General features: G+C 70.3%; 97 protein-coding genes and 1 pseudogene. 57 read left to right on the top strand and 41 right to left on the bottom strand.

Going from position 1 to position 105050, the window contains the following annotated elements; genetic code table 11:
- Positions 1 to 191 (top strand): annotated as a pseudogene (locus GHC57_RS19460) (IS110-like element ISEc32 family transposase); the annotation flags it as partial.
- Between the two features lie 142 nt (positions 192 to 333).
- On the opposite strand, the gene GHC57_RS03570 reads toward GHC57_RS19460, so the two are convergent.
- The 6 genes from GHC57_RS03570 to GHC57_RS03545 all read right to left on the bottom strand — a co-directional run bounded on the left by GHC57_RS03570 (position 334) and on the right by GHC57_RS03545 (position 6047).
- The gene (locus GHC57_RS03570; RefSeq protein WP_153341244.1) at positions 334 to 1527 is read right to left on the bottom strand and encodes a Bcr/CflA family multidrug efflux MFS transporter; all 1194 of its coding nucleotides are present in this window, start codon (positions 1525 to 1527) and stop codon (positions 334 to 336) included.
- A 5-nt stretch (positions 1528 to 1532) separates the two neighbouring features.
- The gene (locus GHC57_RS03565) at positions 1533 to 2486 is read right to left on the bottom strand and encodes an MBL fold metallo-hydrolase (RefSeq protein WP_153341242.1); all 954 of its coding nucleotides are present in this window, start codon (positions 2484 to 2486) and stop codon (positions 1533 to 1535) included.
- A 22-nt stretch (positions 2487 to 2508) separates the two neighbouring features.
- Positions 2509 to 2703 (bottom strand): DUF2783 domain-containing protein, encoded by a 195-nt coding sequence (locus GHC57_RS03560; protein ID WP_153341240.1) that lies wholly within the window; start codon positions 2701 to 2703, stop codon positions 2509 to 2511.
- A gap of 17 nt (positions 2704 to 2720) precedes the next feature.
- A complete protein-coding gene (locus tag GHC57_RS03555) occupies positions 2721 to 4328 on the bottom strand; it encodes an FAD-dependent oxidoreductase (RefSeq protein ID WP_343031091.1) in 1608 nt (535 codons plus the stop codon).
- Between the two features lie 24 nt (positions 4329 to 4352).
- Positions 4353 to 5372, bottom strand: coding sequence for a fumarylacetoacetate hydrolase family protein (locus GHC57_RS03550; protein ID WP_153341236.1), 1020 nt, complete (start codon positions 5370 to 5372; stop codon positions 4353 to 4355).
- 138 nt (positions 5373 to 5510) lie between these two features.
- Positions 5511 to 6047, bottom strand: a complete 537-nt coding sequence (locus GHC57_RS03545; protein WP_153341234.1) for a VOC family protein — start codon at positions 6045 to 6047, stop codon at positions 5511 to 5513.
- A 324-nt stretch (positions 6048 to 6371) separates the two neighbouring features.
- Between GHC57_RS03545 and GHC57_RS03540 the strand changes: the two genes are divergently transcribed.
- The 23 genes from GHC57_RS03540 (at position 6372) to GHC57_RS03430 (ending at position 29634) form a co-directional block, all read left to right on the top strand.
- Positions 6372 to 7394: a TRAP transporter substrate-binding protein gene (locus GHC57_RS03540; protein WP_153341232.1), complete on the top strand. Its 1023-nt coding sequence runs from the start codon at positions 6372 to 6374 to the stop codon at positions 7392 to 7394.
- A 599-nt stretch (positions 7395 to 7993) separates the two neighbouring features.
- On the top strand, positions 7994 to 8527 hold the full coding sequence (locus GHC57_RS03535; RefSeq protein ID WP_153341230.1) for a TRAP transporter small permease: 534 nt from the start codon (positions 7994 to 7996) through the stop codon (positions 8525 to 8527).
- Between the two features lie 4 nt (positions 8528 to 8531).
- The gene (locus GHC57_RS03530) at positions 8532 to 9833 is read left to right on the top strand and encodes a TRAP transporter large permease (protein ID WP_153341228.1); all 1302 of its coding nucleotides are present in this window, start codon (positions 8532 to 8534) and stop codon (positions 9831 to 9833) included.
- Between the two features lie 7 nt (positions 9834 to 9840).
- Complete coding sequence (locus GHC57_RS03525) at positions 9841 to 10251, top strand: bacteriohemerythrin (protein ID WP_153341226.1); 411 nt, start codon at positions 9841 to 9843, stop codon at positions 10249 to 10251.
- 10 nt (positions 10252 to 10261) lie between these two features.
- On the top strand, positions 10262 to 10798 hold the full coding sequence (locus tag GHC57_RS03520) for a MarR family winged helix-turn-helix transcriptional regulator (RefSeq protein WP_153341224.1): 537 nt from the start codon (positions 10262 to 10264) through the stop codon (positions 10796 to 10798).
- Positions 10795 to 11442 (top strand): maleylacetoacetate isomerase, encoded by a 648-nt coding sequence (gene maiA, locus GHC57_RS03515; protein WP_153341222.1) that lies wholly within the window; start codon positions 10795 to 10797, stop codon positions 11440 to 11442. Before GHC57_RS03520 ends, maiA begins: the two co-directional genes overlap by 4 nt.
- Before the next feature lie 91 nt (positions 11443 to 11533).
- Positions 11534 to 12667 carry an efflux RND transporter periplasmic adaptor subunit gene (locus GHC57_RS03510; protein WP_170294657.1) on the top strand — a complete coding sequence of 378 codons (1134 nt, stop codon included), beginning with the start codon at positions 11534 to 11536 and terminating at the stop codon, positions 12665 to 12667.
- Positions 12668 to 12676: 9 nt separating this feature from the next.
- Positions 12677 to 15733 carry an efflux RND transporter permease subunit gene (locus tag GHC57_RS03505; RefSeq protein WP_153341218.1) on the top strand — a complete coding sequence of 1019 codons (3057 nt, stop codon included), beginning with the start codon at positions 12677 to 12679 and terminating at the stop codon, positions 15731 to 15733.
- A 59-nt stretch (positions 15734 to 15792) separates the two neighbouring features.
- Positions 15793 to 16065 carry an HNH endonuclease gene (locus GHC57_RS03500; protein ID WP_153341216.1) on the top strand — a complete coding sequence of 91 codons (273 nt, stop codon included), beginning with the start codon at positions 15793 to 15795 and terminating at the stop codon, positions 16063 to 16065.
- 397 nt (positions 16066 to 16462) lie between these two features.
- Positions 16463 to 17767 carry a sulfite oxidase gene (locus GHC57_RS03495; RefSeq protein WP_153341214.1) on the top strand — a complete coding sequence of 435 codons (1305 nt, stop codon included), beginning with the start codon at positions 16463 to 16465 and terminating at the stop codon, positions 17765 to 17767.
- Positions 17764 to 18195 (top strand): hypothetical protein, encoded by a 432-nt coding sequence (locus GHC57_RS03490; RefSeq protein ID WP_153341211.1) that lies wholly within the window; start codon positions 17764 to 17766, stop codon positions 18193 to 18195. Before GHC57_RS03495 ends, GHC57_RS03490 begins: the two co-directional genes overlap by 4 nt.
- A gap of 58 nt (positions 18196 to 18253) precedes the next feature.
- Entirely contained in the window at positions 18254 to 19588 is a 1335-nt protein-coding gene (gene mnmC1, locus GHC57_RS03485; protein WP_153341209.1) for an FAD-dependent 5-carboxymethylaminomethyl-2-thiouridine(34) oxidoreductase MnmC1, read from the top strand.
- Between the two features lie 117 nt (positions 19589 to 19705).
- Positions 19706 to 19939, top strand: coding sequence for a twin-arginine translocase TatA/TatE family subunit (locus GHC57_RS03480; protein ID WP_153341207.1), 234 nt, complete (start codon positions 19706 to 19708; stop codon positions 19937 to 19939).
- Positions 19940 to 20081: 142 nt separating this feature from the next.
- Positions 20082 to 20585: a Sec-independent protein translocase protein TatB gene (tatB, locus tag GHC57_RS03475; RefSeq protein ID WP_153341205.1), complete on the top strand. Its 504-nt coding sequence runs from the start codon at positions 20082 to 20084 to the stop codon at positions 20583 to 20585.
- 4 nt (positions 20586 to 20589) lie between these two features.
- Complete coding sequence (tatC, locus tag GHC57_RS03470) at positions 20590 to 21633, top strand: twin-arginine translocase subunit TatC (RefSeq protein WP_343031090.1); 1044 nt, start codon at positions 20590 to 20592, stop codon at positions 21631 to 21633.
- A gap of 37 nt (positions 21634 to 21670) precedes the next feature.
- Positions 21671 to 22945 carry a serine--tRNA ligase gene (serS, locus tag GHC57_RS03465; RefSeq protein WP_153341203.1) on the top strand — a complete coding sequence of 425 codons (1275 nt, stop codon included), beginning with the start codon at positions 21671 to 21673 and terminating at the stop codon, positions 22943 to 22945.
- Positions 22938 to 23729: a 5'/3'-nucleotidase SurE gene (gene surE / locus GHC57_RS03460; protein ID WP_153341200.1), complete on the top strand. Its 792-nt coding sequence runs from the start codon at positions 22938 to 22940 to the stop codon at positions 23727 to 23729. The genes serS and surE overlap by 8 nt, the downstream gene beginning before the upstream one ends.
- A gap of 50 nt (positions 23730 to 23779) precedes the next feature.
- On the top strand, positions 23780 to 24394 hold the full coding sequence (locus GHC57_RS03455; RefSeq protein WP_153341250.1) for a protein-L-isoaspartate(D-aspartate) O-methyltransferase: 615 nt from the start codon (positions 23780 to 23782) through the stop codon (positions 24392 to 24394).
- Positions 24395 to 24604: 210 nt separating this feature from the next.
- The gene (locus GHC57_RS03450; RefSeq protein ID WP_153341198.1) at positions 24605 to 25732 is read left to right on the top strand and encodes a LysM peptidoglycan-binding domain-containing M23 family metallopeptidase; all 1128 of its coding nucleotides are present in this window, start codon (positions 24605 to 24607) and stop codon (positions 25730 to 25732) included.
- Positions 25733 to 25741: 9 nt separating this feature from the next.
- On the top strand, positions 25742 to 26233 hold the full coding sequence (locus GHC57_RS03445) for a flagellar export protein FliJ (RefSeq protein WP_153341195.1): 492 nt from the start codon (positions 25742 to 25744) through the stop codon (positions 26231 to 26233).
- A gap of 34 nt (positions 26234 to 26267) precedes the next feature.
- Positions 26268 to 27155, top strand: a complete 888-nt coding sequence (locus GHC57_RS03440) for a 50S ribosomal protein L11 methyltransferase (RefSeq protein ID WP_343031092.1) — start codon at positions 26268 to 26270, stop codon at positions 27153 to 27155.
- Between the two features lie 363 nt (positions 27156 to 27518).
- Positions 27519 to 28928, top strand: a complete 1410-nt coding sequence (locus GHC57_RS03435; RefSeq protein WP_211369110.1) for an FAD-linked oxidase C-terminal domain-containing protein — start codon at positions 27519 to 27521, stop codon at positions 28926 to 28928.
- A gap of 16 nt (positions 28929 to 28944) precedes the next feature.
- On the top strand, positions 28945 to 29634 hold the full coding sequence (locus GHC57_RS03430; protein ID WP_153341189.1) for a peptidoglycan-binding domain-containing protein: 690 nt from the start codon (positions 28945 to 28947) through the stop codon (positions 29632 to 29634).
- Here GHC57_RS03430 and GHC57_RS20200 read toward each other — a convergent pair.
- Together GHC57_RS20200 and GHC57_RS20385 are read right to left on the bottom strand one after the other, a co-directional pair.
- Complete coding sequence (locus GHC57_RS20200) at positions 29631 to 30638, bottom strand: endonuclease/exonuclease/phosphatase family protein (RefSeq protein WP_153341187.1); 1008 nt, start codon at positions 30636 to 30638, stop codon at positions 29631 to 29633. The genes GHC57_RS03430 and GHC57_RS20200 overlap by 4 nt on opposite strands.
- Positions 30635 to 31300, bottom strand: coding sequence for a transglutaminase-like cysteine peptidase (locus tag GHC57_RS20385; protein ID WP_170294655.1), 666 nt, complete (start codon positions 31298 to 31300; stop codon positions 30635 to 30637). Before GHC57_RS20385 ends, GHC57_RS20200 begins: the two co-directional genes overlap by 4 nt.
- A 179-nt stretch (positions 31301 to 31479) precedes the next feature.
- Here GHC57_RS20385 and GHC57_RS03415 point away from each other — a divergent pair, with 179 nt between their 5' ends.
- The 4 genes from GHC57_RS03415 (at position 31480) to GHC57_RS03400 (ending at position 35775) form a co-directional block, all read left to right on the top strand.
- On the top strand, positions 31480 to 33612 hold the full coding sequence (locus GHC57_RS03415; protein ID WP_153341182.1) for an HD domain-containing phosphohydrolase: 2133 nt from the start codon (positions 31480 to 31482) through the stop codon (positions 33610 to 33612).
- A 16-nt stretch (positions 33613 to 33628) separates the two neighbouring features.
- Complete coding sequence (locus GHC57_RS03410) at positions 33629 to 34417, top strand: metallophosphoesterase family protein (protein ID WP_153341180.1); 789 nt, start codon at positions 33629 to 33631, stop codon at positions 34415 to 34417.
- Between the two features lie 19 nt (positions 34418 to 34436).
- Complete coding sequence (locus GHC57_RS03405) at positions 34437 to 35420, top strand: NADPH:quinone oxidoreductase family protein (RefSeq protein ID WP_153341177.1); 984 nt, start codon at positions 34437 to 34439, stop codon at positions 35418 to 35420.
- A 139-nt stretch (positions 35421 to 35559) separates the two neighbouring features.
- Complete coding sequence (locus tag GHC57_RS03400) at positions 35560 to 35775, top strand: hypothetical protein (RefSeq protein WP_153341175.1); 216 nt, start codon at positions 35560 to 35562, stop codon at positions 35773 to 35775.
- A 172-nt stretch (positions 35776 to 35947) separates the two neighbouring features.
- Here GHC57_RS03400 and GHC57_RS03395 read toward each other — a convergent pair whose 3' ends face one another.
- From GHC57_RS03395 to GHC57_RS03375, 5 genes are all read right to left on the bottom strand, one after another.
- Positions 35948 to 36346, bottom strand: a complete 399-nt coding sequence (locus GHC57_RS03395) for a hypothetical protein (RefSeq protein WP_153341173.1) — start codon at positions 36344 to 36346, stop codon at positions 35948 to 35950.
- Between the two features lie 463 nt (positions 36347 to 36809).
- Complete coding sequence (locus GHC57_RS03390; RefSeq protein ID WP_153341171.1) at positions 36810 to 37154, bottom strand: STAS domain-containing protein; 345 nt, start codon at positions 37152 to 37154, stop codon at positions 36810 to 36812.
- Between the two features lie 426 nt (positions 37155 to 37580).
- Entirely contained in the window at positions 37581 to 40406 is a 2826-nt protein-coding gene (gene topA / locus GHC57_RS03385; protein ID WP_153341169.1) for a type I DNA topoisomerase, read from the bottom strand.
- 62 nt (positions 40407 to 40468) lie between these two features.
- Complete coding sequence (dprA, locus tag GHC57_RS03380) at positions 40469 to 41629, bottom strand: DNA-processing protein DprA (RefSeq protein WP_153341167.1); 1161 nt, start codon at positions 41627 to 41629, stop codon at positions 40469 to 40471.
- An 82-nt stretch (positions 41630 to 41711) separates the two neighbouring features.
- Positions 41712 to 43229: a malonate--CoA ligase gene (locus GHC57_RS03375; protein WP_153341165.1), complete on the bottom strand. Its 1518-nt coding sequence runs from the start codon at positions 43227 to 43229 to the stop codon at positions 41712 to 41714.
- 331 nt (positions 43230 to 43560) lie between these two features.
- On the opposite strand from GHC57_RS03375, the gene dgcN reads away from it, so the two are divergent.
- The 6 genes from dgcN to GHC57_RS03345 all read left to right on the top strand — a co-directional run bounded on the left by dgcN (position 43561) and on the right by GHC57_RS03345 (position 48693).
- Positions 43561 to 44568, top strand: a complete 1008-nt coding sequence (gene dgcN, locus GHC57_RS03370) for an N-acetyltransferase DgcN (protein ID WP_153341163.1) — start codon at positions 43561 to 43563, stop codon at positions 44566 to 44568.
- Positions 44561 to 45544 carry an N-acetyl-D-Glu racemase DgcA gene (dgcA, locus tag GHC57_RS03365; RefSeq protein ID WP_153341161.1) on the top strand — a complete coding sequence of 328 codons (984 nt, stop codon included), beginning with the start codon at positions 44561 to 44563 and terminating at the stop codon, positions 45542 to 45544. Before dgcN ends, dgcA begins: the two co-directional genes overlap by 8 nt.
- Before the next feature lie 8 nt (positions 45545 to 45552).
- Positions 45553 to 45876: a (2Fe-2S) ferredoxin domain-containing protein gene (locus tag GHC57_RS03360; protein ID WP_153341158.1), complete on the top strand. Its 324-nt coding sequence runs from the start codon at positions 45553 to 45555 to the stop codon at positions 45874 to 45876.
- Positions 45877 to 46281: 405 nt separating this feature from the next.
- Positions 46282 to 47337: a putative metalloprotease CJM1_0395 family protein gene (locus GHC57_RS03355; RefSeq protein ID WP_153341156.1), complete on the top strand. Its 1056-nt coding sequence runs from the start codon at positions 46282 to 46284 to the stop codon at positions 47335 to 47337.
- A gap of 326 nt (positions 47338 to 47663) precedes the next feature.
- Entirely contained in the window at positions 47664 to 48167 is a 504-nt protein-coding gene (locus GHC57_RS03350) for a DsrE family protein (RefSeq protein WP_153341154.1), read from the top strand.
- Between the two features lie 97 nt (positions 48168 to 48264).
- The gene (locus GHC57_RS03345; RefSeq protein ID WP_153341153.1) at positions 48265 to 48693 is read left to right on the top strand and encodes a tellurite resistance TerB family protein; all 429 of its coding nucleotides are present in this window, start codon (positions 48265 to 48267) and stop codon (positions 48691 to 48693) included.
- A gap of 15 nt (positions 48694 to 48708) precedes the next feature.
- Here the strand turns inward: GHC57_RS03345 and GHC57_RS03340 are convergent, their stop codons facing one another.
- Together GHC57_RS03340 and GHC57_RS03335 are read right to left on the bottom strand one after the other, a co-directional pair.
- The gene (locus GHC57_RS03340) at positions 48709 to 49596 is read right to left on the bottom strand and encodes a hypothetical protein (protein WP_153341151.1); all 888 of its coding nucleotides are present in this window, start codon (positions 49594 to 49596) and stop codon (positions 48709 to 48711) included.
- 88 nt (positions 49597 to 49684) lie between these two features.
- On the bottom strand, positions 49685 to 50365 hold the full coding sequence (locus GHC57_RS03335; protein ID WP_153341149.1) for a dienelactone hydrolase family protein: 681 nt from the start codon (positions 50363 to 50365) through the stop codon (positions 49685 to 49687).
- Between the two features lie 679 nt (positions 50366 to 51044).
- On the opposite strand from GHC57_RS03335, the gene rpmG reads away from it, so the two are divergent.
- On the top strand, positions 51045 to 51212 hold the full coding sequence (rpmG, locus tag GHC57_RS03330; protein ID WP_153341147.1) for a 50S ribosomal protein L33: 168 nt from the start codon (positions 51045 to 51047) through the stop codon (positions 51210 to 51212).
- A 459-nt stretch (positions 51213 to 51671) separates the two neighbouring features.
- Here the strand turns inward: rpmG and GHC57_RS03325 are convergent, their stop codons facing one another.
- Together GHC57_RS03325 and rpsU are read right to left on the bottom strand one after the other, a co-directional pair.
- On the bottom strand, positions 51672 to 53282 hold the full coding sequence (locus GHC57_RS03325) for a S41 family peptidase (protein WP_153341145.1): 1611 nt from the start codon (positions 53280 to 53282) through the stop codon (positions 51672 to 51674).
- A 322-nt stretch (positions 53283 to 53604) separates the two neighbouring features.
- Positions 53605 to 53811 carry a 30S ribosomal protein S21 gene (gene rpsU / locus GHC57_RS03320; RefSeq protein ID WP_092782067.1) on the bottom strand — a complete coding sequence of 69 codons (207 nt, stop codon included), beginning with the start codon at positions 53809 to 53811 and terminating at the stop codon, positions 53605 to 53607.
- A 415-nt stretch (positions 53812 to 54226) separates the two neighbouring features.
- Here rpsU and GHC57_RS03315 point away from each other — a divergent pair, with 415 nt between their 5' ends.
- The gene (locus GHC57_RS03315; protein ID WP_153341143.1) at positions 54227 to 55471 is read left to right on the top strand and encodes a Coenzyme F420 hydrogenase/dehydrogenase, beta subunit C-terminal domain; all 1245 of its coding nucleotides are present in this window, start codon (positions 54227 to 54229) and stop codon (positions 55469 to 55471) included.
- Between the two features lie 457 nt (positions 55472 to 55928).
- Here the strand turns inward: GHC57_RS03315 and GHC57_RS03310 are convergent, their stop codons facing one another.
- Positions 55929 to 56204 (bottom strand): hypothetical protein, encoded by a 276-nt coding sequence (locus GHC57_RS03310; protein ID WP_153341141.1) that lies wholly within the window; start codon positions 56202 to 56204, stop codon positions 55929 to 55931.
- Positions 56205 to 56232: 28 nt separating this feature from the next.
- The gene (phaC, locus tag GHC57_RS03305; protein ID WP_153341139.1) at positions 56233 to 58047 is read right to left on the bottom strand and encodes a class I poly(R)-hydroxyalkanoic acid synthase; all 1815 of its coding nucleotides are present in this window, start codon (positions 58045 to 58047) and stop codon (positions 56233 to 56235) included.
- 369 nt (positions 58048 to 58416) lie between these two features.
- On the opposite strand from phaC, the gene GHC57_RS20380 reads away from it, so the two are divergent.
- Positions 58417 to 59550, top strand: coding sequence for an OmpA family protein (locus GHC57_RS20380; RefSeq protein WP_153341137.1), 1134 nt, complete (start codon positions 58417 to 58419; stop codon positions 59548 to 59550).
- Between the two features lie 191 nt (positions 59551 to 59741).
- Here the strand turns inward: GHC57_RS20380 and tsaD are convergent, their stop codons facing one another.
- Complete coding sequence (gene tsaD / locus GHC57_RS03295; protein ID WP_153341135.1) at positions 59742 to 60806, bottom strand: tRNA (adenosine(37)-N6)-threonylcarbamoyltransferase complex transferase subunit TsaD; 1065 nt, start codon at positions 60804 to 60806, stop codon at positions 59742 to 59744.
- A 56-nt stretch (positions 60807 to 60862) separates the two neighbouring features.
- On the opposite strand from tsaD, the gene hemC reads away from it, so the two are divergent.
- The 4 genes from hemC (at position 60863) to GHC57_RS03275 (ending at position 66513) form a co-directional block, all read left to right on the top strand.
- Complete coding sequence (hemC, locus tag GHC57_RS03290; protein WP_153341133.1) at positions 60863 to 61837, top strand: hydroxymethylbilane synthase; 975 nt, start codon at positions 60863 to 60865, stop codon at positions 61835 to 61837.
- Between the two features lie 192 nt (positions 61838 to 62029).
- Positions 62030 to 64231 (top strand): uroporphyrinogen-III synthase, encoded by a 2202-nt coding sequence (locus GHC57_RS03285; RefSeq protein ID WP_153341131.1) that lies wholly within the window; start codon positions 62030 to 62032, stop codon positions 64229 to 64231.
- Between the two features lie 4 nt (positions 64232 to 64235).
- Entirely contained in the window at positions 64236 to 65471 is a 1236-nt protein-coding gene (locus tag GHC57_RS03280) for a heme biosynthesis HemY N-terminal domain-containing protein (protein ID WP_153341130.1), read from the top strand.
- A gap of 250 nt (positions 65472 to 65721) precedes the next feature.
- Positions 65722 to 66513: a rhomboid family intramembrane serine protease gene (locus GHC57_RS03275; RefSeq protein WP_153341127.1), complete on the top strand. Its 792-nt coding sequence runs from the start codon at positions 65722 to 65724 to the stop codon at positions 66511 to 66513.
- Between the two features lie 19 nt (positions 66514 to 66532).
- Here the strand turns inward: GHC57_RS03275 and GHC57_RS19455 are convergent, their stop codons facing one another.
- The 3 genes from GHC57_RS19455 to GHC57_RS03260 all read right to left on the bottom strand — a co-directional run bounded on the left by GHC57_RS19455 (position 66533) and on the right by GHC57_RS03260 (position 69434).
- Positions 66533 to 67372: a DUF5320 domain-containing protein gene (locus tag GHC57_RS19455; protein ID WP_211369109.1), complete on the bottom strand. Its 840-nt coding sequence runs from the start codon at positions 67370 to 67372 to the stop codon at positions 66533 to 66535.
- A 63-nt stretch (positions 67373 to 67435) separates the two neighbouring features.
- Positions 67436 to 68494: an agmatine deiminase family protein gene (locus GHC57_RS03265; RefSeq protein ID WP_153341125.1), complete on the bottom strand. Its 1059-nt coding sequence runs from the start codon at positions 68492 to 68494 to the stop codon at positions 67436 to 67438.
- A 25-nt stretch (positions 68495 to 68519) separates the two neighbouring features.
- Positions 68520 to 69434: a branched-chain amino acid aminotransferase gene (locus GHC57_RS03260; RefSeq protein ID WP_153341123.1), complete on the bottom strand. Its 915-nt coding sequence runs from the start codon at positions 69432 to 69434 to the stop codon at positions 68520 to 68522.
- 154 nt (positions 69435 to 69588) lie between these two features.
- Here GHC57_RS03260 and GHC57_RS03255 point away from each other — a divergent pair, with 154 nt between their 5' ends.
- The 3 genes from GHC57_RS03255 to GHC57_RS03245 are packed head-to-tail and all read left to right on the top strand — an operon-like array spanning position 69589 to position 72164.
- Positions 69589 to 70080, top strand: a complete 492-nt coding sequence (locus tag GHC57_RS03255) for a MarR family winged helix-turn-helix transcriptional regulator (RefSeq protein ID WP_153341121.1) — start codon at positions 69589 to 69591, stop codon at positions 70078 to 70080.
- Positions 70077 to 70832, top strand: coding sequence for a response regulator (locus tag GHC57_RS03250; RefSeq protein ID WP_153341118.1), 756 nt, complete (start codon positions 70077 to 70079; stop codon positions 70830 to 70832). The genes GHC57_RS03255 and GHC57_RS03250 overlap by 4 nt, the downstream gene beginning before the upstream one ends.
- A gap of 3 nt (positions 70833 to 70835) precedes the next feature.
- Positions 70836 to 72164, top strand: coding sequence for an ATP-binding protein (locus GHC57_RS03245; RefSeq protein WP_153341116.1), 1329 nt, complete (start codon positions 70836 to 70838; stop codon positions 72162 to 72164).
- 47 nt (positions 72165 to 72211) lie between these two features.
- On the opposite strand, the gene GHC57_RS03240 is transcribed toward GHC57_RS03245, so the two are convergent.
- Positions 72212 to 77515, bottom strand: a complete 5304-nt coding sequence (locus GHC57_RS03240; RefSeq protein ID WP_153341114.1) for a cadherin-like domain-containing protein — start codon at positions 77513 to 77515, stop codon at positions 72212 to 72214.
- A gap of 506 nt (positions 77516 to 78021) precedes the next feature.
- On the opposite strand from GHC57_RS03240, the gene GHC57_RS03235 reads away from it, so the two are divergent.
- Positions 78022 to 78780 carry a VPLPA-CTERM sorting domain-containing protein gene (locus tag GHC57_RS03235; RefSeq protein ID WP_170294654.1) on the top strand — a complete coding sequence of 253 codons (759 nt, stop codon included), beginning with the start codon at positions 78022 to 78024 and terminating at the stop codon, positions 78778 to 78780.
- Positions 78781 to 78889: 109 nt separating this feature from the next.
- Here the strand turns inward: GHC57_RS03235 and GHC57_RS03230 are convergent, their stop codons facing one another.
- The 5 genes from GHC57_RS03230 to GHC57_RS03210 all read right to left on the bottom strand — a co-directional run bounded on the left by GHC57_RS03230 (position 78890) and on the right by GHC57_RS03210 (position 83641).
- Entirely contained in the window at positions 78890 to 79510 is a 621-nt protein-coding gene (locus GHC57_RS03230) for a type 2 periplasmic-binding domain-containing protein (RefSeq protein ID WP_153341110.1), read from the bottom strand.
- Between the two features lie 2 nt (positions 79511 to 79512).
- Positions 79513 to 80784 carry an MBL fold metallo-hydrolase gene (locus GHC57_RS03225; RefSeq protein ID WP_153341108.1) on the bottom strand — a complete coding sequence of 424 codons (1272 nt, stop codon included), beginning with the start codon at positions 80782 to 80784 and terminating at the stop codon, positions 79513 to 79515.
- Between the two features lie 212 nt (positions 80785 to 80996).
- On the bottom strand, positions 80997 to 82313 hold the full coding sequence (locus GHC57_RS03220; RefSeq protein WP_211369108.1) for a hypothetical protein: 1317 nt from the start codon (positions 82311 to 82313) through the stop codon (positions 80997 to 80999).
- Between the two features lie 6 nt (positions 82314 to 82319).
- On the bottom strand, positions 82320 to 82733 hold the full coding sequence (locus GHC57_RS03215; protein ID WP_153341106.1) for a hypothetical protein: 414 nt from the start codon (positions 82731 to 82733) through the stop codon (positions 82320 to 82322).
- The gene (locus GHC57_RS03210) at positions 82730 to 83641 is read right to left on the bottom strand and encodes a hypothetical protein (protein WP_153341104.1); all 912 of its coding nucleotides are present in this window, start codon (positions 83639 to 83641) and stop codon (positions 82730 to 82732) included. Before GHC57_RS03210 ends, GHC57_RS03215 begins: the two co-directional genes overlap by 4 nt.
- A gap of 468 nt (positions 83642 to 84109) precedes the next feature.
- Between GHC57_RS03210 and GHC57_RS03205 the strand changes: the two genes are divergently transcribed.
- Positions 84110 to 85105, top strand: a complete 996-nt coding sequence (locus tag GHC57_RS03205; RefSeq protein ID WP_153341102.1) for a hypothetical protein — start codon at positions 84110 to 84112, stop codon at positions 85103 to 85105.
- 6 nt (positions 85106 to 85111) lie between these two features.
- Here the strand turns inward: GHC57_RS03205 and GHC57_RS03200 are convergent, their stop codons facing one another.
- Positions 85112 to 86593 carry an aminotransferase-like domain-containing protein gene (locus tag GHC57_RS03200; protein ID WP_170294653.1) on the bottom strand — a complete coding sequence of 494 codons (1482 nt, stop codon included), beginning with the start codon at positions 86591 to 86593 and terminating at the stop codon, positions 85112 to 85114.
- Between the two features lie 167 nt (positions 86594 to 86760).
- Here GHC57_RS03200 and GHC57_RS03195 point away from each other — a divergent pair, with 167 nt between their 5' ends.
- The 5 genes from GHC57_RS03195 (at position 86761) to GHC57_RS03175 (ending at position 92870) form a co-directional block, all read left to right on the top strand.
- Positions 86761 to 86994: a DUF1127 domain-containing protein gene (locus GHC57_RS03195; RefSeq protein ID WP_153341098.1), complete on the top strand. Its 234-nt coding sequence runs from the start codon at positions 86761 to 86763 to the stop codon at positions 86992 to 86994.
- Between the two features lie 324 nt (positions 86995 to 87318).
- Positions 87319 to 88101, top strand: a complete 783-nt coding sequence (locus GHC57_RS03190) for a type 2 periplasmic-binding domain-containing protein (protein ID WP_153341096.1) — start codon at positions 87319 to 87321, stop codon at positions 88099 to 88101.
- A gap of 417 nt (positions 88102 to 88518) precedes the next feature.
- Positions 88519 to 89463, top strand: coding sequence for a tyrosine-type recombinase/integrase (locus GHC57_RS03185; RefSeq protein ID WP_153341094.1), 945 nt, complete (start codon positions 88519 to 88521; stop codon positions 89461 to 89463).
- A 527-nt stretch (positions 89464 to 89990) separates the two neighbouring features.
- Entirely contained in the window at positions 89991 to 91172 is a 1182-nt protein-coding gene (gene metK, locus GHC57_RS03180) for a methionine adenosyltransferase (RefSeq protein ID WP_425500636.1), read from the top strand.
- An 18-nt stretch (positions 91173 to 91190) separates the two neighbouring features.
- Positions 91191 to 92870, top strand: a complete 1680-nt coding sequence (locus tag GHC57_RS03175) for a glycine/sarcosine N-methyltransferase (RefSeq protein ID WP_153341090.1) — start codon at positions 91191 to 91193, stop codon at positions 92868 to 92870.
- 231 nt (positions 92871 to 93101) lie between these two features.
- On the opposite strand, the gene GHC57_RS03170 is transcribed toward GHC57_RS03175, so the two are convergent.
- From GHC57_RS03170 to GHC57_RS03160, 3 genes are all read right to left on the bottom strand, one after another.
- A complete protein-coding gene (locus GHC57_RS03170; protein WP_153341088.1) occupies positions 93102 to 94010 on the bottom strand; it encodes a hydroxymethylglutaryl-CoA lyase in 909 nt (302 codons plus the stop codon).
- Between the two features lie 114 nt (positions 94011 to 94124).
- Positions 94125 to 94541 carry a hypothetical protein gene (locus GHC57_RS03165; protein ID WP_211369107.1) on the bottom strand — a complete coding sequence of 139 codons (417 nt, stop codon included), beginning with the start codon at positions 94539 to 94541 and terminating at the stop codon, positions 94125 to 94127.
- A gap of 28 nt (positions 94542 to 94569) precedes the next feature.
- A complete protein-coding gene (locus tag GHC57_RS03160; RefSeq protein ID WP_153341085.1) occupies positions 94570 to 95016 on the bottom strand; it encodes a hypothetical protein in 447 nt (148 codons plus the stop codon).
- A 163-nt stretch (positions 95017 to 95179) separates the two neighbouring features.
- Here GHC57_RS03160 and GHC57_RS03155 point away from each other — a divergent pair, with 163 nt between their 5' ends.
- The 5 genes from GHC57_RS03155 to GHC57_RS03135 all read left to right on the top strand — a co-directional run bounded on the left by GHC57_RS03155 (position 95180) and on the right by GHC57_RS03135 (position 97733).
- Positions 95180 to 95641 (top strand): MarR family winged helix-turn-helix transcriptional regulator, encoded by a 462-nt coding sequence (locus tag GHC57_RS03155; protein WP_153341084.1) that lies wholly within the window; start codon positions 95180 to 95182, stop codon positions 95639 to 95641.
- Positions 95642 to 95781: 140 nt separating this feature from the next.
- Positions 95782 to 96255 carry a DUF411 domain-containing protein gene (locus GHC57_RS03150; protein ID WP_246152107.1) on the top strand — a complete coding sequence of 158 codons (474 nt, stop codon included), beginning with the start codon at positions 95782 to 95784 and terminating at the stop codon, positions 96253 to 96255.
- Between the two features lie 130 nt (positions 96256 to 96385).
- A complete protein-coding gene (locus GHC57_RS03145; protein ID WP_153341082.1) occupies positions 96386 to 96754 on the top strand; it encodes a DUF6152 family protein in 369 nt (122 codons plus the stop codon).
- Positions 96755 to 96763: 9 nt separating this feature from the next.
- The gene (locus GHC57_RS03140; protein ID WP_153341080.1) at positions 96764 to 97228 is read left to right on the top strand and encodes a hypothetical protein; all 465 of its coding nucleotides are present in this window, start codon (positions 96764 to 96766) and stop codon (positions 97226 to 97228) included.
- A 73-nt stretch (positions 97229 to 97301) separates the two neighbouring features.
- Complete coding sequence (locus GHC57_RS03135) at positions 97302 to 97733, top strand: YybH family protein (protein ID WP_153341078.1); 432 nt, start codon at positions 97302 to 97304, stop codon at positions 97731 to 97733.
- 37 nt (positions 97734 to 97770) lie between these two features.
- Here the strand turns inward: GHC57_RS03135 and hypE are convergent, their stop codons facing one another.
- From hypE to GHC57_RS03100, 7 genes are read right to left on the bottom strand one after another with little or no spacing between them, the layout of a single operon-like run.
- Positions 97771 to 98814, bottom strand: coding sequence for a hydrogenase expression/formation protein HypE (gene hypE / locus GHC57_RS03130; RefSeq protein ID WP_153341076.1), 1044 nt, complete (start codon positions 98812 to 98814; stop codon positions 97771 to 97773).
- A gap of 1 nt (position 98815) precedes the next feature.
- Positions 98816 to 99961: a hydrogenase formation protein HypD gene (hypD, locus tag GHC57_RS03125; RefSeq protein ID WP_153341074.1), complete on the bottom strand. Its 1146-nt coding sequence runs from the start codon at positions 99959 to 99961 to the stop codon at positions 98816 to 98818.
- Positions 99958 to 100215, bottom strand: a complete 258-nt coding sequence (locus GHC57_RS03120) for a HypC/HybG/HupF family hydrogenase formation chaperone (RefSeq protein WP_153341072.1) — start codon at positions 100213 to 100215, stop codon at positions 99958 to 99960. Before GHC57_RS03120 ends, hypD begins: the two co-directional genes overlap by 4 nt.
- A 16-nt stretch (positions 100216 to 100231) precedes the next feature.
- On the bottom strand, positions 100232 to 101386 hold the full coding sequence (locus GHC57_RS03115) for a Kae1-like domain-containing protein (protein ID WP_153341070.1): 1155 nt from the start codon (positions 101384 to 101386) through the stop codon (positions 100232 to 100234).
- Positions 101383 to 102243, bottom strand: a complete 861-nt coding sequence (gene hypB / locus GHC57_RS03110) for a hydrogenase nickel incorporation protein HypB (RefSeq protein ID WP_153341068.1) — start codon at positions 102241 to 102243, stop codon at positions 101383 to 101385. The genes GHC57_RS03115 and hypB overlap by 4 nt, the downstream gene beginning before the upstream one ends.
- Complete coding sequence (hypA, locus tag GHC57_RS03105; protein ID WP_211369111.1) at positions 102243 to 102575, bottom strand: hydrogenase maturation nickel metallochaperone HypA; 333 nt, start codon at positions 102573 to 102575, stop codon at positions 102243 to 102245. Before hypA ends, hypB begins: the two co-directional genes overlap by 1 nt.
- A gap of 1 nt (position 102576) precedes the next feature.
- Entirely contained in the window at positions 102577 to 103806 is a 1230-nt protein-coding gene (locus tag GHC57_RS03100) for a nickel-dependent hydrogenase large subunit (RefSeq protein WP_153341064.1), read from the bottom strand.
- Positions 103807 to 104212: 406 nt separating this feature from the next.
- On the opposite strand from GHC57_RS03100, the gene GHC57_RS03095 reads away from it, so the two are divergent.
- Positions 104213 to 104509: a twin-arginine translocation signal domain-containing protein gene (locus GHC57_RS03095; RefSeq protein WP_425500635.1), complete on the top strand. Its 297-nt coding sequence runs from the start codon at positions 104213 to 104215 to the stop codon at positions 104507 to 104509.
- A 35-nt stretch (positions 104510 to 104544) separates the two neighbouring features.
- Here GHC57_RS03095 and GHC57_RS03090 read toward each other — a convergent pair.
- The coding region (locus GHC57_RS03090; protein ID WP_211369106.1) for a transposase at positions 104545 to 105050 on the bottom strand (506 nt) is incomplete at its 5' end.

Here is a 105050-nt window from a genome sequence, read left to right as displayed (position 1 = left end):
GCGCCTTGCGATCCAAGCTCTTCATGGCCGCGCTCTCCGCCGTGCGATACAACCCCGACCTCAAGGCCTTCTACGAACGGCTTATCGGAAACAAAAAGACACCAAAAGGCGCACTCCTCGCCGTTGCCAGAAAGCTCGTCACCATCGCAAACGCGGTCCTCCGGCCTCAGCCCGAACCCGCCACAAACTGAGTTGATGACATATGCAATAAAAAAGTGAGTCACCCCGAGGGAGCGGAGCGACCGAAGGACCGCGTGAGGCGGGTTCGACTCGATCCGTATGGCAAACCCCGACACGCCGGGTTCGGAGCCCTGCGCGTCCGCCGCCGCCCGCTCAGCGGGCGCGGGCCAGCCCGTGCAGGGCCGCGACGGACAGCACGGCGCAGCCCAGGATGACCCAGGCCATGGGCGCGGGGGAGCCGTCGCCGATCCCCGCCATGACCGCGCCGGCCACACTGCCCAGGCCGAACTGGAACAGCCCGAACACGGACGAGGCCGTGCCGGCGGCATGCCCGAACGCCTGCAGGGTGCCGGAAATGGCGTTGGCGGCGATGGCGCTCAGGCTGCCGACATAGAAGAACAGCGGCACGGCCAGCCCCCAGACCCCGCCCAGGCCGGTCAGCGCACCGGCCACCAGCGCGGCGGCGGCAACGAGCAGAATCCCGGTGAACAGGGTCAGCAGGCTGTCGCCGCTCATCCGGCCGACCAGTCGTCCGTTGACGAAGGAACTCAGCGCCATGCCGCCCACGTTGGCGGCGAAGAACAGCGCGTAGCCGCCCGGACTGACCCCGAAGTGGCTCATGTAGATGAAGGGCGTCGCGGCGATATAGGCGAACATGCCGGCGAAGCCCAGGGCGGCGGTCAGGGTGTAGCCCATGGCGCGGCGGTGGCTCAGCACCTCGGCGAACACCCGCCCGACCGCGCCCGGCCGCAGCGAACGCCGCCGCTCCGGCGGCAGGGTTTCCGGGATCATCGCCAGCATCAGCACGCTCCAGGCCATGGCGTAGGCCGCCAGCGTCCAGAACACCGAGCGCCAGCCCCACAGCTCCAGCACCACGCTGCCGATCAGGGGCGCGGCCATGGGCGCCGCCGTCAGCACCAGCATGAGCATGGACATGGCCTTGAGCAGGCGCGGCCCCTCATAGACGTCGCGGATCACCGCCCGCCCCAGCACCGAGCCGGCCGCCCCCGCCAGCCCCTGGAGGCCGCGCCACAGCGCCAGATCCCCGATGGTGGCGGAGACGGCGCACAGGGCGGAGATCACGCCATAGAAGGCCAGCGCCACCAGGATCACCCGGCGCCGTCCCAGGGCATCGGACAGCGGCCCGTAGAGCGCCTGCCCCATCGCGAAGCCGAGCAGGAACGTGCTCATGGTCACCTGCACGCCGCCCTCGGCCACGCCGTAATCGGCGGCGATGGCCGGGAAGGCGGGCAGGTACATGTCCAGCGACAGCGCCGCCGTGCCGGTCATGATGCCCAGCACGGGAATGGCGTACAGGCCCAGGCGCGGCGCGGCCGGATCAGTCATCGGTCTCAGCCATCGTTCAGGGCCGCCCACATCTCCTTGTCGCGCTCGGCGGTCCAGATCTGCGGCCGCACCATGCCGCCGGCCTCGTCATAGGCGCGCGACACGTCGAACGGCATGCAGTGCTCATAGATCACCCAGTCGCCGTACTTGGGGTCCATCGCCAGCTTGATGGCGTCGTAGGTCTCCTTCAGCGACTTGCCGGCCTCGCGGCCCTTCTGCGCGTTCGTGAACAGGTCGGAAATGAAGGCCTGGGTCATGGCCATGGCCTCCTCGCACTGGTCCGGCGTCATCAGGGCATCGCCGCGCCCGGGCACCAGCCGCGCGGGCTTGAGGGCACGCAGGGCATCCAGGGTCGCCGGCCAGTCGGCCAGATGGGCATCACCCGTATACGGTGTGGCACCGTATTCCACCAGATCGCCGGCGTACAGGATCTTCTGGTCCGGCAGCCAGGCGATGGTGTCGCCCTGGGTGTGGCCCTTGCCGGGCGACCAGATCTCGACCGGACGGTTGCCCAGATCGACGGTCAACTTGCCGTCGAACACGATGGTCGGCCAGGTCAGGCCGGGGATGCTCTCGGCGCCCTCGAACAGGCGCGGGAAGCGGCCCAGCTCGCTGTCGTAATCGAACTGGCCGCGCTCCTGGATCATCTCGTAGGTCAGGCGCGAGGCGATGACGTTGTCCGCCTCATAGGCGGCCGCGCCCAGCACGCGCACGGCGTGATAGTGCGTCATCAGGATGTATTTCACCGGCTTGTCGGTGATGGTGCGGATCTTCTCGATCACCTTGTGCGCCATGTGGGGCGTCGCCTGGGTGTCGATCACCATCACGCCGTCGTCGCCGATGATGACGCCGGTGTTGGGGTCGCCCTCGGCGGTGTAGGCGTAGGCGCCTTCGCCCAGCTTGGCGAAGGTGACGGTCTTTTCCCCCAGGTCTCCGGTGGAGGCGAAGGTCTTGCTCATGGACGGGTGCTCCTGAAAACGGTTACGTCACGTCTTCGCCGGCGATGCGCAGCGCCTCGGACAGGGCGGCGCGGTCGCCGACATGGTTGGCGAGCAGCAGGACCAGGCGGGCGTTGATCTTCATGCTCTGCTCAACGGTCCGGTCCCGGTGCAGGTCGATCAGCTCCTGATAGAAGTCATCGACCCCGGCGATATTCGGCTGGGTGTTCAAGGTCATGACGGCACTCCCCCCTCTCAGGCCCGGCAGGTGGCGCGGTTGACGGCGGCGGCGATGCGGTCGGCGTCAAAGTTGCGCCAGCGCGCCGCCACGTGCTGGTCCGGCCGGATCAGGTAGGTCGTGCCCGGCTGCATGTCATACCGCGCGGCCAGCACGCCCTTGGCGTCCGTCAGGTCCTTGCCGACCACCAGGACATCGACCGGGATGCCGTCCACATCAAGGGTGGACACGCCCGGATCGGCCTCGTGGGTCAGGGCGACGAAGCGCCCGCCCAGCCGGTTCAGCAGCCAGTCGCCGTCGGCCAGGGGCGCGTCCGTGGCGTTGGTGCCGGGCGCCATGGTGCCGGCGAAGGGGTCCGCATCCGGTGTGTTCAGCGACGAGTGCGCGTAGGGCGTCGGCGTGGACAGCCGGCCGGAGTTGATGATCGGCCGCGCGAAGGCGTGATCGCGCGCCAGATCCAGCACCGCATCGCGGAAGGCATGGCTGACCTCGCTCTTGGGCGTGATGAAGTCGGTCGCCCGCGTCGAGTTCTTCAGGTTGTCGTCGGCGGCGAACACGCGCTCCTCGTCATAGCTGTCCAGCAGGCGGTCGGGCGCCGTGCCGTCCATCACCAGCTTGAGCTTCCAGGCCAGGTTGTCCACATCCTGCACCCCGGTGTTGGCCCCGCGCGCGCCGAACGGCGAGACCTGATGCGCGGCGTCGCCGGCGAACAGGATGCGGCCGTGGCGGAACGAGTCCATGCGGCGGCAGGCGAACTGGTAGACCGACTGCCATTCCAGTTCGAAGTCGGCATCCTCGCCCAGCATGGCCTTCAGGCGGGGCATCAGCACCTCGGGCGATTTCTCCACCTCGGGGTCGGCCTCCCAGCCCAACTGGAAGTCGATGCGCCACACGTCGTCGGGCTGCATGTGCAGCAGGGCGGATTGCCCCGGATGGAACGGCGGGTCGAACCAGAACCAGCGCTCGGGCGGGAAGTCCGCCTTCATGATGACGTCGGTGATCTGGAAGCGGTCCTGGAAGAACTGGCCGGTGAACGGCAGGCCCAGCATGGTGCGCACGGGGGAGTTGGCCCCGTCGCAGACCACCAGCCAATCGGCCTCGACCTTGTAGACCCCGTCCGGGGTCTCGACCTGCAGGGTCGCGTGGTCGCCCTCGTCGTGGACGCTGATGACCTTGGACTTCCAGCGGAATTCGATCAGGTCCGGGAACGCCCGGCAGCGGTCGATCAGGTATTCCTCAAGGTAGTACTGCTGCAGGTTGATGAAGGCCGGGATCTTGTGGTCGTCCTCCGGCAGCAGATCGAACTCGAACACCAGTTCGTTTTCGCGGAAGACCTTGCCCAGCTTCCAGACCACCCCCTTGTCGATCATGCGTTCGCCGCAGCCCAGGCGATCCCAGATCTCCAGCGGGCGCTTGGCGTAGCAGACCGCGCGCGAGCCGTAGGAGACCTGGTTGTTGTCGTCGCAGATGACGGTGGGGATGCCCTGGTGCGCGAAGTCCAGGGCGGCGGTCAGGCCGATGGGACCGGCGCCGACCACGACCACGGGGTGACGCTTGACGGTGCCGGTCTTCTGTTCCTCGGTCTGGATGTATTCGAACTGCTCGAACGCGTAGGTGTGGATCACGGACTGTTCCTCCCGTCGCAACCCTTATGGGCCGTCGTACTTCGTGACCGTCTGTTCGATGGCGCCGAAGATGGACCGGCCCTCGCGGTCGGTCATCTCGATGCGCACGGAATCGCCGAAGCGCATGAACGGCGTTTTCGGCTGGCCGTCCTGGATGGTCTCGATCATCCGGATCTCGGCGATGCAGGAATAGCCGCGCCCGCCGTCGGCGATGGGCCGCCCCGGTCCACCGTCCTGCCGGTTGGAGATCGTGCCCGACCCCACGATGGCCCCCGCGCCCAGAGGCCGGGTCTTGGCCGCATGGGCGACCAGGGTGGGGAAGTCGAAGGTCATGTCCTCCCCGGCCTCGGCCTGGCCGAACGGCTGCCCGTTCAACTGCACCAGCATGGGCCGGTGCAGCTTCGCCCCGTCCCAGGCGTCGCCCAGTTCGTCCGGGGTCACGCACACCGGCGAGAAGGCGCTGGACGGCTTGGACTGGAAGAAGCCGAAGCCCTTGGCCAGCTCGGCCGGGATCAGGCCGCGCAGCGAGACGTCGTTGACCAGCATGACAAGGCGGATCTCACCGCCCGCCCGCGCCGGGTCCGCGCCCATGGGCACATCGCCGGTGACGACGGCCACCTCGGCTTCGAAGTCGATGCCCCAGTCCTCGGACGCCATGCGGATGGCGTCGCGTGGGCCCAGAAAGGTGTCGGAGCCGCCCTGGTACATCAGGGGATCGGTCCAGAAGCTCTCGGGCAGGTCGGCGCCGCGCGCCTTGCGCACCAGCTCCACGTGATTCACGTAGGCCGAGCCGTCCGCCCACTGATAGGCGCGCGGCAGGGGCGAGTCGCAGGCGGCCGGGTCGAACGCCGCCGCGCCCTCGGCCGTGCCCGCATTCAGGCGGTCGGACAGGGCCGCGAGCGCCGGGCGCGCCGTCTCCCAGTCGTCCAGGGCGGCCTGGAGCGTGGGGGCGATGCCGTCGGCCGGCGCGCAGGTGGACAGGTCGCGGCTGACCACGACCAGCCGGCCGTCGCGGGTGCCGGTTTTCAGGGTTGCCAGTTTCATGGTGTCGGGGTCCTTGCTTTTTTTTTCAGCCAGCTCTTGTCCTGACCCGTCAGGACAAGAGCCATACGCGGCTTCGCCGCGCCGGCGCGGTCGCGCCGGCCAGCCGACAGAAGACGTCCGGTCTTCCGTCGGCTGGACTCACCGCTGGAACTCGCCTTCGTGCATCCAGCGGGCGTGTTCGGGGGCGCGCCTAGTCTTCGACCACTCCTCCAGCATGTCCCACTTCACGGCATCCAGCCGCGCTTGCATCTCCGGCGTGGCCTTGTCCACGGCCAGTTCCAGCCGGTGCCCGTTGGGGTCGAAGAAGTAGATCGAATCGAAAATGCCGTGGTCGGTGGGGCCGACGACCTCGATGCCGTCGGCCTCAAGCCGGGCCTTGACGGCCATCATCTCGTCCATGGTGCCCAGCTTCATGGCCAGATGCTGCACCCAGCCCGGGGTGTTGGGATCCTTGCCCATCTCCGGCGAGTTCGGCAGTTCGAAGAACGCCAGGACGTTGCCCTGCCCGGCATCCAGGAAGATGTGCATGTAGGGGTCCGGCGCCTTGGTCGACGGCACCTGATTCTCGGCGATGGCCAGGACGAATCCCATGTCGAGGTACTTGCCGTACCACTCGACCGTCTCCTTCGCGTCGCGGCAGCGGTAGGCCACGTGGTGAATGCGCTCGATGCCCATGGCGTCCTCCCTATGGCATGGCAACGGACCGGGTTGGCCCCGGATCATGGCGCGGATTATTAGTTACATATGAAATCAATGCAACAGGAAAATGGCTTGCAGCGACATCATTCCCCCGCGCAACGGAGGGGATTTCGCACCCGAACACATCCCCCAGGAGCCCCCTTATTGTTTTGATTCAGCGCGTTCGGCCACAGCCAAAAACGGCCTTGAAATTAGTTTCAAACGAAATCATACTGGTTTCATCGGTAACCAATCAGGCCGCCGGACCCAAAGCCAGGGCGGCCGCCCGACACGAAAACGCCCCAATCGGGAGGAGACCCCATGTTCACGCGAGTCGTCACCGCCGCCGTGGCCGCCGCCGGCCTCGTCGCCGCCACCTCGGCCCAGGCCGAGACCATCACGCTCAAGATCAGCAACTTCCTGCCGTCGTCGCACCCGACCCAGGTGGACTTCATCGAACCGTGGGCCGCGGCCCTGAAGGAAAAGACCGGCGGTCAGGTCGAGGTGGAAATCTACCCGGCCGGCTCCGCCTTCGGGCATGTCGCCAAGCAGCTCGACCAGGTGCGCGCCGGGGTCGTGGACATCGCCCACGGCCTCACGGGCATTCCGCGCGGCCGCATGCCGCGCACCCTCATCATGGACATGCCGTTCCTGGTGAAGACATCCGACGCGGCCTCGCGCACCCTGTGGGACCTGTACCAGGACGGCGACATCGCCGAGGAATACCGGGGCCTGAAGGTGCTCGCCCTGCACGCCCACAACGCCGGACTGATCCACACCCGCGACACCCAGGTGACCACCATGGAGGACCTGGAGGGCCTGCGCCTGCGCACGCCGTCCCAGGCCATCTCGATGATGCTGGAGTCGCTGGGCGCCAACCCCGTCGGCATGCCGCCCACCGAGGTTTACGAGAACCTCCAGAAGGGCACGCTGGACGGCAACGTGTTCCCCTACGAGGCGGTGCACGGCTTCAAGCTCTACGAGGTGCTGGACTACCACCTGGACGCCAAGGCCTACACCACCAGCTTCTATTTCGTCATGAACCAGCGCAAGTTCGACTCCCTGCCGGAGGACGTGCAGGCGGCCATTGACGAGCTGTCCGGCGAGGCGCTGGTGGCCAAGTTCGGCCCCTGGTGGGACAAGTGGGATCAGGCCGGCATCGCCGACATCCAGGAGACCGGCAACCCCGTCGTGACCCTGACCGACGAGGAGCGGGACCGCTGGCGCGAGTCGCTGGCGCCCATGATCGACGCCTACCTGGACGAGATCGAGGCCCAGGGGGTCACCGACGCCCGCGCCATCTACGCCAAGGCCCAGGATCTGGTCGCCCAGTACGAGGACTAGTCCGACGGTCTTCGATCCGCGCCGCGACGGGGCATGCGGTGATCGGCGATGTGGTCCCACCCCAACCCTTTCCGGGAACGGGTATTGGTGGCACACCATTCGCCCGCGGAAGGCGCCGCCGAAAAATGGTCGTCATCCTGAAGGAGCGAAGCGACTGAAGGATCTCGGGCAGGAGTCCCCAGCCGGACCGGCAAATGCTGTGTCCCGAGATCCTTCGCCCCTTTCAGGGGCTCAGGATGACGAGGGAAAAACGCGTCATCCTGAAGGAGCGAAGCGACTGAAGGATCTCGGGCAGGAGTCCCCAGCCGGACCGGCAAATGCTGTGTCCCGAGATCCTTCGCCCCTTTCAGGGGCTCAGGATGACAAAAAAATGAATGAGGTGTCATTGCGAGGAACTCAAGCGACCGAAGCAATCCAGGGCGGAGTCAGCGTGTCCCCTCTCTGGATAGCGTCGCTGGCGACCGCCGTCGCCGGTTCGCAATGACGGGTTTGTCCGGGGCTCTGGCCCGAACTCCAGCCAACCCCATTTCGGCATCCCCGGACGGGCGTGATGCCCCAAGTCCGCACCCCGCCAGAGGACGACGAGAGGGAACGTCCCCATGATTGAACGGTTCAACCGCATCCTGTTCGCCCTCAGCCGCTGGACGGCCTGGGTCGGCATGGTGTTCCTGCTGGGCGCCATGGCGATCACGACGACGGACGTGATTCTGCGCAAGATCAACAACGCCGGCATCTTCGGCGCCGTGGACATGGTGCAGCTCATGATCATGGGCGCGGCCTTCCTGGCGATCCCATACGGATTCCTGTCGCGCGGCCATGTGGCGGTCAGTCTGGTCGTGGACCAGTTCGGGCGTCGGGGCACGGCCGCCGCCAACCTGCTGGCCGCCCTGCTGGGCGCCGGCCTGATGGGGGCGATCGCCTGGTTCGGGCTCGATCAGGCCATCATGCAGGCGGGCTACGGCGACGTCTCGCTGACCCTGGGCCTGTCCAAAACGTACTACTGGATCCCGCTGCTGACCGGCTCCGCCCTGTCGGCGCTGGTCTGCGTCCACATGGCGGTGGAGGCCGCCTACACCCTCATCACCGGGCGCAGCGCGTTGACGCCGCGCCCCCCCGGCAACGCGGAGACCTGACGCCATGGACGGCATCACTCTCGGCCTCATCGCCTTCGTGGCCCTGTTCGGCCTGATCGCGCTGCGGGTGCCGGTCGCCATCGCCATGGGCGTGGTCGGCGCCGTGGGCGGCTGGATGCTGAACGGATCGGCCAGCGTGGCCTTCATCCTGGGCTCGGTCCCGTTCGAGACCGTCTTCCCCTACAGCCTGTCCGTCATTCCGCTGTTCGTGCTGATGGGCGTGTTCGCGGCGCGGGCAGGCCTGTCCAAGTCGCTGTACGAGGCCGTCCACGCCTTCATCGGGCATTACCGGGGCGGGCTGGCGATGGCCTCCATCGGCGCGTGCGCGGCGTTCGGGGCCATTTCCGGGTCCAGTCTGGCCACCGCCGCGACCATGTGCCGGGTGGCCATGCCGGAGATGCGGGCGCGCGGCTACGACGACCGGCTGGCCTCGGCCACCATCGCCGCCGGCGGCACCCTGGGCGTGCTGATCCCGCCGTCCGTCATCATCGTCGTCTATGCCATCCTCACCGAGCAATCCATCGGCAAGATGTTCGCCGCCGCCCTGATCCCGGGCCTGCTGGCGACCGCGCTGTACATGGCCGCCGTGTTCATCCAGTGCTGGCGCAACCCGGCGCTGGGCCCGGCGGACGTCCGCGTGGACTGGTCCGGCCGGCTGCGCGCGCTGCGCAATGTGTGGTCCGTGCTGGTGCTGTTCGGGCTGGTCATGGGCGGCATTTATGTCGGCCTGTTCTCGCCCACCGAGGCCGCCGCCATCGGCGCCGCCGGCGCGCTGCTGCTGGCCCTGATCAAGCGCACCCTGACCCTGCGCATCTTCCTGGACTGCCTGACCGAGACCGCCGCGACCAGCGGCATGATCTTCCTGATCCTGATCGGCACGGCGCTGTTCAACTACTTCGTCGAGACCACCGGCATGCCGCAGATGCTGGTCCGCGAGGTGGGCAACCTGGGATGGGACCCCATCTGGATCCTGGCGCTGCTGGTGGTGTTCTACATCGTCCTCGGCTGCTTCATGGACTCGCTGTCCATGATCCTGCTGACGCTGCCGTTCGTGTTCCCGCTGGTCACCAGCCTGGGCTTCGATCCCATCTGGTTCGGGGTCATCATGGTGTCGGTGGTCGAGGTCGGACTCATCACCCCGCCCGTGGGCATGAACCTGTTCGTCATCATGGCCGGCACGCCGGGCCTGAGGCTGCAGGTCATCAGCCGGGGCGTGCTGGCCTTCCTGGCCGCCGACGTGGTGCGGCTGGCGCTTTTGATCCTGATCCCCGGGCTGTCCCTGTGGCTGCCCTCGCTGATGGAGTGACCCGACGATGGCCGAGCTGATCGTATGGCAGGAGTCCTACAGCGTGGGCGTTCCCGAGCTGGACTCCCAACACAAGGGCCTGATCGACCTCATCAACCGGCTGTCCCGCGAACCCGCGAACAGCGACCTGATGGGCTGGATCTTCGCCGAGCTGGAGGCCTACACAAAGGACCACTTCGCGACCGAGGAAGCCTTGCTGAAGCGGGCCGGCTATCCGGACCTGAAGACGCACCGGCGCGAGCACGCCGCCTTCGAACGCTGGTTGTCGGCGGTGCGCCAGACCTATGCGGTCGGCGTGGCCTCGCCCAGCATGCTGTCGGAGTCGGTCAATGCCTTCCTGCGCGACTGGCTGGTCCGGCATATCCTGGGCTCGGACATGGCCTACAAGGAGATCCTGAGCCCGGCCCCCGCCGGATGAGAGGCCCCGCATGACAATGACACCAACACCGACACCAACCACGCCCCCGCCGCGCGCCCCGAAGGCCGAGTTCACGCTCAAGGACTTCTTTCCGTATCTGGTGCGCATGTACTATCGGGACGTCAGCCTGTCCGTGCGCGAGGTCTACGGGCCGGACTACGGTCTGACCGCCGCCGAATGGCGCACCCTGGCCGTGCTGCACGACTACGAGCCGCTGTCGGCCAAGGAAATCGTGGCGCGCTCCAGCATGGACAAGGTGAACGTCTCGCGCGCCGTGGCCGGCCTGCAGAGGGCGAAGCTGCTGGACCGGCACGTGGACCCCACCGACCGCCGCCGCGTGCTGCTGCGCGTCACCCCGCAGGGCCGCAAGGTGCTGCGCGCGTTGGTGCCGCGCGTGCTGGAGGTGGAGGCCCGTCTGCTGGAGGGCTTCACCGACGCGGAGCGCGACACCCTGATCGCGCTCATGCAGCGGGTCCGCGACAACGCGGCCGCGCTGCGCACCCTGGACGACGACCACCCCGAACTGCTGAGGGCCTCGGCGGAATGAAGCTGTATACCTACTGGCGCTCGTCGGCGGCGTACCGTGTGCGCATCGCTCTGGACCTCAAGGGCCTGCCGCGCGAGGACGCGCCGGTTCATCTGGTGCGGGACGGCGGCGAGCACCGTCGCCCGGACTATGCCGCCCTCAACCCCCAGCGGCTGGTGCCCACCCTGGTGCTCGACGACGGCACGGTGCTGACCCAGTCGCTGGCCATCCTGGAATACCTGGACGAGACCCACCCGACGCCGCCGCTGCTGCCCGCCGATCCGGTGGCGCGGGCGCAGGCGCGCGCGCTCGCTCAGGCCATCGCGATGGACATCCACCCGGTCAACAACCTGCGGGTTCTCAACCGCCTCGCCGACCAGTTCGGGGCCGACGCGGCGGCCAAGGCGGCCTGGTACCGCCACTGGATCGCCGAGGGACTGGCCGGTGTCGAGGCGCTGCTGACCCGCACGCCCGCCACGGGCGCGTTCTGCCACGGGGAAAGCCCGGGGCTGGCCGACGTCTGTCTGGTGCCGCAGGTCTACAACGCCCGTCGATTCGAGGTGGACCTGTCGCCCTTCCCCACGGTCGCGCGCATCGACGCCGCCTGCCGCGCGCTGCCGGCCTTCCAGAGCGCCGCGCCGGAGGCCCAGCCGGACGCAGGCTGACCCGAACCGGCCCGCCCGGGTCGCATACCGCCGACCGATCCCCTATATGGGGGCGGAGTCTTGCCTCACGCTCCCCGGGGGATCGCCCACCATGATTGGATCAACCCGCTTTCCGGCCCTGGCCGGAATGCTTCTGGTCGTCGTGCTGACGGCCTGTGACGACCCGGCCACGCCCGCGGCCGAAACCGGCGGCGAACCGCGCGATCTGGTGCGGCCGGCCCGCATCGCCGCCGTGGAGCCCGCCGACCGCGTCGAGGTCCACGAGTTCGCGGCGCGCACCAAGGCGGTGCAGGTGGTGGACCTGTCCTTCCGCGTCGCCGGCCTGATGGAGGCGCTGCCGGTCAACGAGGGCGAACTGGTGCCCGAGGGCACGCTGATCGCCCGGCTGGATCCCACCCCCTATGAACGGCGGGTGCGCGAAGCCGAGGTCAACCTGACCTCCGCCCAGCAGGATTTCGAGCGCAAGCGCCAGCTCGTGTCCCAGAACGCCGTCTCGCAGCGCGCGTTCGACGACGCCAAGAACGCCCTGGATCTGGCCGAGGTCGCCCTGGAGCAGGCTCGCCAGGACCTGGACTACACCACCCTGACCGCGCCCTTCGACGCCATCGTCAGCCGGCGCCTGACCGAGACCTTCACCAACGTGCAGGCGCGCGAACCCGTCGTTCGGCTGCAGGACGTCAGCGAGATCCGCGTCTCGGCCGACGTGCCGGAATACCTGATCGCGCGCCATGGCGACGAACGCGGCATTGATGTCGAGGCCGTGTTTCCCTTCCTGGACGACCGCACGTTCCCGCTGTCCTTCCGCGAGATCTCGACCGAGGCCGATGACGTGGCCCAGACCTACCGCGTCGAATACGGCATGCCGCGCCCGTCGGATGTCCACATCCTGCCGGGCATGACGGCCACCATGCGCGCCCACGTGCGGCGCGACCGGGCGCTGGAGGACGCGCTTGCCATCCCGCCCGGCGCCCTGGTGCCCGACGGCCCCAGCGCCCACGACGCAACGACGCCGGCGGACCCGGAGACGACACCGGAGGACACATTCTTCGTCTGGGTGGTCTCGGGCGAGGACGGCGCCGTCAGCCGCCGGCCGGTCACGCTGGCGCACATCACCAACGACACCGCCTTCGTCACCGAGGGCCTGACGGCGGGCGACCGGGTGGTGACGGCCGGTGTCCATCATCTGCGCGACGGCATGCGCGTCCGTCCCCTGGGCGAGGAGTAGGCCGGACCCATGGATGTCGCACACACCGCCATCGAAAAGCCGGTCAACACCTGGGTGATCGTGCTGATCTGCCTGATCGGGGGTCTGGTGGGCCTGATGAACGTCGGCCGCCTGGAAGATCCCGCCTTCACCATCAAGGAAGCGCAGATCATCACCGCCTACCCCGGCGCCAGCGCCGTGGAGGTGGAGGAGGAAATCACCGAGCCGCTGGAATCCGCCATCCAGCAGCTCGCCCAGCTCAAGGAGATCCGCTCCGTCTCCAAGCCCGGGATCTCGGAGATCACGGCCGAGATCCAGGACACCTACGACGGCTCGGAACTGCCGCAGATCTGGGACGAATTGCGCCGCAAGGTCAACGACGCCCGCGCCCATCTGCCGGACAACGCCCGCCCGCCGGCCATCTACGACGACTACGGCGACGTCTTCGGCCTGTTCTACGCCATCACCGCACCCGGCTATGCGGACCTGGAGGTCATCGAGATCGCCAAGACCCTGCGCCGCGAGTTGCTGACGGTGCCCGGCGTGGCCAAGGTGGAGACCTCCGGCGAACCCAAGCCCCAGATCCATATCGAGATCTCGCAGGACCGCCTGGCCCGCCTGGGCGTGTCGGTCGGGGACGGCATCACGCTGCTGGACGTGGAGAACGAGATCCAGCCCGCCAGCGTGGTGACGGTCGGCGAGGACCGGGTGCGCATCTCCATCGACGACGCCTTCGACACCGTGGAGGCGGTCGAAAACCTGATGCTCGGCGCGCCCGGCACCACCGCCATGGTCCGCCTGCGCGACGTGGCCGAGGTCAGCCTGGGCCGCGACATCCGGCCGGACCTGCTGGTGCGCTACAACGGACAGCCGGCCGTGACCCTGGCCGTGGCGGCGGTGGGCGACACCAACGTGGTCGAGGTCGGCAAGGCCGTGCGGGCCAAGCTGGACAGCCTGACCCCGGTCCTGCCCGTCGGCGTGGAGCTGCACACCATCTATGACCAGGCCGCCGTGGTGGACGAGGCGGTGCAGGGCTTCCTCATCAACGTGCTGGCCTCGGTCTCCATCGTGGTGGCGTCGCTGTGCGTGTTCATGGGCTGGCGCGCCGGCGTGGTGGTGGGCACCATCCTGTTCCTGACCGTTTCCGGCACGCTGTTCTTCATGTGGCTGGGCGGGATCGAGCTGGAACGCATCTCGCTGGGTGCCCTCATCATCGCCATGGGCATGCTGGTGGACAACGCCATCGTGGTCGCCGAGGGCATGCTGATGGGCATGCGCAAGGGCAAGTCCTCGCTGCAGGCCGCCAGCGAGGTGACGCGCCAGACCCAATGGCCGCTGCTGGGGGCCACGATCATCGGCATCATGGCCTTCTCGGGCATCGGGCTGTCGCCGGACGCCACCGGCGAGTTCCTGTTCTCGCTGTTCGCCGTGATCGGCATTTCCCTGCTGCTGAGCTGGATCCTGGCGGTGATGGTCACGCCGCTGTTCGGGCACTACCTGTTCAAGCGCGGGCAGGTCTCGGACGACGGCGAGACCGCCGACGATCCCTACGGCGGGCGCCTGTTCTCGGCCTATCGCGGGGTGCTGAAGGGCGCGCTGCGCCACCGCGTGCTCACCGTGGTGGGGCTGGTCGGGATCACCGCCGCGTGCCTGTACGGCTTCGGCTTCGTCAAGCAGGGCTTCTTCCCGAACTCGGATACGCCGATGTTCTACGTGGACGTCTGGCTGCCCCAGGGCACCGACATCCTGGCCGTGGAAGAGACCATGAAAGAGGCCGAGGCCTTCATCCTGGATCAGGCGGCCACCGACTCGGTCAGCACCTTCATCGGCCAGGGTGCCACCCGGTTCATGCTGACCTATGCGCCGCAGGGGGCGAACCCGTCCTACGGGCACATGATCGTGCGCACCGGGCAGCGCGAGGACATTCCGGCCCTGATCGACCAGATCCGGGGGCCGCTGGCCGAGCGCTTCCCCGACGCCCAGGTGTTCACCCGCCGGCTGGTGTTCGGGCCCGGCGGCGGCGCCAAGCTGGCGGTGCGCCTGTCCGGGCCCGACGCCAACGTGCTGCGCGCGCTGGCGGCGGAAGTCGAGGAGGTCTACCGCGCCGACGGCGGCGTCATCGACATCCGCACCGACTGGCGCCAGCGCGAAAAGGTCATCGAGCCCCAGTTCGCGGAAAGCCGGGCCCGCATCGCCGGGGTGACGCGCAACGATCTGGCCCAGACGCTGATGTACTTCGGCGACGGGGTGCAGATCGCCACCTTCCGCGACGGCGACGAGCTGATTCCGATCCTCATGCGCGCGCCCGAGGACGAGCGCGGCGACCTGAACGCCATCGGCGATCGCCTGGTGTGGAGCAACGGCCAGCGCGCATACGTGCCGGTCGCGCAGATCCTCGACGGCCTGGAGGTGGTGGCGGAAGACACCCTCATCCGCCGCCAGGACCGGGTGCGCACCCTGACCGTCCAGGGCGACCCGGCGGGCGACCAGAGCGCCCAGGCAGTCCACGCGCGCATCGTGGACGCCATCGACAGCATCCCGCTGCCGCCCGGCTACACCCTGGAGTGGGGCGGCGAGATCGAGGACACCGCCGAGGCCCAGGGCGCCCTGATGAGTCAGGTGCCGGTCGGCTTCCTGGTGATGGTGCTCATCACCGTGGTGCTGTTCGCCACGGTGCGCGAGCCGCTCATCATCTGGCTGGTGGTGCCCATATCCATCTGCGGGGTGACTCTGGGCCTGCTGGGCACGGGGCTGGCGTTCGACTTCATGTCGCTGCTGGGCGTGCTCAGCCTGTCGGGCATGCTCATCAAGAACGCCATCGTGCTGGTGGAGGAGATCGACCTGCAGCTTGAGGCGCACGAGGACCGCTTCGCCGGCCTGGTGCAGGCGGGGGTGAGCCGTCTGCGGCCGGTGGTGCTGGCCGCCGGGACCACCATCCTGGGCATGCTGCCGCTGCTGACGGACCCGTTCTTCGCCTCCATGGCGGTGACCATCTCGGGCGGGCTGGCGTTCGCGACCATTCTCACCCTGGTCGCGGTGCCGGTGTTCTACAGCCTGTTCTATCGCATCCGCCCGGCCGAGGGATGACCGGCGGGGCCACAGGCCGGGGCGAGGACCTGGGGCCGTGCCCCCTGTGCGGACGCCCCATGATCGCGGGACCGAGCGTGGAATGGCACCACTGGGTCCCGCGCTCCGAGGGCGGACGCGAGAGCGCGCCGCTTCATCGGGTGTGTCACCGCATGATCCACAGGCTGTTCGATCACGCCACCCTGGCCCGGCACATGACCGGGCCGGAGGCCCTGCGCGCGCACCCGGAGATGGCCCGCTTCCTCGCCTGGGTGCGCAAGCAGCCGCCCGCGTTCGTGGCCCGTACGGAGCCCCCCGGTCGGCGCGGCCGCAGGCGGACGGGGCGCGGCTGATCCCGGACGACCTCCCCCGGCAGGCTATCCGATTCCCCCATCTCAATGGGTCGCGCGGACAGGATTTCTGCATGCCGGACGGGGCTTGCAGCCCCGTCCGGACCGTTTCGCCCAATGGATGAGGATGAAAGCGGTCCGGGCGGGAGTGCAACTCCCGCCCGGCAACAGCACGGGGCGCGGCCGGCCTGCCCCGCCGTTTCCGCATGATGGAAACCACGAGGCGCGCGCGTGGTTTTCATCCCGTTCCGCATCCGGTCCTATTGCGACCCCGGTCCGACGCGCCATCTCTAAAAACGATACGGACCGGGACCGAAGGGCCGGGGCCGGTCGCAGGCCCGCCCCGGATCCACACGAGAGTCCCCCTTGGCCGTATTGCAACCAGGGAGGCAAACGACCCATGCGCAAGGACCGTGGACTTCGAGAGCTGTACGAACAGGATCCCATCGCCGCCGACGAGGCCGTGTTCGGCCGCCGCACCGGACCCGACCGGCGCGGCTTCCTCAAGGGGGCCGGCCTGGCCGCCATGGGGCTGGCCATCGGCGGAGCCATCCCCTTCAGCCGGACCATGCCCGCCGGGCTGATTCCGGCCGCCCTCGCCGAATCGGTCGAGGACTTCGTCATCGAGGGCAAGAACGGGCTGCGGGTGCTCAACGACAAGCCGGTGAACGCCGAGACCCCGCCGCACCTGCTGGATGACGACGTCACCCCCATCGCGCACTACTTCATCCGCAACAACGGCGTGCCGCCCGAGAGCACCAGTCCCCAGGGCTGGCGGCTGACCGTGGACGGCGAGGTCAACGAGACACTGAACTTCGCCATCTCCGAGTTGGCCGACCGCTTCGAGGTGGTCACCCTGCGCCTGCAGCACGAGTGCGGCGGCAACGGCCGCGCCGGCTTCAATCCGCCCGCCAGCGGCAACCAGTGGACCACCGGGGCCATCGGCAACGCCGAGTGGACCGGCGTGCGCATGCGCGACGTGCTGAACGCCGCCGGGGTCAAGGACAGCGCGATCTACACCGCCCACCACGGGGCCGACTCGCACCTGTCGGGCGACCCCGACAAGGTGCCCATCTCGCGCGGCGTGCCGATCTGGAAGGCGATGGACCCGCACACCCTGATCGTCTGGCGGATGAACGGTCAGGACATCCACCCCATGAACGGCGCGCCCTTGCGCATCCTCTGTCCGGGCTGGCCGGGGTCCACCTCGCAGAAGTGGCTGACCCGCATCCAGTTGCGCGACGTGGTCCACGACGGCACCAAGATGAGCGCGCCCAGCTATAGCGTGCCCTATCATTCGGTGCAGCCGGGGGCCGACGTGGCCGAGGCGGACTTCAAGATCATCGAGTCCATGCCGGTCAAGTCGCTCATCACCTCCCCGAGGAGCGGCCATCACCTGCCCACGGGCCACCGAAAGCTGCGGGTGCGCGGCCATGCGTGGTCCGGCGACGACGTGGTGACCAAGATGGAGGTCAGCTACGACTTCGGCGCCACCTGGGTGACGGCCGACCTGCATGCGCCGCCCAACCCCTACTCCTGGCAGCGGTGGGAAGCGGAGCTGTCGTTCCCCACCAAGGGCTATTACGAGATCTGGGCGCGGGCGACCAACGACCGCGGCGAGCAGCAGCCCTTCATCCCGCCGTGGAACCCCAAGGGCTACCTGAACAACGCGATGCACCGCATCGCCGTGATGGTGCCCGCATGAGCATGGACGCGGCGCGTTTTCCCGACCGGGTCGGACGGACGGGGAAACGGGGCGTGGTGGCGGCGGCGGTCTGCGCCGCCGCCCTCGTGCTGCTGCCGCCCGCGACGGCCTCGGCCCAGAATGACGACACCCCGGCCATCGAGGACATGCCCGGCGACGGCGAGGGCAAGTGGATCGTGCAGTCCTGGTGCAGTGCGTGCCACTCGCTCAACATCGTCAAGCAGCAGGGCATGACCCGGCACCGCTGGGACGAAACCCTGGTGTGGATGGTAAACAAGCAGGGCATGCCGGACCTGCCGGACGACGCCCGGGCCACCGTCCTGGACTATCTGGCGGAGCATTTTGGCCCGGATCACCGGCCGGACGCCACCTTCGGCCAACCCTCGTCCACCGGGATCGGCTTGCAACCGCTGATGCCGCCGCAATAGAACAAGGGCCGGCTCGGCTCAGGGCCGGCCCTCATTCTCTTGTTCCCGCCGCGTACTGATGCCCTCCGACCCCCGCACCTGGACCCTCGGCCGCCCAGCCCGCGCCGCCGCCCCCACCACCTGGGCCACACCCCCCGCCCCCGCCGGGCCGGGCGCTCACGTGGCCGTCGTCGGCGCCGGCATCGCCGGCTGCTGCGTCGCCGAGGCCCTGACCCGGCGCGGCGGCGGTCGGGTCAGCGTGATCGATGCGCGCGGGCATCCGGCGGACAGCCTGCCGCCCCACCTGCTCGGCCTGCTGGAACCGCGCCTGGAGAAGGACGCCTCCACCGCCGCCACGCTCCACGCCCTGGCCGCGCCCGCCGCCGCCGCGCTCTATGACCGGCTGGCGACGGAGGGTCGCAACCCCTGGCGGGGGCGACGCGGGGCCGTCTCCGCCGAACGCGGACGGCGCGACGATGCGTGGCGGCGCGTGGTCGTGGACCGCATGGGCTGGCCGACGGACCGGCTGGCGCTGCTGGATCGGGACGCGGCAACGGCCCGGATCGGCGTACCGCCAGCGGGCGACTCGGTGCTGTGGCATCCGGGGGGCGGCGCTCTGTCCCCGCCCGCCCTGCTGGCCGCGCTGCTGGGCGAGACCGCCGTGATCCCGGCCGTGGTGGCCTCGATCACCCCGGGCGAGGGCGGCGGCTGGATCCTGCGCGCGCCGGACGGCGCGGTGATCGTGACGGCGGACGCCGTGGTGCTGGCGACGGCCTGCGAGACGGTCAGGCTCTGGCCCGCCGCCCACCTGCCGCTGCGCCCGACCCGGGGGCAGGTGAGCGTTCTGAAGGCCGCCGGGCCGGAGGCCCCGCCCCGGGTCGCGGTCTCCGGCGCGGCCTATGCGTCCCCGCCCGTCCAGCATACGGACGGCTCGTGGTGGCGCATCCTGGGCGCCACGCAGAGGCCCTGGCGGCCGGGCGACGGCGATCCCTACACACCGCGGCCCGAGGACGACGCCAGACTCCGCGCCGCCCTGGCCGAGGGCTGGCCCGCCCTGGCCGACGCGCTGGCGACCGAACCCACCGCCGAGGCGCTGGCGGGTCTGCGGGCGACGACCCCGGATCATCTGCCGCTCGCCGGGCCGCTGTTCGACGCGGACGCTCTGGCGGCCAGCCACGGCGACCCGCTGCGCAAGGCGGCGCGGACTCTGCCGCCGATCGCGTGGCCGGGCGGGCTGTTCACCCTGTGCGGGATGGGGTCCTACGGCCTGTCCACCGCGCCCCTGATGGCGGACCTGGTCGCGGCCCAGGTCACCGGCACGCCCTGGCCCCTGCCCGATCCGCTGGCCGAGGCGATCCATCCGGCGCGGTTCGCGGTCCGGGCGCTGATCCGGGGCCGGCCGGTGGCGCCCTGATCGAATCGCACGCGGGGCTTTCCCGACGCGCTCTCTTGGTGCATGTTACCGCCGCGCTGGCCGGTCCAGCCCCGCATTCGCCCCGAAGGGCACGATCACCCGAGGAGTTGTCGAGGTATGGGTACTTTCAGCATTTGGCACTGGATCATCGTCCTGGTCGTCGTCCTGCTGCTGTTCGGCGCCGGCAAGATCCCGCGCCTGATGGGCGATGTCGCAAAGGGCGTGAAGGCCTTCAAGAAGGGCATGGCGGACGACGACGACGACGGCGACAAGAAGATCGAGGAGTCGGGCTCGACCAACGCGTCCACCTCGGCGGCCGACAAGAAGAAGGACGAGAGCGTCCGCAGCTAGCCTGCGACCCCTCGCCGCCGGTTCGTGGCCTGCCGGCCGGCCCCCGGGGCGGCCGGCCCGGCCGGCGCCGCCGACGCTTCAGACTCGTTCCGATGACGCGCGCGGGTTCGCGCGCGCCGTCCTGGTATAGGCGCTCCCAGCGATGCTTGACCTCGGATGGACCGAACTGGCGATCGTCGCCGTCATCGCCCTGATGGTGATCGGCCCCAAGGACCTGCCCAAGGTCCTGCGCACGCTGGGGCAGTGGACCCGGCGGCTGCGCGGGCTGGCGCGCGAGTTCCAGGGCCACATCGACGAGGTGATCCGGGACGCCGAGCTGGACGACGTGCGCGACGGCATCAAGAAGGCCCGGCGCACCAACATCGGCTCGTCCATCAACAAGATGGTGGACCCGGACGGCACCGTGACCCGCGAGTTGAACGACATCGGGCGGCGGCCGGGCGGCGGGCGGACGGGCGAGACCCGCAAGCAGACCCTGGACTACGACGGCGCGGGCGATCCCACCGGGCCGGCCCCGGACAGCGCGCCCCAGGCCGCGCCCGACCCCGCCCCGGCGGCATCCGAGACCCCCGCCCGGGCGGAGGACGACCCCAAGCCCGGCGCACCAACGAACACCAAACCCAGCACAGGGACCGACAAGGACTAGAGCGGTGGCCACCTACAGCGACAACCCCGACGACAACAAGATGTCGCTGGTGGAGCATCTGACCGAGCTGCGCCAGCGCCTGCTTTGGTCCGTGCTGGCGTTCATCATCGCGTTCTTCGCCTGTTACGGCGTGGCGCAGTCCATCTATGATTTCCTGGTGCAGCCGCTGGCCGACATCATGCGCGAGGTCGGCGGCAGCCAGCGCATGATCTACACCGCGCTGACCGAGGCCTTCTTCACCTACGTCAAGGTGGCCGCCTTCGGGGCCGTGGTGGTGACGTTCCCGATCATCGCGACCCAGATCTGGCTGTTCATCGCCCCCGGCCTGTACCGGCACGAAAAGATGGCGATGCTGCCCTTCCTGTTCGCCTCGCCGGTGCTGTTCATCACCGGCGCGTCGCTGGTGTACTACATGGTCATGCCGCTGGCCTGGCGGTTCCTGCTGGGCTTCCAGACCACGGGCACCGAGACCGTGCTGCCCATCGAGCTGGAGGCCAAGGTCGGCGAGTACCTTGGCCTGGTGATGAAACTCATCCTGGCCTTCGGCATCAGCTTCCAGTTGCCCGTGGCGCTCACCCTGATGGCCCGGGTCGGCATGGTGACCTCGAAGGGGCTGGCGGCCGCGCGCAAATACGCCATCGTCGGCGTGTTCGTGCTGGCGGCCATCGTCACCCCGCCGGACGTCATCAGTCAGGTGGGCCTCGCGCTGCCCTTGATCCTGCTGTACGAGGGCTCCATCTGGGCCTGTCGTCTGGTCGAGAAGCGCCGCGCCCAACGCGAGGGCGAGGACGATCTGGACGACCTCGACGACGATGACGAGGACGGCCCCGACGACGATCCGGACGGGGGCGGCTCCGGGGGCGGCTCCGGGGGCGGCGGGAGCGCCAAGCCGAAAACGCCGGCGCCCGAGACCCCGGCGGCCGCGGCCTCGACCACGGGGGCCGCCGCGCCCTCCCGCGCCCGCGCGGGGCGGGCGGACGACGACCGGGACGACGAGGACGACGAGGACGACGGCCCCCCCGACACGGACTTCAACACCGGGCGCTAGGCGACCCGCCGCATGACGCCAAGGGACACAAGAACCGATGCATGACATCAAGTGGATCCGCGACAACCCGGAGGCCTTCGACAAGGGGCTGGTCCGGCGGGGCCTGGAACCCTTGTCCGGGCGCATGCTGGCCATGGACGAGCGCCGGCGCGCCTCGCAGTCCGAGCTGAACAGCCTTCAGTCCCGGCGCAACGCGGCCTCCAAGACCATCGGCAAGATCAAGTCCCAGGGCGGCGACGCCTCGATGCTCATCGAGGAGGTGGCCGGCATCAAGGACCGCATGACCCGGCTGGAGGCGGACAACGACACCGCCGCGACGGTGATGCACGATCTTCTGGTCTCCATCCCCAACCTGCCGGACGACGCCGTGCCGGACGGCCCGGACGAGGACCACAATCAGGAACTCCGCCGCTGGGGCGAGCCGCGTACGTTCGATTTCGAGCCGCGCGAGCATTTCGACATCGGCGCCGCGCTGGGCATGGACTTCGACACGGCCGCGAAGCAGTCCGGGGCGCGGTTCGTCATCCTGCGCGGGCCGATGGCCCGCCTGGAACGCGCGCTGGCCCAGTTCATGCTGGACCTGCATACGACCGGACACGGCTATCAGGAGGTCAACACCCCCGCCCTGGTGCGCGACGATCCGCTGTTCGGCACCGCCCAGTTGCCCAAGTTCGGCGAGGACCTGTTCAAGGTGGACGGCGGCTTCTGGCTGATCCCCACCGCCGAGGTGACGCTCACCAACATGGTGGCCGGCCGCATCCTGGACGAGGCCGCGCTGCCGCTGCGCTACACCGCCTTCACCCAGTGCTTCCGCTCCGAGGCCGGGGCCGCCGGCAAGGACACGCGCGGCATGATCCGCATGCACCAGTTCGAGAAGGTCGAGCTGGTCAGCATCGTCCACCCCGACCAGTCGGCCGCCGAACTGGAGCGCAAGACCGCCTGCGCCGAAGAGGTGCTGAAGCGCCTCGACCTGCCCTTCCGCACCGTCGCGCTGTGCACCGGCGACCTGGGCTTCGCCGCCCACCGCACCCACGACATCGAGGTCTGGCTGCCCGGCGCCGGGCGCTACCGCGAGATTTCCTCGTGCTCCAACACCGGCGCGTTCCAGGCCCGGCGCATGGACGCCCGCTTCCGCCCGACGGAGGGCAAGGGCACGACGCATGTGCACACCCTGAACGGCTCCGGGCTGGCGGTCGGACGGACCCTGGTCGCGGTGCTAGAAAACTACCAGAACGCCGACGGGTCGGTGACGGTGCCGGAGGCCCTGCGGCCCTACATGGGGGGGCTGGACGTCCTGCGGCCCGATGTTTGAGCCCCTGACCGACCTGTCCCGCGCGCGCATTCTGGTCTCGAACGACGACGGCCTGGACGCCCCGGGCATCAAGGTGCTGGAGCGCGTGGCGCGCAGCCTGTCCGACGACGTGTGGGTGGTCGCCCCGGAGACCGAGCAGAGCGGCGCCGGTCACTCCCTGACCCTGCACGATCCCATCCGCTATCACCAGCGCGGCCCGCGCCATGTGGCGGTGCGCGGCACCCCCACGGACTGCGTGCTGCTGGGCGTGAAGCTGTTCACCGGCGACCGGCGGCCCGATCTGGTGCTGTCCGGCATCAACCGGGGCGGCAACATGGGCGAGGACGTGACGTACTCGGGCACGGTCGCCGTGGCCATGGAGGGCACCCTTCTGGGCATCCGCTCCATCGCCCTGTCGCAGCAGTTCTCGGACCCGGACGCCATCCCCTGGGACACCGCCGAGGCCGTAGCGGCGGACGTCATCCGCCGGGCCTGCGCCGCGCCCTGGAGCCGGGGCGTGTTCATCAACGTCAACGTGCCCGACTGCCGGCCGGACCGGGTCAAGGGCATCCGCCCCGCCCGCCAGGGCAAGCGCATCGGCTCCAGCCGGTTCTCGGAAAACCTGGTCCAGCGGGTGGACCCGCGCGGGCGGCCCTATGTCTGGATCGGCGTCGAGCAGGTGCGCGGGCTGGAGGGCGAAGGCACCGACCTGCACGCCGTGGCCGACGACCACGTCTCGGTCACGCCGCTGCGCATCGACCTGACCGACGAGGCCACCCTGGCCGCCATGGAGACCGTCTTTTGACACCCGGCGAGGACGATCCGCACGCCCACAGCCACAAGATCCGCCTGCTGATGGAACTGCGGCTGGCCGGGGTCACGGATTCCCGCGTGCTGAACGCGCTGGAGGCGGTGCCGCGCGAGGTGTTCGTCTCCGATCCGTTCCTGGAGCACGCCTACGACAACCGCGCCCTGCCCATCGAATGCGGCCAGACCATCAGCCAGCCCTTGGTCGTCGGACTGATGACCCAGTATCTGGAGCTGGGGACCCGCGACAAGGTGATGGAGGTGGGCACCGGCTCGGGCTATCAGGCCGCCGTGCTGTCCAGGGTGGCGCGCCGCGTCTACACCGTGGAGCGTCACGAGCCCCTGCTGCGGCAGGCGGAAGAGCGCTTCAAGAGGCTCGGCCTGACCAACATGGTCACCCGCCACGGCGACGGCATGAAGGGCTGGCCGGAGCAGGCCCCGTTCACCCGCATCCTGGTGACGGCGGCGGCGCGGCAGATTCCGGAAAGCCTGTCCGACCAGCTCGACGACGGCGGCGTGATGGTGCTGCCCGTGGGCGACGAGGACCGCCAGTGGGTCATGCGGGTGCGCCGCCAGGGCCACCGGCTGAACACCGAACGGCTGATGGCCGTGCGCTTCGTGCCGCTGCTGGGCGGGCTGCCCCCCGAGCATCCGGCAGGATAAAGGGTCATCACGGATTTCCGGGATCGCGGGGTCATGGTGCCCGGACTCCCTCCCCATGGAATGGGGAAGGCTGGGGAGGGGTTGTCTCGGTTGGCCGCGACGGTCAAGGAACCCCGCCGCGACCCCGATGATCCGCGATGACCCAGGATAAAGCGCAGCGGGCGCGCGGGCGTCTGGTTCACGGGCGCTGCCCGCGATATAGTGGGCGCCATGACGCGCCCCGGTTTCAGTTCCCTCCGCGTGAGCCTCGCCGCCCTGGCCGCTGTCGCCGCCGTGCTGGCCGGTGCGGCCTGCGACCGGGGCTGGCGCGAGACGCCCTATCCCACCGTGGACGTGACGCCGCGCTATCAGGGCGACCCGACCCGGGCCCGACAGGTCACGGTGTCGGCCGGCGAGACGGTCTATGACGTGGGCCGACGCATGGGCGTGCCCATGCGCGCGATCATCGAGGCCAACCGGCTGGCCCCGCCCTTCCAGCTTCGGCCCGGCCAGGAACTCGCCCTGCCAGCGCAGCGGGTCCACGTGGTCGCGCCCGACGAGACCCTGTATTCCCTGTCGCGGCGCTATGGCCCGTCGGTGCCGGCCATCGCCAACGCCAACGGGCTGGCCCCGCCCTATGTGATCCGGACCGGCGAGTCCCTTGTGATTCCGGGAACCCAGGCGGCGCCCCAGACGGCGGGTACGCCCGCAACCGCGCCGACCACGCCAACAACCACGCCGGCTCCGGCGCCCGCGCCGGCTCAAGCCGCCCCGACCCCGCTGCTGCCCCCCCCGGATCAGGGCACGCCGGCCCCCGCCGCGACGCCCGCACCCGCCCCCGCGCCGGAGCGGATCCAACCGCTGGCTCCGGCCCCGGCGCCCGCCGCCGAGCCACCGCCCGCACCGCCCATGCCGACGGCGGCGGTGGCCCGGGACTCCATCCCCATCCCCGCGCCGCCGCCGCGCGCCGGTTCGCGGTTCCATTGGCCGGTCGAGGGTCGCGTGATCGCCGGGTTCGGCCCGCGCGAGGGCGGCCTGTTCAACGACGGCATCAACATCGCGGTGCCCCGGGGCACGCCCATCCGCGCCGCCGACAACGGCGTGGTGGTCTATGCCGGCAACGAGATCCAGGGCTTCGGCAATCTGGTCCTGGTGCGCCATGCCGAGAACTGGACCACCGCCTATGCCCACGCCTCGCGCCTGGATGTGCGGCGCGGCCAGATCGTGGAACGCGGGCAGGTGCTGGCGCTGTCCGGCCGCACGGGCTCCGACAGCGGCCCCATGCTGCACTTCGAGATCCGCCGGGGCACCAAGCCGGTGGACCCGCGCGACCACCTGACCCGCCCGGCCGGGACCTGACGGAACCCCATGGCGAAGGGCGATCTGCACGCGGTCATCCGCCTCAACAAGATGGAGATCGACGAACGCCGCCGGACCATCGGCGCGTTGCAGCAGCGCGAGGACGAACTGGTCGCGCAGGACCGGGCGCTCGACGCGCAGCTTCAGCGCGAGTCCGCGGCCGTCAACGCCCATCCGGAGGCCGCCTTCACCTTCGCCAACTTCCTGACCGCGCACCGGCACCGCAAGGACGAGACGGCGGCCGCCCTGGACCAGGTGCGGACCGACCTGGACCGCGAACGCGACGCCCTGGCCGAGTTGTTCCGCCAGCGCAAGACCTACGAACTGGCGCAGGAGGCCCGCGACCGCAAGGCCGCCGCCGAACGCGCCCGCAAGGATCAGGCCGCCCTGGACGAAATCGGGCTGACGATGCATCGTCGCCGCGCCGAGGACGAGGAGTCGGAGCAGGCCCGACAGCCAGACGACAGGGACGACCTGGGCACCCCGAACCGGCAGGACTAGCGACACGATACGGAGGATTACGGGTTTGGCGGATGTGTGGCGGATCGAGTGCGTGGTGCCGGCACCGGCGGTGGCGGCGTTCGAGGCCGGGCTTGAGGGCCTGTGCGACGCGCTGCTGTGCTTCGAGATCGAGGAGGCCGGCCCCCTCAAGGGTCACTGGCGCCTGGAGGGCCTGAGCGAGACCACCCCCGACCGCGACCGCGTGGGACTCGGCATCGCCCTGGCCGCGCGCGCCGCTGGGATCGACGAGCCCGCCGTCTCCATCACCCACCTGGGGCCGCGCGACTGGGTGGCGGAGAACCTGCGGACCTTCCCCCCGCTGGATATCGGACGCTTTCACGTGCGGGGCTCGCATGTGACCGAGCGGCCGCCCGCCGGCAAGCACACCCTGATCGTGGACGCGGCCACGGCGTTCGGGTCCGGCGAGCACCCCACCACGGCGGGCTGCCTGAAGGCGCTGGACGATCTGGCCCGGGACCGGCGACGGCGGCCCGCCCGCACGCTCGACATGGGGTGCGGCACGGGCCTGCTGGCCCTGGCGGCGGCCGCGCACTGGCGCGCCCCTGTCCTGGCGGCGGATCTGGATGCCGAGGCCGTGCGGGTCGCCCGCCACAACGCGCGCGTCAACGGTCTGGCCGGGCAGGTGCGCTGCCTGCGGTCGGATGGCTTCCGGGACCGGCGGGTGCGGGACGCGGGTCCATACGACCTGATCCTGGCCAACATCCTGGCCCGGCCGCTCACCCGCATGGCCCCGGCCGCCGCCGCCGCGCTGGCCCCGGGGGGACGCATCGTGCTGTCCGGCCTGCTGGCCACACAGGAAGCGCGGGTCGCCAACGCCTACCGCCGCCAGGGCCTCGCCCTGGTTCGCCGCTACCCTGTCGCGGAGTGGATGACGCTGGTCATGGGCAAGCCCGCCGCCTGATCCCTTGCCCCCTGGGCAGGGTCAGGTGTGGCCCCCTCCCGCCCGACGAAAAGGTTGGCCTTTCCGGCGGGCGGCCAGCGTGACCACGCGGGCGCGGCGAAGCCGCGGAGCCGCGCGCCCCAAAGGGGCGCTGCGGCGAGAAAAAAAAGACTCACCAACACCAGTTCGGCCCAACACCAGTTCGGCCCAACCCCAGTTCAGCATTGTGATCCCGAGCCGGGCGAGTCCATCCTATCGTCTGCACGTCTCGCAAACGCCCGTCCAGTCATACCGGCCCGACCGGGCCGGCGCCGCGAAGCGGCGGAGGCAATGAACCGGACGGGTCCGGTTCATTGCCGATCAGAACAAGAGGACCCGACCGCCATGACCGCCGCCCCCCAGCTCGCCCGCACCGCGCCCGCCGCCGTCGAGGCCGTGCTAGACCGCCTGCGCCCGCTTCTGGGCGACCGCCTGACCACGAGTGCGGCGGTGTGCGAGCAGCACGGGCGCGACGAGAGCTATCACGACCCCATGCCGCCGGACGCGGTGGCCTTCGCCGAGAGCACCGAGGAGGTGGCGGCCATCGTGCGCGCCTGCGCCGATCACACGGTCCCGGTGATCCCCTTCGGCACCGGCACGTCGCTGGAAGGGCACGTGGCGGCGCTGCGCGGCGGCATCTGCCTGGACCTGTCGCACATGACCGCCATCCTGGAGGTCCGGCCCGAGGACATGGACTGCACCGTCCAGGCCGGCGTGACCCGCAAGCAGCTCAACGAGCACCTGCGCGACACCGGCCTGTTCTTCCCCATCGACCCGGGCGCCGATGCCTCGCTGGGCGGCATGGCGGCCACGCGGGCCAGCGGCACCAACGCGGTGCGCTACGGCACCATGCGCGAAGCGGTGCTGGCCCTGACCGTGGTCACGGCGGACGGCCGTGTCTTGAAGACCGGGCGGCGGGCCCGCAAGTCGGCCGCCGGCTATGACCTGACCCGGCTGTTCGTCGGCAGCGAGGGCACGCTGGGCGTCATCACCGAGGTGACCCTGCGCCTGCACGGCATCCCGGAGTGCGTGCTCTCGGCCGTCTGCCCCTTCCCGGGCCTCAAGGCGGCCGTGGATACGGTGATCGAGACCATCCAGACCGGCGTGCCCATCGCCCGCATCGAGTTCCTGGACGCCAACCAGATGCGCGGCATCAACGCCTATTCGGGCACGGACTACGCCATTGCCCCGACGCTGTTCCTGGAGTTCCACGGCACCGAGGCCTTCGCCCGCGAGCAGGTCGGCATGGTCGAGGCCATCGCCGCCGAGCATGGCGCGACCGGCTTCCAGTGGGCCGAGACGCTGGAGGACCGCAATCGGCTCTGGCAGGCGCGCCACAATGCCTATTATGCGGGTCTGGCCCTGAAGCCGGGCGCCAAGGGGTTCTCGTCGGATGTCTGCGTGCCGATCTCGCGGCTGGCGGACTGCCTGGCGGACACGGCGGAGGACTGCGCCGCGTCCTCGGTGGTCACGGCCATCGTGGGCCATGTGGGCGACGGCAACTTCCATGTGCTGTTCATCGTCGATCCCGACGCCCCCGAAGAGGTCGCGGCCGCCCGGGCGCTCAACGACCGCATCGTGGCCCGGGCGCTGGCCATGGAGGGCACCTGCACCGGCGAGCACGGCGTGGGCTACGGCAAGATGGCGTTCCTTGAGGCCGAGCACGGGCCGGAGGGCATGGCCGTCATGCGGGCGCTCAAGGTGGCGCTGGACCCCGACGACATCATGAACCCGGGCAAGATCGTCCGGGTGTAGGGCACGGAGGCCGGCCATGACCCGACGCGGACGGATCGCCGCGGCCCCCGGGGCAGCCCTTCTGCTGGCCCTGCTGCTGGCGGCGGCGGGGCCGGGCCCCGAGGCCCGGGCGGACATGACCACGCTGGCGGTGCAGTACCTGCTGCGCGACGCGGGCCACTACGACGGACGCCTGGACGGTGACGCTGGCCCGCTCACCGAAGCCGCCCTGGAGGCGTTTCAGGCCGCCAACGGCCTGCCGGAAACGGGGCGCCTGGACGACCGCACCCGCGCCATTCTGCGCATCCGCCAGCGCCCGCGCACGGTGGGCGTGGGGCGCAGCCTGACAGGCACGCTGAAGGCCGGGTTCGAGTTGCGCCAGTTGGAGCCCGATTGGGCCTCGGTGCGCGATCTCGCCGCGTTCTCGTTCACGGTGCGGGATTACGGCATGGACTGGTCCTACGTCCACGTCTGCGGCGAGGCCCGGTTCCCGGACGCCCGCGATCCCGACCGCTATCAGCCGTTCATGATGGACCTGGTGCTGCAGGACCTGGACTCGCTCGGCCAGGGGCGTGACACGGCCGGCGGCCCGGACCAGCCGCCCATCGCCGCCCTGCTGGATGGTCACTACATGGTCAGCGACCTGTGGACGGCCGAATATGTCTTCGTCGAGCCGTTCTGCGACCTGAAGGTGGGCAGCGCCGTGGCCCTCGGGCTGGTGCGCTAGTTAACAAGACACACATCCGCCTCGACCGGCAGGTGGTCCGAGCCCACATCCGGCCCGGCTCGCTGCACGGCGGTGAAGTGGGCGGCGCTGGGCCAGATGTAGTCGATCTGCGCCCCGGCCACCGGCAGCCAGGCGGGGCGCGTGGCGATGGGCAGCGGTCCCCAGTCCGGGTGCCGCAAACCGGCCGCCTCGCGGAAGGCCGCGACCGGCGGGCTCCAGGCGACGCCGTTGAAGTCCCCCCCGACGATCGCCGGCCCCTCATGGGCGGCCAGCAGGTCACCCAGCCGGGCCAACGCCTCCGTCCGGCTGTCGTAGGCGGCGGGGTTCTTCGGGCTGGGCATGTGCGCGGAGACCACCAGCACGTCGCGCCCCGCAACGGACGTCATGGCGGCGATCGCCGGCACCTTGGCCAGGACCGGCTCGGTCAGCGCCCGGTGCCCGGCAAGGTCCGGCGGCAGGGGCTCCAGCGGCGTCCGGCTCAGGATCACGGAATCGGACTCCCGCAGCGTGACCTGATGGGGGAAGGTGGACTCCAGGCCCTTCAGCCGCCCCTTCCAGTAGCCGTCCGAAAAGATCTCCTGCATCAACACGAGGTCGAACCCGCCGGACCGCAGGTAGGCTTCCTGCCGGTCCCAGTCCCCGGCGGCATACAGCACGTTCAGGGTGACCACGCGCAACGGATGCGCGCACGACGCCACGGGCGGCCCCGGGAGAGTCGGCGGCCCCACCGCCGCCAGCATCACGCCCAGATCCACCGCGCCGAATCCCAGCATCACCGCCGCCGCCCAGCCATGCCGGAGCAGGGCCAGCCACAGCCCCAGCACCAGCGCCAGGCCGACCAGCAGGGGGATCAGGGTGATGGGAATCTCCGCCGGCCAGAGCGGCCGCGACAGCGCCACCAGGGGCGACATCACGACCACCAGGCCGGCGGCGGCGACAAGGCCCCGATCCCACCCGCCGGGGGGTGGCGGACGGGACGGTCGGGGGGCGTCGGGAGGGGTCATCGGTACAGCCACCACATCCGTTCATTGGCCGCGAAGACGGGTTTGTAGTGGCGCACGGTGCCCGCATCAATGACCTGGGTGATCTGGTTGTCCATCAGGTAGTCCCGGCCGCCCAGCGACACCACGGTGACCGCGTGCCCGATGCCCAGGTTCAGGTCCTGCACCGCGACCAGCTTCAGGGTGTCGTTGTCGAACCCCAGGGCGCGCAGGCTCATGAACTTGACGATGGCGTAGTCTTCGCAGTCCCCCGCCTTGGCGAAGAACTCGCCGGGCGTGGCCCAATAGTCCGGCCGGCCCCAGTTGACCGGGTCGGTGATGTAGTCCCAGTGGTTGGCGAAGCGGTTGACCTCGCGGACCTGGGTCATGGGGTCCGCCCCCCGCAACCGCTCGATCAGGGCCCGCCAGTCCGAATAGGGACAGGACGCCCCGCCGCCGCCGCTCAGACAGCGGGCGTTCTTGTCCTGCTCCTGCCGGTAGCGCTGCACCAGCGTGGACCATTGGGGAATCGGGCGAAAGTTGGTGAACAGCTTGCCGTCCCGGCCGAACACCCGGCCGTCCGGCGCGGCCAGCGCCCCGCCCAGCGGAAGGGCGGACCCCAGTCCGATGGCCAGGATCACGGCAAGGGCAAGGGCCGCTGTCAGGGCTGCGCGGGCAAGCGTCACGTCTGGCACCCGTGGTTCGTGCGGCTCCACGCCCCGCGCGCGGATCGGGCCGTGGATTGACCCTGCCGGGTATGGTACGTCTGAACCGTGCATGCAACCACACCCATCTCCCCCGGTTCGTGTCTCCCGGTCCGCAGGCGCCGGGATCGCGGCCGCAAGGGGATCAGGAGAGTGCAGAGATGACCGCCTCGGTCTTGCCGTCGGACTCGGGCTTCGTGAGGCAGGAACGCACCGTGCGCAAGCGGGTCTGGATCGCGCTGGCCGGCCTGGTTCTGTTCCTGGCCGCCGGGCTGGGTCTGGTCGCGCTGTTCGCCCAGTCGGAACGTCAGCGCGACCTGATGATCGCCCAAAGCCAGATGACCGTGGTCGCGGACAGCCGCGTGGAGGCCGTGCGCGGCTGGATGGAGGCCCGGACCTCGGTGCTGCAGGATCTGGCGGACAATCAGGCGCTGCAGATCTACACCACCGTGGTCCGGCTGGGCCCCGAGTCGGGCCAGAGCCCCGACGAGGTGGCGGCGCAGGAAACCTACCTGACGACGCTGTTGACCGCGACCGCCGAACGCGGGGGGTTCGCCCCCGCCGAGCCGACGCGGCCGCTTCCCGCCAACGTCAACCGGCCCACCTCGGCCGGGCTGGCGCTGGTCACCCCCGACGGCGGCCGGATCATCGCCGCCACCCAGGGCATGCCGACGGTCCGCGACCGCGTGATGGAGACCCTGGCGACGATCCCCGAGGGCGAGCCCGGCCTGATCGATCTGGCGCACAATCCGCACGGTACGCTCACCCTGGGCTTCGTCGCGCCGGTCTTCGGCCAGACGCCGGGGTCCGAATCGCCGACCGTGATCGCGCGCCTCGTCGGCCTGCGCCCCGTGGGGGCCGCGTTCTTCGAGGCGCTGGACCAGCCGGGCGCGACGGCGGAAACCGCCGAGTCCTACCTGATCCGCCGGCAGGGCAACGCCATCCAGTACCTGACCCCGCTGCTGGACGGCTCGGACCCGCTGGACAAGACGCTGGCGGTCAACACGGACCGCCTGATCGATGCCGAGGCCCTGCGCGATCCCGGCCGCTTCCACCAGGGGCTGGACTACGCCGCCCGGGAGTCGCTGGCGGTCAGCCGCGCCATCCCCGGCACCGACTGGGTGCTGGTCCACCGCCTCGCCCGGGCCGAGGCCCTGGCCGCCGCCGACGCCCGCCGCACCACCCTGATCGTGGTCCTGGTGCTGGTCATCGGGCTGATGGCCGCCGCCCTGGTGGCGGTGTGGCGCTACGGCACCTCGCTGCGGGCGCAGGAGGCCGCCACCCAGTTCCGGGCCGCCGCCCAGCGGTTCGAGGCGCTGTCCCAGTTCCTGGACGTGGTGGCCGACAGCCAGCCGTCGCCGCTGTTCGTCGCCACCGCCGACAACACCCTGGTCTTCGCCAACCGCCGCGCCGGCGAGGTCATGGACATGCCCAAGGCGGACCTGCCCGGGCGCTCCATGATCGCCATGCTGGGCCATGACATCGGCAGCGCCTTCGCCGACATCAACGGCGCCGTGATGGAAGACCGCGAGGTCCGCACGGAAACCACCACCTTCCGCGACGACGACGGGCAAGAGGTCGTCTGGTGGTCCTACCACTGCCCCATCACCGTGGGCGACGACCGCACGCCGGCGGTTCTCACGTCCATCGACGACCTGACCCCGGTGTACCGGGAGCGCACGCGCCGCGAGGCCAACACCATCCAGTTGATCGAGACGCTGGTGGGGCTGGTGGACGAGCGCGATCCGGACTCCGCGCACCAGTCCCGCTACGTCGCCGCCGTGGCCCGCACCATCGCCGAGGAGTTGGGGCTCGACGCCACCCTCATCGAGGCGTCGGACCAGGCCGCGCGTCTCGTCAACCTGGGCAAGATCCGGGTGCAACGGGGCCTGCTGCGCAAGCAGGGCGACCTGACGGAGGCCGAGCGCGAACAGCTCCGGCTCGCCATGGAAAGCGGTCCCGAGATCCTGAAGGACATCGCGTTCGAGGCCCCGGTTCTGGAAACCCTGCGCCAGATCAACGAGCGGGTGGATGGCAAGGGCCGCCCCAACGGGCTGGAGGGCAGCGATATCCTGGCCTCGGCGCAGTGCGTGGCGGTGGCCAACACCTTCGTCGCCCTCATCAGCCCGCGCGCGTTCCGCGAGAGCCGCTCGTTCGAGGAGGCCGAGGACATCCTGCTGTCCGAGGTGGGCACCCGCTTCGACCGGCGGCCCGTGCTGTGCCTGCTCAACTATCTGAGCAACAAGGGCGGCCGCGACCAGTGGGCCTTTATGGCCCAGGCCCGGTCGGGGTGAGAATGCGGATCACGCCATGCCCGTCCTGACCGACTGGATCCCGCGCCTGCGGGACGCCCTGCGTCCGGGCGCTCGCGCGGGGAGCGGGGCCGCGCCGCGCACGCCGGAGGGCCTGCGCCTGTACGCCATCGGCGACGTTCACGGGCGCAAGGACCTGCTCGACCGCCTGCACGACCGCATCCGCGCGGACATCGCGCGGCATCCGGACCGCACGCCCGTGGTGATTCACCTGGGGGACTATGTGGACCGAGGGCCCGACAGCCGGGGCGTGGTCGAGACCCTGTGCGGCGATCCGTTTCCCGGCGTGGAGACCCTGGCCCTGCGCGGCAACCACGAGGACGCCATGCTGGCGTTCCTGAACGACCCGATCGGGGCATCCGCGTGGCTGGGCTTCGGGGGCGTGCAGACCCTTACGTCCTACGGTGTGGCGGTGCCCGCCGATCCGGGACCGGAGGCGCTGGCCGCCATGTCCCGCGCCCTGGGCGCGGCGCTGCCCGACACCCACCGCGCCTTCCTGCGGTCCCTGCTGGACTACGCCGAGCGGGGCGACTACCTGTTCGTGCACGCCGGCATCCGGCCGGGCGTGCCTCTGGAGCGCCAGGACCGCGCCGACCTGATGTACATCCGCGAGCCCTTCCTGTCCCACCGCCGCCCGCTGGGCCACATGGTGGTGCACGGCCACCACGTGGGCGACGGGCCCGTGGTGAAATCCAACCGGATCGGCATCGACACCGGGGCCTTTGCCACCGGCTGCCTGACCGGGCTGGTGCTGGACGGGGCGGAGCGCGCGTTCCTGACGACCTGACCCCCCGGGAGTGCTGCCCATGCGCGCCGCCGTCTGCCCCGCCGTCTCCTCCCACAAGGCCCTGCGACTCGAGGACATTCCGCCGCCCCCCATGATCCCGGGCGGTGTGCGCATCCGTGTGGCGCGGGCCGGGCTGAACTTCGCGGACAGCCTCATCACCGCCGGCACGTACCAGGAAAAGCCCGAACCGCCGTTCGTGCCCGGGTTCGAACTGGCCGGCACCGTGATCGAGGTGGCCGACGACGTCTCGGCCGTCGCGGTCGGGGATCGGGTGATGGCCATGCCGCCGCATGGGGCCTTCGCCGAAGAGGCCGTGGTGCCCGAGGGCGCGGTCTGGCCCCTGGCGGAGGGCATGAGCATGGCCGCCGGCGCGGCGTTTCCCATCGCCTACGGCACCTCGCACTTCGGCCTGTTCGACCGGGCCCGGCTGCAACCGGGCGAAGTGGTGCTGGTCCACGGCGCGGCCGGGGGCGTGGGCCTGACCGCCGTGGAGTGCGCCAAGGCCGGCGGCGCCACCGTCATCGCCACCGCCACCGGCCCGGAGAAGCTGGCCATCGCCGCCCGGCACGGCGCCGACCACGGCATCGATTCGCGGGCCGAGGACATCCGGGCGCGCGTGCTGGAGCTGACCGGCGGTCGGGGCGCCGATGTGGTCTATGATCCCGTGGGCGGGCCGCTGTTCGATGCCTCGTTGCGCTGCACGGCCCCGGACGGGCGGTTGCTGGCGGTGGGATTCGCCAGCGGCACGGTGCCGCAGATCCCCGCCAACCGGCTGCTGGTCAAGAACCTGTCGGTGATCGGGTTCTACTGGGGGGCCTATATGCGCATCGCGCCGGCGCGGGTGCGGTCCTGCATGGCCGAGCTGGCGCGCTGGCACGACGAGGGCCGCCTTGCGCCGCGCGTCTCGGCCGAGTTCCCGCTGGAGGATGTGGTCCAGGCCATCGACACGCTGCTGGGTCGCGGCGTGACCGGCAAGCTGGTGCTGACCCTCGGCGAGGGCTGAACCCAGGATCGGCACAGGATCACCCCCGCCTCTTCCCTTGCGCGAACCGGGCGTGTCACACTTGACGGGTCCAGGATGGCCGCGCCGCCCGGAGGAGCCAGCAGGCGCCGGTCATCGCGAACACAAGGGGAGGAGCGCCATGAGCAGCGCCAGAAGGGTCACCGTCGGGCAGACGTGGCGCGTCACCAAGCCGTTCCGGGTCAACCGCAACGGCAACAAGTTCTCGGTGCCGGTGGGCGGCATGCTGCAGATCAAGACGGTGCCGCAGGCGGCGAACGAGATCTGGGTTACGTTCGAGGGCACCCGCTTCAAGATCTCGGCCGAGAACATCGAGGCGCACGCCCAGCCGGTCTGAGCCCGGCGGCACGGGCGCCGCGATTGAGAATACCACGGCGTCATCCCGCGCGAGAGAAGCAAGCCGAGGGATCTCGGGCCGGGACGTGTCTCTCGCGCATCCGACGCTCACGACCGCACGAGATCCTTCGCCGCGTTCAACGGCCGAGGATGACGCGAAAGCGCCGGCGGGATCAGGCGCTCTGGGCGCAGAGCAGGCGTTCCTGGTCTTCCGACAGCGCCAGCACGCGCGCCGTGAACCGCCCGGACCGCGGATTGGCGGCGGCCAGGGTGATCTCGATGGGCTCGACGAAGGCCGACTCGTCCGGCGCATCCGACTCGGAGACCAGTTCCAGGGTGGCGCGACGGCCCTTCGGCGGCAGGGGCGCCTTCTCGCCGGCCACGGGCGCCACGGCGACCTGCCCATTCAGGGCCAGATCGTCGGTCACGCTCACCAGGCACGGCAGACCGTTCAGGCGCGCCCGCACGCAATGGCGGGGCGTCTCCGCACGGGCGGGGGTCCTGGCGGTCGCCGCCTCACGGGCACGGTCGTCCGTCTCGCAGTGATCCTGACGCTGGATGATCGCATCCATGGCGCTGAACTCCCTGGGCTCTGGGTTCCCCCAAGTCAAACACTCACCCCCAACCAAACCCGGCCCGCACGGACCCGCCGGTGGCGGTCCCCGCGCCGGCCCCGTGCGTTCGAGGGATCATTTCGTGGGCGCCTGTGTCGTGACGGCGCGTGATCCCGTTCCTTGCCCGGCGGCCTGCTCGGCGACACTTCTGTTACGATACCATGAGACCCTTCGTCCAAGGAGTCCGAAGGGGGGATGGCATCGTTCTTTCGACTGTTGCAGCGGAGCATCAGAGTGGGAAGGCCCCGCCTCCGCTCCCGCACAAGCCTTCAGGAAACACCAACTCCGCCCCGTTCGACAACCCGGACAAAAGTCAGGGTCGGGCGGTCAGAGCCAGGCGGTCGGATCGGGACGCGATTCCCAACCGAAGGATGGGATCCCGCGGCGGGAGGCCGAGTCGGCCCGCCGGGGCCGGCGGCGCTCAGGCCGCCGCGATTCCGGACCCGTCGGGATCGAGGCCGGGCAGGTGCGGGTCCACCTCGAACAGGTCGCTGACGTGGGCCTGTTCCAGGATGGCCCAGGCGGCGGGGCCGACGCCGCGCAGGCGGCACAGGCATTCGCGGTGTTCCGCCAGTTCCTGCGCCATCAGCAGCATGCCGATGCCGCTGGAATCGATGAAGTTGACGTCCGAGAGGTCCAGCACGAAGGTCGAGGGCGCGGCCCGGCTCAGATGATCCAGGACAGCGTTGAACCGCTCGAAATCCGCATGGGTCAGGGACCCGCACAGATGCACCAGGGCCGTGTCGTCCCACTGCTTGAAGATCATGGAGCCTCTCTTCCGTTCCCGCCTGCCGCATCCAAAAAAGGACCCTGGCTCTCGACCAACCGGCCTGCCCTGTCTGTTACGAATCCGCAACACTCTACCCGGAACGTCGTGGCGAAACCGCACCTCTCCGTTATACACCAATCTCCAAAGGAGGACCACTCCTGCGAAAGAAGGTGACCCGTCTGCTCGGCATCAACAAACGCGCCGCATCAGGCACACCAACACGGACACGATACAAACGCCAGAACGCTGCTCGGGTTCCAGGGATCGCATTCGCCTTCGCGGATCATTCTAAGTCAAAAACAGTCGCCTCACCTCGTGACGGTTTGGCGACACCGCTTTCCCCCTGCGCCCGGCGTCCCGCCGCGAGACTCCGCCACCCCATCAGGGTAAGCCGCAAGGGTTTCCGTTCGGTAACCGGCGGGCCTATCCGGCCGGTTCGGACTTCCGACTCCGGGTCGTCTTCGAGGCGGTCCCTGACGCAGAGGACGACGCCTTGGTCGCCTTGGTCGCCTTGGGCTTGGTGGCCGTCTTGGTCGTCTTCGAGGCGCTGGCCGCCGTCTTGCGCTTGGTCGTGCCGGTGGACGCCTTGGCGGCCCCCGCCTTGCCGGCCCCCGGGCTCTTGCCGGCCGGCGCCGCATCGCCCCCCTGGGTCTTGGCCGCGTCTTTTTCCGCCTTGCGCTGAATCAACTCCAACGCCCGCTCCAGCGTCAAGGACTCGATGTTCTCCCGGTCCGCCTTCAGCAGCGAGGCGCGCGCCTTGCCGTGCTCCACATAGGGACCGAACCGGCCGTCCTTGAGCACGACGGGCTTGCCGTCCTGGGGATGATCGCCCAACGCCCGCGCCGCCATGCGCACGCGCCCGCCTCCCTGCTGCGCCAGCAGGTCCACGGCGCGGTTCAGGCCGATGGTCAGCACCAGGAGCGGGTCATCGTCCTTGGGCAGCGACTTGTAGGCGTCGCCGTGCTTCAAGTATGGGCCGAATCGACCCAGCCCGGCCTGGATCATGGCGCCGTCGTCCGGATGCGGACCCACGTCGCGCGGCAGCGCCAGCAGGCCGAGCGCGACCTGCAGATCCACCCGGTCCGCGTCCAGTCCCTTCGGCAGCGAGGCGCGGGGCGGTTTCGGCCCCATCTTGGGCTTGCCGGTCTTGGTCTCGCCGATCTGTTCCTGTTCGCCCAACTGGACGTACAAACCGTAGGGCCCCTTGCGCAGGGTCACGGCCTTGCCGGTCTCCGGGTCGGTGCCCAGCAGGCGCGGCCCGGCGGCCAGATCCTCGGCCCCGCCGTCGTCGTCGGCGGTGGCCACGAGCTGGCGCGTGAAGCGGCACTCGGGATAGTTCGAGCAGCCGATGAAGGCGCCGAACTTGCCCAGCCGCAGCCCCAGTCGGCCGTCGCCGCAACTGGGGCAGGCGCGCGGGTCCTTGGCGTCGTCGCCCTCCTCGGGCGGCGGGAACAGGTGGGGCTCCAGTTCGGCGTCGAGCGCGTCCAGCACCTCGGAGACCCGCAGCCCCTGGATCTGGTCCACGGCCGCCTTGAAGTCGGCCCAGAAATCGCGCAGCACGGTCTGATAGCCCAGCGCCCCGGCCGAGATCTCGTCCAGCTTGTTCTCAAGCTCGGCGGTGAAGGAATACTCCACGTACCGCGCGAAAAAGTTCTCCAGGAACGCGGTCACGACCCGCCCCCGGTCCTCGGGCACGAATCGGCGGCTCTCCAGGCGGACGTAATCGCGCTCCTGCAGCACGTGCAGAATGCTGGCATAGGTGGAGGGGCGGCCGATGCCCAACTCCTCCATCTTCTTCACCAGACTGGCCTCGGAGTAGCGCGGCGGCGGCTGGGTGAAGTGCTGCTCGGCCTTCACCTCGCGCCGCTCCACCGCGTCGCCCTCATGCAGCGGCGGCAGGATGCGCGACGAGTCGTCATCGCCCTCCGCCGCGTCGTCCCGGCTTTCGGCGTAGACCTTCAGGAACCCGTCGAAGGTGATGACCGAACCCGTGGCCCGCAGCACCGCCGCACCGTTGGCGGCGGTCAGGTCCACGGCCACCTGATCCAGCTCGGCGCTCGCCATCTGGCTGGCGATGGTGCGCTTCCAGATCAGCTCGTAGAGCGCAAGCTGCTCCTTGGACACATAGGGGGCCACCATGGCCGGCGTGCGGCCGGGATCGGTGGGGCGGATGGCCTCGTGCGCCTCCTGGGCGTTCTTGGCCTTGGTCTTGTACATGCGCGGGTTGTCCGGCAGGTACCGCCCGCCGAAATCGCGTTCGACCGCCGCTCGGGTGGCCTGGATCGCCTCCGGCGCCATCTGCACGCCGTCGGTTCGCATGTAGGTGATGAGCCCCACGGTCTCGCCGCCCAGCGTGATGCCCTCGTACAGGCGCTGGGCCACGCTCATGGTGCGCGAGGCGGAGAAATAGAGCTTGCGCGACGCCTCCTGCTGGAGGGTCGAGGTCGTGAACGGCGGCGCCGGGTTGCGCTTGGTGGTCTTGCGCTCGACCTTGCCGACGGTGAAGCCCGTGCCCTCGATGGCCGCCACGGCCGCCTTGGCCGCCGCCTCGTCGGGCAGGCCGAACTTGTCCAGCTTCTGGCCGTCCAGGTGGGTCAGGCGGGCGGTGAAAGGCTGGCCGCCGCCCCGGCCGCCGTCCTGGTCGGTGGTGGCCATCAGGGCCTCGACGGTCCAGTACTCGCGCGCCCGGAAGCGCTCGATCTCGGCTTCGCGCTCGCAGATCAGGCGCAGCGCCACCGACTGCACGCGGCCGGCGGAGCGGCTGCCGGGCAGCTTGCGCCACAGCACCGGGGACAGGTTGAACCCCACGAGATAGTCCAGGGCGCGGCGCGCCAGATAGGCCTCGATCAGCTCCTGATGCAGATCGCGCGGCGCCGCCATCGCATTGGTGACGGCGGTCTTGGTGATGGCGTTGAAGGTGATCCGGTGCACCGGCTTCCCGCCCAGCACCTTGCGCTTCGCCAGCACGTCGCGGACATGCCACGAGATGGCCTCGCCCTCGCGGTCGGGGTCGGTGGCGAGATAGAGGGCGTCCGCGTTGCGCACCGCCTCGGCGATCTCGCGGACATGCTTTTCCGACTTGGGGCCGACCTCCCACTTCATGGCGAAGTCGTGCTCCGGGTCCACCGCGCCGTCCTTGGCCTCCAGATCCCGGACGTGGCCGAACGACGCCAGCACCTTGAAGTCGTCTCCAAGGTACTTGTTGATGGTTTTCGCCTTTGCCGGCGATTCGACAACAACCACGCGCATGAGCGGCGTTCGCCTTTCGTCCTGTCCGGATCAAGCCTGCCGTCCGGCGGCAGGCCGGCCGGTCAGGGCGTCGTCAGCAGCGCCACCCGTCCTCCGGGTAGCCGCTCCAGGCGGCCGGCCAGTTCCAGTTCCAGGAGAACGACCGCCACGACGGATACGGACAATTGGCAGCCGCGGATGAGTTCGTCAACCGTCACCGGGGCCGGACCGAGCGCCTCCAGGATGGTCGCCCGGGCCGCATCGACCTCGGCGTCCGAGGGTGGCGGCACCGTTTCGGCGCGGAAATCCGCCGCCGCCGGCTCGCGCAGGGGCGCGCGCAGCAGGTCGGCCAGACCGCGCAGCACATCGTCTGCAGATTCCGTCAGGGTGGCACCGTCGCGCAACAGCCGGTTGGGGCCGGCGGCCCGGCCGTCCAGCGGCGAGCCGGGCACGGCGAACACCTCGCGGCCCTGCTCCCCGGCCAGCCGCGCGGTGATGAGCGAGCCGGAACGGGCGGCAGCCTCCACCACCACCACGCCCAGCGCGATGCCGCTGATGATGCGGTTGCGGCGCGGGAAGTGGCGGGCCTGGGGGGCCTCGCCCAGCGGCATTTCCGAGACCACCGCGCCCTGTTCCGCCAGCGCGTCATAGAGCGGCTGGTTCTCGGGCGGATAGACCACGTCCACCCCGCCGGCGAGCACCGCGACCGTGCCGCCCGCGCCCAGCGCGCCTGCCGACAACGCGCCCTGGTGAGCGGCGGTGTCGATGCCCCGGGCCATGCCGGAGACCACCAGCACGTCGGCCCGCGCCAGATCCTGGGCCAGCCGGTGCGCCAGCTTGCGCCCGTTCAGCGAGGCATTGCGCGCCCCCACCACGGCGACCCCGCGCCGCTCCAGCAGGGCCGGATGCCCGCGCACGAACAGCAGGGGTGGACTGTCCTCCAGCGGGGCCAGGGCGGGAGGATAGTGCGGCTCACCATGGGCCACGACCGCCACCCCGGCGCGGTCCAGCGCGGCCAGCTCCCGTTCCGCCGCACCCTTGCCATGGACGCGCAGCGGCTTGCCGCGCCCGCCCCGGCGCGCCAGCGCGGGCAGCGCCTCCAGCGCGGCCGCCACCGTGCCGTACTGCCGGATCAGGCGGTGGAAGGTGATGGGGCCGACGTTCTCGCTGCGGATCAGGCGCAGCCAGTCGAGCCGCTCGGCGTGGGACAGAACCATGGAGTCGGCGAAACCCGTATGCAACATGCGTGTACCATGGCCCGGGTACACGCAAAGCACAATGGGTTTTGTGGCGGAGACCGTGCCGCCCCCGTTTCCGACGCCCTCCCTACCCCTTGAACAGGTCCGCATGCTGGTCGCGCAACTGGGCCTTCTGCACCTTGCCCATGGTGTTGCGCGGCAGTTCGGGCACGAAGAACACCCGCTTGGGCGTCTTGTAGTTCGCGAGGTGGTCCTTGCAATGCGCGATCACGGCCGCCTCGTCGGGGGCGCCCGCGCCCTCCGGCACCACCACGGCCACCACGCCTTCGCCGAAGTCGGGATGGGGCACGCCGATCACCGCGCTTTCGACCACGCCCGGCAGGTCGTCGATGACCGATTCGACCTCCTTCGGATAGACGTTGTAGCCGCCCGAGATCACCAGATCCTTGGCGCGGCCGACGATGAACAGATAGCCCCGGTCGTCGATCCGCCCCACATCGCCGGTGCGGAACCAGCCGTCGGCGGTGAACTCCTCGGCGGTCTTCCCGGGCAGGCGCCAATAGCCCTTCATGACGTTGGGGCCGCGCACCTGGATGCCGCCGATCTCCCCGGTGGGCAGCGGCGTGTCCGCGTCGTCCGCCACCCGGACCTCCACCTGAGGGAACGGAAACCCGACCGAACCCGGCCGGCGCTCGGCGTCATACGGGTTGCCGGTGAGCATGCCGGTCTCGGTCATGCCGTAGCGCTCCAGGATGGCGTGGCCGGTGCGGGCGCTGAACGCCTCGTGGGTCTCGGCCAGCAGCGGCGCCGACCCGGCGGTGAACAGCCGCATGGACGCACAGGCCGCGCGGTCGAAATCGTCGCCCGCCAGCAGGCGCACATAAAAGGTGGGCACGCCCATGAACGCGGTCGCCCGGGGCAGGTGGCGCAGCACCTCGGCGCGGTCGAATCCGGGCAGCCAGATCATCGACGCCCCGGCGAGAAGCACGCAGTGGCAGGCCACGAACAGACCGTGGGCGTGGAAGATCGGCAGGGCGTGCAACAGCACGTCGTCCGCCGTGAAGCGCCAGGACTCGACCAGATCCAGGCCGTTGGCGGCCAGATTGCGGTGGGTCAGCATGGCCCCCTTGGGCTTGCCGGTGGTGCCGCTGGTGTAGAGCATCGCCGCCAGATCGTCCGCCGCGCAGGCCACGACGGGGAAATCCGCCGGGGCGGCGTCGGCGGCCTCGACCAGCGAGCCCGTGCCGTCCGTCCCCAGGGTCAGCACCAGCGGATCGCCATGCCTGGCCGCGATGCCGCGCACGGTCTCTTCGTCGGTCGGGCGACAGACCACGGCCGCCGGCTCGGCGTTGCCCACCAGGAAGTCCACTTCGTCCGGCCGGTACGCCGTGTTCATGGGCAGGAACACGAACCCGCCGCGCAGGCAGGCCAGATACAGCACCAGCGCCTCGGGCGACTTGTCCACCTGCACCGCCACCCGGTCACCCTTCCGCACGCCCCGGTCCGCCAGCGCCCGCGCCATGCGGGCCGCGCCGGCCTCGACGTCGGCATAGCGCCACACGGTGCCGTCGCCGGTCTCCAGCAACACCTTGGCGCGGTCTGCGGGGAAGCGGGACTCGATCAGGCTGTACAGGGACTCGGACATGGCAGGGCCTCTCGCTGGGAGCCAACGGGGGTGGGGCGAACCGACGCCTTATACACACCCCCTTTTCCCGAGGCAAAAGGGCGCATAGGGTCTGCTCCGAGTCAGTCCAACGGCATCTGACGATGACCGTTGAGTCCGTGGCCGGCCCGCTCCCCCACCCGGCCACCCAACACCAGTATGCGATGGGTGGCCGGGTGGGGGAGTGGGCCGGTGCCGCCCTGGCACCGCTGCGCGGTGCCAGATTTCAAGAATGGGCGCCCTTGGGGCGCCCGGGGCGGGTGAGTCACACGCACCCGCCGTTGGGATCAGACGCCGCGAGAGGCCCACCCCCATGACCCTGAGCCAACCCTACCTGCTTTTCCTCGGCGATGCCGCCGACCACCTGGCCGCCAAGACGGCGCGCGGGATCCACCAGTTCCGACCGGAGGCCTGCGTCGGCCAGCTCCGCCTGCCCGGCTGCAAGACCACGCTGGGCCTGCCGGACATGACGGTCGAGGACGCGGCCGCGCGCGGGGCCGCCACCCTGGTGGTGGGCGTGGCCAACCGGGGCGGCGTGATCGGCGAGGCCTGGCGCGGCGTCTTCCTGGAGGCGCTGGCCGCCGGCCTGGACATCGCGGCCGGCCTGCACAACCGCCTCAACGACATCCCGGAGTTGGTGGAGGCCGCCCACGAGAACGGCCGCGTGCTGCACGACGTGCGCCACCCGACCGAAACCTATCCGGTCGCCCACGGCGTGCCCCGCTCGGGCAAGCGCGTGCTGGCCGTGGGCACGGACTGCTCGGTGGGCAAGATGTACGCCATGCTCGCCATGGAACGGGCCATGAAGGCGCGGCACCTTAACGTGGACTTCCGCGCCACCGGGCAGACCGGCATCCTGATCGCCGGCGGCGGCGTGAGTGTGGACGCCGTGGTCGCGGACTTCATCTCCGGCGCGACCGAGACCCTGTGCCCGGCCCACGACGACGACCATTATGATCTGGTGGAGGGTCAGGGCAGCCTGTTCCATGCGTCGTACGCGGGCGTCTCGCTGGGGCTGCTGCACGGGGCGCAGCCGCAGTATCTGGTGCTCTGCCACGAGCCGGGCCGCCCGCACATGCGCGGCCTGCCGGGCTTCCCCCTGCCCGACCTCAAGGACTGCATGGACCTGAACCTGCGCTGCGCCCGGCTGGTCAGCCCGGACGTCAAGTTCATCGGGGCCTGCTTCAACACCTCGGCCCTGGACGATGATGCCGCCCGCCGCGTCATGCACGAGGCCAGCGAGGACCTGGGCCTGCCCGTGGTGGACCCGGTGCGCACGGGGGTCGATCCGCTGGTGGATCGGCTGCTGTCCGATGGCTGACCTGCGGGTTGAGATCGAGCGCTGGCCCATCGCCGGCGGCTTCACGATTTCGCGCGGCACCCGGACCGAGGCCGTGGTGGTGGTCGCCACGCTCGTGGAGGGGTCGATCTGGGGTCGGGGCGAATGCGTGCCCTATGCGCGCTACGGCGAAACGCCGGAGGCGGTGGCCGAGGCCATCGAGGCCCTGCGCGGCGACCTGGCCCTGGGTCTGGACCGCGCGGGACTGCGGGCGCGCCTGCCGGGCGGTGCGGCGCGCAACGCGGTGGACGCCGCGCTGTGGGACCTGGAATGCAAGCGCACCGGACAGCGGGCCTGGGACCTGGCGGGCGTGGCGGCCCCGCCGACGCGCATGGTGACGGCGGAGACTCTGTCCATCGCCGAGCCCGCCGCCATGCGGGACAAGGCGGCCGCGCTGTCGGATCGTCCCCTGCTCAAGGTCAAGGTGGGCGCGGACGGCGCGCTGGAGCGGATCGCCGCCGTGCGCGAGGGCGCCCCCGCCTCGGAACTGATCGTGGACGCCAACGAAGCGTGGAGCGTGGATCAGCTTCGCGCCCTGCTGCCCGATCTGGCCCGCCTGCGGGTCGGCCTGCTGGAACAGCCGCTGCCGGCCGACGAGGACGGCGGACTGGCCGGGCTCACCTCGCCCGTCCCCCTGTGCGCCGACGAAAGCGCCCATACCTCGGGGGATATCGACCGGCTGGCGACGCTCTACGACGCCGTCAACATCAAGCTGGACAAGACCGGCGGCCTGACCGAGGCCCTGGACATGGCGGCGGCGGCCCGCGTCCGGGGGCTCGGCCTGATGGTCGGCTGCATGGTGGGCACATCGCTGGCCATGGCGCCGGCCACCGTGGTCGCCGCGACCGCCGATTTCGTGGACCTGGACGGCCCGGTCTTGCTGGGCAAGGACCGCGTGCCCGCCATCGCCTATGACCGGGGCTGGATGAGCCCCGTCCCGGCCGGCCTCTGGGGCTGAGGGGCGTCATGAGCGGCGATGCCGGCCCGCCCCCCGTGATCGCCTGCGTCAAGGCGCGCCCCGCCGGCGCGCCCTCGTGCGGGGGCGCCGGGTCGCGGGCCGTGCTGGAGGCCCTGCGCGCGGAAGCGGCCCGGCGCGGCCTGCCCCTCCGCATCGAGGAGGTCCAGTGCCTGGGCCGCTGCCAACAGGGTCCGACCCTGCGCATCCTGGCCGGCGCGTTCTTTACCGGCATGACGCCGGGCCGCGTCGGCGAGGTCTGCGACGCCCTGGCCGCGCAAGTATTCCCGGCGGCAGGACGGCACCGGCCCACTCCCCCTCCCGGCCACCCATAGGATACTGGCGTTGGGTGGCCGGGTGGGGGAGTGGGCCAGCCACGGACTCCAACGGTCCTCGGCAGAGGCCGTTGGTAACATATCTGTCCGACCCTGCGCATCCTGGCCGGCGCGTTCTTCACCGGCATGACCGAGGCCCGCGTCGGCGAGGTCTGCGACGCCCTGGCCGCGCATGAGGCCCCGGCCGCCGCGACTCGGGACTCGCCCCAGGACGCCCCGCGCTCGTGGCAGCCCTCCCGAACCTCTTGATTTCCGCGCAGTCCGACACGACCGTTGAAACGCGATCGATCCGATCTTATGTTGGATTTTAGAGGGTTTCAGCGTTTTTTCCGGAGGGAACCGTCCCGGGTCCGGCGAGGTCGTCTCCCGCCGTCCGGGACCATTGCGTGAGGCTGCGGGACGCTCATGCAGGCCGATGTCATCATTCAGGCGGCGACGCCGCAGGTTCTGACCCAGCGCGGCCCGGCCGCGGTGGAAGAGCCGTCCGCGCGCCTCAACCGCCAGGGTCCGAACAGCCAGCAGGGCTCGACGCGCGGGGCCGCGGCGGCGTCGGGCGCGCGGGGTCCGACCCGGCCCGCCTTCACCATCGCCGGCAGCGCCCCCTCCCTGTCCACCGAGATGATCGGCGTGTTCGGCGGCCTGAACGGGTCGCAGGAGGCCACCACGGGCGGCGTCTCCCGTCCCATCGACCCCCTGACCGGCGAACTGGCCGAGATCGACCCGCTGACCGGCGAACCCGAGTTCACGGACCCGGCCTCGGTCGAGGTGGGCGCCTTACCCGGCGCGGCCGGCGGGATGGGCTCCGGTGGAGCCTCTGGCGGGCGGGGCGAGGATGCCGCCGGGGCGGACGGGCTGACCGAGGCCGAACGCGCCGAGGTCCGCCGCCTGCAGGCCATCGACCGCCGGGTGCGCCAGCACGAGGCCGCGCATCGGGCCGCCGGGGCCGGAGTCACCGGCCCGGCCAGCTATACCTTCGTGACCGGCCCGGACGGCAAGCAATACGCCGTGGCCGGCGAGGTCCCCATCCGGGTCACCGCCAGCGGCGGCGATCCGGAACAGGTCATCCGCGACATGGAGCAGGTCCGGCGCGCCGCCCTGGCCCCGGCGGATCCCTCCCCCGCCGACCGCGCCGCCGCCGCCGCCGCACAGGCCGCCGCGACCCAGGCGGAAGCCGATGTGCGGCGCCAGGAGCGGGCCGAGGAGGCCGAGGCCGACGCCGAGCGCGAGGCCGCGGAGGCGGAGGCCGCCGCCCGGCAGCGGACCGACGCGGCGGACGCGGACTCGACCGGCGCCTTCGCGGCCGCCGCGGCGGCCTATGGCAGCGCCGATACCCTGGCGCTCCTGCGACCCGGGAGCGGTCAGACCCGGGGCGATGGCTTCGGTGCGGCCATGGGGGCCGCCGATGACGCCGCCGGCCCGCCCGACGCCCGCGTCCGCGCGCCGCTCAACATGGTGGCCTGAGCCCCCCGTCCCTGTCCGGTCCCTGTCCCGCGCCTGATCCTTCAGCCGCTTCGCGGCGTCAGGATGACATCCTATCATTTTAGTGTGTCATCCCGAGTGAGCGAAGCGAGACGAGGGATCTCGAGAGGCCTGCTCTGACGGCGCGGAAGCGGTTTGCGCCTTCGGCGCCGGCCCGCCCGACGACGTCTCGCAATGCGCCAAAGGTCCCTTCACCCGATTGCTCTGCGCCCACCCGCGTTGCCTCTTGACGCGACAGGGATCGACCCATCACAACCGATGACACCCTGCCCTCGCGCCCAGCCCTCGCGACCAGAAGGACTCCGAGCATGCCCCCTGCCGCATCCGCCCGGCGCCTGTCCGTCCGTGCCGCCACCCGCGGCCTGTGTGGCGCCGTCGCCCTCGCCCTGGTCCTCGCTTTTGCGGCCGCCCCCGGCCCGGCCGCCGCCGGGGAAACGGAGCTGTCCGAGCCCCTGCCCGGCTTCGACAATCCCCGTCAGATCATTCTGCAACTGACCACCGCCGACGAACGCGAAGCCAACAGCATCCTGTGGAACGCGATCAACCTGCAGAAGTTCTACGGCATCGACAACGTGCAAATCGCGATCGTCGCCTATGGCCAGGGCATGCAGATGCTCTACCAGGACAGTCCGGTGGCCGACCGCATCGCCAGCCAACTGAAGTACGACATCGAGTACGTGGCCTGCGGCAACACCATGGAGACCACGGGGCACACCCCGGATGATCTGGTGCCCGGCGTGGACTGGGTGACGGCCGGCATCGCCGAGATCGTCGAGCGCCAGTTGCGCGGCTGGATCACGGTGTCTCCCTGACCACAGGGCCGGCGCGGCGCTCGCCTGTTTTGCTTGAGCCGCCGGATCCGCCCGGCTAAGGTCTTTTCCCATGCCGCAGAGAGTGACGGATCCTGACATGAACTCCGAGCCCAAGCTGACCCTCTCCCAGCACGAAGCGCTGATCTACACCATGGTCCTGGCGTCCGCCGTGGACACGGCCGTGAAGGACGTGGAACTGCAGACCATGGGCGCGATCGTCCGCTTCCTTCCGGTGTTCACCGGATTCGACCCGGACGCCCTGCCCCGCGCCGTGGAATCCTGCATGCAGCTTGTGTCCTCGGGCGAACACGGGGTGGAAGAGGCCGTGGCCGTCATCCGCGACAGCCTGCCGCCGACCCTGCGCGAGACCGCCTATGCTCTCGCGCTGGACGTGATCGCCGCCGACGGACAGGCCCTGCAGGAGGAACTGCGCCTGCTGGAGATCCTGCGCCACCGCCTGGACATCGACCGGCTGGTGGCCGCCGGCATCGAGCGCGGCGCGCGCGCCCGCTGGGCGCGGGGCTGACGCCCCCGCCCGGTCTTATCCCCGCGACGACAGGCGGGGCGCGCCGACCGCGCCACCGTGGCCGTGGTCGTCGGCCGGGTGGGCGTCGGGACTGACATCCGGCACCAGTTCATCGCGGATGGCATAGCCACGCAGCCAGCCGCCCACCACCCGGTGGCGAACGTCGTGCAGCCAGGACTCCTCCGGCCAGGGCGCGATGCGCCACCACCAGGCCGCGCCCTCCACCTCCGGTTCGATGCCGTGCAGCAGATCCGCGGCGGCCGTCGGCCGGTCCGCCGTCACCTCCTGCCGTTCGGTGTCGGTCACCAGACAGACCGGGCACGGCGCCCCCATCAGGGCGTCCAGGTGATCGGCGATCAGGCGACGCCGGAACGGCTCCAGCATGTCCGGCGCGATGCCGTGCCGCGCCTCCAGCCAGCGGCACGGCAAAAGCGGAAGCTGCGACAGCACGTTGCAAGACACCACCAGATCCGCGCGGTCCCGCTCGGGGATCGCCGCCCGCGTCGGCGGCAGGGGCGACCCGATGGGCAGCTTGCGGACCGCATGCACCACGCCGGTGATATCGCCCGGCATCAGTTCGACCGACGTCATGCGCAGCCCGGCCATCCGCACCGACGGCATGAACATCAAGTCCACCAGCACCACCCGGCGGAACAGCAGCGCGAGCGGCTCCAGCGGAATGTCGCTGGCCAGCCCGGCCCCGACCACCACCACCGTATCCCACCGATCCAGGCGGGCGGCGCAATCCAGGATCACGCGATGGGTCTCGCGCAGGTGCGGTTGCCAGGCCCGCCGGTTGCGCCGTCGGCGCGCATCGGTGGCGATCAGTTCCCGTAGATAGCCCATCTGGCGAAGCGGGCGGGGCGCGGGGGTCAGGCTGTGTCGGATCCACTCGACAATCATGAACGGCCGGTGCTTTCGGTCAGGTCGTGGGGAGACGCGGCGGGGTCGGTCCGTTCAACATAGGACGGACCGCCGGACCGCGCACCCGTCACGGCGCCGTCAGAGTCTCGTCGAACAGCCGCAGCGTGCGCTCGCCCGCCGCCGCCGCCACCTCCGGCCGGTACGAGTCGCGGGCGTCGCAGTTGAAGCCGTGGCCGGCGCCCGCATGGACCAGAATCGGCAGGTCCGGATGGGCCGCGCTGATGCGCCCCACGTCGTCCAGCGGGATCAGCGAATCCTGGGCGCCGAAATGCAGGATGGCGGGGCAGCGCGGGTTTTCCTCGGCGAACTGGATGATCTGGCCGCCGTAGTAGCAGGCGGTCGCCGCGAAACCGGCCAGTCGGCAGGCGGCCAGCCAGGCCAGCGAGCCGCCCCAGCAGTAGCCGACGATCCCCACCCGCCCGGCGCTGGCGGCCAGATTGCGCGCCGCGTCGATGTCGAGCAAAGGCTTGCGCCAGTCCAGGCGCCCCCGAATCTCGCGGCCGCGCGCCGTGCCTTCGTCGTCGTACGCCAGCTCCACCCCCCGTTCCACCCGATCGAACAGGGCGGGGGCGATGGCGCGGTAGCCGGCCTCGGCGAAACGGTCGCACAGGCCCCGGATGTGGGCGTTGACGCCGAAGATCTCCTGCACGACCACCAGCCCGGCCCGGGCCGTGCCGTCCGGCGGATCGGCGCAGTACGCGGCGAAGGTGTGACCATCGGACGCATTGAGGGTGATCGTCTCGCCCATGGGACAGGTCCATCGATTGGAGGGGGGATATGCGGGCGGGTGCCACTGAGCATCCGAGTGTGTCACACGAAACGCGCCCTGTCCCGACCCCATCCGGCACGCGACGCGGGCAGGGTCGCCCCGGGTGGGGCCGGGCCTGACAGGGCAGAGCGCCCACGGGACCGTGACGGCGCTTTCCGCGCCATGAGAGCGCGGCTCGCGAGATCCCTCGTGTCGCGTTGATCGCTCGGGATGACACACTAAAACCATCGGATGTCATCCTGAAGCCGCAAAGCGGCTGAAGGATCTCGAGCGCGGGTCTCCGACCCGTTGCCAAGACCTGCGCGAGTCCTCCCGTCAACCGGGACGTGTTGCCCTGCGCCCCGACAGGGCTCCGAACTCGGATGACCGGGGTGTCATGGGTCGTGTCCCCTCCCGGGATCCTTCGCCGCCGATGGCGGCTCAGGATGACGATTTTCGATTTGAGAGAGGCATCATGAGGGAGCCCCCGCGACCATCTTTCCGATGGTCGCGGGGGCGACCGAAGGATCTCGGGAGGTGGGGTCCCATTCCTCCGTGTCACGGAACGGCAATCCCAGTGCGGAGCCCTGTGCGCGCCGAACGAAACCTTGACTCCGCCGGCGTCGGCGTTATGGTGCGCGGCTCCGTTTGATCCTCCAGGCACCGGGATTTTAAACCCATGGCGAAGCCGGCAACCATCCAGGTGAAGCTCGAAAGCACCGCGGGCACGGGCTATTTTTACGTGGCCAAAAAGAACCCGCGCAAGACCACCGAGAAGCTTGAGTTCCGCAAGTACGACCCGAAGGCGCGCAAGCACGTCGTCTTCAAGGAAACCAAGCTGAAGTAGGACCGCCCCCGGGCGCGCCCGTGTTCCGGCGCGCCGGGACGGCCCCGCGAACCGATCCACGCGGATCGTGATGCCCGAGGCCCGACAGGGTCCCGGCCGTTGCGGTCCGTTTTCGCGTGCGTGAACGCTGGCCTCACGGCGGCCCGGATGATTCCCCGGCGACGAAGACATGACACCGGCGACACAGGGTCGCTGCAACGACCTGTCAGAACGATCTGTCAGGATGAGTCTTTGGTTTTGTCGCCGCCCCGGCCGCCCTTGGGCGGCCATCTGTAGACCCGGCCGCCCTTGGGCGGCCAACTATAGAACGGCGCCGCGATGCGGTGCCGGGGGCGCCGGCCCCGTCGGCCGGCATGAGAGCATTTGGCACGACATCCGGGTCGCGCAAAAAATGCTCTCGAATACTGATCTTGACGCACATCGTCGTCGCGATCTGTTCCAGATCGCTCGGGATTCGCGCTAGCGGCTGGCGGCCCGCACCCCGGCCATGCCGACGGCCCGGGCGTACAGGGCGTGATCCTGGATCAGGCGCCGGGCCACGCGCTCGTCGAGGCCGTTGGGCTCGTGGTGCTCCGCCGGGCACAGGGCGCGCAGGGTGCGGCGCTTCTCGGTGTCCTCGAACGCCGTGTGCCGCCACGAGGACAGGCGCTGCGCGATGGGCGCCGCCTGGCTGCGCAGGTCGTGCAGCACCGACTCCACCACTTCGGGCTCGGTCCGACTGGCCCGGCCGCTGGTGCAGGCCACCGGCGGCACGCCCAGCCCGTGCAGCACATACCCGGACGGACTGTGGAAGCGCGACCAGGTGAGCGTGATCTCGCCGCCGTTGGGCAGTTGGATGACCGTCTGCACCGTGCCCTTGCCGTAGCTCGTCGTCCCGATCACCACCGCCCGACCGCTGTCCTGCAGCGCGGCGGCCAGGATCTCGGCCGCCGAGGCCGAATCGCCGTCCATCAGGACGACGATGGGCAGGCCGCGCGCGATGTCGCCGGCAGTGGCGCTGTAGTACTGGCGCGCCTCCGGGTGGCGGCCGCGCGTGGACACGATGGTGCCGTCGTTCAGGAACAGGTCCGCCACGCGCACCGACTGGTCGAGCAGGCCGCCGGGGTTGCCGCGCATGTCGATGATGAAGCCGCGCGGCGGCTCTCCGGAGGGGCCGCCCCGGGACAGGGCCTCCTGCACCGCATCGGCCACGGCCTCTGTGGTGGCCTGGTTGAAGCTGGACAGCCGCAGCACGGCCACCCCCTCTTCCAGCACCAGATCGACCGTCGGCATGACGATCAACCCGCGCTCGATCGCCACGGTGACGGTGTTGCCGCGCAGGAGGGTCAGGCGCACGATGCTGCCCACCGGGCCGCGCAGACGCTCGCGCACCAGATCGGTGTCGGCGCTGTCGAACGACACCCCGTCGGCCGACAGGATGCGATCGCCGGCCTGGACGCCGGCGGCGGCGGCCGGGCCGTCGCGCACCACGTCCTCGACCATCACCCCGCCGTCGTCGTGGATCGAGAACACGATGCCGATGCCGCCGAAGCCGTTGCGGCTGCCCCGGTTGAGCCGGGCCTCCAATGCCCCGGCGTAGCGGGAGAATCGGTCCAGGCTCGCCAGGGCCGAATCGAAGACGGCGTCATAGATGGATTCGGCATCGGCCTCGGCGAGAGGAGGAGAGACCGCCCGGGCCGCCTGGATGGCGTCGATGCTGAGCCGCGCCCAGTCGGCGCCCCGATCCTCGTCCGGCTGCAGGAAGCGGGCAATGCGCCGGTCGCCCTTGCGGATCTCGACCGCCGAGTCCGTCGCGACCGCGTCCAGCGCCGGATCGAATCGGTGTAGGCCGCGCAGCCCGGCGACCACGAAGGAGGCCATGTCAACGGGCTCGATGTAGCGGTTCGACACGGAAATGTAGCCCTGCGCGAACATCCGCTGCGCATCCTCGCGCGTGAAGGCCGCGGGGACCTCATAGGCCGCGTCCGTGACCGGCGCTCCGGCGTCCGGCATGCGAGTCGGCGCACAGCCGGCCACGGCCAGCCCGAGCAGAGCCAACCCCACGAGCAACAGGGGCGGGACGTGTCTCATAAGCACCGACGTTTCCTGGTGGCGATGGCCGTTTCCGGTCGAGTCCGTGGCAATCCGATGGCGGCCCGCTCATGACGCGCCGTCACCCCGTCGAGATCAATGCTAAACAGGATCGTTTGAAGATTTCCTTTCGCCGTGTTGCATCGAGCCCTGCGCCCGCCCTGCGCCCGCCCACCGCTCGGCTGCGGCCATCGCCGACGGGACCGGGCGCGGAACGCACAAAACCACCCGTCCCGGTCACCGTATTCCAACGGCCGACCCGAGCGGGTGGTGTCGTGTCTCGAACGCGATCGTGGGCGACGGAGCGCCGCCGCGCGGCAGGCTAGAAGCCTTCGCGCTCCAGCCGCTTGCGCTCCAGCTTGCGGGCCCGGCGCACGGCCTCGGCCTTTTCGCGCGCCTTGCGCTCGGACGGCTTCTCGAAGTTGCGGCGCAGCTTCATCTCCCGGAAAACGCCCTCGCGCTGCATCTTCTTCTTCAGCGCCTTGAGAGCCTGATCGACATTGTTGTCGCGCACAAGAACCTGAACCAGGGGTCTTCTCCTTCAACGATCGGCGCCGACGGACGGTCCGGCGCAAGGGGTCGAGTCACGATCACGGCGGGCGGGGCGGCCCCCCGGCCCCGCCGGCCAGCGGCAGGATATCGGCCCTGGGTCCCTCGCCCGCGAAAGCGAATAAGGCGCCTCTCCGGCCAGCCCCGGGGCTCATGGACCCAAGGCGGACGGCCGGCGAAACGCACGACCCAGGATGCATTCAGCCAGAGCCGGTGTGCCTGCACACCGCTCACGATGGCGGGGACCCTATCATGGGTTCCCACGGCTGGGAAGGGGGCGATGTGCCCGCGCCCCCCTTTCCGAGCGACGCAGCCGGTTCCCTTTCCGGGGCCGGTTGGCGCACAATGGCGCCCGTTTTTTCGCCGCTCCGTCTGGACAGGAGACGCCCGCGATCATGGACACCCGGCCCACCGACCCGCCCGTCCCCGCCGACGCCCTCTGGACCCCGCCTCTGGCCGAGCCGGCGCCGCGCACCCTCTGCACCGACTGCGGGGTGTCGCGCATGGCGGACCCGCGCCAGTGCGGCGCGGCCTGCCAGTTCATCCGGCCCGACTATCCCGCCATGGAGGCCCGGGTCCAGGGCCGGGCGCGCGATCCGGAGCGCGGCGACGAGCTGTTCTTCGGCCCCTACCGCCGCATGGTTCAGGCCGCGCTGAAAGAGCCCCGCCCGGGGGCCCAGTGGACCGGCATCACCACCCGCCTGGGCCAGCGCCTGCTTGAAACGGGCCAGGTGGACGCGGTACTGACCATGACCGCCGACCCGCAGGACCGCTGGCGGCCGCGCCCGGTCATCGTCACCGATCCGGCGGCCATGGCGGACTGCCGGGGCATGCGCATGGGCTATGCGCCCCTGCTGGCGCTGCTGGAACCGGCCATCGCCCGGGGCTTCCGGCGGTTGGCGGTGATCGGCATCCCCTGTCAGGTCCATGCCCTCCGCCACCTCGAAGCCACGCTGGGGCTGGAGCGGCTGTACGTCATCGGCACGCCGTGCTCGGACAACACCACCACGGAGAACTTCCACACCTTCCTGGGCCTGCTGACGGACCGACCCGAGGAGGTCACGTACCTTGAATTCCGCGCCGACTTCCGGGTGGAATTGCGCTTCAAGGACGGCAAAGTGCGGCTGATCCCGTTCCTGAAGCTGCCGATCTCCAAGCTGCCGAAGGACTTCTTCCCGCTCACCTGCCGCAGTTGCGCGGACTACACCAACGTGCTCGCGGACATCACGGTGGGCTATCTGGCCGGGCGCGGCGAGCAATGGCTGCTGGTGCGCAACGACCGGGGCGAGGAGATACTGGACCTGCTCGGCGACACGGTGCGCATCCGCCCCGTCACCAGCGCGGGCAAGCGGGCCGGGTCGGTGCAGGGCTTCATCACCAATACGGAGAAAGCGGCTGGCGGGCTGCCGGTGCGCGGCATGCCGAACTGGCTGCGCCCACTGATGGGCTGGCTGATGCCGAAGGTGGGACCGCGCGGCGCGGAGATCGCCCGGGCGCGGCTGGAGATGAAGGCCGCCGAAAGCGTCATCCACCTGCGCCGCGAGGCGCCGAAGCGGATGAAGCACATGATCCCCGCCCATGCGTGGCGGCTGGTGGAGCCCTACGGGCTTTCGCCGAACCCGGGCGAGCGGAAGGAGTGAGACCGGCGTCACGAAGCATTGACCGTCCGGACGAACGCCAACAAACGACCAGATGTCATCCCGAGCGAGCGAAGCGAGCCGAGGGATCTCGAGCCGGGGCGTGCATGGGGCGGCCCGGCGCAGCCCTGCCTGTCTAGATCCTTCGCCGCTTTCAGCGGCTCAGGATGACACGACAGAGGCGGCGAGCGTCGTCGTCTCTCAACGCCGCTCACTCCTGAGGCCGGGCGGGAGTTGCACTCCCGCCCGGAGCGTTTTCATCCCCAATCGGTGGGCGCAACGGCCCGGACGGGGCTGCAAGCTCCGTCCGGCATGCAGAAAGCCTGTCCCTGCGACCCACTGAGATATGTGAATCGGGTCGCCGCGCCAAAGGAGGGCGTTCGGTCTGCACCCGACGAAAGGTCCGGGGACGCCCCATTGCCCCGGTTTTCCGTGATGATCCCAAAAAACCGGCCGCCGCTCACTCCGATCGCGGCGTGTAGAAGTCCGGCCGGGCCAGATCCGCGCTGCCGGCGCGGCGGTCCTGCAGGTCCACGCCCTGGATGGCGCGGGCCAGGGCATCGCAGCGCGCCCCCAGCGCCCGCGCCTGGGCGGCGCCGCCGTCGGCCGTGCCCGCCCCGGCGCCGCCGGCGCAGTCCGCCTGATAGTGCGCCATCAACGCCGCCGGAGAGAGCCCCTCAAGGGCCTCTCCATCAGCCGCCCCGGCGGGCGCCGACGCCAGTGCGAGGGCGGCCACGACCGCCCCCGTGCCACAGGCCCGCCGCCTAGACCGCACGGATCTTCACGTAGCTGCCGGGGGCGTCCTCGATGGGCTTGACCTTGCCCTCGCCGGGCTGGCGCGCCGGCACCTCGCCGTCGCTGTACTTCTCGACCCACTTTTCCCAGTCCGGCCACCAGGACCCCGGGTTCTCCTTGGCGGCGGCCAGCCAGGTTTCGTGGTTCTTGGACCGGCTGGTGCTGGTCCAGTGGACGTACTTGTTGGAGGCCGGCGGGTTGATGACGCCGGCGATGTGCCCCGAGGCCGCCAGCACGAAGCGCACCGGCCCGCTGTAGATCTGCGCGCCCCGGAAGGTGGAGGGCCAGGGCGCGATGTGGTCCTCGCGCGCCGACAGGAAATAGGCCGGCGTCTTGACCTTGGTCAGGTCCAGCGGCACGCCGGCCAGGGTCACGGCGCCCGGCTCCCGCAGCGCGTTTTCCAGGTAGCACTTGCGCAGGTAGAAACTGTGCATGGCCGCCGGCATGCGGGTGCTGTCCGAGTTCCAGTACAGCAGGTCGAAGGGGAACGGCTCCTTGCCCATCAGGTAGTTGTTCACCACGAACGACCAGATCAGGTCGTTGGACCGCAGCATGTTGAACGTGGTCGCCATCTCGGCGCCGTCGAGATAGCCGCGCTCGAACATCTCCTCTTCCAGGTGCTCCAGGGTGGTGGGGTCGATGAACACACCCAGTTCGCCCGGATCGGAGAAGTCCAGCATGGTGGTGAAGTGGGTGGCCGACGCGATGCGATCCGCCTTGCCCTGGGCCTGCAGCCACGCCAGCGTCATGCCCAGCAGGGTGCCGCCCAGGCAGTACCCGATGGCGTTGACCGAGGATTCGCCGACCGCCTTTTCGATCACGTCCAGGGCTTCAACCGGGCCCTGCGCAAGGTAGTCGTCAAAGGCGGTGTCGCGGTAGCTCTCGTCCGGATTGATCCACGAGATCAGGAAGACCGTGTGCCCCTGACTGACGGCCCAGCGCACGAACGAGTTCTTTTCGCGCAGGTCCATGATGTAGTACTTGTTGATCCACGGCGGGATGATGAGCAGCGGCCGCTTGTGGACCGTCTCGGTCATCGGGCTGTACTGGATCAACTGCATCAGCTTGTTCTGGTGGACCACCTTGCCCGGGGTGGTGACGATGTTTTCGCCCACCTTGAAGGCGTTCTCGTCCGTCATGGTGATGCGCAGTTGGCCCTTGCCCCGTTCCAGGTCGGCCAGCATGTGCTCCAGCCCGTGGACCAGGCTCTGCCCGCGCGTCTCGATGGCGGTGCGCAGAACCTGCGGGTTGGTCATGACGAAGTTGGTGGGCGCCATGGCGTCCACGACCTGGCGGGTATAGAAGTCCACCTTCTTGGCGACCGGGCTGTCCTCGCCCTCCACGTCATGGACGAGGCCCAGCATCCACCGCGAGGTCAGCAGGTAGGACTGCTTGATGAAGTCGTAGACCTCGTTTTCCTGCCACATGTCGTCCTTGAACCGCATGTCGTGGCGGTCCGGGCGCACCAGCGGTTCCGTGTCCTGGCCGAGCCAGCGCTGGGCCGCGTTCTGCCACAGCGCCATGTACTCCTGCCACAGGTTGAACTGGGCCTCCATGATCTTGGCCGGGTTGGACATCATCTTGGCGGTCATGTCCAGCCAGGCCTCGCTGACGTTCAGCGGGTCCGTGAACGGCAGGCCCGCCGAGCCGGAGGCTTGGCGGCTGAGAAAATCGGTGAACAGCTTTTGCGCGTGCTCTGTGATTTCCTGCATATCCTGGGCGAATGCCTGCGGGTCCCACTGATCGTCCCGCGGCTCGGTCTTGCTGCCCTGTTGATCGGCCATCGTCCCTTCCTCTATCATCCGTGCGCGTGAAGGCCCGGCGTTCCCCCTTCTCGGGGACGTTGGTTCTTGACGGGCATTGTGAGGGATGATCCCGTGCCGGCCAAGGGCCAAGCGACGGTGCGCGTGGGTTTCCTTCAACTATGGGGACACAAACGCCGCCGGGCAACCGCCCGGACCCCGACCGATCCCATCGAACGACACGGTCGGACCCGGGATCGGGCGGCGAAACAGGGCAGTGCGGCGCCGGGTCGGGGCCGCGCGGTTTCACACAAGGCCCGGACCGGCCCCCCGGTTCGGGCCTGAGTCTGCGGGGCGCCATCGCGGCGCGGGCCGGCGGACACGTTGCAGCGGAGTGGGGCGTTGACAGGTGTGACGAGACGGCGGACCTCCCGATGCGGGGAGGACACCAGCACCAGCGAACGGGGCCACAAGCGCCGTCCCCTCGGCACGCGCACCGCTCTTGTGGCCGCCCCCCTGGTCGCTCTGGCGCTGACCGTGGGCCTGGCCGGCTGCACGGACACGCCCCCGGAAGCCGTCGGCGACTACCCGGACATCTCCAACAGCCCGGCCGAGCCGCCACGCGCCGCCCCCGCCTCCGAGCGCGACCAGGTGGCCGAGGGCCTGCTGGCCGATCGCCGGGAGAACCGCTACGCCGAGAGCGAGGGCACCCGCCAGCGCTCCAGCGAGGTGCGGCCGCCCGAGTTCTCGCCCCCCACCGAGGCGCCGGCCGACACCTCGCTGACGGACCGGATCGAGGCCGGCGAGAGCCCCGAGGTGGCCCGCAGCACGCTGCCCCCGCCCCCGGGCGCCGGGCGCGATCCCACCGTGACCGTGCCCGCCGGCACGCCCACCCCGGGCGGATTCGAGCCGTCGCGGGATCCCCGGCAGCAGCCGGGCCCGTTGATCCAGCCGAACACGCCGCGCTTCCCCGGTCCCGGACAACTGCCGCCGCCGCCCGTGCCCAACGCCTACGCCGGCGGGCCGGTGATCGTGGATTCCCGGGGCGTGAGCCGGACCGGCCCCAGCGGCATGGGCGCGATGCCCGGCGGCTACGCCGCGGCCTCCGCCGCGACCATCGCCCCGGGGGCGATGGTGGGGCCGGCGGGCGCGCAACCCCTGGCGGCCTATGGCCCCATGCCGGGCGCGCGCAGTCAGCGCGTCGCCGTCATCTACTTCGCCGACGGCTCGTCGCGGCTGTCCGGCCAGGACCGCCAGGTTCTGAGCCAAGTCGCGGCCCTGCAACGCCAGTACGGCGGCGTGCTGCGCGTGGTCGGCCACGCCTCCAGCCGCACCGGCGCCACCGACATCGCGCGACACAAGCTGGCCAACTTCAACGTCTCGCTGGCGCGCGCAAACAACGTGGCCGACGCCCTGATGCGATCCGGCGTGCCCGGGCAGTTCCTGTTCGTGGGCGCGGCCTCCGACAGCCAGCCGGTGTATTACGAGATCATGCCGACCGGCGAAGCCGGCAACCGCCGCACCGAGATCTATTTGGATTATTGATCGCGGCGGCGGGTTGCGCCTTTGGCGCGCCCCCGCCCTACACTGCAGTACCAGTCCGTAGGGCGGCTTCGGGCAGTATTTTTTCTTTTTTCGCCGCAGCGCCCCTTTGGGGCGCGCGGCTCCGCGGCTACGCCGCGCCGGCCCGGTCGGGCCGGCTGCGCCCGACACGTCGCGACGTGCCGGGTGCAGAATTATGCCTTCACCCCCGCGCCGGGGCGCTTCGGCGCGTCCGGATCCAGGGGCCAGCGCGGACGCGGCCGGAAATCCAGCGCATCGGTCAGGCCCAGGCGCAGGCGCTCCAGCCCCGCCCAGGCGACCATGGCGGCATTGTCCGTGCACAGCGCCAGGGGTGGCGCGACGAAGGTCCAGCCGCGCGCCGCGCACAGTCCCCCCAGGCGCGCCCGCAGGGTGCGGTTGGCGGCGACGCCGCCCGCCACCACCAGCGTGGGCGAGTCCCCTGTGCCCCCGTCCGCCGCCATCAGCGTCATGGCGCGGCCGGTGCGGTCCTCCAGCACGTCGGCCACCGCCGCCTGCACGCCGGCGGCCAGATCGGCCCGATCGCGCACCGACAGCGGGCCGGGCGGCAGCCGGTCCAGCACCTGCCGGGCGGCCGTCTTGAGGCCGGAGAACGAGACATCGCAGCCGGGCCGGCCCCGCATGGGCCGGGGCAGCGCGAACCGATCCGGATCGCCGCCCTCGGCGGCGCGCTCCAGGGCCGGGCCGCCCGGGTGGCCCAGGCCCATCATCTTGGCCACCTTGTCGAAGCACTCGCCGGCGGCATCGTCGATGGTCGTGCCCAACCGCCGATAGGCCCCGACCCCGCGCACCGCCAGAAGCTGGCAGTGTCCGCCCGAAACCAGCAGCAGCAGGAACGGAAAGGCCACGTCGTCGCTCAGGCGCGCGGTCAGGGCGTGCGCCTCCAGGTGATTGACGGCGACGAACGGCCGGCCACCGGCCAGCGCCAGCGCCTTCGCGGTCATGACCCCCACGATCACGCCGCCGATCAGCCCCGGCCCGCCGGTGGCGGCGACCGCATCCAGGTCGGCCAGGGTCACGCCGGCCTCGTCCAGAGTCTCGCCCACCAGGCGGTCCAGGTGGTCCAGATGGGCGCGCGCGGCGATCTCCGGCACCACCCCGCCATAGGGGCGGTGGGCGTCATGCTGCGACAGCAGCCGGTGCGCGAGAATGCGCCGCTCGCCATCCACGAGGGCGGCCGCGGTCTCGTCGCAACTGGTCTCCAGGCCAAGAACGATCATGGCCGCCAGAATTAAGGCTTTTCAGACCGAAAAACACCCCTTACAAACCTCGGGCCATGAGTACGACACCACTTCTCAAGATCGGCACGCGCGGCAGCCCGCTCGCGCTGGCCCAGGCCCATGCGGCTCGCGACGCCCTCGCGGCGGCCCACCCCGCCCTGGCGGCGGACGGCGCGATGCGCATTGACATCATCAAAACCACCGGCGACTCGGTGCAGGACCGTCCGCTGTCGGAAATCGGCGGCAAGGGCCTGTTCACGCGCGAGATCGACGACGCCCAGACCGCGGGCGACATCGACATCGCCGTGCACAGCATGAAGGACGTGCCGACCGTGCTGGAGGACGGCCTCGTGCTGGCCTGCATCATGCCGCGCGAGGATCCCCGCGACGCCTTCATCTCGGTGAAGTACAAGAGCTTCGCCGAGCTGCCCGAGGGCGCCGTCATCGGGTCCGCCTCGCTGCGCCGGGCGTCCCAGATCCTGAGCCGCTACCCCCACCTCAAGGTCATCAACTTCCGGGGCAACCTGCAGACCCGGCTGCGCAAGCTGAACGAGGGCGCGGCCGACGCCACCATGCTCGCCATGGCCGGCCTGAATCGCATGGGTATGGCCGAGGTCGCCACCACCACCATGGAACCCGAGGACATGCTGCCGGCCGTCGCCCAGGGCGCCGTCGGCATCACCTGCCGCGCCAACGACGAGCGGGCGCTCGCCTGGCTGGCCGCGCTGGACTGTCGGGACTCGCACGTCCGCGTGGCCGCCGAGCGCGCCTTCCTGGCCCGTCTGGACGGCTCCTGCCGCACCCCCATCGCCGCCCTATCGGAATGGACGGCGCCCGGGCAGATGCGCCTGCGCTGCCTGATCGTCCGTCCGGACGGCACGGACCCGCTGGAGACGGAACGGTCCGGCCCGGTCGCCGACATGGCGGCCGCCATGGCCATGGGCGACGACGCCGCCCGCGAACTCGTGGAGCGGGCCGGCGATGCGTTGCCGGCCTATCGGGGCGAGGTCATGCCGGGCGGGGGGCTCTAGGCCCCCCCCGGGCCCGGCCCCCGTCCCGTCAGGCCCGCCGTTCCGCGGCAGACCGCACCCGGCAGCCGGCCGTTCGCCGGCTGTCGCCGTTTGAGACCGGCCCGACCGGGCCGGCGCCGCGACGCGGCGGGGGCGATGAAACGAACGAGTCGGGTTCATCGCCGATCAGTATGAGGGAGATGGACCACCACGATGCGTGTCCTGGTCAGCCGCCCCCGTGACGACGCCGAGCGTATCGCGGCCCCCTTGCGCGCGATGGGCGTCGAGGTCGTCAACGAACCGCTTCTCGTGATCGTGCCGGTCGCGGGCCCGAACATCGACCTGACGGGCGTTCAGGCCGTCCTGATGACCAGCGCCAACGGCGCGCGCGCCCTGGCCACGGCCGTGGACGAGCGCGATATGCCCGTGTTCGCGGTGGGCGATCAGACCGCACGGGCCGCGCGGGACGTGGGCTTCAACCACGTGGAAAGCGCCGGCGGCAACGTCGAGACCCTCGCCGCCCTGGTGCGCGAGCGCCTGAACCCGGACCATGGCCCGCTGCTCCATGCAGCCGGACGGGTCCAGGCGGGCGACCTCGCCGGCGCGCTGGACACGGACGGCTTCACGGTCCGTGTCGCGCACCTGTATGATGCCCGGCCGACCGCCGCGCTGTCCCGAAGCACCCAGGCGGCGCTGCGCGACGGCACCATTGACGCCGCGTTCTTCTTTTCGCCACGGACCGCCCGCACCTTTGTCGAGCATGTCCGCAAGGCGACCCTGGAACGGAGCCTGGGCGGGGTGACCGCCTATGCCCTGTCCGCCGCCGTGGCCCGCGAACTGGATCCTATCCTGTCAGGCCGGATTCGCGTGTCCGACCAGCCCACGCAGGAGTCCCTGCTGGACGTGTTCAAAGCCGATGTGAAGGAGGCCGCCCTGAAACCGCCCGAACACGCCCGTCCCGAAAAGGGGACATCCACCGAACCGTCCGGTGCGGGTCAGTCCGCCGGACCGTCGGACGAGACCACGCCGGGGACCGACACCGCGGCGGACAACGCCCCCCGCACCGACCGCCCGGAGGAGACCGACACCGCGGACAACGCGGCGGCCCCCCCCGCGTCCAAGGCGGACGATCCGTCCGACCCGGCGGGCGAGGACCGGCCTGACGAGAAGCCCGAAGACAAGCCCGACGAGAAGCCCGACGAGAAGCCCGACGACCGCCACCACGACGACGGCGACGGCGTCTATGCCGGGTCCGCCGGGCGGCCGGCCGAAAAAGCGGCAGCCTCCGACGCCTCGCATGCCCGCGAGCAGGCGGAACACCGCACCATGCGCTCGATCGTGCGGTGGTTCGTGATCCTGGTCATCGCGGGCGCGGTCGCCTTCGGCTCCATGCCGTGGTGGCGCGATAAGGTTCCGGGCCCGCTGCAGTCGATCCTGCCGACCTATCCCGAGTCGGTCGGGTCGGCCGCCGTGGGCGACCTGGAAACCCGGGTCGCCGACCTGACGGCAAGCGTCAAGGACCTGTCGTCCACTCTCGCCAGCACGGCCGAAACCGCCGAGACCGCCCTGGCGGCGGCTCAGGACCAGCCGGACAGCCCCGAAGCCGGCGCCACCGCCGCCCAGGTGGAGGCCCTGCGCGGCCGCCTTGACGCGCTGGAACAGGCGCTGACCGACCAGGCGACCACCGGCACCGGCGGCCAGGAGGCGACGGCCGCCGCGCTGGGCGTGGCCTCGGATCGCCTCGACACCCTGGAAAGCCGGGTTGCCGCGATGGAAGACACCCTGGCGGCGATTGAAGACACCCTGGCCCAGATGGGGACACGCCTGGAGGAGACGGACGCCTCGGTGGCCGCCACGGTCGCCGAACTGTCCGACGGCGAAGCCCGCGCGGTCGGCCTGATGCTGTCCGTCGGACTGCTGCGCCAGCAGGTGGACGCCGGCAAGCCCTACGCCTCGGAACTGTCCGCGGTGGCCGCGCTGGCGCCGGGCGAGGACGTGACCGGCGAAATGGACGCGCTGGACGAGCACGCCGCCACCGGCGTGCGGACCCTGCCGGAGCTGCGCCGGGCCTTCAATGATGTGTCCAGCCTTGCGGCGCGCCGGACCATCGTGCCGGAAGGCGACTCTTTCTGGAGCGACACCGTGTCGTCGCTCATGGACGGCATCACGGTGCGCCGCAAGGACGACGTGATCGCGGGTGGCGGGCTCGCCGCCCTGTCCTCGGCCGAGGTTCTGTTGGCCGAAGGGAATCTGACCGGGGCAATCGAAGCCCTCGACGAACTGAAGGGCGACGCCGGCAAGGTCGTCGCCGACTGGATGGCCGACGCCCAGGCGCGTGCGTCGGTGGATTCTGCCCTCGCCTCGCTGAACGCCGCCGCCCTGGCGCGCGTGGGCGGGGGCCCGACGACGGAGTAACCCGATGTTCCAAATCATCCTGCTCATTCTTGTGGGCGTCGCCGTGGTGGCGGGCGGCCTGTGGCTGTCCGCCAACCCGGGGTCGCTCACCATCGACTGGCTCGGCTGGCAGGTCGATACCAACATGATCTACGGGCTTGTCGCCCTGGTCGTGCTGTTCGGTCTGTTCCTGATCGTGCTGCGCCTGCTGGGCGCGGTGCTGAGCATGCTCGGCCTGCGGTCGGTCAAGAGCCGGGGCAACCTGTCCCGCTCGGTCCAGGCCATGGGTGAGGCCTACGCCGCCCTGCGCGCCGGCAACGGCGCCCAGGCCCAGGTGGAAGCCGCCCGCACGCGCGCGGCATTCAACGATCCGGCCACCAACCCGGCCTCGCTCATGGAAGCCGACGGCTACGCCCGGGCCGGCAACACCCAGGCCGCCCGCGAGCTTTACGCCACCCTGCTGACCAACCCGGAGACCGAGATCGGCGCCCTGCGCGGCATGCTCGATCTGGCCGTGGACGCCCGCGACGACGCGGAAATCGCGGAGTGGACCGAGCGCGCCCTGTTCAAGGCCGACAATCCGGGCTGGGCCGCCATGCCGGCTCTGGATCTGGCCCTGCGCCAGGATCGGCCGGACGCCATGGAGCGCCCGCTCCAGGTGCTGGAGAAGAGCGGCAGCATCGCGCCGGAGCGCGCCCGCGACCTGCGCGCCCAGGCCTTCTTCATGCGCGCCAAGGCCGCCAAGGCGGCCGGCAAGACATCCGAGGCGCAGACCCTGTGCCGTCAGGCGCTTGAGCTCGTCCCGGACTACCCGGACGCGGCCGACCTGCTGGCCCGTCAGCTCGTGGCGGAGAGCAAGGACCGCAAGGCCGCCCAGATCGTCGAGGACATCTGGCGCCGCGCCCCCCACCCGCTGCTGGCCCGCACCTGGCGGGACATGGCCGGCAAGGGCGAGCCCATGGTCGTGGCCAAGCGCATGGAAATGCTGGCGGCCTTCAATCCGCAGCACACGGAAAGCCGTCTCGCCGCCGCCGAGGCCGCGGTGGACGCCAAGCTGTGGGGTCAGGCGCGCAGCCATCTCGCCCCGCTGCTGGAGGGCACGCCCGGTGTGCGCGCCTGCCTGCTGATGGCGCGGATCGAGGACGGCGAGAAGGGCGACAGCGCCAAGGTGATGGAGTGGATGGGCAAGGCCATCGACGCCGCCCAGGGTCTTGCCGCCGAGGCGACTCCCGACTCCGGCACCACGGCCAAGGCCGCGTGATCTCAACGGCGGGTGAGGATCCCTCACCCGCCGGGCGGGCCCGGGCTTCAACGGTCATCGCCGAATGCCGTTGGGACAAGTCGGGCGATGCGGCCTGGACCTCGGGCCGCCCGCCCCCCACGTGTTGAGAGCCGCACGTTTCGCGGGGCGATCCGGAGGGTCCGGGTCGCCCCGTTTTTCGTGCCGCCCTCCCCTCCTCCCCCGCCGTCCCGCCGCGCCGCCCGCCTCCGGCCAGAAGGAGCCCCGCCCCATGCTGCCCCTGCGCGACGACAATCCCACCTCGCGGCCCAGCGTGGTGACCTATGGCCTGATCGCGATCTGTGTCGCCACCTCCCTCTACCAGATGGCGCTGACGCCGCAGGAAGGATACGAGCTGATCGTCTCGCTGGGCGCGATTCCGATCGTTGTCACCGGCACCCAGAGCCTGCCCCCCGAACTGGCCCTGATCCCCCCCTTGGCGACTCCGGTGACCGCCATGTTCCTGCACGGCGACCTGCTGCATCTCGCCGGCAACATGCTGTACCTGTGGATCTTCGGGAACAACGTCGAGGACGCCATGGGCTCGGTGCGGTTCCTGGTGTTCTACCTGCTGTGCGGTCTGGCCGCGACGGCGCTGCACGTGCTGCAACTGCCGGACAGCGTGGCCCCCATGGTCGGGGCCAGCGGCGCCATCTCGGGGGTGCTCGGGGCCTACCTGATCCTGTTTCCGTGGGCGCGGGTGTTCGTCTGGTTCGGCTTCATCTTCATGTTCTGGGTGCCGGCGATCTTCGTGCTGGGCCTGTGGTTCGGCATGCAGGCGCTGAGCCTGCTGTCCGACCCCAGCGGGGCGGCCAGCGGCGTGGCGTGGTGGGCGCATGTGGGCGGCTTCGTGGTCGGGCTGGCGCTGGTGCCACTGTTCAAGCGGCGCGAGGTGCCCCTGTTCAGCCGGCGACGGACCGTGCGCCGGATCACCGTGATCCCGCGCGTGGGCCACCACAAGGACACGCGGCGGCGCGGCCCCTGGGACGACCCCAAGGGGCCGTGGGGTGCGGGGCGACCGTGATCCTGGCCGGGCGAAAGGATCAGGGTTCGGGGTCGCCCGACGTCGGCGGCATGGCCGAGGGCGCGGGCGGCATCCGGGTCGGCGCGCCCGGCATGGCGGTCGGGGCCGGCGGGTCCGCCGTCGCGGTCGGCGGCGGCTTGGCGGGCGGCATGGCGGGCGGCATGGCGGGCGGCGCGGACGGCGTCGCAGGGGTCGTCCCCGTCGGCGCCGGGCTGGCCCCTGGCACCGGCGGCGAAGCGGGTGCGGTCCCCGTCGGCGCCGGACTCGGGGGCAACAGAAGCGACGGGCCGAGGGACGCCATCACCGCCCGCGCGTCATAGGCCTCGGCGTTGTCCTGCGGCGGGTCGCCCGGGCGCATCACGATGACGGCCTGTGCGGTGTAGCGGCTGCCCGCCGGCACCGGCTGCGCGTAGTACGGGTAGCCCCAAGGGCCGAACCCATAGCGGTACCCGAGTCCGAACCGCGATCCCCGGCAGCATCCGAATCCGGTGCCGTAGCCGAAATGCAGGGACGTGCGCGGCGTGGCGTATCCGTACCGCGTGAACCGCTCCGTGTCGCGATCGGTGATGACGAAGTGATCGAAGCCCCGGTGCACGGTGACTTCGGCGGCGCGGTAGAGCAGCGCGTTTTCCACGGTCTGGCGGGGCGTGGTGCTGTTGCCCGAAAACGTGATCCGCAGCCGGTTGGGTTCCAGTTCCTGGCCGCTGTAACCGCCGCCGCCCTCGCCGGCCGGCTGGTAGGGCGTGGGTGTGCGCGGTGTCGGCGTGGCGCAGGCGGCCAGCATCACGAGCACCGCGCCGAGGGCGACGGCCCGCGCCCCGGCGGTGGACAGATGGCGTGGACTGCGGCGTGCAGGCATGGCCCGACCCTCCGTTACGGCTCCACTATGAGCCAGCGGGCCGCGCCGGGCAATCGCCGAGGGTCAGCCGCCGCAGCCGGGCTTGGGGCGGGCGTGCGGTTCCTGCTGGGTGATGCAGTGGATGTTGCCGCCGCCGCGCGCGATCAGAGCGCCCTCGGGCATCATGACCACGTCGTGATAGGGGAAGGCCTCCCGCACCATCTCCAGGGCCAGCGCGTCCGTGTCGAGGCCGAACCCGGGCATGACGATGCCGCCGCCCGCGACGTAGAAATTCACATAGGAGCGCGCCACCGGGCGGCCGTCCACGCCGGTCGCGGCCGGCACATAGGGCAGCGGCAGCACGTCGATCTGGCGGCCGTAGGCGTCGGTCTCGTCCTGAAGGGCCGCCAGGTTCGCCCGCAGGCGCGCATGGTCCGGATGCGCCGGATCGCGCGGCGGCTCCACCATCAGCACCAGACCCGCCCGCGCGAAACAGGCGACCATGTCCACGTGCCCGTCGGTATCGCCGTCGTCGGCCAGACCGTGCGGCAGCCAGACCACCGTGTCCACGCCCAGCAGATCGCGCAGATGCCGCTCGATGGCGGCGCGGTCGAGGCCGGGATTCCGGTTGGAGTTGAGCAGGCACTGCTCTGTGACCAGAAGCGTGCCCTCGCCGTCGGCGCACAGGGCGCCGCCCTCCATGACCAGAGGCGCCCGCACCACGCGCGCGCCGGCCCGCGCCGCGATGGCGGCCGCGAGCGCATCGTCGGCGGCCAGATCCGGGGCCTTGCCGCCCCAGCCGTTGAACACCCAGTCGATGGCCACGCTGGTTCCGGCGTCGTCCACCACGAAGGTGGGTCCCGAGTCGCGGGCCCAGCAGTCCACGATGGGATGGGGCATCACCTCGATGTCGGCCCCGCACCGCCGGGCGGCGTCGGCGGCGTCGTCGGGCCGGGCGACCAGGGTGACGGGCTCGAACGCGCGGATGGCGCGGGCCACCGCCGCGAAGGCGTCGCGCGCCGCATCCAGATGCGCCCCCCAGGTGGCGGGGCGGGACGGCCAGCACATCCAGCAGCGGACATGCCCCTCGGTCTCCGCGGGCAGGCGGAACCCCGCCAACCCCGGATCATGCGCCGGGTCCATCGCGCGCCCCCCCCAGCCGCCGGCATCACGCCGCCGAAATGGACGCCGCCGCCGTCAGGTCGTTGGTGCGCCCCACGGCCTTGTCATAGGCCGCGATCAGGGTGCGGGTCACCTCGCCCGGCGTGAACGTCAGGTCCCCGATCTGCCCGACCGGCGTGACCTCGGCGGCGGTGCCGGTCAGGAACACCTCGGACGCCTGGGCCATGTCCTCGGGCATGATGACGCGCTCGACCACCTCAAGGCCGGCCGCCCGCGCCAGATCGATGACGGTGCGCCGGGTGATGCCGTCCAGGAAGCAGTCCGGGACGGGCGTGTGCAGCTTGCCGTCCGGCATCAGGAAGAAGATGTTGGCCCCCGTGGCCTCCGCCACCTGACCGCGCCAGTCGAGCATGAGGGCGTCGTGGAAGCCCTGACGCTCGGCCTCGTGCTTGGACAGGGTGCAGATCATGTACAGCCCGGCCGCCTTGGCGTGCACCGGCGCGCAGCGCGGATCGGGGCGGCGCCAGTCGGAAACCGCCAGCTTGATGCCGGCCATGCGCGCTTCGGGCGAGAAGTACGACGGCCATTCCCAGGCCGCGAGGGCCAGGTTGATGCGGTTCTTCTGCGCCGAAACCCCCATCATCTCCGACCCGCGCCAGGCGATCGGGCGGACATAGCCGTCGACGATGCCGTTGGCCTTCAGCACGACGTCGTGGGCGGCGTTGATCTCGTCCACCGAATAGGGGATCTCGAACCCCATCAGACGCGCCGACTCGTGCAACCGCTCGGTATGTTCGGTAAGCTTGAAGACCGAGCCGTTGTACACCCGTTCCCCCTCGAACACCGCGGAGGCATAGTGCAGGCCATGGGTCAGCACGTGCACCTTGGCGTCGCGCCAGTCGATCATGTCGCCGTTGAGCCAGATCTGGCCGTCGCGATCGTCGAAAGGAAGGATTGCCATGGGTCGTCGCCTCCGGGAGATGGATTATGTCCGTATATGACCTGGACTGGGTAACATCGTTAGGGCAATATGTCAACAAGACTGACGTATATGTCCAACGCAATGCTGCCGTATCCCATCCGCATGACAGCCCCTCCGGCGAGGACCGTCCCCGATGACAGAGTTGAAACCCGGCCCCAATCCACTCTTCCTACGTGAGGAGGAGTTGCGCCAGGCCATCGAGATGCTGTTCTTCGCCTACCGCGACTTCACCGGCGAGCCCGACGCCATCCTGGCGCACCTGGGTTTCGGCCGCGCCCATCATCGGGTGATCTATTTCGTCGGTCGCCACCCCATGATTTCGGTCAGCGAGCTGTTGCTGATCCTGAAGATCACCAAGCAGAGTCTGTCCCGGGTGCTCAGCCAACTGGTGCGCGAAGGCTTCATCGTGCAGCATCAGGGCACGGAAGACCGCCGCCAGCGCCTGTTGAAGCTGACCGACAAGGGGGTGGAGATCGAACGCCAACTGACCGAGGCCCAGCGCCAACGCATCGCCCGCGCCTACCGCGAGGCCGGCGCCGAGGCGGTGCAGGGATTCCGCGCCGTGATGCTGGGGATCATGGACGCCCCGGACCGGGGCCGCTTCGACCGGGAGCGGGACGGATGACGCCAGCCGCCGACAGCCCGGAGCCGCTCGACGGCCTCGACGTGGCGGACGCGCCCCACATCCTGGTCGTCGATGATGACGAGCGGCTGCGAACACTGCTGACCCGCTATCTGTCCGACAACGGGTTCGTGGTCACGGCCGCGTCGGGCGCGGAAGAGGCGCGCGCCTGCCTCGCCACCCTGACCTTTGACCTGCTGGTGGTGGATGTCATGATGCCCGGCGAGGACGGCCTGTCCCTGACCCGCTCGCTGCGCGAAAGCGATGCCGTGCCCATCCTGATGCTGACCGCGATGGGCGACCCGGAAGCGCGCATCCAGGGACTGGAGGCCGGCGCGGACGACTACCTGCCCAAGCCCTTCGAGCCGCGCGAGTTGCTGCTGCGGATCACCGGCATCCTGCGCCGGGTGACCGACCGGGGCCGCGCCGACGAAAGCCCGGCCGCCGCCCCCAACGGTCCGGCCCCGCTGCGCTTCGGCCCGCTGGAACTGGACCTGCGCCGGGAATCGCTCACCCGCGACGGCGTGCCCGTGCGCCTGACCACCACCGAGACGCAGCTTCTGATGGTGATGGCGCGTCATGCCGGCACCGTGATCTCGCGCGAGGATCTGGCCGAGATGACCGGCACCGGCGCCAACCCCCGGGGCGTGGACGTGCAGGTGACCCGCCTGCGCCGCAAGCTGGAGCCTGACCAGAAGGTGCCGCGCTACCTGCAGACCGTGCGGGGGCGCGGCTATCTGCTGCGGCCGGACTGAGCCATGGGCTGGTTCCGACCCTTCCGCCTCATCAAGCGTCTGGTCCCGCGCGACCTGATGGGCCGTTCGCTGCTCATCATCGTCATTCCGCTGCTGCTGCTGCAGATCATCACCACCTGGGTGTTCTTCGATCGGCATTGGGATCTGGTCTCGCGGCGGCTGAACACCGCCGTGGCCACCGAAATCGGCCTGATCGCCCGGCTCATCCACACCTACCCGGGCGAGGCCATGCAGGAATGGGCCTTCAGCGTGGCCCGCATCACGCAGGGGCTGGTGTTCACCGTGACCCCCGGCGCCCGCCTGCCGGAGATCCCGCCGCAGAACAGCGACCCGATCGAACGCGCCCTGGCGCGGCGCATGGGCAGCTACATCCCCTACCCGTTCGTCATCGACGCCCGCCCGGGCGAGGATTTCCTGACCGTCCACATGCGGGTGCCGGACGGGCTGTTGTCGGTCGAGCTGTCCAAGGAGCGGCTGTTCACCGAGACCATCTTCCTGTTCGTGTTCTGGGTCGCCAGTTCGTCCATCGTGCTGTTCGGGGTGGCGGCCATCTTCATGCGCAACCAGGTCCGGCCCATGCTGCGGCTGGCGCGGGCCGCCGACGCCTTCGGCAAGGGCCGCGAGGCGCCCAACCTCAAGATCGCCGGGGCCACCGAGGTGCGACAGGCCGCGCGCGCCTTCAACGCCATGCGCGAGCGCATCCGCCGCCAGATCGACCAGCGCACCGGCATGCTGGCGGGCGTCTCCCACGACCTGCGGACTCCCCTGACCCGCATGAAGCTGCAACTCGCGATGATGGAGGGCGTGGACGGCGTGGACACCCTGCGCGCCGACATCGGCGAGATGGAGCGCATGATCGAGGCCTATCTGGACTTCGCCCGGGGCACCGGCACCGAGACGGCCCAGACAACGGACCTGGGCGCCCTGCTGGAGGAGGTGGTGGAGCGCCATCGGCGGGCCGGGGGTCGGATCGCCCTGTCCGTCCCGCAGGCGATCATCCTGCCGCTGAAACGGCAGGCGTTCGAGCGCTGTGTGGGCAACATCATCGGCAATGCGGTGCGCCACGGGACCCGCGTGGATGTGCGCGCCTGTCCGGGCGGGGAGTACGCCGAAATCACGGTGGACGACGATGGCCCCGGCATTCCGCCGGAGCAGCGCGAAGCCGTGTTCAAGGCCTTCCAGCGGCTGGAGACCTCGCGCAACCTCAAGACCGGCGGCATGGGCCTGGGCCTGACCATCGCGCGCGATCTGGTGCGGGGCATGGGGGGGGATATCGCCCTGCTGGATGGTCCCCTGGGTGGGTTAAGGGTGCGGCTGCAGTTTCCTTTGTGACCCGGTTCGGCCGTGAACCGGACGTGTCCGGTCCACGACCTCCGCCGCTACCACTCGATCCGTTCGACGTTCGCAAAGGCCAGTTCGCTGCCGTCCTCCAGCGTGACGGTGCCGGAGGCCTCCTCGTCGAACTCCAGGGCGTTGCCGTCCTGCTGCCAGGTCACGCCGCCTTCCACTTGCAGGGTCCAGTCCGCGTCCGGATCGCCCGGAGCGCCGGTGACCCCCTCCAGCACGACGGTGTCGGTCCAGCCCTCGCCGCCGTCGAAACTGTCACCCTCGTCGCCTTGCCCGAACAGGAACAGGTCATCGCCCGCTTCGCCGAACGCGTCGTCGTTGGCCGCGCCGCCCTTCAGGATGTCGTTGCCGTCGCCGCCGAAGAGGGTGTCCTTGCCCTCGCCACCCAGCAGGGTGTCGTTGCCCGCGCCGCCGGACAGCATGTCCTTGCTGCCGCCGCCCGAGATGTGGTCGTCGTGGTCCGAGCCGATCACGGTATCCTTGCCGTCCAGGGCATCGACGACCACCCCGGCGTCCGCGTCGCTGTAATCCACGGAGTCCTTGCCGTCGGTCAGCGTCGTGGCTTCGGCCTCGGAAACGGTTTCTTCTCTCTGAGCCACCCCTGGACGCTGGAAGTCCGTGCCCCGCATGATGTCACCGGGGCCGCTGTGCGGACCGCGACCACTGGCGTCTGCGGCCGCCAGCTCCTCGGCATCGGCGAAGTTGACCTCGACGGACTGAACCATGAAGTCGGAGGCGTCGCCGTTACCGGCCACCGCGCCGTCGGCGTATGTGTCACCGACAAAGCGGATTTCGTCGAAGACCGCGCCGTCGCTTTCGATGGTGACCGCGCCGGAGTGACCGCTCTCGGCCGTCTCGTTGCCCTCGCCAACCTTTTCGCCGTCCTTGTAGGCCTCCCAACGGACCTGTTCTCCGCCGGCCTCGTTGGCGAAGGCGCGGGTAAAGGTCGCCGTCGCCGAGCTGGCCGGGGCGTCCAGTTCGATCACCAGGGCCTCGCCCTGGCCGCTGTCAGCGTCATAGCCGATCTGGCTGGCTGGACCGGAGGCGTTGTTGCCGTTCGCCCCCAACCCATGCTTGCTGTGCGAGACGTTGTCCGCCAGCGCTTCCGTGCGATTGCCGTCGGCATCGATATTGATGGCCTTGATCGCGAAACCCTGATCGGTGCTGTCGTAGTTGGAGGTGTCGATGGTCACCGTCGTGCCCGCGAACGGACTCGGTTGATCGGCGGCCTCGCGCGCCGCCAGCAGATCGGTCAGACCGTCCTGGTCCAGGGTGGTGTCGCCGAACTGGAGCGTCTCAATGCCGTCCAGGATGTCTGTGCCGTCGCGGTCCGCAACCTGGTCGGCCACGGTGATGGTGCCGTCTTCGTTGACGGTGATGTCGTAGTCCTCGACCGGACCGCGGAAAATGGCGGTATCGGTGCCCTTTCCGCCGGACAGGCGGTCGTCATTGCGGCCGCCGGCCAGGGTGTCCTCTCCGCTATCGCCGAACAGCCGATCATCGCCGTCGCCACCGTCAAGGACGTCATCACCGCCGCCGCCGGTCACCAGATCGTCACCGACGCCGCCCGCGAAGGTATCGTCGTGGGCGCGGGTTGCCGTGTCCTCGGTCAGGTTATCCTTGCGCACCACGGTGCCGTCACTCTTCGTCCAGGCGGTGCCGCCGTCCAGGTGGACTTCGGATGAGCCGTAGGCACCGTCCAGGGTGACGCTGTCGCGACCATAGCCACCGTCCACCGTGATGTGGGTTTCACCGCCCTCGCCCGTGATGTTGATGGTGTCGCTGCCGTGGCCGCTGTCCACGAAGACGGTGTCCGTGCCCTCGCCGTTGGCGCTCACCGTAATGGTATCGTCGCCGCGCCCGGTGTGAACGGCGGTCTCCTCGGCGTCGTCCACGGTGATGCTGTTGTCGTCGTAGACCTTGTAGTCTTTCCCGGAAGACGTCTCGCGGGTCTGGAAGCTCTCGCCGGTGGTGACATCAACCGTATCGGCGCCGGAGACGTTGATGGTGGCGGCGTCCTCGGTGACGACGGTGGCGGAGGCCGACTGGCCGTCCAGGGTGACGGAATCGGCGCCCTCGCCGGTCTTGATGTTGAAGTGCGTTTGGCCATCGTCGCCCGTCCCGGTGATGGTGTCATCACCGGCCCCGGTGTCCACCGTAAAGGTGTTGTCCCAGCCGGACCCGTTGGTCCGGGCGTCGATGTCCACGACATCGTCGCCATCGGCGGTTTCGACCGATCCGCGTTTGGCGTCGTCGATGGTCACCGTGCTGTCGCCGGTCCCCTCGCTCAGGTCCACATCGGCGCGCACGAAGTTGTCGATGGTCACGTCCGCGCCGGCCTCGCCCTCGGCACGCACGCTTTTGGCACTGTTCCAGCGGTCCACGCCGATGGACGCGCCGTCGCCGTCACTGTCGGCCAGTTGAGTATCGGCGTTGATCGCGCCCCAGGGGTTCGCGACATCATCGTCGCTTTCGGTCACGGTCACCACATCGTCGCCGGCATAATCCGGGGTCGACGTGCCGCTGTTGTCGAGCGTGAACGTCACGTCCGGATCGGCCGGCGGCGGGGCCGGCTCGTTGCTGTCCTGGGCGGCTCCCCCGGGGTCGCTGCCCTCGGCGCCGGTGTCCTCGGTTCCGTCCACGACCCGCACCGTGGCGTGATCGGTGGTCGAGTCCTCCCCGTCGCTGACGGTGAACGAGACCACGCGGTCGCCGGTCTCCGGGGTTTCTCCGCTGTTCTGCAGCTTCACCCGGGCCAGCACGTCGGTGTAGGTGGCCTCGTCGGCCTCGCCCGTGAACTTCAGGGCATAGCCGCCCTCGTCTTCGACAACGTCCAGCGAGATGCCGGTGTCGCCGATGGTGCCGTCCTCGTTGACCGTGAGCCCGTCCACGTGCAGTTCGTCGCCCGGCTGCATGCCCTCGCTGATGCGGGCCTCGGCCGACATCAGGGTGGGGCTGTCCAGGTCGGACACCTGGATGTCCGGGGCCACGGCGGTGGCCACCATCTGGCGGGCGTTGTCCGCCCCCACGTTCACCGTGAACACCAGATCGTTGTAATCGTGGTCGCCCAGGCCCTTCAGGTCCTCGAAGCCCACCATCAGACTGTCGCCGTCCGGCGTGACGCCGCTGATGGCGTGCTGTTCGTTGTCCGGATTGAGCGCCGTGGTCTCGTTGGCGGCCACCGAGTGGTAGATGCCGCCCTGGGACTTGACCGTATGGACGCTGCCGTCTTCCTGGATGAACACCAGCTTCGGCGTGTCGGTGCTGGTGGTCGCCGGGTCGCCGTTCTCATCGACGAAGGCCAGGCGGCCGCCCTCGTTGTTGGCGGCGTCGTCCCAGAAATCGCTGTTCTTGTTCTTGTTGTGCCCGTTGCCGATCAGGAAGAAGCCGATGGTCTTGCCCTCGAAGCCGCCGTCCGGCGGCGTCAGGGTCACGGTTTCGGTCCCGTTCGCCGCGACAACCGTGTCGGTGGCATCGCCGTAGACGATCTGCGGGTTGTTGATCGTCCCGTCCTCTTCGACGACATACCAGCCCAGGGTATTGTGATACCCGGCGCCCTCGCTGACGAAGGTCACGGTCACGTCGTGGTCGTGCTGCAGGGTCAAGGCATCCGGATCGACGCCGTTGACCTCGTCGGCATCGAGTCGCCGGTCTTCCGACAGGTCCGGGAAACTGGCGTTGGTGCCGAAGTCGTGATTGTAGGTCAGGTCCGAGACGTCGGTGATCCGGACCGAGTCCCGCAGGCCCTCGATCACCGGGCCGTCGTTCACTGCCGCCACGTCCACCGTGACGGTGGCCGTGCTGGTCCCGCCCTGGCCATCCGAGACGGTGTAGTCGAAGGTGGCCTCACCGTTGAAGTCGGCATCCGGCGTGAACACCACATCGCCGTCGGCGTTGAGCGACACCGTGCCACCGACCGCGTTCGAGACATCCGTGAGGGTCAGCGCATCGCCGTCCACGTCGGTATCGTTCGCCAGCAGGTCGGCGGCGGCATACGTCACCGCCGTGTCCTCGGTCGCGGTCTGGGCGTCGTCCGCCGCCACCGGGCCGTCGTTCACTGCCGCCACATCCACCGTGACGGTCGCGGTCGAGGTGCCGCCCTGGCCATCCGAGACGGTGTAGTCGAAGGTGGCCTCACCGTTGAAGTCGGCATCCGGCGTGAACACCACATCGCCGTCGGCATTCAGGCTCACCGAGCCGCCCACGGCGTTCGAGACATCCGTGATGGTCAGCGCATCGCCATCCACGTCGGTATCGTTCGCCAGCAGATCGGCGGCCGAATACGTCACCGCCGTGTCCTCGGTCGCGGTCTGGGCATCGTCCGCCGCCACCGGGCCGTCGTTCACTGCCGCCACATCCACCGTGACGGTCGCGGTAGACGTCCCGCCCTGGCCATCCGAGACGGTGTAGTCGAACGTCGCTTCGCCATGGAAGTCCGCGTCCGGCGTGAACACCACATCGCCGTCGGCGTTGAGCGAGACCGTGCCGCCCACCGCGTTGGACACGTCGGTGAGGGCCAGCGCATCGCCGTCCACGTCGGTATCGTTCGCCAGCAGATCGGCGGCCGCGTAGGTCACCGCCGTGTCCTCGGTTGACGACAGAATGTCATCGGCCCCAACCGGACCTTGGTTCAGCGCCGGGCCATCCGGGCCCGGTCCGGCGGTTTCGCGCGGGTCCTCGGTCCCGAAGGGATCGTCAGGGCCGTCCGGCGCGTCATCGGACGCGGGGTTCGGGCTGTCGCCCGCAGCCCCCGCGAGCGGATCCACACCAGCGCCACCCCCCGCGCCTGCGCCCGCCGCGTCGTCGGCCGGCCGCAACCGGCCCTCCGCCACGGACCCGGCGGTCGCGGGCGGAACCCTCGCCGCAACCCCGGGCACGAACGCCTGAACGCCCCCCGCCTCATCGAAGCCGCCCGCCAGGCCGCGCGCAACCGTCTCCGGGCCGGCGCCCCTGTCCTCGGCGCCCGGGGCACCCGGCCCCGTCCCCTGCGCACCGTCGGCGCCTTCGGGCCGCGCACCCGGCGGGATCTCCAGACCGGGCGTCACCGGGGCCGGGTCCCGCGCGTCGAGCGCGCGGGCCTCAAGCACACCCGTTTCCACATCCGGATCGGCGCCGGTGAAGACGCTGGTCTGGCTGCCCTGATGGATGTTCTCGTGGGCCCGCGCATCGTCGCCGTCCAGGGCGGCGCCCACGGCCTCGTGCAGGTCGGCCTCGCCGTCATCCTGCGGGCGATTGGAGGCGAGTGCGGTCAGGTCGTCCAGGATCTGACGATCACTGCTCGCGGCGGCGGCGGGCGCCGGGGCGGGGCCCGGTGTCGTAGTGGTGTCGGCAGCCATGTCAGTCCCGTTCGTGACAGAAGAACACTCATCGATTTTTAACAAAATTTGCATGCTCCCTTGAGAACACACACTAAAGATAAATGAGTTTGGCGCGTTTCAAAAGGAGCGTCGGTGTCTTTGGTCCAAATGTCACAGAATCGACGCCCTTCAATATGACATTGGGCATAGGTTTTGTTTTTGAGGCGCTTCACCACGCGCCCTTTAAAGCAGGCGCCACCCCGACCAACCCGCATATCGTGCGTTTTCAACGAGACGGAAGCTGCGGCGGTCCGGTCCGCCCCCCGAGTCGCGGCCGCCGGCGCGGACCCGCCGGGCCTCCACCGTTCGGTGGACGCGATCCCGAGCCCCGCCAGGACACCCCCACCGAACGATGGAGCCGGGGGGACTCAACCGTCAGGCGGATTGACCCATGACCCTGCCCGGTTCCACAGTCCAGGATCAGACTCATCCCGAGGATCGGGCCGGCTGACAACCGATCAGACCGGACGATGATGGAGAATGCCATGAAGACCCTCGCCACCACGGCCCTGACGACCGCCGGCCTGTTCCTGGCCACCGCGACGGCCCAGGCCGCCGTGATCGATTTCGCCAGCCTGGGCGGCGGCACGTCCGTGTTCGGCACCAACGCCGTGGCTCCCGGCCTGACCATCTCGTCCGCGTCCGGCGGCGCCGACGGTGTCGCGCTGGTCGAGGGCGAGACGCCGGCCGCCTACGGCGCGCCCAACGGCGGCGACTCCATCCTCAACGGTGGCCTGCCGGAGACCGGCGGCTTCGGGGACATCTCGAACGCCCGCCTGCATGACTTCGTGTTCGAGTTCGAGACCGCCGTGGACTTCTTCCAGGTGCGCTTCCTGGACTTCGGCGACTACAACCCGAGCAAGGCCACCGAGCACATGTTCGGCGTGCGCGCCTGGGACAGCAACGGGGGCACGTCCGATGCGACCGTGTCCTACACGAGCAACGCGGCGGGCAACCCGACCACCGGCAGCGCGGGCAACCTGTACATCACCGGCGACGCGATCACGGCGGCCTCTGGCGACCCCGGCGACGTGCTGTTCCAGTTCGACGCCGCGCGCTACACCAAGTTCGCGTTCATCTTCGACAGCAATGGCGGCCGCACCGGCCCGTCCGACCCGAACATCGCGTTCGCGGATCTGGACTACTCGGTGGTGCCGCTGCCGGCCGCCGTCTGGTTCATGCTGACCGCGCTGGGCGGCCTGGCCGGGACCCGCTGGCTCCGCAAGGACAAAGCCGCCGCGTAGACCATGCCTGTTGGCTGTCACAGGCCGGGCGAGATCACAGCACCGGCACACACCAACGGCCGGATCCCCAACGGGGTCCGGCCGTTCGCTCTTGTCCCCCGGATCGCCGTCAGCGATCGGCTTCCGAGGTGCCGTACCAGTCCCGGGCCTTGAAGGGACGGGGGCTGTCGCCGCCGACCTCGCACGCCCCGGCGCTGAACTGCGGGCACAGCGCCAGCATGTTGCGGATCCAGGGCTCGTTGTCCTGGACCCAGGCGTCCAGGGCCGCCTGTTCGATGGTCCCATCCGCGACCAGGGACCCCATCTCGTCCAGGCGGGTGGACGAGACGAAGAACAGGTTCAGGAACTCGGCCACCTCCGGCGCCTCATCCGCCACGGCGCGCGTGATGACGGTGCGCCGCTCGGGCAGGGCCCCCATCTGGTTCGGCCCCAGATCGATGACGCCGAGGGCCTCCAGGTCGGCGTCCGCCAGCATCTCGGGCGCGACATCGAAGGTGACCTGCGGCGCATCCACGCTCAGGGCCTGCAACAGCCCATCCCCGTCCACGGTGCTGACGCGGGCGGTGTGCGGGCTTTCCAGGGCGCGCAGGATGGCGCCGAAGGTGTGGGCCTTGGCCACGGACGGCGGACCGCCCACGGACAGGAAGGTGATGTCGGCCGCCAGCGCCCCCATCGGAGCGATGGCCAGCCCGAGGGCCGCGAGCGCGGCCCCCGTGCGGGTCAGGGTCATGGCTAGTACGTGGCTCCCTCTACGGCGTCGCCGTCGCCCGAGGCGGGCGGCGCATAGGCGGCCGGCGCGGCATCGGCGCTGACCGGGCTCATCAGCGGCACATCGCGGCCGAAACCGATCTGGTCGCCGTTGCCCAGATAGACCGGGTCCTTGCTGCCGAAGCGGGCCGTGCCCTGCTGCACCGGCAGGCCGCGGGCGATGAACTTCTTCACCGTCAGCAGCCCGGTGCAGTGGTTGGCGCCGATCTTCTCGAAGCCGTAGTCGCCCAGGGTAAAGACGAGGTCGTCGTACTTCGGATCCCAGTCGTCGAACGGGCTGATGTGCAAGCCGCCGTAAATCCCGTACAGCTTGTCCATCTTGATTTCGCGCAGCGCCGTCTCGGCGAACTGGATGATGCCCTGGTGGCAGCAGCCGGTGACCGAGACCAGGCCCTTGCCCTCGACGTTCACATACAGGCTGTTCTCGCCGTACACGCGGGTGATGATCGGGATCGCGAAGTTGTAGACGGCCACCCCGTCGAACAGCTTGGTCAGGCCCGGCTTGAGCACGTGAAGCTTGCCGCGATGACCGGAGTCCTTCACGTACTGATAGCCCTCTTCGTAGAAGCCGTCCGGCACATAGACGTCGATGTCCGGCGCATACTTCATGGCCACCGGGAAGCCCCAGAAGTGGTCGAAGTGCTCGTGCGAGATCACCAGGGCGTCGATCTCGCCGTTGGCCAGCATGGTGTCGATGCCCTCGCGCCGGAACGCCTTGTCGATCCAGTCATAGGACCAGCCGGAGTCCAGCAGGATGCGCTTGGTGCTGCCGTCGCGCATCTCGAACTCCAACAGCGCGGAGTAGCCGCCGGCGTTTTCCGGATGGACCGCGTTCTCCATCTGGAATTCCCAGGCGCGCTCCAGGTTGTTGGGCAGGTCGGCCTTGATGTGCTTGATGCCGTCGGCATAGCTGCCCTCGGCCAGCTTGCCGTTCTTGTTCGCGAAGGGGGGCCAGTTGAACTTGTACTGGTTGACGAGCAGGCCGCCCGCGCCCCGGATGTCGCCGATCAGGTCGGCGTTGTTGAACCAGCTCGTCTCCGAAATGTTCGTCACCTTCAGGGACACGACGGCGCCGATGTCGGCCTTTTCCGTCTCCGGGGTGTCGAAATGGGCGTGCCGCATCGGGGAGTAGGAATACGCCCCCATCATGCCCAGCGCGCCCAGCGCCGTGCCGCCCACGGCGCCGCGCAGGAAGGCGCGGCGATCGTCGTTGGGGCCTTGGGAGGAATCGGTCATGTGTCAGGACTCCCAGTCTGGGGACCCGGCCGGTCCGGCGCGCGCGGAACCGCGCGCCGGCCGGCGGGTTCGGATCGGACTACCAATCCATCATCAGGGGCAGGGTGCCGCCCCACTTCAGCGCGTAGACCACGATGAAAAACAGGACGATGCCCATCGGGATGCCGGCCAGAAGGCCCTTGGTATAGGTGTTCATAGCGACCTCCCTTGTCCTATTCGGCCGGGTTCAGAGCCGGGTCGAGAGCCGCCCCGGATTCCGACGCCGGCACGGTCCGCGTGGCGGGCGCGATCTTCCATCCGGGCCAGTTGTCCATGAACCAGTGGTTGATGAGCATGATGTTGATGAGCCAGATGGTCGGGATCATCGGGAACTGCTGCGGATGGCTGAAGCCCTTCTGGGTGCCCAGGAGCAGGTGGCTGGTGTTGTAGTACAGCCAGTAGATGGCGATGGCGGCGACCAGGGTGACCAGGGTGCGGATGGCGATCCGGCTGGTCGGGCTGCCCTTGCGCGGCCAGTTGTTGAAATAGAAGGTGATGAACAGCGCGGGCAGCAGGAAGAAGATCATCATCTCGCCCACGTGCAGCCAGCGCCAGTCGGGCGCCATCAGCCGGCGGGTGCCGCGCACGGCCTCGCCCCACCACAGTTCCTGCGCGAAGTACAGGAAGAAGTGACACGCGAACGCGATGGCGATGATGCCGAAGAAGGTGGCGAACCGGCGGCCCCAGTCATGCCTGATGAGGCGGAACGGGTAGCGTTCCCAGATCGTCTCGACCAGCCAGACCACGACCGTGCAGCACATGATCCACGAGACATGGAAGTTGCCGCTCACCGTGTCGGCGAAGGTGTGCCACCAGGGGGGCGCGATGGCGGCGAAGGACTGCCACTCCTCGTACAGGATGCCCATGTGCGGGTGCATGGTCATGAAGAAGATGATGGTGGCCAGGAAGAACGTCACCAGCAGGATGGTGAGCCCCCGGACCGGCTGGCGCTCCTTGTGCCAGGGGGCGCCTTCCATGCCCACGATCCAGGCCGGCGACAGCCAGGAGGCCAGCGCGGCGAACATCAGGATGGCGAGCGCCGCATATTCCTCGGCGAAGAACTCGGTGATGCCGAGCTTCTGCATCTCGTCCGGGCTGAAGTAGGCCATGCCGTAGTTGCCCAGCAGGCCCTCGAAGAAGCCCTTGATGACCATCAGCATGATGACCACCGCGATGCCGGTCAGCAGCACCCCCTTGAGGACGGGATGGGTGCGCTCCAGCCAGGCCCGGCGGAACGGCCAGAAGTTGAAGATGTAGACCATCCAGATGAAGATGATGAGCAGCCAGCGGCAGTACATGTAGCCGACATAGGGCGTGTACAGGCGCATCCAGCCGCGCGGATCCTGGAAGATCCACCAGGTCGCATAGAACAGGGCCCCGAGCAGGACCAGGTTCAGAATCTGCGGAATGGGGCTGGGCCAGCGCTGGACGAGATTGCGCTCCTCCAGGTAGCCGTCTCCATAGCGCTCCATGGTCTCCGAATGTTGCATGGCGCTTTACCCTCTCAAGAGATCGCCGTCCGGCGCGGGCGCATCCGGCCCGGCGCCCTGATCGGCGTCGTCCCGCCCGGGGGCGGGGGTGGCGCACTGGTGCGCCATGATCTCGCGGGCGAGGTCCACATCGGACTTGCCGCGCGGATCGATGCCCAGATCCCGGATGGCATCGGCCAGGAACGGCCGCATTTCCGCGATCAGGGTGTGACACTGCTCGAAACTGTCGAAGAAGCCGGGGACGGGGGCGGCTTCAGCGGTGCAGGCGGGGGCCGGCCGGTCCGCGTCGGGGTCCGTCGCCTCGGCGGCCTCGTCGCCGAGGGCCAGCAGGGTTTCGCCGGGACCATCGGCGATGGCCCGGGCCGCGCGCGAGACCAGGCCGCGACACAGGGCGCGGCGTCCCAGGGGGGCATCGGTCATGCGGGCTCCTCCGCCGTCGCCACGGCGTGGTGATCGTGGGCGTGGGTGTGCGGATCGCCGGCCTCGGCGTCTTCGGCGTGGTGGCAGGCGCAGGGTTGCGCCTCGGGCACCGCCTCCCACCGGCCGGCCGCCCACCAGCGCGCCGGCACCGTCGGCGGACCGAGGGACGGGCCGCCGGCCCGGGCGGAGGACAAAAAGGCCGCCAGCGCGCCCCCGGGCGTGCCGGCGCCATGGTTGGGGTCCGCGCGGGGCAACACAACGTGAACGCCATGCTCACCACCGTCGCGCGGCAGGCCGACCACCACCGTGGGCGTGACGCGATGAACGAAGGCGAGCACCGTCACCAGCGTGTCCAGCACCGGCCGCGCCGCGGCCCAGCCGGCCGGCGTGCCCGAAACGCCCTGCACCGCCGCGCCGCGCCGCGCCGGGTCCAGCGCGAGGCGCAAAAGGCCCACCGCGAACAGGGGAGTCGCGAACAGATCCCGGGTCAGCGTCCGATCCGGCGCCCCGGTGGCGTCAAACCCGGGATCGCGACGGGCCGCCTGCTCGTCCGGCGTCAGCGCATGAAAGGCGGGCGTATCCAGACCGGGAAAATGCCGCACCAACAGGTCGGCCCGGGCCGCGTCGGGCGGCATCAGGGGGGCGACGCCGGCCTGGGGCAGGACCTCCAGGCCGAAGACGCCGTCCGTCCCGCCCAGCCACAGTTGGGCCGCGAAGGGATGCCCGGCGCAGATGTGCAGCCCGGTGAGGCCCACGCGGCCGGCCGCCGCGGCGTCCATCTTCAGCAGGCGCAGGGCGTGGTCGATGACCGCAAGGGCAACGTCCACGGGCCGCAGGGTCCGGGCGTCCACGGCGGACGGGTCGGGGACGGTGGGGATGGACGGAGACTGCGCAGGGCCCTGGTTCATGGGCAGGTGGCGCCAACCGATGGGCGCCCTCCCGGCTGTGTCCCCGTGACAGGGGTCTCCCGGTCACGGCAACGTGACACCCGGCGGCCCGTCTGGATTTGTGCATCGCAAAAGAAACAGCTTGCGACGCAAAAAAGTACGTCCGGGCCGCTTTCTGACAATCACGCTATGGGTATCCAACGTGGGGGTGAATGACAGACGTCAATGTTCGGCGCCGTATGTCTCGATTTGTTGTGTGTTACGGAAGTTCATGGCGAACATGCAACCGCATTTGTCACATCTGGGCCCATTGCTCTAACAATAAGTGCGCTGCTTGTCTTCTCTGGCACGGCAGCGTCCCGCGACTCGCGCGAGGCGCGATGCCGACAGCCGGCCGGCGCCGCCTCATCCCCCACACGGGACTCGTTCCTTGGCAACAACGATGGCATCCTGAACAGGCCCTCTGCCCGCGCACCAGGGAACGCCGCCATGAACCGTTTCGCGATCACGCCGCAGGAGCTGTTGACCGCGGCCGCCGTGTTCGCGGCGGTCATGATCGGGTTCGTCGTGCTGAGCCAGGAGACGGGATGGCCCAACGCGGCCAGCGGCTGGCCGCTCGCCCTGATCGTGGCGGCGGTGCTGGCGGCGGCCTCGCCGGCGCTGCGGGTCCTGGGGGAACTGCAGGCCAGCCGCGCCAGCGTGACGCTGCCGGGCGGCATCGCCTTCGACTTCTCCGGGACCGTGGTCGAGACCCGACCGGACCCGGTCCCGCCCAACATCGTGGATCCGGGCCTGATGCTCCAGGACACCAGCCAGGAGGAACTGGACCGCGCCGCCGCCCGGCTGGCCGAGGCGACCTTCGTGGTGGCCGACCTGGAGGACGGCCGGGCGTGGTACCGCTCGCGGCTGTTCGCGCTGGCGGGCACGGCGCATGTGCTCGGCGCGCCGAAGGCCATCGTGCTGCTGGGCACGCTGGGCGGCGAGCCGCGCCAGCCCGGGGGATGGATCGCCCCCGGCGACCTGGTCACGGCGCTGCGCCGGTCCGATGCGCGCTACGACGCGCTGTGGACCCATGCCCGCGCCTACCTCTCGCAGGTACAGACGCCCCAGCCGGCCGGTCAGGCCCCCTATCCCCGCCTGATGGAGTACCAGTCCCACCACATGCAGATCGGCGACCGGGTGATGATGCGCATTCTGGTCAACCAGATGCAGATGCCGGACGCGGGCGCGGGCTTCTCGCTGATCGAAGACGTGGAGGCCCCGGACTGGATCGACCTGCGCCAGGCCGAGGCCCTGATGGCGCCCTGGCTGGTTCGCAAGCAGATCGACCTGGAAACCGACACGCGCGCCCAGGCCGCCGCGCTGGCCACCATCGAACAGCCCTATGTCCTCGCGATGCGCGACGGGCGCTATGCGGGCATGATCGACGTGGCGGGCGCCCAGCGGCGCATGCTCAAGGCGCTGGTGACGGCGGCGGAGGGGTAGCGGCGGCTACACCACCGGCATGGCGGCGTGCGGCGCGGCATCCAGCAGGCGCGCGACGATGGCCAGACCGGCCTCCAGGTCGGCGCGCTCCGGCACCGCCGACAGGCACAGGCGGACGCCGCCGGGATCGCTGCCGTCCACCCGGAAGGTGGACCCCGGTGTGACCAACACGCCACGGGCCCGGGCCTCGGCCACGAACCGCTCGCCGCGCCATCCCTCGGGCAGGCGAAGCCAGACATGGAACGACGCCTCCGCGCCCGGAGGCAGGCGCAGAGGCAAGGCGCGCCGGGCGATCACCTGACGCGCCCGCGCCTCGGCCTTCTGCGCCTCGGCGGCGGCCGCCGCCTTGCCGCTGTCGATCAGGCCCGCGACCAGTTCCAGCAGCAGCGGCGAGACCATCAGGGTATCGGCCGCCACCGCCTGTGCGATGCGCGGCACCAGGACCGGCGGCGCCTTGACGAAGCCCACGCGCAGGGCGGGCGCCACGCACTTGGACAGGCTGGTGACATAGACGGCGTGGTCCGGATCGCGCGCCGCCAGCGGGCGCGGCGGCGTATCGGCGAGGAAGCCGTAGATGTCGTCCTCGATCAGGGTCAGGCCCTCGATGCGCGCGGTTTCAAGCAACGCCGCCCGGCGCGCCTCCGGCATGGTGATGTTCAGGGGGTTGTGCAGGGTCGGCACCAGATAGGCCGCACGCGCCCCCGTGCGCCGCGCGGCCTCGGCCAGCGCGTCCGGCCGCAGCCCGTCGCCGTCGCCCGCCACCGGCACCAGCCGCAGGCCGTGCCGCCTCGCGATGTAGTGCACACCGGGCCAGGTCAGATCTTCCACCAGCAGGGTCTCGCCCGGCGGCACCAGCGTGGAGAGGATCACCGTCAGGCCGCCCTGGGTGCCGTGGACCGGGATCACATCGGCGGGGTCGGCCTCCAGGCCGAAGCGGGCCATCCAGCGCGCGCCGGCGGCCCGGTGCTCGGGGCGCCCCACGGACGGTTGATAGCCCGCGAGCGCCGTCAGGCGCGCCGGGTCTCCGTCCGGCCCGGCCAGGGCGGCGAGCCCGGCCAGCCCCGGCGTCAGGGCGCCCGCCAGGAACGTCCGCGCGGGGTAGTTGGCGCTCATGTCGATCAGGCCGGCGGGTTCCCGCTCCGGGGGTGTGAGGTCGTATCCCCGCGGTCCGGGACCGGGCTCCACAGAGGGGGGGTCCGCCGGCGGATTGACCCAGGCGTGCGCGGCCGCCGGACCCGGATCGCGGATGAAGCTGCCGCGCCCGACGGCGGCCTCCAGCAGGCCCCGGCGCTCCGCCTCGGCATAGGCGCGGGTCACGGTGCCCACCGTGACCCCGAGATCCTGGGCCAGCGCCCGGTGCGTCGGCAGGCGAGCGCCGGGGGTCAGCCGTCCCGATCGCACATCGGCCGCCATGGCGTCGGCGATGGCGCGATAGCGCGGGCCGGCGTGGGCGGTCAGGTTGGGGATCCAGCGCAGCGTGTCGGTCATATTGTACCCATACATTAAAAGCAATTGACACCATACGACGCCCGATTATATCCAGAAACACCAGAACAATGATGCCGGCGCCGCAGAATGTATGGGTACAATACCGGCACACAGGTCCGTGGTCAACCCCGCCGTGATCCCCTCGGCCCGATCAATGGAGGCAGACAATGTCCCGCAAGGCGCTGACGTTCACCGTGACGCTTCCCCTTCCCGGTCGCTTCAATCCGGTCGCGGCCGTGCGCCGCGTGACGGCGGACCTGTGGACCCTGGTCACCACCTGGCAGCGCCGGGCCGAGGACCGCCGCCGGCTCCAGTCCCTGCCGGCCCACCTGCGCCGCGACCTGGGCCTGACGGCCGAGCAGATCGACGACGAGGTCCGCAAGCCGTTCTGGATGGCCTAGCCCCCTGACCGCGAATTGGTCCGGCACCGGCCGCCGGAGGCCCACGACACCCGTGGGACTCCGGTGTCCGGGTCACGCTCACCCGGCGGCCCCCGCTGCCCCCTTCTTGTCCCGACCGGGTTTCGGCCGCGCCACGGCCGGCACGCCGCGGCAGCACGGCCGTTCTCCTGATTGAATGCGCCGGGTCCGATACGTACACTGGGGCTCGGTCCCTCGACGCCCATCCGGGCCCGTCAGACCGCCCGACAAGAAAGAGGGACCCGTTCGTCGGGCGGCCGGCGGGCCAACGGTCGTGATCGACACACCCGCAAGAGGGTGGTGCCCATGGATGACGTTCGGGCGTTTCGCAAGGCCATCGGCCTCGCCGTCCTGGTCAGCGTCGCCGCGGTTCCTGAAACCGCGCCGGCCGAGACTCTCACGATCCTGCTGGGCGAGTTGCCCCCGCACACCACCCGGGACGGCGTCGGTCGGGAAGCCGACACCATCAGGCAGGTCGCGGACGCCTGCGGGTGGTCCGTGACGGTCCGGGTAGAGCCGTTCAGCCGCCACTGGCGCTCGTTCGAGGGCGGCGCCGGGGATGCCGTGGGCGGCGTGCCCGAGGGCCTGGACCTGGGCGGATATCGCACAGCCCCCTACATCACGTATCGCAACGGGGTCACGGTCCTGGAGTCATCCGGGATCACGGTCGAGAGCCTCGCCGATCTGGCCGGCCTTTCCGTGGTGGCCTTTTACGACGCCAAGTCCATCATTCCAGCGGTCGGTGAGGCCATGGACACCTTCGCCGACTACCGGGAGATGGCCGATCAGGTGACACACTCCCGTCTTCTGTTCGGGGGGCGCGTCGATGCCATTGTGGGCGAGGGCATGATCGTGGCCGAGTACAACCAGCGCCTGGCGGCCGACGACAACCCGATGGTCGATGCCTCCCAGCCGGTGACCTTCATGCCCATCTTCGAGCCGACGCACTACGCCATGGTGTTCCGGGACCCGGACCGCGGCGCGGCCTTTGATGCGTGTCTGGCCGAGGTCTCTGACGAGGTCGCGGCCATCAACGCCCGCTATATCGACAGGTATCGGGACGTGATCGGCGATACGTACGACCCGTAGGCCGAACCGCCCCCTCATCCGGCGCGACGATGAGGATGACTCCTTCGCCGCAGGGTCGCCCCGGCAACCTGTCGGGATGAGTCTCTGTTTTTGTCGCCGCCCCGGCCGCCCAAGGGCGGCCATCTGTGGCTCGGCGCCGCAATGCGGCGCCCAGGGCGCCGGCCCCCAGTCTTGTTCAAAGCTGGCATCGCACAGCGATGCCAGCGGCGGGCCTGATCCCGCAAAAAGGGCGACCGGAACCGGAAACGCCCATTCAAAGTCTCATACAAGGTCACATTGACGGATGCACCATCATTATTCGGTGCATTAAGACGCGCAATTCAACAATTTGATCGGTATCGCCTGGAAAACGCAACCCAACCTGCGTTATATTGCCCGAACTGATGTGGATATTCGGGTCAAGGCAAGTCACGCCCCATGGAGTTGCGGTCTCTTGTTGACGAGTTCATGGCGTCCTGCCGCTCACGGGGATTGTCCGACCATACCCTGCGCGCCTATCGCCAGGACCTGGCGGCGTTCATGCACTGGGCGGCGAAGTCCGACGGCACCCCGCCCCTGGGCAAGGAGTCCATCCTGCAGTGGATCGCGGCCCTGCGCGCGCAGGGCTACGCCCCGGCCACCATCAAGCGCCGGCTGGCCTGTCTGAAGGTCCTGTGCCGCTGGCTGGAGGACGCCGAGAAGCTGCCCGACAACCCCTTTCACCGGCTGCGCGTGCCCGTGCGGCTGCCGCACCGGCTGCCGCGCAACCTGCAGGACGATGAAATCAGCGCCCTGCTCGCCCCCTCCCCGCCGCACCGGGGAACCGGATCAGCCCCGGAGCGGGACGACGACATCGCCATTGCCACGCTGTCGCTGGCGCTGGAACTGCTGTTCACGACCGGCATCCGGGTCGGCGAGTTGTGCGCCATCCGCCTGGGCGACATCGACCTGGCCGCCGGCACCATCGCGATCCGGGGCAAGGGCAACCGCGAGCGGCATGTCTTCCTGGTGGACGAAACGGTGACATCCCAGTTGCAGGCGTACATCCGGCGGCGGCGGCCGGCCGTGCCTGGGCTCGACACGCTGCTTCTGACCCCGCGCGGCGTGGCCGCCGACCCGAACCACATCCGCCGCCTGCTGCACCGCTACGTCGCGGATCTCAAGCTGTCCCGGCGGATCACGCCGCACATGCTGCGGCACACGGCGGCCACGGAACTGTTGCGCGGCGGTGTGGACATCCGGATGGCTCAGAAGCTGCTCGGCCATGCCAGCATCTCAACCACCGAAATCTACACCCATGTCTCGGACACCACGTTGCACACCACCTTGCGGGCCGTGAACCCGCGCGGTCGCCTGCGCGAGAGGACCAACGGCGCGTCGTGAGTCCGGCGCCATCCCAAGGAGTCGCGCCGAGTCGGCCGCGACCTCCTCCCAAAGACCGTCATTCTTTCGAAATATTCCCATTCCAGGCGAATGTCATGGCGGCAAAAAACGACCGTTAGGACGTTGACGGCGCACGAATATGCCAATTCGCGCCCATTCCGCGCAAACACGCCTGGAATGCAAGGCTCCGTTTGGTGTACGGTCTTTATCGTAAGCAGGGGGGATCAGCCGGACCAGAGGGCGCGCCGACCGGGCGCCCGTCCAGCCCCCCGCCAGACCCGCCGGAACCGATTCAAGCGTGTTCCGGCCCAGCTCGGCGCGAGCGACACCTCACATAGCGGCCCGCAGTCATGGCGGCCCGCCACGACCACAGCGGCACACCCTGCCGCCGGTGCCGGGCCACACGCCCGCGCCGCCGCATGGTCACCCGTTCGCGACCGACGGATCGACAGGACCGGGGTTCCGTGCCCGACCGACGTGACAGTCGGCCGCCGGTGCGCGTACCGCTTCGACCAGGGAGAACAGATATCGTGACGGAGTCCTACCTCTTCACCTCCGAGTCCGTGGGTGCCGGCCATCCGGACAAGCTCGCCGACAGCATTTCCGACGCCGTCCTGGACGCCATCCTGGCCCAGGACCCCATGGCCCGCGTGGCCTGCGAGACCATGGTCAATACCGGCATGTGCATCCTGTCGGGCGAGATCACAACCACCGCCCACGTCGATTATGCGGATGTCGCGCGCGAAACCATTCTGGATATCGGCTACGACACCCCCGCGTACGGCTACGACGGCCGGTCCTGCGCGGTGCTGGTGGCGCTCGACAAGCAGTCGCCGGACATCGCCCAGGGCGTGAACGAGGGCTCCGGCCTGGACCTGGACCAGGGGGCCGGCGACCAGGGCCTGATGTTCGGCTTCGCCTGCCGCGAGACGGACGCGCTGATGCCGCTGCCGATCCAGCTCGCCCATCGCATGACCGCCCGTCAGGCCGAGGTGCGCAAGGCCGGAAAACTGCCCTGGCTGCGCCCGGACGTGAAAAGCCAGGTCAGCGTGCGCTACGAGGGCGGCAAGCCGGCCGGCCTGGATGCGGTCGTGCTCTCCACCCAGCATGACGAGGACGTCGATCACGCCACCCTGCGCGAGGCGGTGATCGAGGAGATCGTGCGCCCCTGCATTCCCGAGGCGATGCTGAACGGCGACATCACCTATCACATCAACCCGACCGGCCGGTTCGTCATCGGCGGCCCGGTGGGCGACTGCGGCCTGACCGGGCGCAAGATCATCGTGGACACCTACGGCGGCATGGGCCGTCACGGCGGCGGCGCCTTCTCGGGCAAGGACCCGTCCAAGGTGGACCGCTCCGCCGCCTATGCCGCCCGCTACGTGGCCAAGAACCTGGTTGCGGCCGGCCTCGCCGAACGCTGCGAGGTCCAGTTGGCCTACGCCATCGGCGTCGCCCGCCCGGTTTCGGTGCGGGTCGATACTTTCGGCACCGGCGCCCTGCCGGAAGCGCGCATCGAGGCCCTGGTGCGCGAGCACTTCGACCTGCGGCCGAAGGGCATCATCGCGATGCTCGACCTGCTGCGTCCGATCTATCGCCAGACCGCCGCCAACGGCCACTTCGGCCGCGCCGATGTGCCCTGGGAAGAGACCGACCGCGCCGCCGCCCTGGCCGACGACGCGGGGATCCGGACCAACGCCGCCGAGTAGCTTGAAGGAGACCCGATCATGGACACCGTCGATTTTCGCGAACGGAACAGCGAACTGGTCACCGAAGAACAGCACTATGGGGAAGACCCCATCGCGGTGCGGGACAGCGACCACTACCGCGCCGAATACATCCAGACCTTCGTCGAGAAGTGGGACGAGCTGATCGACTGGGACGCCCGCGCCCAGAGCGAGGGCCAGTTCTTCATCGACGTGCTGAAGGCCCGCGGCAAGACCCGCATCCTGGATGCCGCCTGCGGCACCGGCTTTCATTCCGTGCAGCTCATCAAGGCCGGCTTCGACGTCACCTCGGTGGACGGCTCGGCCGCCATGGTGGCCAAGGCGTTCGAGAACGCCAAGGACCACCACATCATCCTGCGCACCTGTCACGCCGACTGGCGGTTCCTGAACAAGGAGCTGCACGGCAAGTACGACGCCATCATCTGCCTGGGCAACAGCTTCACCCACCTGCACGAAGAACAGGACCGGCGCCGGGCGCTGGCCGAGTTCTACGCGGCCCTGAAGCATGACGGCGTGCTGATTATCGATCAGCGCAATTATGATGCGATGATGGACCACGGCTACAGCAGCGCTCACAAGTACTACTACTGTGGCGACAAGGTCGTGGCCGAACCGGAGCATGTGGACGAGGGTCTGGCCCGCTTCCGCTATTCCTTCCCGGACGGGTCGGAATACAAGCTGAACATGTTCCCGATCCGCAAGAACTACATGCGGCGTCTGCTGACCGAGGCCGGCTTCCAGCATATCCGCACCTACGGCGACTTCCAGGAGACCTACCAGGAAGACGACCCGGACTTCTTCATCCACGTGGCCTCCAAGAGCTACGACCTGGAGCGCGGCCCGCGTGACCTGAAGAAGATCGCCTCGGTCGCCGAGACCTATTACGACAGCGGCGATGCGGACAACTTCTACTACCAGATCTGGGGTGGCGAGGACATCCACATCGGCCTGTACGAGGGCGCCAAGGGCGAGACCATCAAGGACGCCAGCCGCCGCACGGTGGACACCATGGCCGAACAGGTGGACCTGGGTCCGGACAGCCGGGTGCTGGACATCGGCGCCGGCTACGGCGGCGCGGCGCGGCGCCTGGCCGCCACGCGCGGCAGCGCGGTGCACTGCCTGAACATCTCCGAGACCCAGAACGCCACCAACCGGCGTCTGAACGAGGAGCAGGGCCTGGCCGACAAGGTCACCGTCGTGCACGGCAGCTTCGAGGACATCCCGGAGCCGAACGCGCGTTTCGACGTGGTCTGGTCGCAGGACGCCATCCTGCATTCCGGCGACCGCGAACTGGTGCTGGAAGAGGCGTTCCGGGTGCTGAAGCCGGGCGGCCATCTGATCTTCACCGATCCGATGGAGGCCGACGACGTGCCCCCGGGCGTGCTGCAGCCGGTGTATGACCGCATCCACCTGGAGAACCTGGGCTCCATCGGGTTCTACAAGGCGGCCGCCGAGCGCGTCGGCTTCGAGGCGGTGTCGGTGACCGAACTGACCGACCACCTGCCGCGCCACTACGGCCGGGTCGCCGAGGTGCTGCGCGAGCGCTACAACGAGCTCGCCAAGGTGTGCAGCCGGGGCTACCTGGACCGCATGCTGGTGGGCCTGGACAACTGGGTGAAGGCCGGCGACTCCGGTCACCTGGCCTGGGGCATCCTGCACTTCCGCAAGCCGGAGGCGTGATCCCGGCCCGGGACTCCCGGGACGTCACGATGCGGCCGCCGTCGGGGGATGCGCTCCCCCGGCGGCGGCCGTCGCTTGATGGTGTCGAGGAAGATGGATCGTCATCCTGAGCGCCCGTGGGGCGCGAAGGATCTCGGGCCACGGCGTGCTGCCGGTGCCGAGCAACCCCGCCTCCCGAGATCCCTCGCCGCGTCCAGCGGCTCGGGATGACGCCAAGAAAAACGGCGCCTCTTACGCCGCCGCGCCCTGCAGCGCCCGGGCCACCCGCGATGTGGGCTCGCGGCCGAGATGGGCGGAGATGACGCGCCCGGCCTCGGCCACCTTGGCCAGCGACACGCCGGTGCGCACGCCCATGCCATCCAACATGTAGACCACGTCCTCGGTGGCCACGTTGCCCGACGCGCCCTTGGCATAGGGACAGCCGCCCAACCCGGCGACCGAGGTGTCCACGATAGCCACCCCCAGGTCCAGCACCGCCAGCAGGTTGGCCAGCGCCTGCCCGTAGGTATCGTGGAAATGCGCCGCCAGCCGCTCCACGGGCACATGCGCCGACACGGCCTCGATCATGCGGCGCGCGGCCAGGGGCGTGCCCACGCCGATGGTGTCGCCCAACGAGATCTCATCGCAGCCCATGGCGTAGAGATCGCTGGCCACGCCGGCCACCGCCTCGGGCGGGATCGCGCCCTCGTAGGGGCAGCCGAGCACGCAGGAGACATACCCCCGCACCCGCCAGCCATGCTCGCGCGCCCGGGCGACCACGGGCCGGAAGCGCTCCAGGCTCTCGGCCACCGAGCAGTTGATGTTCCGCTTCGAGAAGGTCTCGGAGGCCGCCCCGAACACCGCGATCTCATGCACGCCCTCGGCCGCCTCCGCCGCCGCCATGCCCCTGTCGTTGGGCACCAGCACCGGAAAACGCACGCCCGGCGGCCGCTTGATGCGGGCCAACACGGCGTCGGTGTCCGCCATCTGCGGCACCCATTTCGGGCTGACGAAGGCCCCGGCCTCGATCACCGGCAGCCCGGCCTCGGCCAGGCTGTCGATCAGGGCGACCTTGGTGTCCACGGGCACCCGGTTGGGCTCGTTCTGCAGGCCGTCACGCGGCCCCACGTCAACGATGGTGACCGACTCCGGCAGCGCCATGACATCTCCTCTCCCCATGCCCGGTGTTCCTTTTTTGCCAGCGGCACCGGCGCATGGTGGCCGATGACGCGGCCGGGGTCCAGAGGATGGCCGACAGCGCCAAGGGGCGGCGCCTCAGGACCCGGCGCACCGGCGCACCACGGCCGAGCATGCCGCGATGCCGCCGAATCCCCAACCGGCGCGGTTGTCGCTGTCCACCGCCCGGATGCGATCGTCTTGCACCGTGATATCGAAGACGCACGCGCGCGCCTGCGCGGCCAGGTCCGGGCGGGGCATGGCCTGCAGGCGGCCGTCCGGGCCGCGCGCCTGGGCCGAGGAATACTGTTCGATGCGACCCGGGATCGCCGGGTGGGCCCGGACCGCGAACGGTTCCCCGAGACACGATGTCAGCACGGCCGCATCCTGGCCGATCAGGGCCGACTTGGCGTCCTGGATCGTCTTCATGTGGGGGGCGCCGCACCCGGCCAGGAGGAGGGGGACCAGCGCGGTCATCCGACCAAGCGGCGTCAGACGGTGGACATATCGGGACATGGCGTCATCTCCATAGAGCAAGGGGGGATCAGGCCGCGACTCGCGGCAGTCGTCCGGTCAGGCGGAGGCCGTCGCGAAGGCTGCGCCCCAGCAACACGATGTTCACCGCGCCGGCCACCAGTTCCACCGCCTGGACGGCATTGAACTTGGCGTCGAACGCCCCGGCGTCGGCCTTGGCCGAAAGCGCGAACGCGGCCGGCATCAGCACGAACAGGCCGTTGGCCGCGATGAAGGGCATGCGGCGGCGCTTGGCGGCGGCCAGCCCGTCGGAGCGCCCCCGGGCGAGCCGTGTCCCGCTCAGCCCGGTGAATGCCAGGGCCGGCACCAGCAGGAGAAACGCCCAGGGGATGGCGGTCTTGACCGCCACCACGGCGGCGGGCGGACCGAGCAGTTCCACCGCCACGGTGGACCCCCAGAACGTCGCGATCATCACCAGCGCGAGCCCGCCGGCGACGGGATGAAGGGCCTTGAGCATGGGTCGGGTCTCCGCGATGCCTATTGAATAGCGGGCTATGTATCATGAATATAGCACGCTATCCAAGCCTGCCGTTGAGCGGAGCGCCCGTCGCGGCTTGTCCTCATGGGCCGGACAGGCTAAGGGCGGAGATGAACTCCCTCCGGAAGGACGCAGCGGGGCCATGACCTTCGACAAGACCGCCTCGGCCGGATACCTCGCCAACCACATGGCGCGTCTGTTCGCGCACGGCCTGCAGCAGCGCATTCAGCCCCTGGGGCTGGCCCCGGCCCAGTTCATGACCCTGCTCGAACTGTGGGACGCGGACGGCTTGACGCAGAAACAGCTCCGCGACCGCCTGGACGTGGAACAGGCCACCATGGCCAACACATTGCGCCGCATGGAGCGCGACGGACTGATCGTCCGGCGGCCCCACCCGGACGACGGGCGCGCGCAACAGGCCTGGCTGACACCCGCCGCCCGGGCCCTGCGGGCAGCCGCGACCGACGCCGCCCGGGACCAGAACGCCCGGGCGCTGGCCGACCTGACAGAAGCCGAGGCGGCGGCCTTCCTCGATCTCATGCGCCGGGTGATCCGGACCCTGCGCGCCGCCGAAGACGGCGAACCGCCGCCCGACCCCGCATGATGCCCCGCCCCCGGAAAACCCTACGCCGCGAAGCGTTGACGGCGCGGGACCGGCGCGTTGGGATGGGGCATCGCATCGGGTCCGCGCCGACCGGGGGACGGCGGACCGACCCATCGCATCCTCAACGGAGACGCACACGCATGCCCCTGTCCATGCCCCTGCCCCGCCCGCGCCGGACCGCCCTCGCCCTGGCCGCCGGCCTGCTGATCGCCCCGCTGGCGGCCCACGCCGAGTCCGCCGCGCCCGCCATCGAGGTCTACAAGTCCCCCTCCTGCGGCTGCTGCGTGGTCTGGGCCGACTACATGCGGGACAACGGCTTTGCCGTGACCGAGACGGACACCGAGGATCTGTACGGCATGAAGGCCCTGGCCGGCATCCCGGACGACGCGGCGTCCTGTCATACCGCCGTGGTGGACGGCTACGTGATCGAAGGCCACGTCCCGGCCGAGGACGTCCGCCGCCTGCTTGAAGAGAAACCGCAGGCGGTCGGCCTTTCGGTGCCGGGCATGCCGCCGTCCTCGCCGGGGATGGACGTGCCGGGCTACGAAGGCGCGCCGTTCGAGACCCTGCTGGTGCAGCGCGACGGCAGCACCTCGGTCTACGCGCGGCACTGACGGCCCGGCCTTTCCTCCAACGCCCGCTTGTTGCGCGCCCGGACCGTCCCCACGTCTGACCCGGCGCGCGACACCGGGTCGGCGCGCGGTCTGACCAAGGCCGGTGGATCCCGAAGGAGGAGGCAGAGCCATGCGTTCCCCCCTTGCCGCCCTGTGGACCGGGGCCCTCGTGCTCGGTCTGGTGTTGCCGGCCGCCGCTCATCACGGCTGGCGCTGGACCTCCGGCAACAATATCGAGCTGACGGGGATCATCCAGGACGCCAAGCTGGGGAACCCGCACGGCGTGCTGACCGTGCAGGCCGATGCCGAGACCTGGACGGTCGAGGTCGGCCAGCCCTGGCGCAACGATCGGGCTGGGCTCAAGGACGGCGATCTGGCCCCCGGCGTGGAAGCCACGTTCATCGGCGAGCCCTCGGCGGACCTGGAAGACCGCCTGCTCAAGGCCGAGCGAATCCGGATCGGGGAGCGGCTTTACGAACTCTATCCAGGCCGCAGTTGACGCCACACGATGGCCGACCTGTGGGCGGCGCTCGCCGCCACCGATCCGGCCGCCTGGATGCGGGTCTCGCGCTGGGGCTACGCGGGCGTGAACGCCGGGCATATCCTGGGCGTCGCCCTGCTGGTCGGGGCCATCGTGCCCCTGGATCTGCGCCTGCTCGGTGTCTGGAAACGCCAGCCGCTGGACGGACTGGCGTGCGTTCTGGTGCCTGTCGCGGCCACCGGCTTGGCGCTGGCGGCGGGCTGCGGCGCCCTGCTGTTCCTGGCCGGACCGGCCGACTATGCCGCGAACCCCGTGTTCCTGTCCAAGATGGCGCTGGTCCTGGCCGGCGCGATGGCGGCCCTGTGGGCCACCCTTCGTGGCGGCGTGGCGGCGCTGTCGCCCGCCCGGGGTCGCGCCGTTGCCGTGATCTCCCTCCTGTGCTGGCTCTCCGCCCTCGTCCTCGGCCGCCTGATCGCGTTCACGATGGTGTAGGACCGGCCGCCTTGCCAGGCCCCGTGTCGGCGGGCACAGTTTCGTTCCCGATCCAATCAGGGAGAGAACCGTCATGGCTCCGCTGCGATTCACCGCCTGGATTGCCGTCCTTCTGCTCGTGTCCTGGCCTGCCGCTGCGCAGGACAACCCCATCTTGCAGCAAATGGAGCGGCTGGCCGCGGCCTACAACGCCGCCGATGCCGCCGCACTTGCGACCGTCTACACCGAGGACGGCGTCCTGCTGCCGCCCCGTGCCCAGCCGATCCAGGGGCGGGAGGCGATCGCCGCGCACTACGACGTGGCCTTTCGGGCGGGCGCCAGCAATCTAAGGTTCAACATCCTCGAAATCAGGCAACTGGGTCCGGCTGCGGCCATGGAGATCGGCGAAACCCTGGTCGATATCGGCGCGCAGACGATCAACGGCCGCTACATGCATGTCTGGGTGCAGGTGGACGGGTCCTGGTTGCTCTTGCGCGACATGTACCACGTGATCGGCGCGCAGTAGCTGGGAGTCCGGGGGCGTCTCGAACCGCCTCCCGGCCTCAACAGATCCGGGGCAACTGCTCGCCGGCCAGCCAGTCGATGACGCGGCGGCCGCCCAACGCGGTCTCAAGCTGCACCACGCGGTCCGGATCCGCCAGCACCGCGCCGATGATGGCGGCGTCCCGGCCCAGGGGGTGGGCCTGCATGACCGTCAGCAGCGCCTCGGCGCGGTCGGGCGGACAGATGGCGATCAGCTTGCCCTCGTTGGCCACGGTCAGCGGATCGAGCCCCAGCAGCTCGCACGCCCCCCGCACCGCCGGGCGCACGGGCACCGCCGCCTCTCGCACCAGCATCCCGACGCCGGACTGGTCGGCGATCTCGTTCAGGGTCGCGGCCACGCCGCCCCGGGTCGGGTCGCGCAACACGCGGATCTCGGGCACCGCCGCCACCATGGCCGCCACCAGCCCGTTCAGGGCCGCACTGTCCGAGAGGATGGGGGTCTCGAACGCCAGCCCCTCCCGCTTGGACAGGATGGCGATGCCGTGGTCGCCGACGGTGCCGCTGAGCAGCAGCACATCCCCCGGCCGGGCAAGGTCGCCCGCGATGTCCAGGCGGTCGTCGGTCAGCACGCCGACCCCGGCGGTGGTGATGAACACGCCGTCGCAGCCGCCGCGCTCCACCACCTTGGTATCGCCGGCGACGATCCCCACGCCGGCCTCGCGCGCGGCCCGGCCCATGCTCTCCGCGATGGCGACCAGTTCGGCCAGCGGAAATCCCTCCTCGACGATGAACCCGGCGGTCAGATGGAGCACCCGGGCGCCCGACATGGCGACGTCGTTGACCGTGCCGTGGACGGCCAGCGACCCGATATCACCGCCCGGAAACACCCGGGGCGTAACGACGTGGCCGTCCGTGCTCATCACCAGCCGGCCCGGCGGCACGGTCACCCGGGCGAAGTCGTCGCCGGCCGCCAGGGCCTCGCCACCGAGAGCCGTCACGAACACCTGTTGAATGAGGTGCGCCATGGCGCGGCCACCCGCGCCGTGGGCCATCTCGACGCGGCCGTGGGTCAGGTCCAGGGGCGGAAAGGGACGGATCGGCATGTCAGGCGTCCTCGCGCGAGCGGGCCGCATGAGCATGGGACGGGGACGGCCCCTGCGTCCAGGCGGCGGCGCAGGCGCCCTCGGCCGAGACCATGCACGCACCCTGCGGCCGCTCCGGCGTGCAGCCGCGTCCGAACAAGCGGCAGTCGCGCGGGTCGAGCGCGCCCATCAGCACGGACCCGCATTCGCAGGCCGGATTCTCGCGCCCGGTCAGCGGCGGCATGGCGAAGCGGCGCTCGGCGTCCCAGGCGGCGAAGTCATCCCGGATGGCCAGCGCCGAGTCCGGCAGCGCCCCCAGCCCGCGCCACTCGAAAGAGGCGCGCAGGATAAAGACCTCTTCCATCAATGCGCGGGCCTTCGGATTGCCGTCGGGCCGGACGGCGCGGGTGTACTCGGTTTCCACCTCGGCCCGGCCGTCGTTGATCTGGCGGATCAGCATCAGCACGGCGCGCAGAATGTCCAGGGGCTCGAACCCGGCGATGACGACCGGGACGCCGAAGCGGGCCGCCCCCGCGCGATAGGCCTCGCTGCCGATCACGGTGGAGACATGCGCCGGGCCGATGATGCCGTCCAGCGGCTTCGCTTCGCCCGCTCCGCCCAGGATCGCGCCGATTGCCGGCGGCGTCAGCACGTGGTTGCAGAAGACCGACAGGTTCGGCAGCCCGGCATCCCGCGCCTGGGTCAGAAGCAGGGCCGTGGGGGGCGTGGTGGTCTCGAACCCGATGGCCAGGAACACCACCGGCCGGTCGGGATGGGCGCGCGCCAGCGCGAGCGCGTCGAGGGTCGAATAGACCATGCGCACGTCGGCCCCGGCCGCGCGGGCCTTTTGCAGGGTCTCGCCGCCGCTGGCGGGCACGCGCATCATGTCGCCGTAGGTGCAGAGGATCACCTCCGGATGATCCCGCACCAGCGCCAGCGCCATGTCGAGCCGCCCCACCGGCAGCACGCACACCGGGCAGCCGGGGCCGTGGATCAGGCGCACCGCATCCGGCAGCAGGTGGGCGAGGCCCTGATTGACGATGGCGTGGGTGTGGCCGCCGCAGAACTCCATCAGGCGGTAGGTCCGGTCCGGGCGGACTTCGGCGGCGATGGCGCGGGCCAGCCCCCGGGCCAGGGCCGGATCGCGATAGTCGTCCAGGTACTTCATGACGCACCGGGCTCCCCTGCCGCCGCCTCTTCCGCGCCCAGGTCGGCCATCTCCTGGATCAGGGCGAGGGTCTTTTCGGCCTCCTCCGGGTCCAGGCGGGCGAGCGCGTGGCCCACATGCAGGATCACGTAATCCCCGACGGCCAGATCCTCGACCAGGGCGACGGACACGGTCTTGCCGATGCCGCCCACATCCACGCGGGCCATGGCGTCGGGCAGCAGGTCGGTGACCCGGGCGGGCACGGCGAGGCACATGGTCGGCGGCTCCCTGTCAGCCGGAGAGGGCGGCGTGATGGGCCGCGATCCAGGCCTGACCCAGGCTCAGGCCGGGATCGCCGGGCGACACGGCGCGATGCGTCAGCACGGTCAGGCCGCGGTCGCTCAGGCCCTGCGACACCAGCCGGGTCAGCACGCGGTTGAAGAAGCAGCCGCCGGACAGGCCCACGGTGCGCAACCCGGTGGCCTCGGCGGCGACGGCGGCCCAGTCCACCAGCGCCGCCGCCAGCGTGCCGTGGAACAGATCGGCCCCGGCCTCGGGCGTCAGACCCGGCGCGCTCAGGGCCTCCAGCAGCGGCAGCGCGTCGAGCACGCCGTCCCCGTTGATGACATAGCCATCCTGCAGCACGCGGGGCGCGGTGACCATGGCTTCCAGCGCCATGGGCGCCTGCCCCTCGAAGTCCGCCACGGGATGCACGCCCAGCAGCCCGCAGGCGGCATCGAACAGACGCCCGGCCGAGCTGGTTTCCGGGCTGTTCAGGCCCCGATCCAGGATCTGCCCGATCATGGCGGCATGCGGCCGGCCCGCGAAGCGCGCCGGGATCGTCTCGGCCCGCCCGAGCGCGAACAGCGCCGCCGCCGCCATGCGCCAGGGCTCGCGCGCCGCCACGTCCCCGCCCGGCTGGCGCAGGCGGCGCAGGTGGCCGAGGCGCGCAAACCCCGCGCCCTGCACCAGCAGCAGCTCCCCGCCCCAGGACTCGGCCTCCGACCCCGGCCCCGGCCCGAGCCCGAAGCCGTCCAGCGCCAGCCCGAGCAGCGGCCCGGTGTGGCCGTGTTCGGCCGCAACGGCGGCGATGTGGGCGTGATGGTGCTGCACGGGCAGCGCCTCGGCCCCGGTCGCCTCGGCCAAGGCGCGCGCGGCCTGGGTGGAGTGGAAATCCGGGTGCAGGTCGTGGGCGATCACGCGGGGCGGTCCGTTCAGCCGGGCCAGCCGGGCCAGCATGTCCGCCACCACCCCATCATAGGCGCGGCGTGTGTCCACGTCGCCCAGATCGCCGGTGGGCTGCGAGAGACACGCCCGACCGTCCGCCATCACCGCCACGGCGGCCTTCAGGTACGCCCCCAGGCCCGCCACCGGCAGGGGCGGCGCGCCCGAGACCGATCCGGCCCAGGCCAGGGACTCGTCGGACCGGACCGCCGCCGCCGTCATGCCGGCCCCGCGTCGGCTGCCGCGCCGGCCAGCGCGGGCCGGTGGTCCAGGATCCAGTCGAGCCACGCGTCCAACCCCTCGCCCGTGGTCGCCGAGACCGGCAGCACGGGCAGACCCGGCTTGACCCGCCGCGCCAGATCCACGCAGCGGTCCACATCGAAGGCCACATGGGGCAGCAGATCGATCTTGTTGAGCAGCATCAGGTCTGCGGCGTGCACCATGTCGGGATATTTCAGGGGCTTGTCCTCGCCCTCGGTGACCGAGATCACCAGCACCCGCGCCGCCTCGCCCAGGTCGAAGGCCGCCGGGCAGACCAGATTGCCCACGTTCTCGATGAACAGCACGGTGCCGCGCGCCGGATCCAGGTCGGCGACGGCGCGGGCCACCATGCCGGCGTCGAGATGGCAGCCCTTGCCGGTGTTGATCTGCACAGCGGGGGCGCCGGTGGCGCGGATGCGCTGGGCGTCCAGGTCGGTCTGCTGATCGCCCTCGATCACCGCGACCGGCGGCGCGTCGGCGCGGGCCATCAACGCGGTCAGCGTGCGCACCAGCAGCGTGGTCTTGCCGGAGCCGGGCGCGGAGACGAGGTTGAGCGTTCGCATGGCCCGGTCGGCGAACCAGGCGCGGTTGCGGGCGGCGAGGCGGTCGTTCTCGCCCAGGATGTCCTGTTCGATGCGCACGATCCGCGCCGGGTCCAGGCCGGGGGCATGGACCGCGCCCAACGGTCCGGCGGTGCCGCGCGCCCCATGGGAATGATGATGATGGTGGTGGTCATGGTGGTGATGGTGGTGGGGCGCCTGCCCGGACGCGGGCGTGCCCTCCACCGTCGCCTGACCGCATCCGCAGACTCCGCACATCACGCCACCTCCAGGTCCTTGATCCGCAGTTCGTCCCCCGCCGTCACCTGGATCTGATGCCCGCCGCACCGGGGGCACGGGTCGAACCGGCGCGCGACGGCGATTTCGGCCCCGCACGGCAGGCACCAGCCGGTGCCGGGCAGGCGCAGGATGTCCAGCCGCGCGCCTTCGGCCAGCGAGCCGCGCGTGACCGCATCGAAGCAGAAGCGCAGCGCGTCCGGGTCGGCGTGGGACAGCGCGCCGACCTCAAGGCGCACCTCCAGCACGCGCGAAAAGCCCTGCCGACCGGCCTCCGTCTCCAGGATGCGCAGAATACTCTCGGTCAGGGACATCTCATGCACGGGCTGTCTCCTCGATGCGGATGTCACAGGCCACGCACGGGTCCATGGCCGCGACCAGTCGTCGCGCGCGGCGGTCCAGCGCGACCCGGTCGGTCGCATCCCCACCCGTGAGGGCGGCCGACAGAGCCCCGTCCGGGTGGACCGTCCATTCCGTCGGCGCCAGCACGCGCCAGTCCACGATGCGCCCGCAACGCTCCACCAGCCGATGGACGAGCAGACCCCGCGCCGTCTCCACGGCCGCCACCCCCGCGCCCCGCGAGTCCGTCGCGGCGAGGGCGGCGCTCCCGTCCTCATGGCACGGCGCTTTGTCCAGCCTGTCAAGCGTGGCGGCAAGGTCGCGCCATCGCGCCACCAGACGGGCCGCGACCGGCCCGGCTTCGGCCCATACGGCCGCGATCAGGGGATGGCCGGCGGCGCGGGCCAGCGGCCCGGTCTCCGCCGGCGCGCCCCGCCAGGTGGGGCGCAGGACGAAGGCGTCCGCCTCCGGCCCCGCCAGCGCCTCCGCCAGGGCCGCCAGGGACCAGCCCGTCAGCAGCCGGGGCGGGTCCGGAACCGCGCCGGGCCAGGGGTCGGCCAGGGCAAGCGCCAGTGTCCGGGCCAGCGGCGCCGGATCGCCCGCCACCCGTCGCCGCAGATGATCCGGATCGCTCGGCGGGCCGGCGCCACCCGGCAGCGCGGCGCGCAGGCGGGCGGAGGCCGCCCGGATCGCCGCGCGAAAGTCATCGGGCGAGGGACCCGCCGCCGGGTCTGCCGCGTCGCCGCCGACGGCGTCCCAGCCCGGACGGGCCGCCCGGTCCGCCACCGCCGCGAGGGCCGCGCGGATCGCCTTGAGCGCCGGCACATCGGGAGGCACCCCCATCGCCACCGGCCCGTCGAGCAGCAGGGCCAGGGCGGCGTGATCCAGCGCCTCGACCGTCACCAGCCTGTCGCGCGCGGCCTCGACGGCGGGCGGCGCGGGCCGACCGCGCGCGGCCTCGGCGGCGCGCAGAGCGGCCACGGTGTGGGCCCGGCCGCACAGGGCGAACAGCCGGCGGACGGCGGGCACCGCGGCCTCGGCCCGGCGGCCGATCAGGGCGGCGGTCACGCCGGTCCGCACCGAGGGCGAGACGCGCACGCGGGCGACACGGCCCCCCTCCACCTCCAGGCACAGCCCGAGCGTCCCATCGGCCCGCGCGCGAAGCGGCGGTGTGGGGTCGGTCCGGACGGGAGGACAATGAGACATGATGCCGCCTGTTCTGTTGCACCGCACACGCGGATTTCGCGCCGCGTCGTTCCACCGGACGAACCCGTTTTCAGTGTGGCCTTACCCGCCATGCTGCAAATTTTCGGACCGGCTCCACAATGGGCTTGCCGTCCTCATCTCCCTTGTGGTTTTCTCGGACCCCTTGATGATTGTCAATCAAATTGCTCAGACGGACCGTTTCTGCGCATGTTTCTTTCGCGCCGGTCCAGAGAAAGCAAACAAAAACAGGGGTTTGTCGGCGACCCCTCGGATCCGGACAGATCCGTGGACGGCTCGCCGGGGCCGCCGGGGACGGGCCGACTCCCGGGGTCGGCCCGCAGGTGAGGCACCGCCCGCCCGCGCCCCGGCCACCGGCGCCGCGTGGCCACGCACAGGGGGAGACGCCATGTCATCGCGAACCGAAACTTTCTACGATGTGATGCGCCGCCAGGGCATTTCCCGGCGCAGCTTTCTGAAGTTCTGCGGCCTCACGTCGGCCGCCCTGGGCCTGGGCGCGGCCTGGGCGCCGCGCATCGCCCAGGCGCTGGAGACGCAGCCGCGAATCCCGGTGGTGTGGCTGCACGGCCTGGAATGCACCTGCTGCACGGAAAGTTTCATCCGCTCGGCGCATCCGCTGGTGAAGGACGTGGTGCTGTCGATGATCTCGCTGGACTACGACGACACCATCATGGCGGGGGATTGAGCAACCTGAGGGATGGAAATTCGGTCTGAGGCGCTTCAGTCATCCCGGTTTTCCATGTTGATGTAGACGCGGTCGGTGGTGGCCCAGTCCTCGTCGATCTCGGCGAGGACGGCGGTGACGAGGCGCAGCAGCGAGGCCTCGTTGGGGAAGACGCGGACCTTCTTGGTCCGGCGTTTGATCTCCTGCTGAACGGCCCGCTCGATCGGGTTCGATGTCCGCATGCGGCGACGATGAGCCTTCGGCAGGGAGAAGACGGCGAGGCCTTCGGGGACGTTCGCCTCCAGCCACTCGGCGAGCTTCGGGGCGGTCTTGCGGTAGCTCTCGGCCAGGGCGGCCAGCTCGGCCTCGGCGGCCTGCAGGTCCCTGGCGTTCCAGATGGCACGCAGTTCCTCGCCGATGCGCTTGCGGATGGCGAGCTTCGGGGCGTGGTGGATGGCGTTCTGGGCCAGGTGGAACTGGCAGCGCTGCCATGTGGCGCCGGACAGGACGGCCCGGCGCGCCGCCCGCAGGCCGGCATGGTCGTCGCTGACAATGAATTCGA

Source organism: Roseospira navarrensis (assembly GCF_009601025.1).
Taxonomy (GTDB): Bacteria; Pseudomonadota; Alphaproteobacteria; order Rhodospirillales; family Rhodospirillaceae; genus Rhodospira; species Rhodospira navarrensis.
The sequence above is the reverse complement of the archived record's forward strand: the minus strand, read 5'-3'. Positions and strand labels throughout refer to the sequence as shown.

Coding starts and splice junctions, on each gene's coding strand:
- hypE (WP_153341076.1), bottom strand. CDS start 98,814: ATGCCGATCCGTCCCTTTCCGCCCCTGGACCTGACCCACGGCCGCGTC.
- GHC57_RS03520 (WP_153341224.1), top strand. CDS start 10,262: ATGACAATGACACCAACACCGACACCAACCACGCCCCCGCCGCGCGCC.
- GHC57_RS03505 (WP_153341218.1), top strand. CDS start 12,677: ATGGATGTCGCACACACCGCCATCGAAAAGCCGGTCAACACCTGGGTG.
- GHC57_RS03455 (WP_153341250.1), top strand. CDS start 23,780: ATGGAACTGCGGCTGGCCGGGGTCACGGATTCCCGCGTGCTGAACGCG.
- GHC57_RS03230 (WP_153341110.1), bottom strand. CDS start 79,510: ATGACCCTGACCCGCACGGGGGCCGCGCTCGCGGCCCTCGGGCTGGCC.
- GHC57_RS03350 (WP_153341154.1), top strand. CDS start 47,664: ATGCCCCCTGCCGCATCCGCCCGGCGCCTGTCCGTCCGTGCCGCCACC.
- hypB (WP_153341068.1), bottom strand. CDS start 102,243: ATGTGCGGAGTCTGCGGATGCGGTCAGGCGACGGTGGAGGGCACGCCC.
- GHC57_RS03220 (WP_211369108.1), bottom strand. CDS start 82,313: ATGCAACATTCGGAGACCATGGAGCGCTATGGAGACGGCTACCTGGAG.
- GHC57_RS03540 (WP_153341232.1), top strand. CDS start 6,372: ATGTTCACGCGAGTCGTCACCGCCGCCGTGGCCGCCGCCGGCCTCGTC.
- GHC57_RS03115 (WP_153341070.1), bottom strand. CDS start 101,386: ATGACGGCGGCGGCGGTCCGGTCCGACGAGTCCCTGGCCTGGGCCGGA.
- GHC57_RS03135 (WP_153341078.1), top strand. CDS start 97,302: ATGGCTCCGCTGCGATTCACCGCCTGGATTGCCGTCCTTCTGCTCGTG.
- GHC57_RS03275 (WP_153341127.1), top strand. CDS start 65,722: ATGCTGCCCCTGCGCGACGACAATCCCACCTCGCGGCCCAGCGTGGTG.
- GHC57_RS03250 (WP_153341118.1), top strand. CDS start 70,077: ATGACGCCAGCCGCCGACAGCCCGGAGCCGCTCGACGGCCTCGACGTG.
- phaC (WP_153341139.1), bottom strand. CDS start 58,047: ATGGCCGATCAACAGGGCAGCAAGACCGAGCCGCGGGACGATCAGTGG.
- GHC57_RS03565 (WP_153341242.1), bottom strand. CDS start 2,486: ATGAGCAAGACCTTCGCCTCCACCGGAGACCTGGGGGAAAAGACCGTC.
- GHC57_RS03400 (WP_153341175.1), top strand. CDS start 35,560: ATGAGCAGCGCCAGAAGGGTCACCGTCGGGCAGACGTGGCGCGTCACC.
- GHC57_RS03415 (WP_153341182.1), top strand. CDS start 31,480: ATGACCGCCTCGGTCTTGCCGTCGGACTCGGGCTTCGTGAGGCAGGAA.
- GHC57_RS03200 (WP_170294653.1), bottom strand. CDS start 86,593: ATGACCGACACGCTGCGCTGGATCCCCAACCTGACCGCCCACGCCGGC.
- GHC57_RS03140 (WP_153341080.1), top strand. CDS start 96,764: ATGGCCGACCTGTGGGCGGCGCTCGCCGCCACCGATCCGGCCGCCTGG.
- GHC57_RS03215 (WP_153341106.1), bottom strand. CDS start 82,733: ATGACCGATGCCCCCCTGGGACGCCGCGCCCTGTGTCGCGGCCTGGTC.
- GHC57_RS03145 (WP_153341082.1), top strand. CDS start 96,386: ATGCGTTCCCCCCTTGCCGCCCTGTGGACCGGGGCCCTCGTGCTCGGT.
- GHC57_RS03160 (WP_153341085.1), bottom strand. CDS start 95,016: ATGCTCAAGGCCCTTCATCCCGTCGCCGGCGGGCTCGCGCTGGTGATG.
- GHC57_RS03100 (WP_153341064.1), bottom strand. CDS start 103,806: ATGTCTCATTGTCCTCCCGTCCGGACCGACCCCACACCGCCGCTTCGC.
- GHC57_RS03120 (WP_153341072.1), bottom strand. CDS start 100,215: ATGTGCCTCGCCGTGCCCGCCCGGGTCACCGACCTGCTGCCCGACGCC.
- GHC57_RS03390 (WP_153341171.1), bottom strand. CDS start 37,154: ATGATCTTCAAGCAGTGGGACGACACGGCCCTGGTGCATCTGTGCGGG.
- GHC57_RS03335 (WP_153341149.1), bottom strand. CDS start 50,365: ATGGGCGAGACGATCACCCTCAATGCGTCCGATGGTCACACCTTCGCC.
- GHC57_RS20200 (WP_153341187.1), bottom strand. CDS start 30,638: ATGACCCCTCCCGACGCCCCCCGACCGTCCCGTCCGCCACCCCCCGGC.
- GHC57_RS03255 (WP_153341121.1), top strand. CDS start 69,589: ATGACAGAGTTGAAACCCGGCCCCAATCCACTCTTCCTACGTGAGGAG.
- GHC57_RS03325 (WP_153341145.1), bottom strand. CDS start 53,282: ATGAGACACGTCCCGCCCCTGTTGCTCGTGGGGTTGGCTCTGCTCGGG.
- GHC57_RS03510 (WP_170294657.1), top strand. CDS start 11,534: ATGATTGGATCAACCCGCTTTCCGGCCCTGGCCGGAATGCTTCTGGTC.
- GHC57_RS03430 (WP_153341189.1), top strand. CDS start 28,945: ATGACCCGACGCGGACGGATCGCCGCGGCCCCCGGGGCAGCCCTTCTG.
- GHC57_RS03480 (WP_153341207.1), top strand. CDS start 19,706: ATGGGTACTTTCAGCATTTGGCACTGGATCATCGTCCTGGTCGTCGTC.
- GHC57_RS03535 (WP_153341230.1), top strand. CDS start 7,994: ATGATTGAACGGTTCAACCGCATCCTGTTCGCCCTCAGCCGCTGGACG.
- GHC57_RS03210 (WP_153341104.1), bottom strand. CDS start 83,641: ATGAACCAGGGCCCTGCGCAGTCTCCGTCCATCCCCACCGTCCCCGAC.
- GHC57_RS03410 (WP_153341180.1), top strand. CDS start 33,629: ATGCCCGTCCTGACCGACTGGATCCCGCGCCTGCGGGACGCCCTGCGT.
- GHC57_RS03175 (WP_153341090.1), top strand. CDS start 91,191: ATGGACACCGTCGATTTTCGCGAACGGAACAGCGAACTGGTCACCGAA.
- GHC57_RS03345 (WP_153341153.1), top strand. CDS start 48,265: ATGAACTCCGAGCCCAAGCTGACCCTCTCCCAGCACGAAGCGCTGATC.
- hypA (WP_211369111.1), bottom strand. CDS start 102,575: ATGTCCCTGACCGAGAGTATTCTGCGCATCCTGGAGACGGAGGCCGGT.
- GHC57_RS03435 (WP_211369110.1), top strand. CDS start 27,519: ATGACCGCCGCCCCCCAGCTCGCCCGCACCGCGCCCGCCGCCGTCGAG.
- GHC57_RS03560 (WP_153341240.1), bottom strand. CDS start 2,703: ATGACCTTGAACACCCAGCCGAATATCGCCGGGGTCGATGACTTCTAT.
- tatB (WP_153341205.1), top strand. CDS start 20,082: ATGCTTGACCTCGGATGGACCGAACTGGCGATCGTCGCCGTCATCGCC.
- GHC57_RS03315 (WP_153341143.1), top strand. CDS start 54,227: ATGGACACCCGGCCCACCGACCCGCCCGTCCCCGCCGACGCCCTCTGG.
- GHC57_RS03500 (WP_153341216.1), top strand. CDS start 15,793: ATGATCGCGGGACCGAGCGTGGAATGGCACCACTGGGTCCCGCGCTCC.
- GHC57_RS03195 (WP_153341098.1), top strand. CDS start 86,761: ATGTCCCGCAAGGCGCTGACGTTCACCGTGACGCTTCCCCTTCCCGGT.
- maiA (WP_153341222.1), top strand. CDS start 10,795: ATGAAGCTGTATACCTACTGGCGCTCGTCGGCGGCGTACCGTGTGCGC.
- GHC57_RS03245 (WP_153341116.1), top strand. CDS start 70,836: ATGGGCTGGTTCCGACCCTTCCGCCTCATCAAGCGTCTGGTCCCGCGC.
- serS (WP_153341203.1), top strand. CDS start 21,671: ATGCATGACATCAAGTGGATCCGCGACAACCCGGAGGCCTTCGACAAG.
- hypD (WP_153341074.1), bottom strand. CDS start 99,961: ATGAAGTACCTGGACGACTATCGCGATCCGGCCCTGGCCCGGGGGCTG.
- GHC57_RS03165 (WP_211369107.1), bottom strand. CDS start 94,541: ATGTCCCGATATGTCCACCGTCTGACGCCGCTTGGTCGGATGACCGCG.
- GHC57_RS03450 (WP_153341198.1), top strand. CDS start 24,605: ATGACGCGCCCCGGTTTCAGTTCCCTCCGCGTGAGCCTCGCCGCCCTG.
- mnmC1 (WP_153341209.1), top strand. CDS start 18,254: ATGCCCTCCGACCCCCGCACCTGGACCCTCGGCCGCCCAGCCCGCGCC.
- hemC (WP_153341133.1), top strand. CDS start 60,863: ATGAGTACGACACCACTTCTCAAGATCGGCACGCGCGGCAGCCCGCTC.
- rpmG (WP_153341147.1), top strand. CDS start 51,045: ATGGCGAAGCCGGCAACCATCCAGGTGAAGCTCGAAAGCACCGCGGGC.
- GHC57_RS03235 (WP_170294654.1), top strand. CDS start 78,022: ATGAAGACCCTCGCCACCACGGCCCTGACGACCGCCGGCCTGTTCCTG.
- GHC57_RS03265 (WP_153341125.1), bottom strand. CDS start 68,494: ATGGACCCGGCGCATGATCCGGGGTTGGCGGGGTTCCGCCTGCCCGCG.
- GHC57_RS03545 (WP_153341234.1), bottom strand. CDS start 6,047: ATGGGCATCGAGCGCATTCACCACGTGGCCTACCGCTGCCGCGACGCG.
- GHC57_RS03570 (WP_153341244.1), bottom strand. CDS start 1,527: ATGACTGATCCGGCCGCGCCGCGCCTGGGCCTGTACGCCATTCCCGTG.
- GHC57_RS03355 (WP_153341156.1), top strand. CDS start 46,282: ATGCAGGCCGATGTCATCATTCAGGCGGCGACGCCGCAGGTTCTGACC.
- GHC57_RS03490 (WP_153341211.1), top strand. CDS start 17,764: ATGAGCATGGACGCGGCGCGTTTTCCCGACCGGGTCGGACGGACGGGG.
- GHC57_RS03170 (WP_153341088.1), bottom strand. CDS start 94,010: ATGGCGCTGCCGGAGTCGGTCACCATCGTTGACGTGGGGCCGCGTGAC.
- tsaD (WP_153341135.1), bottom strand. CDS start 60,806: ATGATCGTTCTTGGCCTGGAGACCAGTTGCGACGAGACCGCGGCCGCC.
- GHC57_RS03375 (WP_153341165.1), bottom strand. CDS start 43,229: ATGTCCGAGTCCCTGTACAGCCTGATCGAGTCCCGCTTCCCCGCAGAC.
- GHC57_RS03205 (WP_153341102.1), top strand. CDS start 84,110: ATGAACCGTTTCGCGATCACGCCGCAGGAGCTGTTGACCGCGGCCGCC.
- GHC57_RS03360 (WP_153341158.1), top strand. CDS start 45,553: ATGAGCGGCGATGCCGGCCCGCCCCCCGTGATCGCCTGCGTCAAGGCG.
- GHC57_RS03445 (WP_153341195.1), top strand. CDS start 25,742: ATGGCGAAGGGCGATCTGCACGCGGTCATCCGCCTCAACAAGATGGAG.
- GHC57_RS03185 (WP_153341094.1), top strand. CDS start 88,519: ATGGAGTTGCGGTCTCTTGTTGACGAGTTCATGGCGTCCTGCCGCTCA.
- dgcN (WP_153341163.1), top strand. CDS start 43,561: ATGACCCTGAGCCAACCCTACCTGCTTTTCCTCGGCGATGCCGCCGAC.
- GHC57_RS03550 (WP_153341236.1), bottom strand. CDS start 5,372: ATGAAACTGGCAACCCTGAAAACCGGCACCCGCGACGGCCGGCTGGTC.
- surE (WP_153341200.1), top strand. CDS start 22,938: ATGTTTGAGCCCCTGACCGACCTGTCCCGCGCGCGCATTCTGGTCTCG.
- GHC57_RS03190 (WP_153341096.1), top strand. CDS start 87,319: ATGGATGACGTTCGGGCGTTTCGCAAGGCCATCGGCCTCGCCGTCCTG.
- GHC57_RS03395 (WP_153341173.1), bottom strand. CDS start 36,346: ATGGATGCGATCATCCAGCGTCAGGATCACTGCGAGACGGACGACCGT.
- dprA (WP_153341167.1), bottom strand. CDS start 41,629: ATGTTGCATACGGGTTTCGCCGACTCCATGGTTCTGTCCCACGCCGAG.
- GHC57_RS03280 (WP_153341130.1), top strand. CDS start 64,236: ATGTTCCAAATCATCCTGCTCATTCTTGTGGGCGTCGCCGTGGTGGCG.
- GHC57_RS03225 (WP_153341108.1), bottom strand. CDS start 80,784: ATGACCGATTCCTCCCAAGGCCCCAACGACGATCGCCGCGCCTTCCTG.
- GHC57_RS03150 (WP_246152107.1), top strand. CDS start 95,782: ATGCCCCTGTCCATGCCCCTGCCCCGCCCGCGCCGGACCGCCCTCGCC.
- GHC57_RS03525 (WP_153341226.1), top strand. CDS start 9,841: ATGGCCGAGCTGATCGTATGGCAGGAGTCCTACAGCGTGGGCGTTCCC.
- GHC57_RS19455 (WP_211369109.1), bottom strand. CDS start 67,372: ATGCCTGCACGCCGCAGTCCACGCCATCTGTCCACCGCCGGGGCGCGG.
- GHC57_RS03530 (WP_153341228.1), top strand. CDS start 8,532: ATGGACGGCATCACTCTCGGCCTCATCGCCTTCGTGGCCCTGTTCGGC.
- GHC57_RS03260 (WP_153341123.1), bottom strand. CDS start 69,434: ATGGCAATCCTTCCTTTCGACGATCGCGACGGCCAGATCTGGCTCAAC.
- GHC57_RS03285 (WP_153341131.1), top strand. CDS start 62,030: ATGCGTGTCCTGGTCAGCCGCCCCCGTGACGACGCCGAGCGTATCGCG.
- GHC57_RS03240 (WP_153341114.1), bottom strand. CDS start 77,515: ATGGCTGCCGACACCACTACGACACCGGGCCCCGCCCCGGCGCCCGCC.
- GHC57_RS03095 (WP_425500635.1), top strand. CDS start 104,213: ATGTCATCGCGAACCGAAACTTTCTACGATGTGATGCGCCGCCAGGGC.
- GHC57_RS03495 (WP_153341214.1), top strand. CDS start 16,463: ATGCGCAAGGACCGTGGACTTCGAGAGCTGTACGAACAGGATCCCATC.
- GHC57_RS03155 (WP_153341084.1), top strand. CDS start 95,180: ATGACCTTCGACAAGACCGCCTCGGCCGGATACCTCGCCAACCACATG.
- GHC57_RS03340 (WP_153341151.1), bottom strand. CDS start 49,596: ATGATTGTCGAGTGGATCCGACACAGCCTGACCCCCGCGCCCCGCCCG.
- topA (WP_153341169.1), bottom strand. CDS start 40,406: ATGCGCGTGGTTGTTGTCGAATCGCCGGCAAAGGCGAAAACCATCAAC.
- GHC57_RS03405 (WP_153341177.1), top strand. CDS start 34,437: ATGCGCGCCGCCGTCTGCCCCGCCGTCTCCTCCCACAAGGCCCTGCGA.
- dgcA (WP_153341161.1), top strand. CDS start 44,561: ATGGCTGACCTGCGGGTTGAGATCGAGCGCTGGCCCATCGCCGGCGGC.